Source organism: Streptomyces sp. NPDC030838 (assembly GCF_055572035.1).
In genome coordinates, this window is sequence record NZ_JBVIED010000008.1 from 1 (window position 1) to 115,343 (window position 115,343).

At 70.5% G+C, this 115,343-nt stretch carries 78 protein-coding genes (1 of these 78 running past the window's edge); 21 read left to right on the top strand and 57 right to left on the bottom strand.

Features of this window, described 5'->3' with window-relative positions; genetic code table 11:
- Window positions 1–302 precede the first annotated feature (302 nt).
- The 3 genes from ACZ42A_RS21175 to thyX form a co-directional block, all read right to left on the bottom strand.
- The gene (locus tag ACZ42A_RS21175; protein WP_468528790.1) at window positions 303–1,988 is read right to left on the bottom strand and encodes a ribonuclease J; all 1,686 of its coding nucleotides are present in this window, start codon (window positions 1,986–1,988) and stop codon (window positions 303–305) included.
- Between the two features lie 160 nt (window positions 1,989–2,148).
- Window positions 2,149–3,048, bottom strand: coding sequence for a 4-hydroxy-tetrahydrodipicolinate synthase (gene dapA, locus ACZ42A_RS21180; RefSeq protein WP_468528791.1), 900 nt, complete (start codon window positions 3,046–3,048; stop codon window positions 2,149–2,151).
- A 209-nt stretch (window positions 3,049–3,257) separates the two neighbouring features.
- Entirely contained in the window at window positions 3,258–3,998 is a 741-nt protein-coding gene (gene thyX, locus ACZ42A_RS21185) for an FAD-dependent thymidylate synthase (protein ID WP_468528792.1), read from the bottom strand.
- A gap of 195 nt (window positions 3,999–4,193) precedes the next feature.
- Between thyX and ACZ42A_RS21190 the strand changes: the two genes are divergently transcribed.
- Window positions 4,194–4,433: a hypothetical protein gene (locus ACZ42A_RS21190; RefSeq protein WP_468528793.1), complete on the top strand. Its 240-nt coding sequence runs from the start codon at window positions 4,194–4,196 to the stop codon at window positions 4,431–4,433.
- Between the two features lie 101 nt (window positions 4,434–4,534).
- Entirely contained in the window at window positions 4,535–5,089 is a 555-nt protein-coding gene (locus ACZ42A_RS21195; protein WP_468528794.1) for a hypothetical protein, read from the top strand.
- Window positions 5,090–5,171: 82 nt separating this feature from the next.
- On the opposite strand, the gene ACZ42A_RS21200 is transcribed toward ACZ42A_RS21195, so the two are convergent.
- The 5 genes from ACZ42A_RS21200 to rpsO all read right to left on the bottom strand — a co-directional run bounded on the left by ACZ42A_RS21200 (window position 5,172) and on the right by rpsO (window position 10,616).
- Window positions 5,172–5,624 carry a hypothetical protein gene (locus tag ACZ42A_RS21200; RefSeq protein WP_468528795.1) on the bottom strand — a complete coding sequence of 151 codons (453 nt, stop codon included), beginning with the start codon at window positions 5,622–5,624 and terminating at the stop codon, window positions 5,172–5,174.
- Window positions 5,625–5,632: 8 nt separating this feature from the next.
- Window positions 5,633–6,385 (bottom strand): 4-hydroxy-tetrahydrodipicolinate reductase, encoded by a 753-nt coding sequence (gene dapB / locus ACZ42A_RS21205; protein ID WP_468528796.1) that lies wholly within the window; start codon window positions 6,383–6,385, stop codon window positions 5,633–5,635.
- Window positions 6,386–6,431: 46 nt separating this feature from the next.
- Window positions 6,432–7,811: a M16 family metallopeptidase gene (locus ACZ42A_RS21210; protein ID WP_468528797.1), complete on the bottom strand. Its 1,380-nt coding sequence runs from the start codon at window positions 7,809–7,811 to the stop codon at window positions 6,432–6,434.
- A complete protein-coding gene (locus ACZ42A_RS21215; protein WP_468528798.1) occupies window positions 7,808–10,024 on the bottom strand; it encodes a polyribonucleotide nucleotidyltransferase in 2,217 nt (738 codons plus the stop codon). The genes ACZ42A_RS21210 and ACZ42A_RS21215 overlap by 4 nt, the downstream gene beginning before the upstream one ends.
- A 304-nt stretch (window positions 10,025–10,328) precedes the next feature.
- Window positions 10,329–10,616, bottom strand: coding sequence for a 30S ribosomal protein S15 (rpsO, locus tag ACZ42A_RS21220; RefSeq protein WP_030619140.1), 288 nt, complete (start codon window positions 10,614–10,616; stop codon window positions 10,329–10,331).
- 268 nt (window positions 10,617–10,884) lie between these two features.
- On the opposite strand from rpsO, the gene ACZ42A_RS21225 reads away from it, so the two are divergent.
- On the top strand, window positions 10,885–11,163 hold the full coding sequence (locus ACZ42A_RS21225; protein ID WP_468528799.1) for a DUF397 domain-containing protein: 279 nt from the start codon (window positions 10,885–10,887) through the stop codon (window positions 11,161–11,163).
- Window positions 11,164–11,223: 60 nt separating this feature from the next.
- On the opposite strand, the gene ACZ42A_RS21230 is transcribed toward ACZ42A_RS21225, so the two are convergent.
- Together ACZ42A_RS21230 and eccD are read right to left on the bottom strand one after the other, a co-directional pair.
- Window positions 11,224–12,732: an outer membrane protein assembly factor BamB family protein gene (locus ACZ42A_RS21230; protein ID WP_468528800.1), complete on the bottom strand. Its 1,509-nt coding sequence runs from the start codon at window positions 12,730–12,732 to the stop codon at window positions 11,224–11,226.
- Between the two features lie 42 nt (window positions 12,733–12,774).
- On the bottom strand, window positions 12,775–14,283 hold the full coding sequence (eccD, locus tag ACZ42A_RS21235) for a type VII secretion integral membrane protein EccD (RefSeq protein WP_468529060.1): 1,509 nt from the start codon (window positions 14,281–14,283) through the stop codon (window positions 12,775–12,777).
- Between the two features lie 341 nt (window positions 14,284–14,624).
- Between eccD and eccCa the strand changes: the two genes are divergently transcribed.
- Window positions 14,625–18,599: a type VII secretion protein EccCa gene (eccCa, locus tag ACZ42A_RS21240; protein ID WP_468528801.1), complete on the top strand. Its 3,975-nt coding sequence runs from the start codon at window positions 14,625–14,627 to the stop codon at window positions 18,597–18,599.
- Window positions 18,600–18,823: 224 nt separating this feature from the next.
- Here the strand turns inward: eccCa and ACZ42A_RS21245 are convergent, their stop codons facing one another.
- The 5 genes from ACZ42A_RS21245 to ACZ42A_RS21265 all read right to left on the bottom strand — a co-directional run bounded on the left by ACZ42A_RS21245 (window position 18,824) and on the right by ACZ42A_RS21265 (window position 23,262).
- Window positions 18,824–19,123, bottom strand: a complete 300-nt coding sequence (locus ACZ42A_RS21245) for a WXG100 family type VII secretion target (RefSeq protein WP_468528802.1) — start codon at window positions 19,121–19,123, stop codon at window positions 18,824–18,826.
- Window positions 19,124–19,225: 102 nt separating this feature from the next.
- The gene (locus tag ACZ42A_RS21250; protein ID WP_468528803.1) at window positions 19,226–19,573 is read right to left on the bottom strand and encodes a WXG100 family type VII secretion target; all 348 of its coding nucleotides are present in this window, start codon (window positions 19,571–19,573) and stop codon (window positions 19,226–19,228) included.
- Window positions 19,574–19,705: 132 nt separating this feature from the next.
- The gene (locus tag ACZ42A_RS21255; protein WP_468528804.1) at window positions 19,706–20,965 is read right to left on the bottom strand and encodes a S8 family serine peptidase; all 1,260 of its coding nucleotides are present in this window, start codon (window positions 20,963–20,965) and stop codon (window positions 19,706–19,708) included.
- 66 nt (window positions 20,966–21,031) lie between these two features.
- Window positions 21,032–22,813: a WXG100 family type VII secretion target gene (locus ACZ42A_RS21260; protein WP_468528805.1), complete on the bottom strand. Its 1,782-nt coding sequence runs from the start codon at window positions 22,811–22,813 to the stop codon at window positions 21,032–21,034.
- 2 nt (window positions 22,814–22,815) lie between these two features.
- Window positions 22,816–23,262, bottom strand: coding sequence for a hypothetical protein (locus ACZ42A_RS21265; protein ID WP_468528806.1), 447 nt, complete (start codon window positions 23,260–23,262; stop codon window positions 22,816–22,818).
- 498 nt (window positions 23,263–23,760) lie between these two features.
- On the opposite strand from ACZ42A_RS21265, the gene ACZ42A_RS21270 reads away from it, so the two are divergent.
- From ACZ42A_RS21270 to ACZ42A_RS21285, 4 genes are all read left to right on the top strand, one after another.
- Window positions 23,761–24,282: a hypothetical protein gene (locus ACZ42A_RS21270; RefSeq protein ID WP_468528807.1), complete on the top strand. Its 522-nt coding sequence runs from the start codon at window positions 23,761–23,763 to the stop codon at window positions 24,280–24,282.
- Between the two features lie 137 nt (window positions 24,283–24,419).
- Window positions 24,420–26,753: a hypothetical protein gene (locus ACZ42A_RS21275; RefSeq protein WP_468528808.1), complete on the top strand. Its 2,334-nt coding sequence runs from the start codon at window positions 24,420–24,422 to the stop codon at window positions 26,751–26,753.
- 103 nt (window positions 26,754–26,856) lie between these two features.
- Window positions 26,857–27,354: a hypothetical protein gene (locus tag ACZ42A_RS21280; RefSeq protein WP_468528809.1), complete on the top strand. Its 498-nt coding sequence runs from the start codon at window positions 26,857–26,859 to the stop codon at window positions 27,352–27,354.
- A 62-nt stretch (window positions 27,355–27,416) separates the two neighbouring features.
- Window positions 27,417–28,010: a hypothetical protein gene (locus tag ACZ42A_RS21285; protein WP_468528810.1), complete on the top strand. Its 594-nt coding sequence runs from the start codon at window positions 27,417–27,419 to the stop codon at window positions 28,008–28,010.
- A gap of 4 nt (window positions 28,011–28,014) precedes the next feature.
- On the opposite strand, the gene ACZ42A_RS21290 is transcribed toward ACZ42A_RS21285, so the two are convergent.
- Genes ACZ42A_RS21290 through eccB form a run of 3 tightly spaced genes read right to left on the bottom strand, consistent with a single transcriptional unit; the run spans window position 28,015 to window position 31,434 of the window.
- Window positions 28,015–28,614, bottom strand: a complete 600-nt coding sequence (locus ACZ42A_RS21290; protein ID WP_468528811.1) for a hypothetical protein — start codon at window positions 28,612–28,614, stop codon at window positions 28,015–28,017.
- A complete protein-coding gene (gene mycP, locus ACZ42A_RS21295; RefSeq protein ID WP_468528812.1) occupies window positions 28,608–29,867 on the bottom strand; it encodes a type VII secretion-associated serine protease mycosin in 1,260 nt (419 codons plus the stop codon). The genes ACZ42A_RS21290 and mycP overlap by 7 nt, the downstream gene beginning before the upstream one ends.
- 40 nt (window positions 29,868–29,907) lie before the next feature.
- Window positions 29,908–31,434: a type VII secretion protein EccB gene (eccB, locus tag ACZ42A_RS21300; RefSeq protein WP_468528813.1), complete on the bottom strand. Its 1,527-nt coding sequence runs from the start codon at window positions 31,432–31,434 to the stop codon at window positions 29,908–29,910.
- Window positions 31,435–31,640: 206 nt separating this feature from the next.
- Between eccB and eccE the strand changes: the two genes are divergently transcribed.
- From eccE to ACZ42A_RS21315, 3 genes are all read left to right on the top strand, one after another.
- Window positions 31,641–32,978: a type VII secretion protein EccE gene (gene eccE, locus ACZ42A_RS21305; protein ID WP_468528814.1), complete on the top strand. Its 1,338-nt coding sequence runs from the start codon at window positions 31,641–31,643 to the stop codon at window positions 32,976–32,978.
- Entirely contained in the window at window positions 32,978–33,763 is a 786-nt protein-coding gene (locus tag ACZ42A_RS21310; protein WP_468528815.1) for a hypothetical protein, read from the top strand. Before eccE ends, ACZ42A_RS21310 begins: the two co-directional genes overlap by 1 nt.
- Before the next feature lie 317 nt (window positions 33,764–34,080).
- Window positions 34,081–37,158, top strand: a complete 3,078-nt coding sequence (locus ACZ42A_RS21315; RefSeq protein ID WP_468528816.1) for an SCO5717 family growth-regulating ATPase — start codon at window positions 34,081–34,083, stop codon at window positions 37,156–37,158.
- 80 nt (window positions 37,159–37,238) lie between these two features.
- Here the strand turns inward: ACZ42A_RS21315 and ACZ42A_RS21320 are convergent, their stop codons facing one another.
- The 9 genes from ACZ42A_RS21320 to rimP all read right to left on the bottom strand — a co-directional run bounded on the left by ACZ42A_RS21320 (window position 37,239) and on the right by rimP (window position 49,308).
- Window positions 37,239–38,195: a bifunctional riboflavin kinase/FAD synthetase gene (locus ACZ42A_RS21320; protein WP_468528817.1), complete on the bottom strand. Its 957-nt coding sequence runs from the start codon at window positions 38,193–38,195 to the stop codon at window positions 37,239–37,241.
- Window positions 38,196–38,468: 273 nt separating this feature from the next.
- Window positions 38,469–42,068, bottom strand: a complete 3,600-nt coding sequence (locus ACZ42A_RS21325; protein ID WP_468528818.1) for a trypsin-like peptidase domain-containing protein — start codon at window positions 42,066–42,068, stop codon at window positions 38,469–38,471.
- Between the two features lie 257 nt (window positions 42,069–42,325).
- The gene (gene truB / locus ACZ42A_RS21330; RefSeq protein ID WP_468528819.1) at window positions 42,326–43,231 is read right to left on the bottom strand and encodes a tRNA pseudouridine(55) synthase TruB; all 906 of its coding nucleotides are present in this window, start codon (window positions 43,229–43,231) and stop codon (window positions 42,326–42,328) included.
- Window positions 43,228–43,674, bottom strand: a complete 447-nt coding sequence (gene rbfA, locus ACZ42A_RS21335) for a 30S ribosome-binding factor RbfA (protein ID WP_468528820.1) — start codon at window positions 43,672–43,674, stop codon at window positions 43,228–43,230. The genes truB and rbfA overlap by 4 nt, the downstream gene beginning before the upstream one ends.
- A gap of 62 nt (window positions 43,675–43,736) precedes the next feature.
- Complete coding sequence (locus ACZ42A_RS21340; protein WP_468529061.1) at window positions 43,737–44,030, bottom strand: DUF503 domain-containing protein; 294 nt, start codon at window positions 44,028–44,030, stop codon at window positions 43,737–43,739.
- 185 nt (window positions 44,031–44,215) lie between these two features.
- On the bottom strand, window positions 44,216–47,272 hold the full coding sequence (infB, locus tag ACZ42A_RS21345) for a translation initiation factor IF-2 (protein ID WP_468528821.1): 3,057 nt from the start codon (window positions 47,270–47,272) through the stop codon (window positions 44,216–44,218).
- Between the two features lie 150 nt (window positions 47,273–47,422).
- Window positions 47,423–47,719 (bottom strand): YlxR family protein, encoded by a 297-nt coding sequence (locus ACZ42A_RS21350; RefSeq protein WP_468528822.1) that lies wholly within the window; start codon window positions 47,717–47,719, stop codon window positions 47,423–47,425.
- Window positions 47,720–47,821: 102 nt separating this feature from the next.
- Window positions 47,822–48,808, bottom strand: a complete 987-nt coding sequence (gene nusA, locus ACZ42A_RS21355; protein ID WP_468528823.1) for a transcription termination factor NusA — start codon at window positions 48,806–48,808, stop codon at window positions 47,822–47,824.
- A gap of 2 nt (window positions 48,809–48,810) precedes the next feature.
- Window positions 48,811–49,308: a ribosome maturation factor RimP gene (gene rimP / locus ACZ42A_RS21360; RefSeq protein ID WP_468528824.1), complete on the bottom strand. Its 498-nt coding sequence runs from the start codon at window positions 49,306–49,308 to the stop codon at window positions 48,811–48,813.
- A 205-nt stretch (window positions 49,309–49,513) separates the two neighbouring features.
- Here rimP and ACZ42A_RS21365 point away from each other — a divergent pair, with 205 nt between their 5' ends.
- From ACZ42A_RS21365 to ACZ42A_RS21375, 3 genes are all read left to right on the top strand, one after another.
- Complete coding sequence (locus ACZ42A_RS21365) at window positions 49,514–50,053, top strand: hypothetical protein (protein WP_468528825.1); 540 nt, start codon at window positions 49,514–49,516, stop codon at window positions 50,051–50,053.
- A 190-nt stretch (window positions 50,054–50,243) separates the two neighbouring features.
- Complete coding sequence (locus ACZ42A_RS21370; RefSeq protein ID WP_468528826.1) at window positions 50,244–50,708, top strand: ferritin-like domain-containing protein; 465 nt, start codon at window positions 50,244–50,246, stop codon at window positions 50,706–50,708.
- 27 nt (window positions 50,709–50,735) lie between these two features.
- Window positions 50,736–51,644, top strand: coding sequence for an aminoglycoside phosphotransferase family protein (locus ACZ42A_RS21375; protein WP_468528827.1), 909 nt, complete (start codon window positions 50,736–50,738; stop codon window positions 51,642–51,644).
- Window positions 51,645–51,686: 42 nt separating this feature from the next.
- Here ACZ42A_RS21375 and ACZ42A_RS21380 read toward each other — a convergent pair whose 3' ends face one another.
- The 7 genes from ACZ42A_RS21380 to ACZ42A_RS21410 form a co-directional block, all read right to left on the bottom strand.
- Window positions 51,687–53,387, bottom strand: coding sequence for a proline--tRNA ligase (locus ACZ42A_RS21380; protein ID WP_468528828.1), 1,701 nt, complete (start codon window positions 53,385–53,387; stop codon window positions 51,687–51,689).
- A 73-nt stretch (window positions 53,388–53,460) separates the two neighbouring features.
- Window positions 53,461–54,000, bottom strand: coding sequence for a GNAT family N-acetyltransferase (locus tag ACZ42A_RS21385; RefSeq protein ID WP_468528829.1), 540 nt, complete (start codon window positions 53,998–54,000; stop codon window positions 53,461–53,463).
- Between the two features lie 112 nt (window positions 54,001–54,112).
- Window positions 54,113–54,961 carry a GNAT family N-acetyltransferase gene (locus ACZ42A_RS21390; protein WP_468528830.1) on the bottom strand — a complete coding sequence of 283 codons (849 nt, stop codon included), beginning with the start codon at window positions 54,959–54,961 and terminating at the stop codon, window positions 54,113–54,115.
- Window positions 54,962–55,067: 106 nt separating this feature from the next.
- Complete coding sequence (ispG, locus tag ACZ42A_RS21395; RefSeq protein ID WP_468528831.1) at window positions 55,068–56,225, bottom strand: flavodoxin-dependent (E)-4-hydroxy-3-methylbut-2-enyl-diphosphate synthase; 1,158 nt, start codon at window positions 56,223–56,225, stop codon at window positions 55,068–55,070.
- A gap of 171 nt (window positions 56,226–56,396) precedes the next feature.
- Window positions 56,397–57,689: a M50 family metallopeptidase gene (locus tag ACZ42A_RS21400; protein WP_468529062.1), complete on the bottom strand. Its 1,293-nt coding sequence runs from the start codon at window positions 57,687–57,689 to the stop codon at window positions 56,397–56,399.
- Between the two features lie 8 nt (window positions 57,690–57,697).
- Window positions 57,698–58,960 carry a 1-deoxy-D-xylulose-5-phosphate reductoisomerase gene (gene dxr / locus ACZ42A_RS21405; protein WP_468528832.1) on the bottom strand — a complete coding sequence of 421 codons (1,263 nt, stop codon included), beginning with the start codon at window positions 58,958–58,960 and terminating at the stop codon, window positions 57,698–57,700.
- A 64-nt stretch (window positions 58,961–59,024) separates the two neighbouring features.
- Window positions 59,025–60,965 (bottom strand): acyl-CoA dehydrogenase family protein, encoded by a 1,941-nt coding sequence (locus ACZ42A_RS21410; RefSeq protein WP_468528833.1) that lies wholly within the window; start codon window positions 60,963–60,965, stop codon window positions 59,025–59,027.
- Window positions 60,966–61,497: 532 nt separating this feature from the next.
- Here ACZ42A_RS21410 and ACZ42A_RS21415 point away from each other — a divergent pair.
- Window positions 61,498–62,511, top strand: a complete 1,014-nt coding sequence (locus ACZ42A_RS21415; protein ID WP_468528834.1) for a LacI family DNA-binding transcriptional regulator — start codon at window positions 61,498–61,500, stop codon at window positions 62,509–62,511.
- 75 nt (window positions 62,512–62,586) lie between these two features.
- Window positions 62,587–64,629 carry a glycoside hydrolase family 31 protein gene (locus tag ACZ42A_RS21420; RefSeq protein ID WP_468528835.1) on the top strand — a complete coding sequence of 681 codons (2,043 nt, stop codon included), beginning with the start codon at window positions 62,587–62,589 and terminating at the stop codon, window positions 64,627–64,629.
- Between the two features lie 49 nt (window positions 64,630–64,678).
- Here the strand turns inward: ACZ42A_RS21420 and ACZ42A_RS21425 are convergent, their stop codons facing one another.
- Complete coding sequence (locus ACZ42A_RS21425) at window positions 64,679–66,610, bottom strand: rhamnogalacturonan lyase (protein WP_468528836.1); 1,932 nt, start codon at window positions 66,608–66,610, stop codon at window positions 64,679–64,681.
- A 116-nt stretch (window positions 66,611–66,726) separates the two neighbouring features.
- Between ACZ42A_RS21425 and ACZ42A_RS21430 the strand changes: the two genes are divergently transcribed.
- Window positions 66,727–67,914: a sulfotransferase family protein gene (locus ACZ42A_RS21430; protein ID WP_468528837.1), complete on the top strand. Its 1,188-nt coding sequence runs from the start codon at window positions 66,727–66,729 to the stop codon at window positions 67,912–67,914.
- Between the two features lie 34 nt (window positions 67,915–67,948).
- Here the strand turns inward: ACZ42A_RS21430 and ACZ42A_RS21435 are convergent, their stop codons facing one another.
- The 7 genes from ACZ42A_RS21435 to ACZ42A_RS21465 all read right to left on the bottom strand — a co-directional run bounded on the left by ACZ42A_RS21435 (window position 67,949) and on the right by ACZ42A_RS21465 (window position 78,895).
- On the bottom strand, window positions 67,949–68,662 hold the full coding sequence (locus ACZ42A_RS21435; RefSeq protein WP_468528838.1) for a glycoside hydrolase family 12 protein: 714 nt from the start codon (window positions 68,660–68,662) through the stop codon (window positions 67,949–67,951).
- Between the two features lie 56 nt (window positions 68,663–68,718).
- The gene (locus ACZ42A_RS21440) at window positions 68,719–70,914 is read right to left on the bottom strand and encodes a glycosyl hydrolase family 95 catalytic domain-containing protein (protein ID WP_468528839.1); all 2,196 of its coding nucleotides are present in this window, start codon (window positions 70,912–70,914) and stop codon (window positions 68,719–68,721) included.
- Window positions 70,911–72,884, bottom strand: a complete 1,974-nt coding sequence (locus tag ACZ42A_RS21445) for a beta-galactosidase (protein WP_468528840.1) — start codon at window positions 72,882–72,884, stop codon at window positions 70,911–70,913. Before ACZ42A_RS21445 ends, ACZ42A_RS21440 begins: the two co-directional genes overlap by 4 nt.
- Window positions 72,884–75,100, bottom strand: coding sequence for a 1,4-beta-glucanase (locus tag ACZ42A_RS21450; RefSeq protein ID WP_468528841.1), 2,217 nt, complete (start codon window positions 75,098–75,100; stop codon window positions 72,884–72,886). The genes ACZ42A_RS21445 and ACZ42A_RS21450 overlap by 1 nt, the downstream gene beginning before the upstream one ends.
- 109 nt (window positions 75,101–75,209) lie before the next feature.
- Entirely contained in the window at window positions 75,210–76,145 is a 936-nt protein-coding gene (locus tag ACZ42A_RS21455) for a carbohydrate ABC transporter permease (RefSeq protein WP_468528842.1), read from the bottom strand.
- On the bottom strand, window positions 76,142–77,176 hold the full coding sequence (locus tag ACZ42A_RS21460; RefSeq protein ID WP_468528843.1) for an ABC transporter permease: 1,035 nt from the start codon (window positions 77,174–77,176) through the stop codon (window positions 76,142–76,144). The genes ACZ42A_RS21455 and ACZ42A_RS21460 overlap by 4 nt, the downstream gene beginning before the upstream one ends.
- Window positions 77,177–77,203: 27 nt before the next feature.
- Window positions 77,204–78,895 carry an extracellular solute-binding protein gene (locus ACZ42A_RS21465; RefSeq protein ID WP_468528844.1) on the bottom strand — a complete coding sequence of 564 codons (1,692 nt, stop codon included), beginning with the start codon at window positions 78,893–78,895 and terminating at the stop codon, window positions 77,204–77,206.
- Window positions 78,896–79,253: 358 nt separating this feature from the next.
- Between ACZ42A_RS21465 and ACZ42A_RS21470 the strand changes: the two genes are divergently transcribed.
- On the top strand, window positions 79,254–82,088 hold the full coding sequence (locus tag ACZ42A_RS21470; RefSeq protein ID WP_468528845.1) for a glycoside hydrolase family 3 C-terminal domain-containing protein: 2,835 nt from the start codon (window positions 79,254–79,256) through the stop codon (window positions 82,086–82,088).
- Between the two features lie 201 nt (window positions 82,089–82,289).
- Here ACZ42A_RS21470 and ACZ42A_RS21475 read toward each other — a convergent pair whose 3' ends face one another.
- The 5 genes from ACZ42A_RS21475 to ACZ42A_RS21495 form a co-directional block, all read right to left on the bottom strand.
- On the bottom strand, window positions 82,290–83,735 hold the full coding sequence (locus ACZ42A_RS21475) for an aldehyde dehydrogenase family protein (protein WP_468528846.1): 1,446 nt from the start codon (window positions 83,733–83,735) through the stop codon (window positions 82,290–82,292).
- 542 nt (window positions 83,736–84,277) lie between these two features.
- A complete protein-coding gene (locus ACZ42A_RS21480) occupies window positions 84,278–84,733 on the bottom strand; it encodes a DUF4240 domain-containing protein (RefSeq protein ID WP_468528847.1) in 456 nt (151 codons plus the stop codon).
- An 11-nt stretch (window positions 84,734–84,744) separates the two neighbouring features.
- The gene (locus ACZ42A_RS21485; RefSeq protein ID WP_468528848.1) at window positions 84,745–91,524 is read right to left on the bottom strand and encodes a polymorphic toxin-type HINT domain-containing protein; all 6,780 of its coding nucleotides are present in this window, start codon (window positions 91,522–91,524) and stop codon (window positions 84,745–84,747) included.
- Window positions 91,525–91,681: 157 nt separating this feature from the next.
- Window positions 91,682–95,203: a LamG-like jellyroll fold domain-containing protein gene (locus tag ACZ42A_RS21490; protein ID WP_468528849.1), complete on the bottom strand. Its 3,522-nt coding sequence runs from the start codon at window positions 95,201–95,203 to the stop codon at window positions 91,682–91,684.
- A 160-nt stretch (window positions 95,204–95,363) separates the two neighbouring features.
- Window positions 95,364–96,920 (bottom strand): integrin alpha, encoded by a 1,557-nt coding sequence (locus ACZ42A_RS21495; RefSeq protein ID WP_468528850.1) that lies wholly within the window; start codon window positions 96,918–96,920, stop codon window positions 95,364–95,366.
- A gap of 420 nt (window positions 96,921–97,340) precedes the next feature.
- Between ACZ42A_RS21495 and ACZ42A_RS21500 the strand changes: the two genes are divergently transcribed.
- Window positions 97,341–99,329, top strand: a complete 1,989-nt coding sequence (locus ACZ42A_RS21500; protein WP_468528851.1) for a glycosyltransferase family 2 protein — start codon at window positions 97,341–97,343, stop codon at window positions 99,327–99,329.
- An 18-nt stretch (window positions 99,330–99,347) separates the two neighbouring features.
- Here the strand turns inward: ACZ42A_RS21500 and ACZ42A_RS21505 are convergent, their stop codons facing one another.
- Both ACZ42A_RS21505 and ACZ42A_RS21510 read right to left on the bottom strand, forming a co-directional pair.
- On the bottom strand, window positions 99,348–100,925 hold the full coding sequence (locus tag ACZ42A_RS21505; protein WP_468528852.1) for a PucR family transcriptional regulator: 1,578 nt from the start codon (window positions 100,923–100,925) through the stop codon (window positions 99,348–99,350).
- 97 nt (window positions 100,926–101,022) lie between these two features.
- Window positions 101,023–103,158 (bottom strand): ATP-binding protein, encoded by a 2,136-nt coding sequence (locus ACZ42A_RS21510; protein ID WP_468528853.1) that lies wholly within the window; start codon window positions 103,156–103,158, stop codon window positions 101,023–101,025.
- Between the two features lie 293 nt (window positions 103,159–103,451).
- Between ACZ42A_RS21510 and gabT the strand changes: the two genes are divergently transcribed.
- Together gabT and ACZ42A_RS21520 are read left to right on the top strand one after the other, a co-directional pair.
- Complete coding sequence (gene gabT, locus ACZ42A_RS21515) at window positions 103,452–104,786, top strand: 4-aminobutyrate--2-oxoglutarate transaminase (RefSeq protein WP_468528854.1); 1,335 nt, start codon at window positions 103,452–103,454, stop codon at window positions 104,784–104,786.
- Between the two features lie 154 nt (window positions 104,787–104,940).
- Window positions 104,941–105,777: a phosphatase PAP2 family protein gene (locus ACZ42A_RS21520; protein ID WP_468528855.1), complete on the top strand. Its 837-nt coding sequence runs from the start codon at window positions 104,941–104,943 to the stop codon at window positions 105,775–105,777.
- Here the strand turns inward: ACZ42A_RS21520 and ACZ42A_RS21525 are convergent.
- The 8 genes from ACZ42A_RS21525 to ACZ42A_RS21560 form a co-directional block, all read right to left on the bottom strand.
- A complete protein-coding gene (locus ACZ42A_RS21525; RefSeq protein WP_468528856.1) occupies window positions 105,716–107,506 on the bottom strand; it encodes a chitinase in 1,791 nt (596 codons plus the stop codon). The genes ACZ42A_RS21520 and ACZ42A_RS21525 overlap by 62 nt on opposite strands.
- Window positions 107,507–107,619: 113 nt before the next feature.
- Window positions 107,620–108,081 (bottom strand): hypothetical protein, encoded by a 462-nt coding sequence (locus tag ACZ42A_RS21530; protein ID WP_468528857.1) that lies wholly within the window; start codon window positions 108,079–108,081, stop codon window positions 107,620–107,622.
- A gap of 115 nt (window positions 108,082–108,196) precedes the next feature.
- Window positions 108,197–109,630, bottom strand: coding sequence for an NAD(P)/FAD-dependent oxidoreductase (locus ACZ42A_RS21535; RefSeq protein ID WP_468528858.1), 1,434 nt, complete (start codon window positions 109,628–109,630; stop codon window positions 108,197–108,199).
- Window positions 109,631–109,652: 22 nt separating this feature from the next.
- Window positions 109,653–110,453, bottom strand: coding sequence for an ABC transporter permease (locus ACZ42A_RS21540; RefSeq protein WP_468528859.1), 801 nt, complete (start codon window positions 110,451–110,453; stop codon window positions 109,653–109,655).
- A complete protein-coding gene (locus ACZ42A_RS21545; protein ID WP_468528860.1) occupies window positions 110,454–111,383 on the bottom strand; it encodes an ABC transporter permease in 930 nt (309 codons plus the stop codon). It abuts the gene before it with no gap.
- Window positions 111,383–112,543: an ABC transporter ATP-binding protein gene (locus tag ACZ42A_RS21550; RefSeq protein WP_468528861.1), complete on the bottom strand. Its 1,161-nt coding sequence runs from the start codon at window positions 112,541–112,543 to the stop codon at window positions 111,383–111,385. The genes ACZ42A_RS21545 and ACZ42A_RS21550 overlap by 1 nt, the downstream gene beginning before the upstream one ends.
- A gap of 5 nt (window positions 112,544–112,548) precedes the next feature.
- Window positions 112,549–113,793 carry a polyamine ABC transporter substrate-binding protein gene (locus tag ACZ42A_RS21555; RefSeq protein ID WP_468528862.1) on the bottom strand — a complete coding sequence of 415 codons (1,245 nt, stop codon included), beginning with the start codon at window positions 113,791–113,793 and terminating at the stop codon, window positions 112,549–112,551.
- A 54-nt stretch (window positions 113,794–113,847) separates the two neighbouring features.
- Window positions 113,848–115,343, bottom strand: the 3' portion of a protein-coding gene (locus tag ACZ42A_RS21560; RefSeq protein WP_468528863.1) for a gamma-aminobutyraldehyde dehydrogenase. The gene runs 40 nt beyond the window's last position; the window shows 1,496 of its 1,536 coding nt (coding positions 41–1,536); its start codon lies beyond the right edge, outside the window; it ends in the stop codon at window positions 113,848–113,850.

The following is a 115,343-nucleotide window of genomic DNA, read 5'->3' on the forward strand; positions in this document are numbered from 1 at the left end:
TCTCGGGCTTTCCTCCGGGCGCTTCCCTTCGGTCTTGCGTTTCCGACTCTATCAGATCTTTTCTCGATCCGATTTCCTCGGTGCTTTCCAGGTTCTCGCTCTCGCGTTTCCCTTTCCGGCGGTTCCGACTTTATCAGAGATTCTGAGTCGGATTTCCCGCCCCCTTGAGGGGACTGGATCCGGAGCACGAGGCTGCCGGGTTCCCTCCGGGGCAGGGCCGTAAACGTACTGGAGCGGGGCGCCCCGATGCAAATCGAGGCGCCCCGCTCCCAGTTCGCGCGGACGAGAGGTCGTCCGGCGGGTCAGACCTCCACGACGACCGGGAGGATCATCGGCCTGCGCCGATAGGTGTCCGAGACCCACTTGCCCAGCGTCCGGCGGACCAGTTGCTGCAGCTGGTGGGGTTCGACCACGCCGTCCTGGGCCGAGCGTTCCAGGACCTCCGTGATCTTCGGGAGAACCTCGTCGAAGGCGGAGTCCTCGATGCCGGAGCCGCGCGCCTGGACGTACGGGCCGCCGGTGATCTTGCCGGTGGAGGAGTCCACGACGACGAAGACCGAGATGATGCCCTCCTCGCCGAGGATCTTCCGGTCCTTCAGCGCCGGCTCGCCCACGTCGCCGACCGAGAGGCCGTCGACGTAGACGTATCCCGCCTGGACCTTGCCGGAGATCTTCGCCTTGCCCTCGATGAGGTCGACGGCCACGCCGTCCTCGGCGATGACGATCCGGTCGTGCGGGACGCCGGTCATGGCGCCCAGCTCGGCGTTGGCCCGCAGGTGACGCCATTCGCCGTGGACCGGCATCAGGTTCTTCGGGCGGCAGATGTTGTAGAAGTACAGCAGCTCGCCCGCGGACGCGTGGCCCGAGACGTGGACCTTGGCGTTGCCCTTGTGGACGACGTTCGCGCCCCAGCGGGTCAGGCCGTTGATCACGCGGTAGACCGCGTTCTCGTTGCCGGGGATCAGGGACGACGCCAGGATCACCGTGTCGCCTTCGACGATGCGAATCTGGTGGTCGCGGTTGGCCATCCTCGACAGCGCCGCCATCGGTTCGCCCTGGGAGCCCGTGCAGACCAGGACCACCTCGTGGTCCGGGAGGTCGTCGAGCGTCCTGACGTCCACGACCAGGCCCGGCGGGACGCGCAGGTAGCCGAGGTCCCGGGCGATGCCCATGTTGCGGACCATGGAGCGGCCGACGAAGGCGACCCTGCGGCCGTACTCGTGGGCCGCGTCCAGAATCTGCTGGATGCGGTGGACATGGCTGGCGAAGCTGGCCACGATGATCCGCTTGCGGGCGCCCGCGAAGACCTGGCGCAGGACGTTGGAGATGTCCCGCTCGTGCGGCGTGAAGCCGGGGACCTCGGCGTTGGTGGAGTCGGTGAGGAGAAGGTCGATGCCCTCTTCGCTCAGCCGTGCGAACGCGTGGAGGTCGGTGAGGCGGTTGTCCAGCGGGAGCTGGTCCATCTTGAAGTCGCCGGTGTGGACCACCATGCCGGCGGGGGTGCGGATGGCGACCGCCAGCGCGTCGGGGATGGAGTGGTTGACCGCGATGAACTCGCAGTCGAACGGGCCGATGCGCTCGCGGTGTCCTTCCGCCACCTCCAGGGTGTACGGGCGGATGCGGTGCTCCTGGAGCTTGGCCTCGATCAGGGCGAGGGTCAGCTTGGAGCCGATCAGCGGGATGTCCGGCTTCTCGCGGAGCAGGAACGGGACGCCGCCGATGTGGTCCTCGTGGCCGTGGGTGAGGACGATGCCCTCGATGTCGTCGAGGCGGTCCCGGATCGATGAGAAGTCCGGCAGGATCAGGTCGATTCCGGGCTGCTCCTCCTCGGGGAAGAGCACTCCGCAGTCGACGATCAGCAGACGGCCGCCGTACTCGAAGACCGTCATGTTTCGGCCGATCTCGCCGAGGCCGCCGAGCGGGGTGACCCGCAGGCCGCCTTCGGGCAGCGGCGGGGGCGAGCCGAGTTCAGGATGCGGATGACTCAAAAGACTCTCCTCACCACACGCGCCACGTACCGGTGGGGCACGTGGCGCGCGTGACGTTCGTGCAGAAGCAGTTGTCGTTGTGGGGTGCAGGCACCGGTGGCCTGCGCTATTCAGTTGTGGAGCTCGTTGCTGCGAAGCGGCGGCTTCGCGAAGTCTGATGTCAGAGCTGTACCCCGCCGGCGGCAAGATCGATCTTGAGCTGCTCGATCTCCTGGGCGGTGAGTTCGACCATCGGCAGGCGCAGCGGTCCGCCGGGCAGGCCCTGGAGGGCGAGCGCGGCCTTGGTGGTCATGACGCCCTGGGTGCGGAACATGCCGGTGTAGACCGGGAGCAGCTTCTGGTGGATCTCGGTGGCCTTCTGGACGTCGCCCGAGACGAAGGCGTCGACGAGGGCGCGCAGGTCCGGGGTGACCACGTGGCCGACGACGGAGACGAAGCCGACCGCGCCCACGGAGAGCAGCGGGAGGTTCAGCATGTCGTCGCCGGAGTACCAGGCGAGGCCGGACTGGGCGATGGCCCAGCTGGCGCGGCCCAGGTCGCCCTTGGCGTCCTTGTTGGCGACGATCCGCGGGTGCTCGGCGAGGCGGACGAGCGTCTCGGTGTTGATCGGGACGCCGCTGCGGCCGGGGATGTCGTAGAGCATGACCGGCAGCTCGGTGGCGTCGGCGACGGCCTTGAAGTGCCGGTACAGGCCCTCCTGCGGGGGCTTGTTGTAGTACGGCGTGACGACGAGCAGGCCGTGTGCGCCGGTCTTCTCGGCGGCGCGGGCCAGCTCGATGCTGTGGTGGGTGTCGTTGGTGCCGACGCCGGCGACGATGTGGGCCCGGTCGCCGACCGCCTCCAGGACCGCTCGTACGAGATCCGATTTCTCCGCGTCGCTGGTGGTGGGGGACTCGCCGGTGGTGCCGTTGATGATCAGGCCGTCGTTGCCTGCGTCCACCAGGTGCGTGGCGAGCCGCTGCGCGCCGTCGAGGTCGAGTGCGCCGTCCGCCGTGAAGGGCGTGACCATGGCGGTGAGGACCCGCCCGAAGGGGGTCTGCGGAGTGGAGGTCGGAGCCATGGGTTACACGCTACTCGTTGCTCAAGGCGCGGTCTGCCCTCGGGGGGAGGGATAAGTCATGACAAATGTGGAGCCCGGCACTGCCTGCTCGGGGGTTCAAGCAGTGCCGGGTCCGTTTGATCAGGCTAGATGAACTTCGCTAAATGCCGCAATACGGACACTTCGCACGGCTGGTCCGTACATCTGTCCCCGACCTCAGAACGGGTGCGCTACGGGGCCACACGTCCGTTCGCATTGAAGGCCGCGTAGGTGAGCGGCATGAGCCGGGCCCACTCCGCCTCCATCTTCTCGCCGACCATCTCGATCTCGCGCTGCGGGAAGGACGGGACCTTCGCCAGCTCGTGCTGGGTGCGCAGGCCGAGGAAGTGCATCAGCGAGCGGGCGTTGCACGTGGCGTACATCGAGGAGAACAGGCCGACCGGCAGGACCGAGCGGGCGACCTCGCGGGCGACGCCGGCGGCCAGCATCTCCTGGTACGCCTCGTACGACTGCCGGTAGGAGTCCTCCATGACGCGGCCGACCAGCTCCTGCTGGGCCTGGGTGCCCTCGACGAACCGGTACTTGCCGGGGCGGCCCTCCTGGACCAGCTTGCGGGACGCGTCGGGGACGTAGAAGACCGGCTGGAGCTCCCGGTAGCGACCGCTCTCCTCGTTGTACGACCAGCCCACGCGGTGCCGCATGAACTCGCGGAAGACGAAGATCGGGGCGCTGATGAAGAACGTCATCGAGTTGTGCTCGAAGGGACTGCCGTGCCGGTCCCGCATCAGGTAGTTGATCAGGCCCTTGGAGCGCTCCGGGTCCTTGTTCAGCTCGTCCAGGGACTGCTCGCCGATGGTCGAGACGCGGGCGGCGAAGAGCACGTCGGCGTCGGACGCGCTGTGCTTGACCAGCTCGACGGTGACATCGCTGCGGAAGCTGGGCTTCAGGTCGTCGGCGGGGGTGTCGGTCACGGTGCGGAGGGTTCCCTTCCATCACTTCTCTCGGGCGGCGCCCACTCTACGGCCCGCCACTGACAACGGGGCGTTCGGTGCCGGGTCGCGACATTCGCCAGTGAACATGGTGAAACGGGGCACCATTCGGGGCACTCGCGCGTCTGTATCAGCGACAGCCGTGTGTGAGAGCCCTCAAAGGAGGACGTACTTCCCATGTTCCGTCGGCGCGAGCCCGTACCCTTCGCCTTCCTCGCCGAAGCCGACAGGTTCCGCAGCAATGTCACTCCCCCGCCCCGTCAGCGCGCGTCCGTCGGTGAGATAGCCGGGCGCTGGCTGCTGGGGCTGACCATCGTCGCCGCGCTGGTGGGTTCCGTGGTGATCGGGATGCCGGCGCTTGAGCTCGACCAGTCGTCCACGCCGACGCAGCAGTCCCAGGCGTCCGACGGGCGCTGAGCCCGCGCTGACTCGGACGGCCCCCCTAGGGTGGTGAGCCGGCACACAGGTCGATAGCCTCACCGGGCACAGCCCACGCCTGGAACGAGTGAGGACCCGCCGTGCCCCTGCCCTTCCTGACGGCCGACCGAGCCTTCGACGCGGCGGACGACGTCGCGCTGCCGTTCGACGACCGCGACCGCTGGCGGCGCCCCTACCGTCCCGGTCCCTGGCGGGTGGGTGCCGCCGCGATCTGGCTGCTGCTTTCCTCGTATGTGCTGTTCGCGGCGGTCATCATCGCGCTGACCGGCACGCTGACCGGGGGCGGGATCTTCTTCGGCCTCGCGCTGGTGATGATCGCCATGGCGCTGCGGCTGCTGCGCATGGGCGTGTGGGTGAGCGCGCGGGGGCTGCGACAGGCGGGCTTCTTCCGCACGCGCACGATCTCCTGGGACCGGGTGGTGGCCGTTCGGACGGTGCAGCAGCCGGTGCGCTGGCTGGGGCTGCCGCGCGCGGTGCAGGGCCAGGCGCTGACCCTCGTCCCCACGGACCGGTCCGCGGAGGACCTGCCGCCACTGCTGACCACGCACAACGCCGACTTCCTGGGACGCGCCACGGCCTTCGACCGGGCGGCGGACACGATCGAGGCGTGGGCCGCGGAGTACGGGCGCGGCTGACCGGCCGGACGTACGACGGCGTACGAAGACGCAGGAGGGGCCGGTCCGCGTGGCCCGGCCCCTCCTGCGTCGTACGTACGGCTCAGACCTCCACCGTCTTGCCGTCGTGCAGGGCGATGGCGCGCTGCATCGCCTTGCGGGCGCGCGGGGTGTCGCGGGCGTCGTGGTAGGCGATGGCGAGGCGGAACCAGGTGCGCCAGTCGTCCGGCGCGGCCTCGGTCTCGGCACGGCGGCGGGCGAACACCTCGTCGGCCGAGTCACGGTCGATCCGGCCGCTGGGCAGGCGCTTCAGCTCGTCGACGGGGAGTCCGCCCTCGGCGTCGAGTTCGGCGGCCAGGGCGTTGGCCTTGCGGACGAACTGGGTGTTCTTCCACAGGAACCACAGCCCGATGACCGGCAGGATCAGCACCGCGACGCCGAAGGTCACGGTGAGGAGCGTGCCGGACTGGATGAGCATGACGCCACGGCTGCCGACCAGGAGGAAGTAGAACACCAGGACGGCGGCCGTGACGGCGTAGGACAGCTTGGCTCGCATGGCGCGGGTCAGCCCAGGTCCAGGAAGTGTTCCAGGCCGAAGGTGAGACCCGGGGTGGTCACCACGCGGCGGGCGCCCAGCAGGATGCCGGGCATGAAGCTGCTGTGGTGCAGCGAGTCGTGCCGGATGGTGAGGGTCTCGCCCTCGCCGCCCAGCAGGACCTCCTGGTGGGCCAGCAGGCCGCGCAGGCGGACCGCGTGGACGGGCACGCCGTCGACGTTCGCGCCGCGCGCGCCGTCCAGGGCCGTCGCCGTGGCGTCCGGGGCCGGGGCGGTGCCGGCCGCGCGGCGGGCCTCGGCGATGAGCTGGGCGGTGCGGGTGGCGGTGCCGCTGGGGGCGTCCACCTTGTTCGGGTGGTGGAGCTCGACCACCTCGACCGACTCGAAGTAGGGCGCGGCGATCTGTGCGAACTTCATCGTCAGGACGGCCCCGATGGAGAAGTTCGGCGCGATCAGCACGCCCGTCTGCGGGGAGTCGGCCAGCCAGCCCTTGAGCTGCGTGAGGCGGTCCTCGGTCCAGCCCGTCGTACCGACGACGGCGTGGATGCCGTTGCCGACGCAGAACTCGAGGTTGGCCATCACCGAGTCCGGCGTGGTCAGCTCCACGGCGACCTGGGCGCCGGTCTCGGTCAGCGTCTCCAGCTTGTCGCCGCGGCCGAGGGCGGCCACCAGCTCCATGTCCTCGGCGGCCTCGACCGCCCGGACCGCCTCGGATCCGATCCGGCCCTTGGCACCGAGGACCGCCACACGCAGCTTGCTCATCTTGTTGCTTCCTTACCGACGGAGATTTGGCGACACCGAGAGGAGGTTAGGCGACCGCGTCATGCAGCCGGGCCGCCTGTTTGTCCTTCAGCGGGCCGATGACCGACAGCGAGGGCCGTCGTCCCAGGATGTCGCGGGCGACCGAGCGGACGTCGTCCGGGGTGACCGACGCTATCCGGGTCAGCATGTCGTCCACGGACATCTGTTCGCCCCAGCACAGCTCGCTCTTGCCGATACGGTTCATCAGCGCGCCGGTGTCCTCCAGGCCGAGGACCGTGGAGCCGCGCAGCTGGCCGATGGCGCGCTCGATCTCGTCGTCGGACAGGCCGTGCTGGGCGACGTGGTCGAGCTCGTCGCGGCAGATCTTCAGTACGTCGTGCACCTGCGACGGGCGGCAGCCCGCGTACACGCCGAACAGGCCGCAGTCGGCGAAGCCCGAGGTGTACGAGTACACGCTGTAGGCCATGCCGCGCTTCTCGCGGACCTCCTGGAAGAGCCGCGAGGACATGCCGCCGCCGAGGGCGGTGTTCAGCACGCCCAGGGCCCAGCGGCGCTCGTCGGTGCGGGACAGGCCGGGCATGCCGAGCACGACGTGCGCCTGCTCGGTCTTGCGGCCGAGCAGCTCGACGCGGCCGGCGGTGCGCACGGTGCGCTGACCGGTGCGGGGGGCGATCGGCTGGGCGTCGGGGTCCCGCAGGGCGCCGGCCTTCTCGAAGGCGGCGCGGACCTGTCGTACGACCTTGTTGTGGTCGATGTTGCCGGCGCAGGCGACGACCAGGTGGGTGGGGTCGTAGTGCTTCTTGTAGAAGCGGCGGATGCGGTCGGCGGTCAGGGCGTTGACCGTGTCGACCGTGCCGAGGACCGGGCGGCCGAGGGGGTTGTCGCCGAACATGGTGTGCGCGAACAGGTCGTGCACACAGTCGCCCGGGTCGTCCTCGGTCATCGCGATCTCTTCGAGGATGGCACCGCGCTCGACGTTGACGTCCTCCTCCAGGATCAGGGAGTCGGTCAGCATGTCGCAGACGACGTCGATGGCGAGCGGCAGGTCGGCGTCGAGCACGCGCGCGTAGTAGCACGTGTACTCCTTGGCCGTGAACGCGTTCATCTCGCCGCCGACCGCGTCGAGCGCCGAGGAGATGTCCAGGGCGGACCTGCGGGTGGTGCCCTTGAAGAGCAGGTGCTCCAGGTAGTGCGTGGCGCCGTTCAGGGCCGGGGTCTCGTCGCGGGAGCCGACGTGCGCCCAGATGCCGAAGGTCGCCGAGCGGACCGAGGGCAGGGTCTCGGTGACGATCCGCAGGCCGCCCGGGAGGGTGGTCTTGCGGACGGTGCCGATGCCGTTCATGCCCTTGATGAGGGTTTGGGTACGGGCGACGGCCCGCGCCTCCGAGGAGGAGCGGGCCGTCGCCTTGGAGCCACGGGACGTCACTGGTCGGCGTCGTCCTTCTTGTCAGCGTCCTCTTCGCCCTCGATCACGGGGACGAGGGAGAGCTTGCCGCGGGAGTCGATCTCGGCGATCTCGACCTGGACCTTCTGGCCCACGCCGAGGACGTCCTCGACGTTCTCCACGCGCTTGCCGCCGGCCAGCTTGCGGATCTGCGAGATGTGCAGCAGGCCGTCCTTGCCGGGCAGCAGGGAGACGAAGGCACCGAAGGTGGTCGTCTTCACGACCGTACCGAGGTAGCGCTCGCCGACCTCGGGCATCGTCGGGTTGGCGATGCCGTTGATCGTGGCGCGGGCGGCCTCGGCGGACGGGCCGTCGGCGGCACCGATGTAGATCGTGCCGTCGTCCTCGATCGTGATCTCGGCGCCCGTGTCCTCCTGGATCTGGTTGATCATCTTGCCCTTGGGGCCGATGACCTCACCGATCTTGTCGACCGGGATCTTCACGGTGATGATCCGCGGCGCGTTCGGGGACATCTCGTCGGGCCGGTCGATGGCCTCCATCATCACGTCGAGGATGTGGAGACGCGCGTCGCGGGCCTGCTTCAGGGCGGCGGCGAGCACGGAGGCCGGGATGCCGTCCAGCTTGGTGTCGAGCTGGAGGGCGGTCACGAACTCCTTGGTGCCGGCGACCTTGAAGTCCATGTCACCGAAGGCGTCCTCCGCACCGAGGATGTCGGTGAGGGTGACGTAGTGCGTCTCGCCGTCGATCTCCTGGGAGATCAGACCCATGGCGATACCGGCGACCGGGGCCTTCAGCGGCACACCGGCGTTCAGCAGCGACATGGTGGAGGCGCAGACCGAGCCCATGGACGTCGAGCCGTTGGAGCCGAGGGCCTCGGACACCTGACGGATCGCGTACGGGAACTCCTCGCGCGTCGGCAGCACCGGCACGAGCGCGCGCTCGGCGAGGGCGCCGTGGCCGATCTCGCGGCGCTTCGGGGAGCCGACGCGGCCGGTCTCGCCGGTGGAGTACGGCGGGAAGTTGTAGTTGTGCATGTAGCGCTTGCGGGTCACCGGGGAGAGGGTGTCCAGCTGCTGCTCCATGCGGAGCATGTTCAGGGTGGTGACGCCCAGGATCTGGGTCTCGCCACGCTCGAACAGGGCCGAACCGTGAACCCGCGGGATCGCCTCGACCTCGGCGGCCAGCGTGCGGATGTCGGTGACACCGCGGCCGTCGATGCGCTTCTTCTCCTTGATCACGCGCTCGCGGACCAGCTGCTTGGTGAGCGAGCGGTACGCGGCGGAGATCTCCTTCTCGCGGCCCTCGAACTCCGGCAGGAGCTTCTCGGCGGCGAGCGCCTTGACGCGGTCGAGCTCGGACTCGCGCTCCTGCTTGCCGGCGATGGTGAGCGCCTGGGCCAGCTCGGGCTTGACGGCGGCGGTCAGCGCCTCGAACACGTCGTCCTGGTAGTCCAGGAAGATCGGGAACTCGGCGGTCGGCTTGGCGGCCTTCGCGGCGAGGTCGGCCTGGGCCTTGCACAGGACCTTGATGAAGGGCTTCGCCGCGTCCAGACCGGCGGCGACGATCTCCTCGGTCGGCGCCTCGGCGCCGCCCTCGACCAGCTTGATGGTCTTCTCGGTGGCCTCGGCCTCGACCATCATGATCGCGACGTCGCCGTCCTCCAGGGTGCGGCCCGCGACGACCATGTCGAAGACGGCGTCCTCGAGCTCGGTGTGCGTCGGGAAGGCCACCCACTGGCCGCGGATCAGTGCGACGCGGACGCCGCCGATCGGGCCGGAGAAGGGCAGACCGGCCAGCTGCGTGGACGCGGACGCGGCGTTGATCGCGACGACGTCGTACAGGTGGTCGGGGTTGAGCGCCATGATCGTGGCGACGACCTGGATCTCGTTACGCAGGCCCTTCTTGAAGGACGGGCGCAGCGGGCGGTCGATCAGGCGGCAGGTGAGGATCGCGTCCTCGGAGGGCCGGCCCTCACGGCGGAAGAAGCTGCCGGGGATCTTGCCGGCGGCGTACATCCGCTCCTCGACGTCCACCGTCAGCGGGAAGAAGTCGAGCTGGTCCTTGGGCTGCTTGGAGGCGGTGGTGGCCGACAGCACCATGGTGTCGTCGTCCAGGTACGCCACGGCGGAACCGGCGGCCTGCTTGGCCAGGCGGCCCGTCTCGAAGCGGATGGTGCGGGTGCCGAAGGAACCGTTGTCGATGACGGCTTCGGCGTAGTGGGTCTCGTTCTCCACTAGCGTTATCTCCTCGTCTTCGTCCCCGCTGCCCGTGTGGCAGGGGGACTGGCGGAGATGCGCGCCGTGCTGTGCGGGCCGGTCTTCGATCGAAGCACCCGGGGCTCGCTTCCCCCCGGGGGCCACTACCGAGGACCGGCGGCGGCTAGGTGCGCTTCTCCTCGTTCTCTGTCGCACGTCGTTCTGTGCCGTACGACATGCGTTACATGCGTTGTGCTACCACACTACAAAGCGGCAGTGACAGTCCGCACGTACAGCAAAGGGAGCGGCCCCCTCGGGTGGGAACCGCTCCCTTCACGGCGTCTTACTTGGCGCCCGCCGCACCACGGCGGATGCCGAGGCGGTCGACCAGCGTACGGAAGCGCTGGATGTCCTTCTTGGCGAGGTACTGCAGCAGGCGGCGGCGCTGACCGACCAGGATCAGCAGGCCGCGGCGGGAGTGGTGGTCGTGCTTGTGGGTCTTCAGGTGCTCGGTCAGGTCGGAGATCCGACGGGACAGCAGAGCGACCTGGACCTCGGGGGAGCCGGTGTCACCCTCCTTGGTACCGAACTCGGCGATGATCTGCTTCTTCGTAGCGGCGTCGAGCGACACGCGTACTCCTCAATAGTCTGTGAGTGGCCACCGAGTGCCCCCGGTCTTCTTCTCGGGGGAGCTTCCGTTACTCGGGAGGCGGGGATCCGCTGGGCGCGACCTCCAGAGCGGTGCTCCGGGGGCGCGTACACAAACGGCCGTCACTCAGGGTACCAGCACGTGGACGGCGCTCGTCGCGCGGTACCGGAACCGGCCCGGCGGCGGAGGCGCGGCCACTAGGGTGAGCCGTTGTACATGGTCAGGCATGCGGGGAAGGGGCCGAGGCGGCATGACGGAGACGGAAGCGGAGATCAAGGCGCGCAAGGAGCGGGAGCGGGACGAGCTCTACGCGCTCGACATCTCCGGTGTCGAGTGGCACGGCGCGCCGGGCACGGAGGAGCACGAGGAGCGGGTCGAGATCGCGTACCTGCCCGGCGGCGCCGTGGCCATGCGGTCCTCGCTCGACCCCGACACCGTGCTGCGGTACACCGAGGCGGAGTGGCGGGCCTTTGTGCTGGGGGCTCGGGACGGGGAGTTCGATCTGGAGGCGGGGGCGGGGCAGGAGTGACGGGGGGTACGCGCGCGTGAGGCTCGTCTTCCGAGGCACACGCGCGCGTACGTCGTGTCGCTACGGCTTCTTCGCCTCGGCGCTCTCGATGCCGAGGGCCAGCCACACCCACGCCTTGCCGTCGGCGTCCGACGGGCCTTCGGCCACCTTGGCGCCGAAGAAAATGCGGCCGTTCTGGACGACGGTGTCGGCCAGGCTCATGGATGTGAGGGTCCAGCCCTCGGTCGGCAGGCCGAAGTAGAGGTACGGGGTCTCCGTGCCGGTCTTCGGGTCCAGGCTGACCAGCGCCATGGGCGAGATGTGGTCGCTGCTCTGGCGCAGCGCGAGGAGCTGGTCGCCGCTCATCCGCAGCGGGCGGAGCAGGGCGTTGCGGCCGGACTCGAACTTCTTGACCGAGTTTCCGGTGGTCAGGTCGAAGCCGATGATCCAGTTGGAGTTGTTGACGAGGTCGCCCTGTTCCTTGCTGGTCAGGAAGACCTGCCCGGCGCCGACCGCGACGGAGGGGCACTCGTCGGCGGCGAGGTAGGTGACCTCGTCGGCGCACTCGGCTACGTAGGCGCCGTTCTGCAGCGGGACGGTGGTGCGGTACCTGCCCTGCTCGTCGAGCGCGATGATCTCGGTGATGCCGACGTCACCGGCCGAGGTGGCGACGACGGCGGGCTCGGTGGAGACGATCCTGACGTCCTTGATCCCCGCGGTGGGGGCGTACGTCCACTCGGTCGCGCCGGTCTCAGGGGCGAGTCGGCGCACCTTGTAGGTGGTGCCCTTGGAGTTCTCCTGCCAGCAGGAGAACCGGACGAGCAGCGCGCGGCCGCCGGCGGCGCCGTGGGAGTTGCAGTTCTTCTGCGACTTCACCCGCCAGCGCAGCTTGCCGCTGTCCATGTCGTAGGCGTCCGTGCCGCCGCCCCACGTCACCGCGACCGTGGCGTGCGTCAGGGTCACACCCGGGGTGTCCTGGGTGCCCGCGCCGTCGGGGGTGCCGAAGCCGTTGCCGGAGATCGGGAACTCGGCCTGCCACACGAGCTTGCCGTCGTCGAGGTCGACGAAGGCGACGTGGTTGCAGAGGGATTCCTTGTCCTCGCTGTCCCGGAAGAGCACGGCGGTCCGGTTCTCGACGGTGGCATGCCGGGTCTTGCCGCAGATCGGTCCGCCCAGCCGGAGCTTCCAGGCCTCTTCGCCCACGGCGGCGTCAGTGCCGATCTTCAGGCCGATGAGGGTCCTGTTGACGCCCTTGGCGAGGATCTTCTCCGTGGCCCACATGCCCGGCATCTCGTAGCGCTCGCCGGGGCCCATGTCGTCGGCGGAGAACCGCACGGCCATGACGCCGCGTGTGCTCGCCGGGCGCCGCTCGACGGCTTCCCGGACGTCGAGTCTGTCCTGGGCCGGTGCGGCCGCGGGCTTGGGATCGTCCGGCGCAGATTCGGGCCACCACAGCCAGGCACCGGCGGACAGCGCCAGCGCGACGACAGCGGCGACGGCGCCGAGCAGTGCCGCCCGGCGCTTCCTGCGCCGCTGGTCCGCCGCCACGGAGGACTGGGTGTACATGGACGGAGGCGGGCCGAAGCTCACGCTGGAGGTTCCCTTTCCTCGACTTCCCGGTCCTCGACCGGCTCAGTTGCCCGCCATGGACCGCGCCGACGCGTACACGTCGAACACGGCGAGCGCCAGGGGAACCAGCGTCAGCAGGACGAACGTCTCGGCGATCTCCACGAACCGCCCCCAGAACGGCGTGACACCGCTGCGCGGGGCGATCAGGCCGATCGCGGTCAGCAGGGCGGCGGCCGCGGCGATGGCGGCGGCCAGCCAGACCGAGCGGATGTCGAGGCCGGCGGTGTCGCCCTGGAGGGCGTCGCGCAGGTAGGCGTTCGGCGGGTTCAGGGCGAGCCCGAGGCCGAGGAAGACCAGGGCGGCGAGACCGGCGGCGAGCGTGGCGCCGACCTGCGCGGTGTAGCGGAACAGGTGGGCGCGCATCAGCATGGCGATGCCCGTGGCCAGGGCGAGGAGCTGCGCCCAGACGTTGCTGGAGAAGCCGAGGACGATGGACGCGCCGACCGTGACGAGCGCGCAGCCGCCGACGAGGCCGACGAGCAGTTCGTGGCCGCGGCGGACCTGGGCGGCGATGCGCTGGGGGTCGACGGGCTCCTGCGGGGCGGTCTCCTCGTTGCTGTAGCCGCGGCCCGGGTTGGGCGGTTCGAAGCCGATCGGCAGCCGTGCGAAGCGCATGGACAGACCGGGCAGGAAGGCGAGGGCGCAGACCGCGAGCGGCGCGCTGACGGCGGCCGTCTCGATGGGCTTCAGATGCGTGAGCATCGCGACGAACGTGGTCAGCAGGCCGATCGTGGAGGCGAACACGAACGCCACGAACGGGCCGTCGCCGCTGGGCGACACGAGCGTGAGCACCACGGAGGCGACCAGGACCGCCGCGCACGCGAGCAGGAACTGCAGCCGTCCGATGCCCTGCCCCTCCGACAGCGGGAGCAGCCCGGAGCCGGCCACGGCGATGTTCGGCAGGGCGCCCAGGCCGAGCGCGACCGCCGAGCCGCGGTCGTCGTAGACCCGCGCGCGGACGCAGGCGATGGTGACCAGCAGGACACCGGTGACGGCGGCGAGGATGCCCTGGAGGCTGTGCATGTCGTGGCGGAGCTGCGAGCTCCAGACCACGAAGGCGAGCAGCGCGGGCAGGATCCCGCCTGCGACCAGCCCGGCGGCGCGGGTGAGGGTGCCGCTCCACAGGGTGCGGTCCTGCGTGACGGCGGAGGCCACCGCCTCGGAGACGTCGTCGAAGACGGCGGGCGGCAGCGACTCGGCGAACGGACGCAGGGTCAGCAGTTCGCCGTCGAGGATGCGCTGGGCCGCGAAGGAGCGGGAACCGTCGAGGACGGTGCCGTCCCGGCGTACGAGGTGGTAGCCGACCGGGGCGCCCTCGGCGGAGCTCTGCCGGGAGAGCCGCAGGATCTCCGGGTAGAGGTCGGCGACTGACACGTCGTCGGGCAGCGCCACGTCGATGCGGCTGTCGGGCGCCACGATGGTGACGCGGCAGAATCCGAACCCTGTGCCCGCCCCGGAAGGGGCTCCGGTGCCCGCTCCGCCGGTCGCGCCGGCGGGCGCGGAGGCCGTCATGCTCACCTGCTGTTCCCCCTCGTCGATGGTGACGGCGGTCGCGGCGCCGAGCGCGCGACCGCCTGTAACGATCCTGTGTACGTTGTGCCGCGCCGCCCGCGCCGCCGGTAATGCACCGCGTTGCCCCGGAGCAGCCGGTCCCCGTGCGGGAGGCACTCGCATCGAACAGTGCGGATTGCCCGCTTCTGCGGGGCCCGATTCGCAACTGCTCACACGTCTCACGGGCACCCTACCGCCCACCGTTGTCAGTGGTTGTCAGTAGGATCGCGCTGCGCGATCGACGTTCGCCGGACACGGGGCGGCGAGCGGAACGGTCGGTCCGGCAAGGGAATTGGTGCGAAGTGAGCCACATCGTCGTCAAGCGCCCGCCGCGGGCACTGCCGAGGGAAGTGCCCACGAGCGAGGTCGTGCTCCAGCCGCCGCCGGAGCTGCCTCGTGGGCAGCAGGAAGGCGCCCTGATGCAACTGCTGCCCATGCTCGGCATGGGCGGTTCCGTGGTGTTCTTCTTCAACCCTCAGGCCCAGCCCTTCATGAAGATCATGGGCATGGTGATGATCGCGTCGACGATCGCCATGGGCATCATGATGCTGATCCGCTACCGGCGGGGCACCCAGGGGCAGATCGCCGACATCCGCCGCGACTACCTGCGGTATCTGTCGCAGACCCGCCGTGCGGCGCAGGACACCGCCAAGGCCCAGCGCGACGCCCAGTACTACCTGCATCCTTCACCGGAGCAACTGTGGGCGCTGGTCGCCGAGGGCAGCCGGGTGTGGGAGCGCCGCGCGGGTGACGAGGACTTCGGGCAGGTGCGCGTGGGCCTCGGCCCGCAGGCCCTGGCCACGCCGCTGGTCCCGCCGGAGACCGCGCCGGTGGACCAGCTGGAGCCGCTGACGGCGGGCGCCATGCAGCGCTTCCTGGCCATGCACAGCACCCTCGAGGACCTGCCGATGGCGGTCTCGCTGCGCGCCTTCTACCACGTGTCGATCAGCGGCGATCCGGTCACGGTACGCGGCACCGCGCGCGCGGTGACCGCTTCCCTCGCCTCGCTGCACTCCCCCGAGGACCTGGTCATCGCCGTCGCCACCGGGCGTGAGTCCGCGCCCGAGTGGGACTGGGCCAAGTGGCTGCCGCATGTGCAGGCGAAGGGCGAGGCGGACGGCGCAGGCAGCCGGCGTCTGATCACCACGGACCCGATGGAGCTGGAGGACCTGCTGGGCGCCCGGCTCCAGGGCCGCCCGCGTTTCCACCCGAGCGCGCCGCCGGTGCCCGAGCAGCCGCACCTGGTGGTCGTCCTCGACGGTGTCTCCCTGCCGCCGACCTCGCTGCTGGCCAGCCCGGAGGGCCTGCAGGGCGTGACGGTCCTGGAGGTCGTACCCGGCGAACTCACCGCCGGACGCGGCGACCTCTCGGTCGTCGTCCACCCGCGCGAACTGCGCCTGGAGTCGGCGCACGGCATGGTCTACGAGGGCACGCCCGACGTCCTGTCCTACGAGGGGGCGGAGGCCCTGGCCCGGCAGCTGGCGCCGCTGCGGATGGCGTCGGGCGGCGACGACGACGAACCGCTGCTGGCCAACCTGGAGTTCACGGATCTGCTGAACCTGGGCGACGCGGCCACCGTCGACCCGCGGCGCACCTGGCGGCCCCGCTCGCAGTCCGAGCGGCTGCGGGTGCCGATCGGTGTCGGCGAGGACGGCCGGCCCGTGATGCTCGACCTCAAGGAGGCGGCGCAGGAGGGCATGGGCCCGCACGGCCTGTGCGTCGGTGCGACCGGTTCCGGCAAGTCGGAGCTGCTGCGCACCCTGGTCCTCGGTCTCGCGGTCACCCACTCCTCCGAGACGCTGAACTTCGTCCTCGCCGACTTCAAGGGCGGTGCGACGTTCGCGGGCATGTCGCAGATGCCGCACGTGGCCGCGGTCATCACCAACCTGGCCGACGACCTGACCCTCGTCGACCGCATGGGCGACTCGATCCGCGGTGAGCTGAACCGCCGCCAGGAGATGCTCCGGGACGCGGGCAACTACGCCAACATCCACGCGTACGAGAAGGCCCGCGCGGCCGGAGCCGCGCTCCAGCCGATCCCCTCGCTCGTCCTCGTCATCGACGAGTTCAGCGAACTGCTCACCGCCAAGCCGGACTTCATCGAGATGTTCGTGCAGATCGGCCGCATCGGCCGTTCGCTGGGCGTGCACCTGCTCCTTGCCTCCCAGCGCCTGGAGGAGGGCCGCCTGCGCGGCCTGGAGACGTACCTCTCGTACCGCATCGGTCTGCGCACCTTCTCCGCGGCCGAGTCCCGCGCGGCGATCGGCGTCCCGGACGCCTACGAGCTGCCGAACGTGCCGGGTTCCGGCTTCCTGAAGTTCGGCACGGACGAGATGGTCCGCTTCAAGGCGGCGTACGTCTCCGGCGTGTACCGATCCAGCGCCCAGCAGGCGGCGTCGTTCGGCGGCCCGCTCCCGGTGGACCGCAGGCCGGTCCTCTTCACGGCCTCCCCGGTGCCGGTCCAGTACGCGGCGGTGCCGCAGCAGCGCCAGGATGAGGAGCCGGACCAGACCGACGACGCGCTCGCCGACACCGTGCTCGACGTCATCGTGCGGCGCCTGGAGGCGCAGGGCCCGGCCGCCCACCAGGTGTGGCTGCCGCCGCTGGACAGCCCGCCGTCGCTGGACTCCCTGCTGCCCGGCCTGGCCGCGGTGCCCGGCCGGGGCCTCACCCAGCCCGGCTATGAGGGCGCGGGGCAGCTGGTCATCCCCGTCGGCATCGTCGACAAGCCGTACGAGCAGCGCCGTGACCCGCTGTGGACCGACTTCGGCGGCGCGGCCGGCCATATGCAGATCCTCGGTGGTCCGCAGTCCGGCAAGTCGACCCTGCTGCGCTCGATCGTCGCGTCGTTCGCGCTCACCCACACCCCGCAGGAAGTGCAGTTCTACGGCCTGGACTTCGGCGGCGGCGGTCTGTCGTCGGTGGCGGGCCTGCCCCACGTGGGCGGCGTGGCCTCGCGCCTCGACCCGGAGAAGGTGCGGCGTACGGTCGCCGAGGTGTACGGCATCATGACGCGCCGCGAGGAGTACTTCCGCACGGCGGGCATCTCCTCGATCGCGGAATTCCGCGCCCGCCGGGCCCGCGGCGACATCTCCACGACCGACCAGCCGTGGGGTGACGTCTTCCTGGTCATCGACGGCTGGGGCAACTTCCGCCAGGACTACGAGGGTCTGGAGCCGGCCGTCCTCGACATCGCGGCGCGCGGCCTCGGCTACGGCATGCACGTCATCCTCACCGCCTCGCGCTCCATGGAGGTCCGCTCAAACCTCAAGGACCACCTGATGAACCGCCTGGAGCTGCGGCTCGGCGACCCCATGGACTCCGAGTTCGACCGCAAGGTCGCGGCCAACGTGCCGACCGGTGTCCCGGGCCGCGGTCAGACCCCGCAGCGGCAGCACTTCATGGCGGCGGTCCCGCGCATCGACGGCCTGTCCTCGGACACGGACCTGGCGGAGGCCACGCAGGCGCTCGCGGCGGAGGTCTCCCGCCACTGGCAGCAGCCCGGCGCACCGGAAGTCCGCCTGCTGCCGCGGGAGTTCCCGGCCCACCAGCTCCCGCCCGGCAACCGCTTCCCGAACCGCGGCATCGCGTTCGCCCTCGACGAGGACAACCTGGAGCCGGTGTTCGTGGACTTCGAGCAGGACCCGTTCTTCCTCGTCTTCGGCGAGAGCGAGTCCGGCAAGTCCAACCTGCTGAAGCTGCTGATCCAGCGGCTCACCGAGCGCTACGACGGCAACGAGGCGAAGCTCTTCGTGGTCGACAACCGCCGCTCTCTGCTCGGCGTGACCCCGGATTCGCATCTGGCGGAGTACATCCCCATGTCCAACCAGATGCAGCACCACATGGACGCGCTGGCCAACCTGATGCAGCGGCGCACGCCGACCGCGGACGTCACCCCGCAGCAGCTGCGCGACCGCAGCTGGTGGCAGGGACCGACGGTCTACATCGTCATCGACGACTACGACCTGGTCTCCACGTCCAGCGGCAACCCGCTGTCGGGCCTGACGGAACTGCTCCCGTTCGCCCGGGACGTCGGCGTCCGCTTCATCATCGCCCGCTCCACCGCGGGCGCGGGCCGCGCCGGCTACGAGCCCTTCATGCAGCGCATGAAGGAACTCGGCGCCCAGGGCGTGGTTCTCGCGGGCGACCCGAACGAGGGCGACCTGCTGGGCGGGGTACGGCCGCGGCCGATGCCCGCGGGGCGGGGTGTGTTCGTGTCGCGGAAGCGGGGGAAGCCGTTGGTTCAGGTGGGGTTGGTGCCGGACGCGCACCGCTGACGGGCACTTCGTTCACGGCCACGGGGCCGCGTCCGCTTCGGCGGGGGCGGCCCCGTTGTCGTCGTGGGGCGGGGCGCCCTGCTGTGGTGCACGGGGCCGCACGAGTGCGGTTTGGGCGGGCGGAGTGACCGGGCGACGGCACGTGTTCGGCCGCCGAAACAACAGCAGGGTGGGCGCCTCCCGCGCGCGCCCACCCTGGAACTGTTCTGCGAACCGACCGTGTACTACAGGAAGTAGCTGGCGGCCTTCTTGTCGCCTTCCATGTACGTACCACCGGACTGACCGACGACGTGGCCGATGCCCGTCAGCGCCTGGTGGATGTCGTTGGCCTCCTTGTCCCAGCGGCGCAGCTTCTCGCCGAACTGGTCCTGGGCCTGACCCGCCCAGTACTGCTTGCTGCTCTCGACCAGCTTGCGCAGCTCCTGGAGGTCCTGCTCGAGCGCCTTCGCCTCGTTGCCGATCGTCGTGGCTGCGAAGTCCAGCCCGTCATAAGTTACGGAAAGACCGTCGCTGTTACGGCTCATGCCTGCCTACCTCATCTCGCTCGGATTCCGGATGTCACCGGGTGGTGTGCGGTCAACTGCCGATGCTGATGTCCTGAACCGATGCCCTCGGTCCAGGACGCGTCACATCGAGTTGAAAGCAGACGACTGGACGGTGGGGGCACCGTCCTGGAGGTTGATCCGGTTGACCGACGCGCGGACCTCGTCTTCCTTCGAGTCCTTGATGTTGCGCGCCGTGGTCATGGCCTCCATGACCTCGCCGAGGATGCCGCCGATGTTCTTCAGCGACTCGTTGATCTCGTACTGCTTCTTGTCGAACTCGGCGCGGCCGATACCCTGCCACTGGCCCTCGAGGCCGTCGATGACGCCCTGCAGGTTGTGCACCCGCTTGCGGATGTTCTCGTACTTCTCGAACATCTGCTTCTGCAGCTGGACTACTGCTGCATCTTCAAGCTTCTGGTCGGTAGCCATGACCAGCCTTCCCTTCCACTCTCTGTTATCCGGTCGATTGGTTCCGCGTCATCGCCTCGACGAGACGATGCGCGGTCTGAGGCCGACCCGGGCCCTGGCCAGGTGGCCACTCGGCTCGGGCCGCTGGTCACGTCACCTCGCGCGGCGCGCCCGCAGCACGGCCGCGCCGGCGCCGCCGGTCACGATGGCCGCGGCTGCGGCGCCCAAGGCGATCCACAGGGTGTTGTCGCTGTCGTCGACAGCGGCCGCTTCCGCATTCGATCCTGCCGCCGATGTGCCACCGGTTGAACCCTCTCCGGGAGCCTGTGACGCGGCTGATGCAGAAGCGGACGGTGCGGGCGAGGTGTTTCCGGCGTTGCCCGCGTTGCCGGCCTTCTGGCCCTTCTCCCCGGCCTTGGCCAACAGGTCTCCGCGGTTCACCTTCGCCAGCGGGTCGACGTTCGGTGCGCCCGCGTCGTAGGTGGGGTCCTCCAGGACGAGTCGGGGACGGATCATTCCGTAGCCCGCGTACTTGCTCGGCTTGTCCTTCGGCCAGGAACGGCTGGCGGTGTCGATGAGAGCGCGGGTGACCTGGTTGACCGTCCAGTCGGGGTGGGCGGACCAGATCAGGGCGGCGGCGGCGGAGACGAGGGCGGTTGCCTGGCTCGTTCCCTTGGCTTCACAGTACGAGCGGAAGGTCTCGTCGCACCAGGTGGGGAGCCCTTCACCAGGCGCTGACAGGTCGGCAAAGCCGTGCGACGACTTCTCCGAGAACTTCGACACCGTGTAAGTGGAGTCGACCGCTGCAACACCGATCACATACGGATAGCGGGCCGGCGCATCGGGAATGCCGTCGTTACCCACGGCTGCGACGAGCAGTTTGCCCTTGGACGCGGCGTACTCGATGGCGGCCATGTCCTCTTCGGAAGTCATGCCCCCGAGAGACATGTTGATGATCTTGGCGTCACTGTCCGCCGCCGCCTTCAGGGCCTCCCAGGTCAGGGCCGTCTTCTCCTTTTCCTCACCCATTTCGAGCCCCGCCATTTGCACCCGGTACGGGACGATCTTGGCCCCCGGTGCCAGCCCTTGGATGCCACCTCCCGCACCCGTTCCGGCGATCAGCTCGGCCATGCTCGTTCCGTGGCCGTCGTAGTCGTCAGTGGCACCGTAGGCCACCGACTCGGGGACTTCATCGGCCAGAACCTGCCCCTTGAGCGAGGGAGTGTTCGCGTTCACGCCACTGTCGATGACAGCGACCTTGACGCCCTTACCCGTGCTGACCTTCCACATCTGCTCGGTCTGCATCGGTCCCAAGTACCACTGCTGCGACTGGGCGTCAGCAGCGGAGGCGTTCGGGGCCAGCCCCACACTTGCGACAGCCAGGGCGCCGACGACTGCGCCCGCAGCACGCACTCGCCTACCGCACCAAGTCCTGAGGAGCGTCCCTGACTTCATGGCGTTGTTAGTCCTCGCTAGCGCTCAGTTGACGACCGGCGGCACGTCGCGCCGGGGCTTGTTGGGCAGGTGCGTCTCCGGGTCCTCGACCGCGTAGTCGGGGCGCGGCGCTCCCTGCGCTTCTCGTTCGTCGTCGGGCTTGCCGTTGTCACCGGGCCGACGGACGAGGCCCGCGCCTCCGCGGGTCATGCCGTTCCGCTCGGACTGAGCGGTGGAGTTACGCCCGGTCGGGCTGCCGGTCACGGGCTTGGAGCCTCCCGTGGCACCGCCGCGAGCAGCACCGGCCGCGCCTGCACCGGGCCGTGCGCCGGGCTGGGGGGCTCCGAAGACGCCACGCTGTCCGGGGCCGGTCGACGGCCGGGGGTTGGCCGTCGGACCGGTGCCGATCACCGTGCCACGAGGGATCTTCGGCCCACTCTTCGCCGCAGCGCCGCCGGTGGTCGTAGGCCGTCCCCCGACCACGCCGTTCGCACGCCCTGCTCCGGTGGCCGGTCCGACGTTCGCCCGCGGCCCTGCCGTACCCCCAGCGCGGGGAGTACCCCCGGACACACCCGACTGTCCCATCGGGAACTGCTTCGAGCCTGAACCCGCCCCTCTGCCCATCGCCTGGCCAGTCGCCGTGGGACGTCCCATCTGGTTCGCGGCGCCCGGCCCCGTGGTGCGTCCGGTGGCGGAGTTGGGCGCTCCGGGCTGGGGGCGGCCCTGAGCGGAGACAGGCGTGCGGGGAGCACTCGTTCCGCCCGTCGTCCTGCCGGTGGCACGGCTCGGGATCGAAGGACCGTAGTTCTCGAACGGGCCAGACTGACCGCCCACAGTGGGCGGGGTGCCATTGATCGGCGGTGTGTGCCCGGTCGTCGGTGTGGTCGTCGTGGGTGGCAGAGTGCCGACGCTGTCGATGGTCGTACCGACAGGACTGTCCGGGTAGGCCACCTTGCCAGTGCCAGGTGACGAAGGGATCGGAGTATCGCTCACGCCGTCCACGCCGGAGCGACCCTGCGACTCCACCGGGGCACGGTAATCGCCGGTGGCCGCCCTTGCGGTGCCACCGCCTCCGGCAGTCCCTCCGCCACCTCCAGTGCCAGCCGTCCTCGGCTCGGGCACGCCGACGTTCGGCATCGGCTTGAACGTCGGAGGCTTCTCCTGCAAGGCCTGGAGCTGCTGGCTCGACACCGCGTAGTACGACGCCAACCGATTCATCTGGTTGATCGCCTCTTGGCGATCCTTCTCCACCTTTACGGCAGCGTCGTAATCTTCCTTGTTCGCGGCCTTCTCCGCGTCGGTGAAGCTCTCCGGACGCTTCAGGTTCTTCGGGTCACGTGCCGGCATCGCCTTGCGAACCGAAGCCAGACCCACCGCGGCCGCGGTGATCTGGTCGCCCGCGTTCCCCGCGAATTCGCTCAGGTCGGTCGTACTCGTGACGAGCGAGGCACCCCACTCGCGGAAGGCCTCACCTGCCTGCCCCTGCCAACGCACCTTGTCGATACGGCCCTTGAGCTCGTCCGCCGCCTCCTTGATGGCGTCGCGTGCGTCCCACAGGGCCTTGCCGGACGATTCGAGATCCTCGGAGTTCGTCTGCTCGACCAGGTCGATCATCTCGTTGAGGTCGAGGTTCTTCGCGTCGAAGTCCGTGCTGCCGAAGACGGCCTTGCCCGGGGCGGTGGATCCGACCACCGCACGCAGCGGGTCGGTCACCAGCCTGGTGAAGAGCCCGTTGCCGTCCGAGTGCTCGACGTTCCGGGCGATATCGGCGAAGGAGTTCTGATTGGAGGCGCGCTCCAGATCTGCTTTGTGCTGCTCGTCGGTCACCGTCAGGCCCCCATCCCGGACTTGCCCTCGCCGGAGTGCTGGCCGCTCCTCCGCTCCTGGATCTGGTCGATCTCCCATTGGATCGCCCAGAACCGCTGACGCTGCTCTTCCTCAAGGTTGTCGAAGCCGATGGACGCACCCTTGACCGCGATACCGATCGCCTCGATCTGCAGATGCAGCGTCTTGGACAGGTTGGTGAGCTGCTCGTGCACGCCGTTGTACTGGGTGTAGAGACTGTGCGCTTCCGGAAAGACGTCGGATCGCCCGTTGCTCAAGGACGACGCCCTGATCGTCTGCGCGCCCACCCTCGCAGGGTTGCCGGCGGACCCCTCCAGCCGCCGGAGCACCGCGTCCACCCGTGAGACGAACTCGTTCAACGCTTCACCGCTGGCCTCCAGGTCTGCCTTCCTGGCTGCCGACACGCCCCCCACCATGTCCGCTGGAAGCACGACGCTCCTCCCCGTTTCCCCGTGACATCCATCGGCCCCGATCAGATCCAGACCGATCACTCGCTCGCCGTACGATCGCAAAGCGAGCTGCGTCAGACAACGCTTTTACCACTGTAGTCAACCTGTACAACGGGTCCAACCGCGGTGTGTATTAACTCAGTTACGAGACCCATGCACGCACCACCGTTTGACCGATTTGCCGCTTTGTCGAGGCCCCAGCCGCCCCGCCACGAGGCACCCTTTGCGATCTTCGCAACACCTCCACGGGCGGGCGGCGGCAGTAGCCGTGACGGGATCGCCTCCTCCTTGGACAACGTGGCGCAGCCGGCACACCTTCTTCGAACCTTCACACGGACAAAGCACACACATCAGGCCTGCCCCCGATCTGCCCTGTGCGCGGTTGCTAAGTTGGCCATCAGCCACACAGCACCGGAACCAGGGCATCCAGCCCGACACCAGCTCTGGGCAGCCGAGCAGCACGGGGGAAGGGGTCCACCCATGGCATGGGACGAGTGGGAGCAGCTCAAGACTCAGGCTGCGGAGCGGCAGCCCGCGCAGATGCAGTTGAACCAGCTCGACCCGGGGGACGGGTCGCCGGGGACGGCCGGTGGGCCGACCAAGTACGGCGATCTGAAGGTCGCGAACGCCTCGCTGACCAAGATCAGCAAGTCGGCGCACACTCTGTACAACGCACTGTGGGACAAGGCGCGTGTCGCCGTACCCACGAGTGATTCCGCGGCGAGCGACCTGTCGAAGCAGGGTTTCGCGTTCGGGGCCGGGCTGCAGCACGTGTCGAACCGGTGGGAAGAGCAGCTGAAGTCCCTGATGGACGCCTGCGCGCAGATCACGAACCACCTGCAGGTCACCAAGAAGATCCACGCCGGCGACGAGAACTTCATCGTGCGCCAGATGAGCAGCATCGACACGCTGGACGCCGGTTTCGACGAGCGCGTCGGGCAGCCCGGCGAGAAGAATCCCGTCTACGGGGAGAAGAAGGACGAGAAGAAGAAGGAAGAGTAGCGGCGAATGGGGTGAACGGCGGATTTTCGTTCGTGTCGCCCGCACGGGAGTGGACCTACCGCACCGGTCCGCTCAGCCACCGCTCGGCGCTTTCTCGACACTCTCGACACTTCTCGACACTCTGGGGATAGAGACCGATGGACCTCGAAACTCTGCGCGACGCCAACTTCAAGCTGCTCGACGACGCCGTCACGGACTGGTCGACCCTGGTCAAGCACCTCGAGACACTGAAGAAGGACGCCGAGGACGAACTGCACCAGGCCGCGAACAAGGCGGACTGGGCCGGTGTGAACGCCCAGGTGACGAAGGAGTTCATCGGCAAGACGGCCGGTGAGTTCAGCGACGCGCACACGCAGGCGACGACCATCCACAAGATCCTCGAGGACACGCGAAACGAGCTCAAGGGCTATCACCAGGAGCTCGTCAACGCGATAGACGGCGGCCGGAAGAAGAATCTCACCGTCATCGGTTATGAGGGCGGGTTCACCGTCACCACCAACGTTCCGCCGGAGGGCCGGGCGCAGTACGACAAGGACAACCAGTCCGAGATCACCGCGCTCCGCGACCAGCTCCAGAAGATCCTGGACAAGGCGACGGAGAGCGACAACTCGGCCAAGACCGTCCTCCAGGCCATCGCCGACCAGAGCAAGCTCGGCTTCTCGGACGCCTCGTACAAGGACCGGGACACCGCCGCCGAGGCCCTCAAGCAGGCCGACGAGATGGCGAAGCTGGCGAAGAAGGACCCGAAGGACCTCTCTCCCGAGGAGTTCGACCGGCTGCTCAACGGGCTCAACAAGTACGGTAACGACGATCTGTTCGCCGAACGGTTCGCCACGACGCTCGGCCCGCAGAAGACGCTCGAGTTCTGGACCGGTGTCAACGACCCGCACCGGGGCAACTACGAGCTGGGGCAGCAGCGGCTGGAGAAGTTCGACGACCTGCAGCGCAGCCTGGGCACGACGCTCGCCAACGCCACGCAGAGCGACTCGGTCGCGATGACCGAGTGGAAGCGCACGATGATCGACATCGGCGACAAGCCGATCTACGGCAACAACGGCGGCGGCCCCATGGGCTTCCAGGTCATGAGCAACCTGATGCGGACCGGGGACTACGACGACCAGTTCCTGAAGGACTACGGCAACAAGCTCATGGCCACCGAGCGCAAGCTCACCGGCAACGGAGAGCACGCCAACATGGCGTGGCAGCACATGGGCATGGACCCGTGGCTGAACCGCATCGGCGAGGACAGCGGCTCCGACCCGCTCACCGGCTATCTGAAGGGCCTCTCCAACAGCCCCGACGCGGCCACGGACTTCTTCAACCAGGAGTTCATCAACAAGGACGACGAGGACAACCCCTTCGAGCGGGACACCGACGGCGACGGCAAGAACGGCAAGGTCACGCTGTCCAACTTCCAGTACCTCTTCGAGGAGCGGGAGTGGCCCCAGGAGACGAACCTCAAGGGCGACGATCTCCACACCGGTCAGAACAACCTCGCGCTCGCCCTCGAAGCGGCCACCACGGGTCACCCGGCGGGCGAGCTGCCGACCGCGGACACGCCGGCGCACAACGAGGGCCAGACGAAGCTCTTCGAGAGCCTCGTGAACTCCATCTCCGAGGACAACGAGCGCCTCACGAAGAACAGCTACATGTCCGACAGCATCGGTCAGATCGCCTCCGAGTACCTGCCCGACATCAACCGCGCGTCGACGGACGTGGACCCGCATCCGGACAAGGGCGACGAGGACGCGGAGGAGGCCTGGAAGCGGGTGCAGAACCTCTATCCCGTCGCGGGTTCCTCCGCCGAGCTGAACCACCGCGACGTGTCGCGGTTCCTGTTCGCCGTGGGCCAGAACCCGGAGGGGTACGCCGCCGTCGAGGTCGGCCAGAAGGCCTACATGGCCAACCTGATGGACTACCACCTCAACCCCGACCTGCCCGAGAGCCACCGCCCCAACCACGACCCGGAACTCACGGTCCGCGCCATCGCCCGCCACTCGGGCGAGGTGTCCGGCGTCCTGGCCATGGGGCGCAACGAAGCGGTCGCGTCCGAGGCCGTGTCCTCGGACGAGGAGTACGCGCACTCGACGGCCCAGTGGAAGAACGTCGTCTCGGGCACCGTCGGCATCGGTGTCGGCGTCGGTACGTCCTTCATCGCCTCGCCCGCGGTAGGCGCGGGTGTCGGCGGCGCCGCCGGAACGGTGACGAGCGTCGTGCTGGAGCAGCTCTTCAAGGACGCGGAGGGCAGCGCCAAGGACGACGCCGGCCCCAAGATGGGCGAGAACTGGGAGAACGGCCAGGACAACAACATGAAGTACACCCGGCGGGCGGCCTCGGAGGCGGCGAGGGCCCATGGCCACGCGCATCCCGGCGATGTGGCCACCTGGGCGGAGGACGAGTCCTCGAAGGGCTACCTTGACGCCGGTGACTACATGGAACGCGTCGCGCCGGAGCTCGTCACGGACATCTGACCCTCGACCGGCCGGTGAAGTTGCGTGACTCCTTCACCGGCCACCGCTCCGCCCAGAACCGAAGGTGAGGCTTTTCCCCTTGTTTGCTCGACGAATCGCGGAAGTGTCGCTGGTGGTTGCGGCGTTCGGCACCCTGGTCGGCTGTTCGGGCTCGGAAGAGAAGAAGGAGTACGACGTCCCGAAGGCGCTGTGCGGCGTCACCGTGGACCCTGCTCTGGTCTCCGAACTCCTCCCGGCCGGCAAGACGATCGAGGTCCAGGAGAAGAACCCGGTTCCCAGCAGGAGCAACTGCCAGGTGAACGTCGACGGCAAGGTGGCGCTCATCGTGAGCCAGGAATGGTGGGAGAAGGGTGACAGCATCTCGGACGTGGCCGACTCGGTGCCGCAGCTCGAGTCGGCGGAGCTGACGGACGACAGCCTCGTCCACTCCGGCACCGGAGCGGTGATGAAGACGAAGTCCTGTACCAACCCTGACCGCCCCGACCACACCCTCTATACGGCCCTTGAGGTCCACGCGGACGCCGTGGACGACGCCGACGCCACCGAGAAGCTGATCACGGCCTACACCCAGGCTGTCGAGGACTCGGACACATGCCGCTGACGCGAGAACGGCGGAAGGCCCGCCGTCTGTACCGACACACAGCTGCGGCCTGCGCTGCCCTGGTGCTCCTGGTCGGCTGCGGCGGCAACGGGGACGAGGCCGGTCCTCTCGACGCCCAGCAGGCCGAGGCGATCCTGCCCGACGCCAAGGGCACCCCCGGATGGAAGGTCGCCATCGAGCCCGTCGCCTATCCCCAGAAGAAGGCGAGGGAGCTCGGGGTGGCCCGGTGTTACGAGGGGCCCGAGGAGTGCTCGAAGGCGCGAGTAACCGGTGTCTCGGCTCTCAAGAGCCCGGGGAAGCCCCAGGTCGATTTCGTTCTCATGGCATACGAGGACTCGGCTGCGGCGCAGTCGGCCTACGAGCCCGTCTGGAAGGCCTGGAGCGGGCGGAGCATCGAGCCTCGTGAGCTGAGCCTCGGCAAGATCGGGGACGAGAACGATGCCGTGAGCGGCTTGAGTCCCTCCGGCGAGGAGGGGGCGCGGACCGTGTTCTCTCAGGCCCGGGTGGGCAGCGTCATCTTGGTGACCATGGGTGAAGCCGGTGTCGGCATCGAGGTGCAGAACTCTCTGAAGAGGTTCGCCACAGTCTTCGCCGAACGCGCCGAACAGGTTCAGCGCGGCGAGACGCCTTCCGTCACCTTGGACGACGTCTCCTGACGGATCAGCACGCCCCTTGCCGGGTCGTCACAGCGAGCCGATACGCCAGCTGGGTGTACGTCCCCTCGTCCAGGCCCGGCGGGGTGTAGTCGTCCTTCTTGGAGCGCACACGCTTGACGTGGGTGCAGAATTCGGCGCCCGCGCCGTTCGCCGTCACCCTAAAGTACGCGTCGGCTTCGGTGTTGGTGCCGAGCGGTGCGGCGTCCACACCGTCCTGCGGGGCGTCGCCGCCACCGTTCTCGGCCACCTCGCTCTCGATGAGTCCCTCGTAGTCCTGGAAGTAGACGAGGGGTTCACCAGACTCGTCGACCCGGTAGAGGTGCCCGTCGAGCTCGTACGTGGCCTGCTCCACCGCGCTCTTCAACTCGTCGTCGCTCCACTTGGAGTCGTCCTCGACCCCCAGCCCCTGGACCCCCACGACCACGCCGGCCACGGCCACTGCGATCAGGGCGATCCGGGCGACGACGAACGCTGCGTCGGGGACCTCCGGCGCGGAGGGATTGAGGGATCGCCGCCAGCCGCGGACGCGGTCCGCCTTCACGCAGGCCATGAGGAGCAGCAGGCCGGCCAGGACGAAGAGGATCACGGACAGTTGCGTCAGCATGCCGGGCCTCCAAGTCCCCGTCGCCGGCGCCTGGCGTCCCGCACAGCCACCGCCGTACCCCCCAACCCGGCCACCAGCACCAGCCCCCCGACCACCACATACGTCCCCAGACGGGTATTGCGCTCGTCCGGGGTCTCGCCGAAGTGGACAGGGGCGATCGACGGGGCCTCCGCGCCCGTGAGGTTCTGCTCGGGGCGGGGGGACTCGATCGGGTTGGCGGGGTCGATGTCCGTCAGGGCCTTCACCGGGTCCACCACGCCCCAGCCGACGAGGCGGTCGTGGCCGGGGATGGAGCGTTCCGCGGTCTGTTCGATCTGGGCGACGATCTGCTGGGCCGTCCACTTGGGGTACTTGGCCTTCAGGAGGGCCGCTACGCCGGCGACGTAGGGGGCGGAGAAGCTGGTGCCGTTGTCGGAGCAGTGGCCGTTGCCGGGGACCGTGGAGATCATGTCGACGCCCGGGGCGGCCACGCCCACGAAGTCGCCCGACTGGGAGAAGGGGGCGCGCTCGTTGTTGCGGTCCGAAGAGGCGACCGCCAGTACGCCCTTGTACGACGCCGGGTACGTGACCTTGACGTTGCCGCCCAGGCCGTCGTTGCCGGCCGAGGCGACGACCACCACCTGCTTGCCGAGGGCGTAGTTCACCGCCTGTTCCAGGCTCTCGTCCGGCCGCACCGCGTTGGCCGTGTCCTGGGAGATGTTGATGACGTCCGCGCCCACGTCCACGGCGTGGCGGATCGCGCTCGCCAGGGTCAGCGCCGTGCCGTTGCCCTCGGCGTCGTTCTGCTTGATCGGGATGATCGTGGCCTCGGGGGCCAGGCCGACGAAGCCGGTTCCCTTGGCGGGGCGCGCGGCGATGATGCCGGCCACGCGGGTGCCGTGGCCCACCGTGTCCGTCGTACCGCTCGCGTTGCCTCGCTCGATCTCCTCGCCCTTCTTGTTCTTCGCGGGGAGGAGGTTCTTGCCCTTCGACGCGTCGACGGCCTTGCTCAGCTGCGGGTTCTTGACGTCCACGCCCGTGTCGATGACCGCCACCTGGACGCCCTTGCCCTTGGACTGGGCCCAGAGTTCGTCCAGGTTGACGCGTTGCAGCGACCAGGGGCGGCCCTCGTACTTCTTGGACGGGAACGTGCACTGGCCGTCGTCCGCCCGAGCCTCCGGCGCCGGGAGGGCGAGTTGGGTCGTCGCCGTGAGGGCCGTCGTGGCGAGCAGGGTCGCCGCGGCCGTACGTCCACGGCCCTTGGACCGCCTCATGTCGCCTGCCTTCAGCACTCGTACCACCAAGGCCCTTCCGCTACGAACCCTGCGGCTGCCGCGCCGCCGCCTCGGACAGGCGCGGGCCAGTGGGCAGGAACGTGGACCACGCCTTGGGGATCGGGGTGGGGTCGACCTTCTCGTAGCCAAGCCTCGTCTGGGCGATCTTCGCCTCGGCCAGCTGCTGCTTGCGCTGCTCGGCCGAGGTGCCGATGCCCTTGTCATCGGTGGCGCTGTCGCTGTTGGACTGGAGGGCGTAGCGCAGACCGGTGTCGGTGACCAGGAAGACGCTGCCGGCGGTGGTCTCCTGGCCCTGGAACTGGCGGTAGAGCTGACCGGAGCCCGGGGTGACGTACGCGCTGGAGGAGCCGGTGGGCAGCTGGGCGGGGAAGTCGGTGCCCACCCAGGTGGACAGGGTCGTCACGCCGGTCTTCGCGTCGACCGAGCGCAGGACGTTGCAGACCGTGTTGCGGCCGGTCGTGGCACTGGTGCCGTTGTTGACCGTCTTCGGCTTGTACGTCGGCCACCGCTTGTCGCCGAGGAAGGTGGTGCTGTCGACGACGGCGCCGGGGCTGACCTGCTGGGCCTCGCCGGTCTGGCCGACGGCGACCAGGGCGCCGCTGTTCAGCAGCAGGGTGGCGGTGAACTCGCTGATCCGGGCCACCTCGCCGGGGAGGACGACGTAGTACTGCATGCGCGTGCCGTCGTAGGCCTTGATGACCATGCCGACCTTGTCGTGCTCACCGAGGCTGTCGGAGGCGCCCGCCGGGGCGCCGGGCGTGCCCTTGATGGACGGGATCGACAACGCGTCGCCCTTGTGCAGGGTGTCGAGCCAGTCCTGGGACACGCGCTGCGGCGCGCGGCCCTGGGTGTCGAGGGCCTTGAGGAGTTCCTTGTCGGTGGGGTCGGCGAGCGGGTAGGCCCAGCCGCGGGAGTCGACGACGTACTGCGTCTTGCCGTCCGGGGCGACGACGTACATCAGGTCGCCCCCGGTGAGCTTGTTGGCGCCCTCGGTCTTCGGCCACTCCTTCTCCGCGAGGACGAACGCCGCCTTCTGGATGGCCCGGCCGCCGTCGCTGGGGCGCTCGCAGACCGCCCAGCGCTTGGCGGCCTCCGCCTCCCCGGCGGAGGGCAGCCGGTCGGGGGCGTACGGGATGCCGATGGTGGCGCCGTGCGGGGGCTTGCCGCTGTCGAGGACCTTCTCGTCGACCGTGATGATGCTGTTCTTGCTGGGGTCGAGGAGCAGCTTGGCGGACGCCATGTTGAGCACCGGGTGCAGCTGCTTCTCGCCCTTCGTCTTCAGGACGACGTAGCGGGTGGTCGAGTCGCTGGCGACGATGACGTGTTCGCCCGGGTCGTCCCAGCCGCGGGGCGCGGTGGGGCTGAAGAGACCGATGCCGCCGAACACCGCGAGGATCACCACGCCGACGACCACACCGGGCCAGACCGCGCTCAGCGGCTTCGGCGCGCCCTCCTCCGAACCCGACGGCGAAGGCCGCAGGAAGGACGCCAGTGTGCGGCGCTTCGCGAAGGTGTAGGCGTTGAGTTCATCGCGGCGTGATGCCATCTGTGTCCGCTCTCTCCCCGTTGCGGAGCCCTGGGGACGGTGAGTGTGCCGTCGCCCGCCCGTGGTTGCCTCTGGTGCCTCGGTTGTCAGACCCGGCCCCTACTATGCCTGTTGCGTGGACGTGCGTGTGTCATGGGTAGGGCGCTCAGGACTCGCAGGAGCGTGTGGACAAGGGTTTTCGGGAGAGATTCGGGGGTTTTGGAGTGATGGCTTCCGCACCGCGGACCCGGTCGCGATCGCAATCGAGGTCACGATCGGGCCGATCGGGCAGCGCCGGTCCGGCGGGTTCCCGCGGCCCGGCCGCCACGCCAGGCGCTGTCACGCCGCACCTCAGGGCACGTTCGGGGCGCGGGGGCTCGTTCGCCGTGCAGCGGCTGGTGCTGCTGGAGCTGGCGGCGGCGCTCGTGGTGTGCGGCTGGGTGATCGGGACGTACGCGCTGATCCCGGCCGCCGTCGTCGCCGCGGTTCTCGTGGTGCTCGCGCTCGTACGGCGCCGGGGGCGCTCCCTGCCCGAGTGGCTGGCCGGCGTGCAGGCCCTGCGTGCCCGCCGCCGCAAGGCCGCGAACACCCCCGTGCCGCCGGGCACCGACTCCGGTCTCGCCCCCGCCGTCGAATGCGACCCGAGCCTGCGGACGTACAGCTACAGCCGGGGCAACGACCGTGACCAGCGCCCCGTGGGCATGGTCGGCGACGGCGGCTTCCTCACCGCGGTCCTCCAGGTCGAGGCCGACTTCGGCGCACTGCGCGCCGAGCGCAGCCGCCGCCCGCTCCCCCTCGCCCTGGTGCGGGACGCACTGGATGTCGACGGAATCCGCCTGGAATCCGCACAGATCGTGCTGCACACCCAGCCCGCGCCCGCGCCGCACCTGCCGCAGCAGTCGGTCGTGGTGACCAACTACACACAGCTTCAGGCGCAGACCGCCTCCCCCGCCGTCCGCATCATGTGGATCGCGCTGAAGCTGGACCCTGAGCTGTGCCCGGAGGCGGTGGCCGCGCGCGGCGGCGGGCTCGTCGGCGCGCAGAAGTGCCTGGTGCGGTCGGCGGAGCATCTGGCGAGCCGGCTGACGGGTGCCGGGTTCCGGGTGAGCGTGCTCACCGAGGAGGAGGTGACGGCCGCCATCGCCACCTCCGCCTGCGCCAACCCGATGGTGACCGCGCAGGCCGGGCAGAGCGAGGCGCCCCGGCGGCGGACCGAGGAGACCAGCCGCAGCTGGCGCTGCGACAACCGCAGACACACCACGTACTGGGTGCGCCGCTGGCCCGCGCTCACCGGCTCCGGTGCCGGACTGCCGCAGCTCGTCGCCCAGTTGACGGCCGTGCCCGCGCTGGCGACGACGCTCAGTCTGACGCTGGCCCGGGGCGGACAGCAGCAGGTCTCGGTCACCGGACATGTGCGGGTCACCGGGCGCAGCAGCACCGAACTGGCCGCCTCGCGCCGGGAACTGGAACGCGTGGCCCGGCAGGCGCGGACCGGGCTCGCCCGTCTGGACCGGGAACAGCTGCCCGGAGTTCTGGCCACCCTGCCGCTCGGAGGTGCCCGCTGATGGCCGCCATGACGACCCCGACCGCATCGCCGCAGACCCCCGCCGCGGGCGTCGACGGCACGCAGCCCGCCGGGTTCGCGGAGCGGCTGCGCACCGGCTTCGGGCTGCTGGGCCCCCGGCATCCGCGGCACACCCTGTCCGTCGACGAGTTCGACACGTTGACGCTGCCCATCGGGGACGACGGAGTCGTCGTCGGCGTCACCGCCGAGGGCCACCCCGCCGTGCTCGGGGTGAACCGTCCGACGCCCTACGACGTGCTGCTCATCGGCGGTCTGTGGACGGCGCAGGTGCTCGCGCTGCGCGCCGCGGCGACCGGCGCGCGGGTCGCCGTCGAGACCGGCCGCGCGCAGCACTGGGCCCAGGTGGTCCAGGCGGTGGGCGGCGGTCAGTCCGGGATGACCGTGCACGACGTGGGCCGGGTTCCTCCGCTCGGCGCCTCGGCGGGCAGCCCGGTGCTGGTCATCAGGGACTGCGGCATGCGGCCGCCGCGCGGACGCGTGGTGTCGGCACCCTGGCAGTCGGTGCTCACGCTGCTGCCCTATCTGAGCCCGGTGGCACCCCGGTTGATGCGGCAGGCGCGGCTGGTCGGCGTGCAGCGGGTGTCGCCGGACGAGGCGGCGGAGATAGGGCGGGTCATCGGACTGCCCCGCGCCGAGTACGAACCGCTGCCCACCCTCGCCGACGGCGTCACCCTGTGGTGTACGGACGGCGACCGCCAGTACGTCGTCACCCAGCCCACGGACGCCGAGATCGGTCTGCTGGGCGTGGCCCGCCGGATGGACTGACCGGGAGGACTGACCGGGAGCACTCACCAGGAGGTCTGACCGGGAGGACGAACCGGAAGCACGAACCGGCGAAGCCCCCCGAAGTGGCTGCCGATTCGAGGGCGACCGCCCGGCTTTGTGCCGGCCGTGCATCAGGGGGCAGACGCGCCTGCCGTGCCCGCCCCTTTCTTGATTAGGCTGGGGCGGGGCACGTAGCGAGTACCCGCACAGGGTGATGCGCGTTCCGGGGGTGACCCGGGGGGACAGCCCATGAATCGAACGACAGCAATGGTCGCCCCAGCACGCTATGAGGGTGCTCGACCACACCAGGAGGAACTGTGAGCAGCGATCGGGACGGGATCCGCGGGGGCTGGGCGACGCCCGGCGATGACCAGCCCGACGCGGAGGCCGCCGTCGAGACGACCGGCGAGTTCACCATCGACTACGCACCGCCTGCCTGGTACACGCAGAACGCGTCGGGGGGTTCGGACGGAGCGGGATTTCCCGGGGCTTCGGGTGCTTCGGGGGCTTCCGGCGCATCGGTTCCGGCGCCCGCCGCTCCCCCGGTGCCGCCGGTCCCGCCCACCGATCCGTCGGCGAACCCGTCCGCGATGACCCCGCCGGCCCACTCGGTCCCGCCGGCCCACCCGGCGCCGCCCGCTCCGGCTCCGGCCACTCCGTTCGCCCCGCCCGCACCCGCTCCGGCACCGCCCACAGGGACCCCCGTGCCCCTGCCCAGGCTGCCGGAGGGCAGCGGATTCGAGCCGCAGCAGCCCGAGTCGGCGCAGCAGCAGCCGCAGCCGTCGACTCCTGTCGCCGCTCCGGCGGCCGTGGACGAGGACGGCCCCGGCAACGGCGATCTGGAGAGCGGCGCCACCATGCGGTTCTCCGCGGTCGCGTTGAAGCGGGAGATCGAGGAGCGGGCCGCTGCGGCCGAGGCCGAAGCCCGGCGGAAGGCGGCCGACGAGGACACCGTCACGCCCGAGGGTGAGCGCGCCGAGGCCGCCGCCGACGAGCCCGCTGCCGTCGAGGGCGAGGACAAGTCCGCCGACGACGTCACCGAGGGCTCTGACGCGGACGACGCGGAGGGCGCCGCTCCGGCGGCGGAGACGGCCAGCGAGCTTGAGAACACGAACGAGCACGAGGGCACGGAGCCCTCGGCGGCCGAGTCCCAGGAGGCCGCTGACACCACCGCCGAGGCCCCCGCCGCCGAGGACACCACCGCCCAGTCGGGCGAGACCGAGAACGGCGCATCCGAGGCCGGCGCACCCCAGACCGCCGAGTCCGGCGCCGCCGCCCCCCAGCCAGCCGTTCCCGCCGAGCCCCAGCCCTCCGAGGCCGCCCCGCAGGACGCCCCCGCCGCCTGGACTCCCCCGCCCGCGCCGCAGGGCGTGCCGCCGCTGCCGCCGTCGTACCAGCCCGCAGCCCCGGCCCCGGCCGCCCAGTGGCCCGCACAGCCCCAGCAGCAGCCCCAGCCCGCTGCCGCGCCCGGCCAGCCGCACATTCCCGCGCAGCAGCCGCCGTTCCAGCCGCAGGCGCCCCAGGCCGCGCCCGCCGCCTGGAACCAGGCGCCCGCGCCCGCCCCGGCGGAGCAGCAGCCCGCCGCCCCCATGCCACCCGCGCAGCCCGGCTACGGCTTCCCGCAGCCCGGCATGCCCCCGGCCCAGGGCGGCTACGGGTACCCCGCGGGCGCCCAGCAGACCGGCACCCCCGCCCCGCCCACGCCCGACGCCCAAGGCGGGTACGGCTACCCCGCGGGCCCCCAGCAGACCGGCACGCCGACCCCGCCCGCCCCCAACGCCCAAGGCGGGTACGGCTTCCCGCAGCCCGGCGGTTACGGCTTCCCGCAGCCGCCCGCCCAGCAGGGTCAGCCGGGCGTACCCCCGCAGGCGACGCCGCAGCAGCCCCAGCAGCCCCTGCCGCCCGCCCAGGCCGAACACCCCCAGGCCCAGCAGCCGCAGGCACCGCAGGCCCAACCCCCGCACGTCCAGCCGCCCGTGGACCCCCGCACCGGTGCCGCATGGCCGCAGCCGATCCAGCACGACCAGCGGCAGCCCACCAACCCCGGTGCCGCGCCGCTCGGTTACACGGCGGCCGTGGAGCTGTCCTCGGACCGGCTGCTCAACAGCAGGAAGCAGAAGGCGAAGAGCAGCCGCCCGGCGGCCGGCGGCAGCCGGTTCAAGCTGGGCGGGAAGAAGGAGGAGGCCGAGCGGCAGCGGAAGCTGGAGCTGATCCGCACGCCGGTGCTGTCCTGCTACCGCATCGCCGTCATCAGCCTCAAGGGCGGCGTCGGCAAGACGACCACGACCACCGCGCTCGGCTCCACGCTGGCCACCGAGCGGCAGGACAAGATCCTCGCGATCGACGCCAACCCGGACGCCGGCACCCTGGGCCGCCGGGTGCGCCGCGAGACCGGGGCCACCATCCGCGACCTGGTCCAGGCGATCCCGTACCTCAACTCGTACATGGACATCCGGCGGTTCACCTCCCAGGCCCCCTCCGGCCTGGAGATCATCGCCAACGACGTCGACCCGGCCGTCTCCACGACCTTCAACGACGAGGACTACCGGCGCGCGATCGACGTCCTCGGCCGGCAGTACCCGGTCATCCTCACCGACTCGGGCACCGGTCTGCTCTACAGCGCCATGCGCGGCGTGCTCGACCTCGCCGACCAGCTCATCATCATCTCCACGCCGTCCGTGGACGGTGCGAGCAGCGCGAGCACGACGCTGGACTGGCTGTCCGCGCACGGGTACGCCGACCTGGTCTCGCGCTCGATCACCGTCATCTCCGGGGTCCGTGAGACCGGCAAGATGATCAAGGTCGAGGACATCGTGGCGCACTTCGAGACCCGCTGCCGGGGCGTGGTGGTCGTCCCCTTCGACGAGCACCTGGCCGCCGGTGCCGAGGTCGACCTCGACATGATGCGGCCGAAGGTGCGGGAGGCGTACTTCAACCTCGCGGCCATGGTCGCCGAGGACTTCACCCGCCACCAGCAGGCGCACGGCCTGTGGACCAGCGACGGCAACCCGCCCCCGGTGGCGGCCCCGCCGATGCCGGGCCAGCCGATGCCGGGCCAGGCGTTCCCCGGCCAGCCGCCCGTGCCCGGGCAGCCGATGCCCGGTCAGCCGCCCGTACCCGGCCAGCCCATGCCCGGTCAGCCCATGCCCGGCGGCCAGCCCGCCCCGTACGCCCAGCCGGGCCAGCAGCCGTACGCACCCCCGGCCCAGCCCTACGCCCAGCCCGCACAGCCCGGACAGCCGGGACAGCCGGGCCAGCCGGGCCAGCAGCCCTATCCGCCGCAGCCCGGCTACCCCCAGCCCGGACAGCCGCCGCAGCAGGGCCAGCCGGGCCAGCCGCCGCAGCAGGGTCAGCCGGGCCAGCCGGGCCACCCCGAGGCCCCGCCCCAGCAGTAACCCGACAGCCCCCGGCAGATGACAAAGGCGGCCGGTGCCCCGAGGCACCGGCCGCCTTCACGTCGTAGGAGCGGAAGCGGCTACTCGGCGTCCTGCGCCGCCGCCACCAGCTCCCGGCACTGCTGCACGTCCTTCCCCATCTGCTCCAGCAGCGCGTCCAGCGTCTCGAACTTCGCCTGGCCGCGCACGAAGGCGAGGAAGTCGACGGCGACATGCAGGCCGTACAGATCGAGGCCGACGCGGTCGATGGCGTACGCCTCCACCGTGCGCTCGGTGCCGTCGAACTGCGGGTTGGTGCCCACGGAGATGGCGGCCGGCATCGCCTCGCCCTGGGCGTGCAGCCAGCCGGCGTAGACGCCGTCGGCGGGGATCGCGGTGTGCGGCAGGGTCTCGACGTTGGCCGTCGGGAAACCGAGTTCGCGCCCGCGCTGGGCACCGCGCACCACGACGCCCTCGACGCGGTGCGGCCGGCCCAGGATCTCGGCGGCGCCGGCCACGTCGCCCTCCGCGACGAGCCGCCGGGTCAGGGTGGAGGAGAACGGCTCGCCGCCGCCCGCCTCACCGGTGACGTACAGGTCGACGACCTCGACCTCGAAGTCGTAGATCTTGCCCTGCTCGGCGAGGAACTCGACGTTGCCCGCCGCGCGGTGCCCGAAGCGGAAGTTGGGGCCCTCGACGACCGCCTTGGCGTGCAGCTTGTCGACCAGGACCTTGACCACGAAGTCGGCCGCGGACAGCTTCGAGAACTCGATGGTGAACGGCAGGACCAGCACCGCGTCCACACCCAGCTCCGCCATCAGTTCGGCGCGGCGGTGGTGCGGGGCGAGCAGCGGCGGGTGGCTGCCGGGGCGGACGACCTCGCTGGGGTGCGGGTCGAAGGTGACCACGACGGCGGGGACGCCCAGCTCACGGGCGCGTTCCACGGCGTGCCGGATGATCAGCTGGTGCCCGCGGTGGACTCCGTCGTAGGAGCCGATGGTGACGACGCTGCGCCCCCAGTCCTGGGGGATGTCCTCCAAGCCACGCCAGCGCTGCACTGTGACCGCTCCTCGAACCCGTGTCTGACTCTTACGGCTGCCTCTTATGCAGGTCTAAGGGTGCCATGCCGGGTGCCCGCCGCCCGCATCGGCATCGGCGCTGTGACCCGTCGCACCCGGCGGAGGACAGATCGTGGCACCGGCGGAAGACGGATCGTCGCACCCGGCGCGGTGGAGGTTCGCCCCCGGCGCGGTGCACCTTCACACCCGGCGCGGTGCACCGTCGCACCCGGCGCACGGCGAATCGTGGCGCCGACAGCGCGCGCCGTGCGCTCACGCAGGCACCCGTACGCCCGCCAGATGCTCCAGCATCCGCCGGGTGCTGGGACCGACCACGGCGGCCCACGCGCCGGGGGCCTCGGCCAGCCAGCCGGCCATCCGCGCGGCGAATCCGGGCACCTCGCGGCCCAGGTCGACCAGGCTCCGGTCGAAGCGGGTGGCCCCGTCGGGGGTGCGGACGAGGAGCAGTCCGGTGCGGTGCAGCAGGTCGCGCAGATCATCGGGCTCGTGCCGGGCGGCGGCGCGCAGCAGTGCCTCCAGGACGGCCGGGTCCCGCTCGTCGTCCAGCAGGGCGTCGCGCAGCTCCCGGCGCAGCGGCCCGGGGGCGGCCAGCACGGCGGCCAGAGCGGCCCGCACGGGGCTCGGGCCACCGTCGAGCAGGCCGGTGACCAGCGGGAACAGTACGGCGCGGGCGGCGGGTCCCTGGTCCAGCCGGCGGTCGGCGTACGCGGCGACCGGCCCGGCGAGGTCCGGGCGCAGGGCCACGGCCTCGCACACCAGGGCGGCGACCCGGCCGGCCAGCGCGGGGGTGGTGACGTCGGCGAGGGTGTGCAGCAGCTCGACGACGCCGTCGGCGCGGTGCAGCCGGGCCCGGAAGGCGTCGAGTACCGGCTCGGGGTGGGTGGTCAGAGCCGTGGCCAGGGCGCTCGCCGGGAGGTGCGGGTCGCCCGCCCGGAAGTGGTCGAGGGCGCGCGGGAGGTGGTGGGCGCGGGTGCGGGGATCGCGTACGAGCAGCCCGAGCGCGCCACCATGAAGGGTGGCGTCGGCGGGGCGGGCGAGCAGGGCGAGGGCGGCGTAGCGCAGCAGCTCGCGGTCGGCCTCGGCGCGGACGTGGGGCGCGGCGCGCAGCCCGTACGCCACCGCGGCCGCCCGCCGGGCGGGCCGTTTGTCGTGCGCCCAGCGGTCCACGGCCCGGCAGATCGCCGACGGCTCGTCCTCGGCGAGCACGGCGAGGAGTTCCGCGGCCCGCCCGTGCGGGCTGTCGGCCAGGACCTCGGTGAGGTCGTCCACCGCCCGGTGCCGGTGGGTGTGCAGCAGCGCCTGCGCGGCCGCCGCCACGGTGGCGTGCGGGGTCGCGGGCAGCGGACGCTCGTCCTCGAACCAGCGGGTGAGCTGGGCTTGTACGGCGGCGGGGGCGGCGGCGAGGAGGCGGGCGACGGCGTCCAGGTAGCGGGGGCCCGGCGCGGCGTCCGGGGCCGGGTCGGCGAGGACCAGGCGGCGCAGGAGGTCGAGGCGTTCGGCCTCCGGCAGCCGCAGCCCGCTCCAGAAGCCGGGGCCGAACTCGCCGGGCACGGGGCGCTGTTGGCGCCTCCAGTCGACGACGCTGTCGGCGAGCAGCCGCAGCACGGTGAGGTACGGGGTGGCGTCGGGGACGCGCCGGAGGACCTCGGCGAGCAGCCGGGCGGGCCACCAGGAGTGCGGGTCGGCGTCCACGGCGTGCGCCAGCTCGGCGAGCCGGCGGGCGAGTTGGCCGGGGCCGTGGTGGCGGGCGACGAAGAGCAGGGACTGCACGACCGGGCCGATGCGGTGGTGCGGGGTGGGCAGGGGGTGGGCCTGCCCGGGGGTGTGGGGGCGGTGGACCAGGGCGCGCAGAGCCTCGTCGAGGTCGAGGTGCATGCCCTGGATCCAGTCGGCGAACTCCTCGTGGGCGAACCGGTAGCCGCGGCCCGCGGGCACGAGCAGGCCCTCGGTGAGGACGGCGGAGGCCCAGCCGGTGCCGCCGCCGAGCCGGGCCGGTGCGGGGCCCCAGGGGAAGACCGCCTCGAAGGAGAGGCGGTCCAGCTCGCCCTGGCCGGGGCCCAGGCTGCGGCGGGCGGCCTCGTGGACCTGGCCGGCGACCTTGGCGGCCAGACGGCGTACGGCGGTGCCGCGCAGACCGTTCTCGGCGGCCAGCCGGACGGCGATGCGCAGGCACATCAGGTCCAGGTGGGCGGAGAACACGTCGTTGTGGTCGAGGGGCGCGGCGCAGGGGGCGCCGGGGACGGCGGCGCGGACCTCGGCGAGCAGGCGGAGGGTGAGCGGATGCCGGGCGTCGGGCTCGGCGAGGGCGGTGTCGGGGATGCCGAGGCGGGCGCGGGCGTCGCGGGCCTCGGCCTCGGTGAGGTCGCCGAGGGGGACGCAGGGCGGGACGCCGGGCCGAGGGGCCTCCCCGGCCTCGGACGCGTACAGCAGCTCCGCCGGGAACTCCGCGCCCGCCGTCTCCCAGTACTCCGCCCGGCACGCCACCACCAGCCGCGCCCCCGTCTCCCGCAGCCACGTGGTCGTGCCCTCGGTCCAGGCGGGCAGGCGGCGGGCGAGGGCCGGGGGCATCTCCTCGGGGCCGTCGAGCAGGAGCAGCAGGGGACGGCCCGCGGTGCGCGCGGCGCGGGCCAGGCGGTCGGGGGTGACCTCGGCCGCGGACCCGGCCGGGCCGGACGCGCAGACGATACGGGCGGCCCGGTCCAGGGCCCGGCGGGCGGCGTCGGCGACCGAGGTGTCGTCGTCCTGGAGGTCGGCGCCGCGCAGCCACAGCGTGGGCGCCGGTTCGGCACCCCGGTGGCGGCGGGCGGCGAGCGCCGCGAGTTCCGTCGTACGACCACTGCCCGGCGGCCCGACGAGGCCGAGCACCGCCGCCGGTCCGTGCGCGAACGCGGCGAGCTCCCGCACGATCGCCCCGCGCTCGACCGGCTCGACGTCTCCAGCCCCGCCGCGGCTCCCGCCCAGCACACCGGGCGGGCCGGCCTGCCCGCCGGACGTGGCGGTCGGCTCCAAGCCCCCCGCGTCGAACGCGACCCGACCCCGCACGACCGGCCCAGCGTCTCCAGCCGCGCGGCTCCCGCCCAGCACACCCGGCGGACCGTCCTGCCCGACGGACGTGGCCGTCAGCTCCAGGGCCCCCGCGAGGTTGAGATCGGCGCCGTAGGCGGGGACGGTCGCCGCGTTGCGGGTCAGCAGCTCGGCCAGCGGGCCGTCGGTGGCGGGGCGCAGGGACACCGCGAAGCCGGACTCGCGCTGCCCGGCTCGCAGGGCCGTGCCGACGACGGCGACGACCGCGCCGGTCTCGGCGTCGAGCACCGGTGCCCCGGCCGCGCCGCCGCCCAGCCGCAGCGCGTCCCGGCCGGCGGTGCCGATGGCCAGCTCCAGGGCGTCGTCGAGCCGGTGACAGCGGTCCGTGGCGGTGTACGTCACTTCCGTCCCGCCCAGCACCCGCGCCTCGCGCCAGCAGCCCGCGGCGACCCGGACGTAGGCGCCGGTCTCGATCCGGTCCCGGACGGTGAGCGGGAGCGGGTCCCCGCCGAGTCCCCGGGTGCGGACGAGGGCCAGGTCTCGCTCGGGCAACGGGATCACCGCATCGGCGGTCACCACGCAGCTGCGGTCGCCGGCGGCGGTGTGCAGGACCAGCCGGGGCAGGCCGTCGACGGCCTCGTGGCTGGTCAGCACCATGCCCTGGTGGTCGGCCAGGAAGCCGAGGCCGCGCGGGCGTCCGGCGAGGTCGTGGATGCGGACGAGGCTGCCGTCGCGGGGCGGAGGCGGCGGCTCGTGCGGGGGGTGCGTGCGCGCCGCCTGCCGGTCGTCATACGCAGGGTCTCCGTCCCGCCGGCCCCGTGCCGCCATGGTCGAACCTCCCCGCCGTACGCCTGTGCCCCTGGACCGACGGTAGGGGCGGGGTGATCAGCAGGACAGCTCGCGTGGCGAACGCGCCCCCTTGTGCTCCCCTGGTTCACTCCGAGCGCCTGCCCGGACGGGTGAACGAACGGGGGCCGATGGATACACCCTAGGGGTGGGGGAACCGAGGGGGGACCGTGGAGCGGCGGCAGTGCCACACCCCGTGACCGCCGCCGCTCCACGGGCAGCACACCCGCCCGGGACGGTCAGCCGAAGACGGCCAGGCTCTTCGCCTTGCCCCGGTGCTCCTCGACCAGCGCGAGGAAGCGGCCCTCGGGGTCGAAGACGGCCACCGCGCCGGCGCCCGCGTACTCGTCGGGCATCTCCAGCCGGACGCCGTTGGTGAGCAGCCGGGCCCGCTTGGCGTCGACGTCCCAGCGCGGGAACGCCGCGGAGGCGGCCTCGGCGATCGGCATCACGGTCAGCTCCTGCTGGAGCTGGTCCAGCGTCTTCGCGGCGTCCAGCTTGTACGGCCCGACGCGGGTCCGGCGCAGCGCCGTGAGGTGGCCGCCGACGCCGAGGTCGGCGCCCAGGTCGCGGGCGAGGGCGCGGATGTAGGTGCCGGAGGAGCAGACCACCGACACCACCAGGTCGAGCACGGGGGTGCCGTCGTCGGTGACGGCGTCCCGGACGTCGTAGACCGCGAAGGACTTCACGGTGACCGGGCGGGCCGGGATGTCGAAGTCCTCGCCCTCGCGGGCCCGCTTGTAGGACCGCACGCCGTTGATCTTGATGGCGCTGACCTTGGACGGCACCTGCATGATGTCGCCGGTCAGCTTGGCGATGCCGGTGTCGATGGCGTCGCGGGTGACCTTGGAGGCGTCCGTGGTGGAGGTGACCTCGCCCTCGGCGTCGTCCGTGACCGTGGTCTGGCCCAGGCGGATGGTGCCCAGGTACTCCTTCTCGGTCAGGGCGAGATGCCCGAGGAGCTTGGTGGCCCGCTCCACGCCGAGGACGAGGACGCCCGTCGCCATGGGGTCGAGGGTGCCGGCGTGTCCGACGCGCCGGGTCTTCGCGATGCCGCGCATCTTGGCCACGACGTCATGCGAAGTGAAGCCCGACGGCTTGTCGACGATGACCAGGCCGTCGGGCGGGGTGGGCTTGCGGTTCATTCGGCGATGTCGTCCTCGTCCTCGCCCGGCTTCTTGTACGGGTCGGCCTCACCGGCGTACCTGGCGCCGGAGGCGGCCTCGCGCACCTTGGCGTCGGACTGCCGCGCCTTGTCGAGCAGGTCCTCGATGGTGCGGGCGGTGTCCGGGAGGGCGTCGGCGACGAAGGTGAGGGTGGGGGTGAACTTCACCCCGGCCGCCCTGCCGACCTCGGAGCGCAGGATGCCCTTGGCGCTCTCCAGTCCGGCGGCGGCGGCCTTCCGCTCCTCCTCGTCCCCGTACACGGTGTAGAAGACGGTCGCCTCCCGCAGATCGCCCGTCACCCGGGTGTCCGTGATGGTGACGTGCGAGCCGAGCCGCGGGTCCTTGATCCCGCGCTGCAGCTTCTGGGCCACCACCTCTCGGATGAGGTCCGCCAGCCTCTTAGCCCGCGCGTTGTCGGCCACTGGTCCGTCTCCCGTTCTTTCTCTTCTGCGTTCTTGCGCTGTGCGTTGTTGCGCCTGGGTGGTCAGTCGTCGTCGCCGTGGAAACGCCGGCGCACCGACAGCAGTTCCACCTCGGGGCGGCCGGCGACCAGCCGTTCGCACCGGTCCAGTACGTCGCTGAGGTGCCCCGCGTCGCCGGACACCATGGCCAGGCCGATCACGGCCCGCCGATGGAGGTCCATGTGGTCCACCTCGGCCGCGCTCACCGCGTACTTCCGCTGGAGTTCGGCGACGATCGGGCGGACGACGGAGCGCTTCTCCTTCAGCGACCGTACGTCGCCGAGGAGCAGGTCGAAGGACAGCGTCCCCACATACATGTGTAACCGGTTCACCCGCCGGTACGGGATCGATGGCCCTGCCGTTCGGGCGGGCAGGGACATCAAGAACGGTACCTTGCCCCTGCCGGGGGTTCGACCGTATTTGCCGGGGCCGGGCCCCCGCCGGGCAAGCCGCAGTGGCCGACGGGAGACATGTCCCGCCGGCCACTGTCAGGCACTAGGCCTTACGCGCGCGGCTTCTCGCGCATCTCGTACGTCGCGATGACGTCGTCGACCTTGATGTCGTTGAAGTTGCCGAGGTTGATACCGCCCTCGAAGCCTTCGCGGATCTCGGTGACGTCGTCCTTGAAGCGACGCAGGCCCTCGATCGTGAGGTTCTCCGCGACCACCTTGCCGTCTCGGATGAGGCGGGCCTTGGTGTTGCGGCGGACCTCGCCGGACCGGATGAGCACACCGGCGATGTTGCCCAGCTTGGACGACTTGAAGACCTCGCGGATCTCCGCCGTACCCAGCTCGACCTCTTCGTACTCCGGCTTGAGCATGCCCTTGAGGGCCGCCTCGATCTCCTCGATCGCCTGGTAGATGACCGAGTAGTACCGGACGTCCACGCCCTCGCGCTCGGCCATCTGCGCCGCGCGGCCGGCCGCGCGGACGTTGAAGCCGATGACGATGGCGTCGGAGCCCATGGCCAGGTCGATGTCGGACTCCGTGACCGCACCGACGCCGCGGTGCAGGACGCGGATGTCGACCTCTTCGCCGACGTCCAGCTGGAGCAGCGAGGACTCGAGGGCCTCGACCGAACCGGAAGCGTCACCCTTGATGATCAGGTTCAGCTGCTGGACCTCGCCGGCCTTGAGCACCTTGTCCAGGTCCTCCAGGGAGACGCGGCGCGTGCGCTTCGCGAAGGCCGCGTTGCGCTCACGGGCGGCACGCTTCTCGGCGATCTGACGGGCCGTACGGTCCTCGTCGACCACCAGGAAGTTGTCACCCGCACCCGGGACGTTGGTCAGGCCCAGGACCTGGACCGGCGTCGACGGGCCGGCCTCGGCGACGTTGTTGCCGTTGTCGTCGAGCATGGCGCGCACACGACCGTAGGCGTCGCCCACGACCATCGTGTCGCCGACCCGCAGCGTGCCTCGCTGGACGAGGACCGTCGCCACGGCACCACGGCCGCGGTCGAGGCGGGACTCGATCGAGATGCCCTGCGCGTCCTGGTTCGGGTTGGCCCGCAGGTCGAGCGAGGCGTCGGCCGTGAGGATCACGGCCTCCAGCAGGTCGTCGATGTGCAGACCCTGCTTGGCGGAGATGTCGACGAACATGGTGTCGCCGCCGTACTCCTCGGCCACCAGGCCGTACTCGGTCAGCTGACCGCGCACCTTGGTCGGGTCGGCGCCCTCGACGTCGATCTTGTTGACCGCGACCACGATCGGCACGTCGGCCGCCTTGGCGTGGTTGAGCGCCTCGACCGTCTGCGGCATGACGCCGTCGTTGGCCGCGACGACCAGGATCGCGATGTCGGTCGACTTCGCACCACGGGCACGCATGGCGGTGAACGCCTCGTGACCCGGGGTGTCGATGAAGGTGATCTTGCGCTCTTCGTCGTTGACCTCGGTCGCGACCTGGTAGGCACCGATGTGCTGGGTGATGCCGCCGGCCTCGCCCGCGATGACGTTGGTCTTGCGGATGGCGTCGAGCAGTCGGGTCTTACCGTGGTCGACGTGACCCATGACGGTCACGACCGGCGGACGGACGACCAGGTCCTCCTCGGAGCCCTCGTCCTCACCGAACTCGATGTCGAAGGACTCGAGCAGCTCGCGGTCCTCCTCCTCCGGGCTGACGATCTGAACCGTGTAGTTCATCTCGTCGGCGAGGAGCTGGAGGGTCTCGTCGGAGACGGACTGGGTCGCGGTGACCATCTCGCCGAGGTTCATCATGACCGCGACGAGCGACGCCGGGTTGGCGTTGATCTTCTCCGCGAAGTCGGTGAGCGACGCGCCGCGGGAGAGACGGATGGTCTCGCCGTTGCCGCGCGGCAGCATCACGCCGCCGACGCTCGGGGCCTGCATGGCCTCGTACTCCTGGCGACGCTGCCGCTTCGACTTGCGGCCACGACGCGCGGGACCACCGGGACGACCGAAGGCGCCCTGCGTGCCACCGCGGCCACCGGGACCGCCGGGACGGCCGCCGAAGCCGGGACGGCCACCGCCGCCGGCACCGGGACCACCCGGACGACCGGCGAAGCCACCGCCACCGCCGCCACCGGGACGACCGGCGAAGCCACCGCCACCGCCGCCACCGGGACGACCGGCGAAGCCGCCGCCACCGGGACGACCGCCGCCGCCACCCGGACGACCGCCGGCACCGGGACCGCGGCCGCCGGGGCCACCGCCCGGACGCGGGCCGGCAGCGGGACGCTGCGGCATCATGCCGGGGTTCGGACGCGGGCCGGCCGGGCCGGGACGCGGACCGCCCTGCGGACGCGGCATCGAGCCCGGAGTCGGACGGGAACCGCCCGGAGCCTGCGGACGCGGACCGCCGCCCTGGGCGCCGGGCGCCTGCGGACGGGGACCGGCGCCGGGGGCACCGGGGCCACCCGGACGCGGGGCACCCTGCGGACGCGGGGCCTGCGGGCGGGCCATACCGGCGTTGCCACCGGAGGTGAAGGGGTTGTTGCCCGGACGCGGACCGGCCGGACGAGCGCCCGGACGCGGTGCCTGGCCGCCGGGACGACCGCCCTGGGCGGCGGCGGGACGCTGACCGCCCTGCTGCCGGTCCTGGCCGGGCGCGCCGGGACGGGCGCCGGGCTTCGGGGCACCCGGACGGGGACCGCCGGGCTTGGGCGCGGCGGACGGAGCCGGAGCCGACGGCGGAGCGGTGAACTCCGGGGCGGCCGGGGCCGGACGCGGCGCGGGCTTGGGACCCGGCACCGGACGCGGGCCGGGGGCCGGCGCGGGAGCCGAGGGCTGCTGGGCCACCGGAGCCGCGGGCTGCGGGGCCGTCGGAGGCTTGGGGGCGCCCGGCTTCGGAGCAGCCGGACGTGCCGCCTGCGCCGGAGAGGGCGCGGGGGCGGGCTTGGGGGCAGCCTTGCGCGGGGCGGGCTTGCCGGCGGACTTGCCGTTGCCACCGCCCTGGAAGGCGTCAGTCAGTTTGCGTACAACCGGCGCTTCGATCGTCGAAGACGCCGAACGGACGAATTCACCGAGTTCCTGGAGCTTGGCCATGACGACCTTGCTCTCCACACCGAACTCCTTGGCGAGTTCGTATACCCGGACCTTAGCCACTTCGCTCCTTTGAGGTCCGGGTTGCGGCCGGACCGTCGCTAGTTCATGGGCGTACTCATCGCGTACTCATCGAGTGCTCATCGCAATCTCGACCTGCTTTCGACTCGCGAGGTACCAAGCCGCACGGGGGGTTCCGTACGGCACGCTTTCTTACCGTGTTGCCTGGTCGGCAACTGTTGTCCGCTCGACGTACCGGCGCAACGCCTTTGTTTCGAGCGCTCCCGGGGCGCGCAGTGCCCGCGTGAACGCCCGGCGGCGAACCGCCTGGTCGAGACAGACCAGTGCGGGGTGTACATACGCACCCCGGCCGGGCAGCGTACCGCGAGGATCGGGGACGCACTCGTCCTTGATCGCCACGATGCGCAGCAGCTCCGTCTTGGCCGCTCGTTCCCGGCACCCCACACAGGTGCGTTCAGGGCATGCGCGGACCCGCGTCCGGCCAGACACTCCTCAGTCTACCTCCCCGTACGCACCTCACCCCTTTGGGGCAGGATTCGAACAGTTGCCGCGCGACAACCTGTCGTGATCTAAGCGCCGCGCGGCTTGGATCTATTCCCCGGTCTGCTCGGTGTCCGGACGGATGTCGATCCGCCAGCCGGTGAGCCGGGCCGCGAGGCGGGCGTTCTGCCCCTCCTTGCCGATCGCCAGCGACAGCTGGTAGTCGGGGACCGTGACCCGGGCGGACCGGGCGGCCATGTCCACGACCTCGACCTTGGAGACCCGGGCCGGGGACAGCGCGTTCGCCACCATCTCGGCCGGGTCGTCCGACCAGTCGACGATGTCGATCTTCTCGCCGTTCAGCTCGCCCATGACATTGCGCACACGACCGCCCATCGGGCCGATGCAGGCGCCCTTGGCGTTCAGGCCCGAACGGGTGGAGCGGACGGCGATCTTCGTACGGTGACCGGCCTCACGTGCGATGGCGGCGATCTCGACGGACCCGTCGGCGATCTCCGGCACCTCCAGCGCGAAGAGCTTCTTCACCAGATTGGGGTGCGTGCGGGAGAGGGTGACGGACGGACCGCGGACCCCCTTCGCCACCCGAACGACGTACGACCGCAGCCGCATGCCGTGCGGATACGACTCGCCGGGCACCTGCTCCTGCACCGGCAGGATGGCCTCCAGCTTGCCGATGTCGACGAGCACGTTCTTCGGGTCGCGGCCCTGCTGGACCACGCCGGTGACGATGTCGCCCTCGCGGCCGGCGTACTCGCCGAGCGTCGCGTCGTCCTCGGCGTCGCGCAGCCGCTGCAGGATGACCTGCTTGGCGGTGGTGGCGGCGATACGGCCGAAGCCGGACGGGGTGTCGTCGAACTCGCGGGGCTCCTGGCCCTCCTCGAGGTCTTCGGGGTCCTCCTTCGCCCACACGGTCACGTGACCGGTCTCGCGGTTGAGCTCCACGCGCGCGTGTCGGCGGCTTCCCTCGGTGCGGTGGTAGGCGATGAGGAGGGCCGACTCGATGGCCTCGACCAGCAGGTCGAAGGAGATCTCCTTCTCCCGTACCAAGCCCCGCAGGGCACTCATGTCGATGTCCACGGCTACGCCTCCTCTTCCTTCTTGTCCTTGCGGTTGAACTCGACCTGGACGCGCGCCCTGGCGATCTCGCCGAAGGCGAGGCGGCGCGCGGTGGGCTTGCGCCCCTTGACTCCGGGCACCTCCAGCTCGACGCCCTCGTCGTCGACCGTGAGGATTCTGGCGACCAGCTCGCCGCCCTCCGTGAGCTGGAACCTCACCAGCCGGCCGGTGGCGCGCGCATAGTGCCGGTGTTCCGTGAGGAGGCGTTCCGCGCCCGGGGTGCCGACCTCGAGGTCGTACGCTCCCGCGCCCATCGCGTCGGTCTCGTCGAGCTTCGCCGAGAGCGCGCGGCTCACATCGGCGATCTGGTCCAGGTCCGCCCCGGTGTCGGAGTCGACGACCACGCGCAGCACCCGCTTGCGTCCGACAGAGTCCACTGCGATCTCTTCGAGATCCAGGCCCTGGGAGCTGACGAGCGGTTCCAGCAGTTCTCGCAGCCTCTCGCTCTGGGTGGTGCTCATCCGGGTGACTCCTCGGCCGCGTGTGCTGTTGTGGGATGGGTCGCGTGTCAGGTCAAAGGGTATCCGGTCCCGGGGAGTGTTGCCGTCCACCGGTGTCCGGGCGGTGCCGATGAGTGGTGTCGGACAGGTGCGCGGGTACCGTGATCACGGGCGGGCCGCCGGGTGCCGCTCATGACGTTCGTACGAGCCTCCGAGGACGCCAGCCGTGCCGTACCCCCCGCCGTCGCGCACCCCCTCGGGGCCGCGCCGAAGAACCCTGCTCGCCTCGGCCGCCGGGGTCGCCCTCCTGACGGGCTGCACCGCCGGTTCCGAGGACTCCGACGGCGCCCGGGGCGGCAGCCCGTCGGCCGTCGCCCGGACGCGCGCGCGTGCCGCGAGGGACAGCGGGCGGCTGCTCGACCACTACGACGCCGTGCTCGCCGCGCACCCCCAGCTGGCGGAGCGGCTGAAGCCGCTGCGGGCGGAGGTCGTACGGCACCGGCAGGCCTTCGGAGGCGGCGGTACGGCCTCGACGCGGGCCACGCCCTCGTCGTCACCGTCCGCCGCGCCCTCCGCGTCCCCGTCGCCCGCCGTGCCCGGCGACGAGAAGACCGCCCTCACCGAGCTGGCGGCCGCCGAGCGGGCTCTCGCCGACCGGCGGGCGAAGGCCCTGATGGACGCCCCGGGCGAACTGGCCCGCCTGCTGGCCTCCGTGGCCGCGTCCGGCGCGGCGCACGCGTACCTGCTGACGGAGGCGGCGAAGTGAGCGTGGTGGCGGAGCAGCCGACAGCCCGGTCGGCGGCCTCGGAGCGATCGAATGAGCGGGGCCACGGAGCGGCGGCCGGCCGCGGCAGCGGCGCGTTGCGTGGCCGAGGCGGCCCGATGAGCGGGGTCGCGGAGCGGCGGCGGGCTGGGGCAGTGGTGGCAGCGGTGGATCTCATGGCGGAGGCGGGCAGGTGACCGAGGCGGCGGAGCGGGAGTTGGGTGCTTTGCAGGCGGCGCTGGCAGCGGAGCATGCGGCCGTGTACGGGTACGGGGTCGTCGGGGGGCGGATCCGGGAGGAACGGCGTGGCGAGGCGCGGACGGCGTATGACGCGCATCGGGCGCGGCGGGACGCTCTCGCGCGGGAGGTGCGGGATCTGGGCGGCGAGCCGGTCGCCGCGGCCGCGGGCTACGCGCTGCCGTTCCCGGTGACGGACTCGGAGACGGCCGTGCGGCTCGCCGCCGAGCTGGAGGAGCGCGTGGCCGGCGTCTACTCCGACCTGGTGCGGGCGGCCGAGGGGCAGCGCCGGGGCACCGCGGCGGCCGCGCTGCGGGAGGCGGCGGTGCGGGCGGTGCGCTGGCGGGGCGGGAGCGTAGCCTTCCCTGGGCTCGCCGAACGGGCGGGCACCGCGTCGGCGTCCGCGACGCCCACGACGTAACGCGCACCGGAAGGGAACGACTCGCGTATGGCTTTCGAACCGCCGCGGCGTCTGGTCAGGGCGCTCGGTGAGACGGCACCGGACGGTGACGACTGGTTGGAGAAGCTGCCCGAGACGGCCGAGCGGGCCGTCGCGCTACGCGAGTTGACCGTCGAGCGGGTGCAGGTGCCGGGTGGTCGCAGCAGTCTGGTGGTGCTGGTACGGCGCCCGGACGGGACCCCGGCCGTGCTAAAGCTGGCGCCGCCCCGGGCCCGCCCGGAGAGCGAGCGGGCCGCGCTCGCGCACTGGGGCGGACGGGGTGCCGTACAGCTGCTGGAGGAGGACTCGCCCGACGGGGCGCTGCTGCTGGAGCGGCTGCACCCGGATGTGTCGGTGCGGTCGCTGCCGGAGGCGAAGGCGCTGCTGGAGGCGGCGGGCACGCTGCGCCGGCTCTGGGTGGCGCCACCTGCTGACGGCGGCGCGCACACCTTCGAGACGGTTGCCGAACGGACCGGGCGGCAGACCGCGGCGATGCGGGCGAGCGCGGAAGCGGACGCGGAGGTGGCGCCGCTGGTCGAGGTGGCGCTCGCGGCGCGTGCGGAGCTGCTGGCGGCGCCGCCGGAGGAGCGGCTGCTGCACGGCACGTTCCGGCAGAGCAAGGTGCTGGCCGGGGAGCGGATGCCGTGGCTGGCCGTGGGGCCGGACCCGGTGGTCGGCGAGTGCGCCTTCGACCTGGCGCGGCTGGTGCGCGACCGGGTGGAGGACCTGATCGCCTCGCCGTCGGGCGCGGCGACGACCCGCCGCCGGGTGAAGCGGCTCGCGGAGTCGCTGGACGTGGAACAGGAGCGGCTGCGCGGCTGGACGCTGTTCCGGGCGGTGGAGTCGGGGGTCAGGGCCCGGCGGGTGGGCCGGGAGCAGGACGCGGAGCTGTTGCTGGAGTTCGCGAGCTGGCTGTAGCCCGAGGTGCGGGGGCCGTCGCCCCCGCACCCCTGCCGTCCATTACGCCGTCAGGCGCGCGACGGCCTCCTCGACCGTCAGCTCCTCGCGCTCGCCGGTCCTGCGGTCCTTCAGCTCGACCACGCCCTCACCCGCGCGGCGCCCGGCCACCAGGATCTGCGGTACGCCGATCAGCTCGGCGTCGGTGAACTTCACGCCCGGGGACACCCCGGCCCGGTCGTCGACCAGGACGCGCACTCCGGCCGCCGCCAGCTTCTCGGAGATGTCCAGGGCCAGCTCGGTCTGCAGGGCCTTGCCCGCCGCGACGACGTGGACGTCGGCCGGGGCGACCTCCTTGGGCCAGCACAGGCCCTTGTCGTCGGCGGTCTGCTCGGCGAGGGCGGCGACCGCGCGGGAGACTCCGATGCCGTAGGAGCCCATGGTCACGCGGACCGGCTTGCCGTTCTGGCCGAGGACGTCCAGCTTGAGGGCGTCGGTGTACTTGCGGCCCAGCTGGAAGATGTGGCCGATCTCGATGGCGCGGTCCAGCTTGAGGCCGGTGCCGCACTTGGGGCAGGGGTCGCCCTCCTGGACCACCACGACGTCGACGTACTCGTCGACCTCGAAGTCACGGCCCGCGACCACGTTCTTGGTGTGCGTGTCCGGCTTGTTGGCGCCGGTGATCCAGGCCGTGCCCGGCGCCACGCGCGGGTCGGCGACGTACTTCACCTTGTCCAGGCCCTGCGGGCCGACGTAGCCGCGGACCAGGTCGGTGCGGCCCGCGAAGTCCGTCTCGGTGACCATCTCGACGACGGCCGGGGCGAAGTGCGCCTCGACCTTGTCCATGTCGACCTCGCGGTCGCCGGGCACGCCGACGGCGACGATCTCGCCGTCGACCTTCACCAGGAGGTTCTTCAGCGTGGCGGAGGCCGGGACGCCGAGGGAGGCGGCCAGGGTCTCGATGGTCGGGGTGTCCGGGGTGGGGATGTCCTCGGCGGCCGGGACAGCGGCGGCGTCGACCGGCTTCAGCTCGTAGGTGATCGCCTCGGTGTTGGCGGCGAAGTCGCAGTTCGGGCAGTCCGCGAAGGTGTCCTCGCCGGCCTCGGCGGGGGCCAGGAACTCCTCGGACTTGGAGCCGCCCATCGCGCCGGCGGTGGCGGCGCAGATGCGGTAGTCGAGGCCGAGGCGCTCGAAGACCTTCTGGTAGGCCTGGCGGTGCAGGGCGTAGGACCGGGCGAGGCCCTCGTCCTCCAGGTCGAAGGAGTACGAGTCCTTCATCAGGAACTCACGGCCGCGCAGGATGCCGGCGCGGGGGCGGGCCTCGTCCCGGAACTTCGTCTGGATCTGGTAGAGGATCACCGGCAGGTCCTTGTAGGAGGACGCCTGGTCCTTCACCATCAGGGTGAAGATCTCCTCGTGGGTCGGGCCGAGCAGGTAGTCGCCGCCCTTGCGGTCCTTCAGCCGGAACAGCTCCTGGCCGTACTCGTCCCAGCGGCCGGTCGCCTCGTACGGCTCACGCGGCAGCAGGGCGGGGAGCAGCACCTCCTGGGCGCCGATGGCGTCCATCTCCTCGCGGACGATGCGCTCCACGTTGGCGAGGACCTTCTTGCCGAGCGGCAGCCAGGTCCAGACGCCCGCCGCGGTCCGGCGCACATAGCCGGCGCGGACGAGCAGCTTGTGGCTGAGGACCTCGGCGTCGGCCGGGTCGTCGCGCAGGGTCTTCGCCATCAACTGGGACATGCGCTGGACCGGTGCGTTGGCCATGGTTCTCGTACTCCTGCTGCGTAAGGGTGGTGGCTAGGAGGTTAGCCGGGCAGTACGGGGCGGTGGAAATCGGTTAGCGGCGGCGCAGCGGCAGCGGGGCACCCATCACGGCGTACGGCCGGGGCGCGCTGGGGAACAGGACGCGGCGGGCCAGGTCCTGGTAGCCCAGGGAGTGGTAGAGGCCGCGGGCCGGGCTGTCGGTGTCGATCGCGGAGAGGATCGAGCGGGGCTCGGTGGCGGTGTCCGTGATCGTGGTGATCAGGGCGCGGCCGATGCCGCGGTTCTGGTAGCGGGGGTGGACGTGCAGCTCGGTGATCACGAAGGAGTCGTCAAGCCAGGCGTCGTTGCCCTGGGCGCGGAGGTAGGGCTCGACGATCGTGGACCACCAGTGGGTGCGGCTGTTGGGCATGCCGTAGACGAATCCCACGAGGCGGCCTTCGGGGGTGGTGGCGCCGAGGGCGCGGGCGCCGGGGTAGGTCATGTGGCGCAGCACGATCTGGCGGCGTACGGCGACTTCGTCCGGGCCGAGGCCGAAGGCCAGGGCTTGGACGGCCAGCGCTTCGTCGACGTGGGCGGGGAGGTCCAAGGCGGCGATCGTGATGTCGCGAAGCATGCGGGGAGCCTACAGGGGGGTTTCGCTTGTCCGCCGGGTGCGGGCTGATTGTGGCTGGTCGCGCCCACGCGGCGGTAGCCGTACATCGATAACGGCCCCGCGCCTGGGGAGTTCAGAACAGGACACTCATGAAGGCGCCGACCTCCTGGAAGCCGACTCGGCGGTACGTTCTTCTCGCCGCCGTGTTGTAGTCGTTCACGTACAGGCTGACCACGGGGGCCACGTCCGCGAGGGCGTAGCGCAGGACCGCCGCCATGCCGGGAGCGGCCAGGCCTCTTCCCCGGTACTCGGGGGCCACCCAGACGCCCTGGATCTGGCAGGCCTGCGGGGTCGCCGCGCCGATCTCCGCCTTGAAGACGACCTTGCCGTGCTCGTCGAGGCGGGCGAAGGAGCGGCCGGAGCCGACGAGTTCGGCGACCCGGGCCTGGTAGAGCAGGCCGCCGTCGCCGGCCAGCGGGGAGACGCCGACCTCCTCGGTGAACATCGCCACGCACGCCGGCATGATCGTCTCCATCTCGTCCTTGCGGACGCGGCGGACGTACGGGTCCGGGGCGATGTCGTCCGGCATCCGGTCGGTGACCATCAGCGGCTGGTGGGCGCGGACCTCGCGGGCCGGGCCCCAGTGCGGTTCGAGCAGCCGCCACAGCTCGGCGGTGGGTTCGGCGGGGCCGACGATGGAGGAGCAGCGGCGGCCGGCCCGGCGGGCACGGTCGGCGAAGGCGCGGACGGCGCGCGGGGTGGCGCAGATCGGGACGAGGTTGGCGCCCGCGTAGCACAGCGAGGTGAGCATGCCGTCCTCGTACCAGCCCCACATCTCGCCGCCGAGGCGCCAGGGGTCCAGGCCGGCGACCTGGACCCGGGACGTCACGAAGGCGTTGTGGACCGGCTCGCGGTGCAGGACGGCGAGCGCGGCGTCCAGGTCGCTCGGTTCGAGGACCCGGGAGGTCGTCTGGGTCAGCACGTACGGAGCCCTCCGGGGTCAGCTGCTGGTCTCCGCACTGTACCTCTGCGTTTGCTTGGTCGGCGGGCGCGCCCAAGAGCTCGGGGGCGCCTCCCCGCGCCCTCCGTCAGCCGGCTACCGACACCGACGGCTCGCCCGACGCGACGCCCTCCGCCTCCATCTGCTCCGCCAGCTTCATGGCCTCCTCGATCAGCGTCTCCACGATCTTGGACTCGGGGACGGTCTTGATGACCTCGCCCTTGACGAAGATCTGGCCCTTGCCGTTGCCGGAGGCGACGCCGAGGTCGGCCTCGCGGGCCTCGCCGGGGCCGTTGACGACGCAGCCCATGACGGCGACGCGGAGCGGGACCTCCATGCCGGTCAGGCCGGCGGTGACTTCCTCGGCGAGCTTGTACACGTCCACCTGGGCGCGGCCGCAGGACGGGCAGGAGACGATCTCCAGGCCGCGCTGGCGGAGGCCGAGGGACTGCAGGATCTGGAGGCCGACCTTGACCTCCTCGACGGGCGGGGCGCTCAGGGACACCCGGATCGTGTCGCCGATGCCCTGCGAGAGCAGCGCGCCGAAGGCGACCGCCGACTTGATCGTGCCCTGGAAGGCGGGGCCCGCCTCCGTCACGCCGAGGTGGAGGGGGTAGTCGCACTGCGCCGCGAGCTGGCGGTAGGCCTCGATCATGACGACCGGGTCGTTGTGCTTGACCGAGATCTTGATGTCGTGGAAGTCGTGCTCCTCGAAGAGGGAGGCCTCCCAGAGGGCGGACTCGACGAGGGCCTCCGGGGTGGCCTTGCCGTACTTCTGGAGCAGCCGCCGGTCGAGGGAGCCCGCGTTGACGCCGATGCGGATCGGGGTGCCGTGCTCCTTCGCCGCCTTGGCGATCTCCTTGACCTTGTCGTCGAACTGCTTGATGTTGCCCGGGTTCACCCGGACCGCCGCGCAGCCCGCCTCGATGGCGGCGAAGACGTACTTCGGCTGGAAGTGGATGTCGGCGATGACCGGGATCTGCGACTTGCGGGCGATGGTCGCGAGGGCGTCCGCGTCGTCCTGGGTGGGGCAGGCGACCCGGACGATCTGACAGCCGGAGGCGGTCAGTTCGGCGATCTGCTGAAGGGTGGCGCCGATGTCCGACGTACGGGTCGTCGTCATGGACTGGACCGAGACCGGCGCGTCCCCGCCGACCGCCACGGATCCGACCTGGATCTGCCGGCTCTTCCGGCGCTCGGCGAGCTTGGTCGGAACGGACGGCATGCCGAGAGAAATCGCAGTCATCTGCTGTGCAACCCCAAGTCGTGGATCAAGGTCCGGTCCCGTTCAGCGGCGGGCTCCGGGCTTCGAGATTACGGCACCGGCCCAGACCTAAGCACATCACACCCGAGAACCACTCGAACGGGAGGCGGCCCGGCGGGTGAATGCCGCCGGGCCGCCGGGAACGCGGTGTGACTACGAGATTCTGACCGGGTTAACGACGTCCGCGATCAGCACCAGGATCGTGAAGCAGATGAAGATCCCGGCCACCACATAGGCCACCGGCATCAGCTTCGCCACGTCGAACGGGCCGGGGTCGGGGCGGCGCAGCAGCCGGGCGGTGTTGCGGCGCAGCGACTCCCACAGGGCGCCCGCGATGTGCCCGCCGTCGAGCGGGAGCAGCGGGAGCATGTTGAACAGGAACAGGGACAGGTTGAAGCCCGCGACCAGCATCAGCGCCATGGCGAGCTGCTGGGTGGGCGGGATGTCCAGGGTGAAGATCTCGCCGCCGACCCGGGCCGCGCCGACCACGCCCATCGGGGAGTCGGGCTCGCGCGGGGCGCCGTCGAAGGCGGCGTTCCACAGGGCGGGGATCTTGCCGGGCAGGGCGGCGAGGGAGTCTACGGCTTCGCCGACCCGGTCGCCCATCCACGTCACCGAGTCGCCGAAGTCCTGCTTGACCACGCCGGTGGCGGCGCTGAAGCCGAGGAAGCCGGCGGTGACGTACTCGCCCTCGACGATCTGGCCGTTGCCGTCCTTCTTCGCGACCTGGTTGGTGGCGATGGTGGCGTGCAGGGTGACGTTCTCGCCCTTGCGGTCGACGACGATCGCGACCTTCTCTCCGGGGTGGGAGCGGATCAGGTCGGAGAGCTGGTTCCAGTTGTCGGTGCGGACGCCGTCGAAGGCGACGATCTTGTCGCCCGCGCGCAGGCCCGCCGCGGCGGCCGGGGAGTCCGGGTCGGTCTTCTTGCAGGTGTCGCGGGCCTGGCTCTGCGGGACCACGCACTTCTGGACCTCGCTGACCGTGGTGGTCTGCTGGGTGACGCCGAAGCCCATCAGCACGACCAGGAACAGCGCGATGGCCAGCACCAGGTTCATGAACGGGCCCGCGAACATCACGATGACCCGCTTCCACGGCTTGCGGGTGTAGAAGAGGCGGGTCTCGTCGCCCGGCCTCAGCTCCTCGAAGGCGGCGGAGCGGGCGTCCTCGATCATGCCGCGCCACGGGGAGGTGGAGCGGGCCTCCAGCTTGCCGTCGGGGCCCGGCGGGAACATGCCGATCATGCGGATGTAGCCGCCGAGCGGGATGGCCTTGATGCCGTACTCGGTCTCGCCCTTCCTGCGCGACCAGATGGTCGGGCCGAAGCCGACCATGTACTGCGGCACGCGGATGCCGAACAGCTTGGCCGTGGAGAGATGCCCCAGCTCGTGCCAGGCGATCGAGAACAGCAGGCCGACCGCGAAGACGACTATGCCGAGGATCATCATCAGGGTCGTCATGCACGGGCCTCCGCCGTCATCGCCGTCAGTTCCCGGGCCCGGGTGCGCGCCCAGGTCTCCGCTTCGAGGACGTCCGCCACGGTGAGCGAGGTTCCCGTGCGCGGGGTGCCGTGCTCCTCGACGACCCGGGTCACGGTCTCGATGATCCCGTTGAACGGCAGCGCGCCGCCGCGGAACGCCTCCACGCACTCCTCGTTGGCCGCATTGAACACCGCCGGGGCGGTGCCCGCGAGCTCACCGACGTGCCGGGCGAGGTTCACCGAGGGGAAGGCCTCGTTGTCGAGCGGGAAGAACTCCCAGGTCGAGGCCTTGCTCCAGTCGAAGGCCGGGGCCGCGTCCGGGACCCGCTCCGGCCAGCCGAGACCGATGGCGATCGGGCCCCGCATGTCGGGGGGCGTCGCCTGGGCGAGCGTCGATCCGTCCGTGAACTCCACCATCGAGTGGACATACGACTGCGGGTGCACGACGACCTCAATGCGGTCGAAGGGAATGTCGTACAGCAGGTGCGCCTCGATGACCTCCAGGCCCTTGTTGACGAGCGTCGCGGAGTTGATGGTGATCACGGGGCCCATCGCCCAGGTGGGGTGGGCGAGGGCGTCCTCGACGGTGACGGAGGCCAGCTCCTCCCTGGTCCGGCCGCGGAAGGGTCCGCCGGAGGCGGTGACGACGAGCTTCCGGACATCCGCTCGGGTGCCTGCCGCCAGCGCCTGGAAGAGCGCGGCGTGCTCGGAGTCGACCGGGATGATCTGCCCCGGCTTGGCGAGCGCCTTGACCAGCGGGCCGCCGACGATGAGCGACTCCTTGTTGGCGAGCGCGAGGGTGCGGCCCGCCTCCAGGGCGGCGAGGGTCGGGGCGAGACCGATGGAGCCGGTGATGCCGTTCAGCACGGTGTGGCAGTCGGAGCCGGCGAGCTGGGTGGCCGCGTCCGGTCCGGCCAGGATCTCGGGCAGCGGCTCCCCCGGGCCGTACTCGGCGCTCAGGGCCTCGCGCAGCGCCGGTACGACATCCTCGCGGGCCACCGCCACCGTCCGGACCCGCAGCAGCCGGGCCTGCTCGGCGAGGAGGGCGACCCGTCCGCCGTTGGCGGACAGGCCGGTCACCCGGAAGCGGTCCGGGTTGCGCAGCACGAGATCGATGGCCTGGGTGCCGATCGACCCGGTGGAGCCGAGGATCACCACGTCCTTCGGTCCGTCGGCCGTCACCGGGTCGTAGACGAGGTGCGGGTCGGCGAGGGCGCGGGGGGATGGACTGTCGCTCATGCCTCCATTCTTGCGGTAAGGCCGGGCCGCGAGGACAGCGCGTCCCTCACGCGGGTGTCGTCCGTCACTCGGGGATGATCCGGCGTACGTCGGGACGGGGTGTGTCGGGGGTGTGGGTGTCGGCGATCCACGGGCCGTCGTCGGAGGGGTCGACGATGCCCGACTCCAGCCACTCGTACGCACCCGCCAGGACGCCCTTCACCACCTTGCGGTCCAGGTCGTCCGTGTTGGACCACAGGCGCGTGAAGAGGGCGTCGACGCGGAGCCGGGCCTGGTGGCAGAAGGCGTCGGCGAGCTGGTAGGCCTCGCGGCCGTGGTCGTTCCGGTTGCGCAGCAGCTCGGCGCGGACGCAGGCGGCGCTCATGGCGAAGAGTTCGGCGCCGATGTCGACGATCCGGCCGAGGAAGCCCTGCTTGGTCTCCATCCGGCCCTGCCAGCGGGACATGGCGTAGAAGGTGGAGCGGGCGAGCTTGCGGGCGGTGCGCTCGACGTAGCGCAGGTGCGGGGAGAGGTCGACGCCGCCGTGCCGGAACTCGGCGTAGGAGCGCGGAAGCTGGCCGGGGCCCGCGATCAGCTTCGGGAGCCACTTGGCGTAGAAGACGCCCGCCTGCGCGCCCGCCTTCGCCTTGTCCTGGAGGGACTTGTCGGGGTCGATGAGGTCACCCGCGACGGAGAGGTGGGCGTCGACCGCCTCGCGGGCGATGAGGAGGTGCATGATCTCCGTCGAGCCCTCGAAGATGCGGTTGATGCGCAGGTCGCGCAGGATCTGCTCGGCCGGGACCGCCCGCTCGCCGCGCGCCCTGAGCGACTCGGCGGTCTCGAAGCCCCGGCCGCCGCGGATCTGGACGAGTTCGTCGGCCATGAGCCAGGCCATCTCGGAGCCGTAGAGCTTGGCGAGGGCGGCCTCGATGCGGATGTCGTTGCGGTCCTCGTCGGCCATCTGGGACGACAGGTCCAGGACGGCCTCCAGGGCGAACGTCGTCGCCGCGATGAAGGCGATCTTCGAGCCGACCGCCTCGTGCAGCGCGACCGGCTTGCCCCACTGCTCGCGCACCCCGGACCACTCCCGGGCGATCTTCAGGCACCACTTGCCGGCGCCGACGCACATGGCGGGCAGGGAGAGGCGGCCGGTGTTCAGGGTGGTCAGGGCGATCTTCAGGCCCGCGCCCTCGGGGCCGATGCGGTTCGCGGCGGGGACCCGGACGCCCTGGAAGCGGGTGACGCCGTTCTCGAGGCCGCGCAGGCCCATGAAGGCGTTGCGGTTCTCGACGGTGACGCCCGGCGAGGAGGTCTCGACGACGAACGCGGTGATGCCGCCCTTGTGGCCCTCGGACTTCGGGACGCGCGCCATCACGACGAGCAGGTCGGCGACCACCCCGTTGGTGGTCCACAGTTTCACCCCGTCGAGGACGTAGTCGTCGCCGTCGGGGACCGCGGTGGTGGCGAGGCGTGCCGGGTCGGAGCCGACGTCCGGTTCGGTGAGCAGGAAAGCGGAGATGTCGGTGCGGGCGCAGCGCGGCAGGAAGGCGTCCTTCTGCTCCTGCGTGCCGAAGAGCTTCAGCGGCTGCGGGACACCGATGGACTGATGGGCGCTCAGCAGGGCGCCGACCGCGGGGCTGGCGGAGCCGGCCAGGGCGAGGGCCTTGTTGTAGTAGACCTGGGTGAGCCCGAGCCCCCCGTACTTGGGGTCGATCTTCATGCCGAGGGCGCCGATTTCCTTGAGCCCGTTGATGGTCTCGTCGGGGATGCGCGCCTCGCGTTCGATGCGGGCCGAGTCGATCTCGGTCTCGCAGAACGCGCGCAGCTTCGCCAGGAAGTCCTCGCCGCGGCGGACGTCCTCGTCGGCCGGGAGCGGGTGGGGGTGGATGAGGTCGAGGCGGAAACGGCCGAGGAACAGTTCCTTGGCGAAGCTGGGCTTGCGCCAGTGCTGTTCCCGGGCCGCCTCCGCCACCTGGCGGGCCTCACGTTCGGTGACGACGGGTCGGGTGGTGGGAGTGGCGGACATGAGGCTCACCTCGCCGCGAATCGGGATCAAGGTCCAATTGGTTACCGACGGGTGCTACGCGATCGTATGTACCCGATAACGGACCGTCCCACCACCCTTCGCGCGGCCGTTCAGCCGATGCGGACGGAGTACTTCTTCGTGTTCAGCCGTCCCGTGCCCGTGAAGACCTCGGTGCCCACCTCGATGCCGGAGACGTACTGGTCGTTGCTCAGCACACTTCTTGGCGTCCTGGCCGGCCTGCGCGACCGTGACGCCCGCGGCGGCGGCCAGGGCGACCGTGGTGGCGACGAGTGTCTTCGCCTTCTTGGACAGGCGCGGTCTGCGGTGTTGCATCGGGGGTCCTTCCGAGGGGACTGTTCACCTACGCCCCCTGGTCGCCACCGGCCGCGAGAAGATTGCCGGACAGAAAGCTGTCGAAGCGCTTCGACAACCTATGGACACCCACCCGCGCTGGGGCTACTGTCGAACCACCCTCACCCGCCGTTGTTCGCAATGCGCACTGTCGAAGCGCTTCACAAAGCTTGGAGAGCGGATGGTCACCCTCGCCGAGGTCGCCCAGCACGCCGGAGTCTCGGCGAGCACGGTGAGCTATGTCCTCAGCGGCAAGCGGTCCATCTCCGCGACCACCCGGCAGCGGGTCGAGCAGAGCATCCGGGAGCTGGGGTACCACCCGAACGCCGGCGCCCGCGCCCTGGCCAGCAACCGGTCGAACATCATCGCGCTGATGATCCCGCTGCGCACCGACATGTACGTGCCGGTGATGATGGAGATCGCCATCGCGGTGGCCACCACCGCCCGCACCCACGGTTACGACGTCCTGCTGCTCACCGGCGAGGAGGGACCCGACGCGGTGCGCCGGGTCACCGGCAGCGGGCTCGCCGACGCCATGATCCTGATGGACGTCGAGCTGGAGGACGAGCGCCTGCCACTGCTGCGGGGCGCCGGCCAGCCGTCCGTGCTGATCGGACTGCCCGCCGACACGACCGGCTTGACCTGCGTGGACCTCGACTTCACGGCGACCGGCGCGCTGTGCGTGGAACATCTGGCGTCGCTCGGCCACCGCGACATCGCTGTCATCGGCGAGGCCCCGGCGGTCTACGAACGGCACACCGGCTTCGCCGAGCGCACCCTCGACGGACTGCGGGCCCGCGCCCGCGAGCTGGGGCTGCGGGTGCTGCACCGCCCCTGCGAGGGCGGGTACGACGCGATGGCGGCGACGCTCGCCCGGGTCTTCGACGAGCGTCCGGCGACCACCGGGTTCGTGGTGCAGAACGAGTCGGCGGTCGAGCCGCTGCTCGCGCTGCTGCGCCAGCAGGGCCGGGCCGTTCCGGAGGACGTCTCGGTGGTGGCGATCTGCCCGGACCAGGTCGCCGTCCAGGCCTCGGTGCGGCTGACCTCGGTCGCCATCCCGGCCCAGGAGATGGGCCGGTACGCCGTGGAGCACCTGGTCGCCAAGCTGGACGGGCGCGGCAGCGACGAGGTCGTGCTGATCGCGCCCGAGCTGACGGTCCGCGCGAGCACGGGACCGGCGCCCGCCGCGTCCTGACGGTCCTGTCCTGACGGGCACTCCCCTCTCCTCACCCCTTCGCTGGGCATCCCCATGTCTTCAGGAGCACGCCACGTGATTCAGCCTGCCGAAATCCAGCCCAAGGTCAGCCTCGCGCAGTCCTCCCCCACCGTCGGCACGTTCCGGGAGCGGGACGGCGCGCTGGAGTGGAGCGGCCGTCAGGAGACGCTGCGGATCGAGCCGTGGGGCCCGGACGCGGTCCGGGTCCGGGCCCGGCTGGGCGGCCCGGTCCTCGACGGCCTGCCGGGCGCCCTGCTCGCCGAGGCCCCGCCCACCGAGAGCACCGTGAAGATCGGCGACGGAGAGGGACAGCTCACGGTCGGCGCGCTGACCGTGCGGGTGAACGCCGAGGGTCTGATCCGTTTCCTGCGCACCGCCGACGGCGGCGAGATCCTCGCCGAGGAGCGCGCCCACTTCTGGTGGCCGGGCCCGCGGCTGTACACCGCCGTCGGCAACGGCTACCACCGCCTCGAGCAGCGCTTCGCCGCCTACGACGACGAGAAGCTGTACGGCCTCGGCCAGCACCAGCACGGCCGGCTGGACCAGAAGGGCCTGGTCCTGGACCTGGTCCAGCGCAACGCCGAGGTCGGCATCCCGGTCGTCGTCTCCAGCCGCGGCTACACCCTGCTGTGGAACAACCCGGCGATCGGCCGGGTGGAGCTGGCGCACAACGGCACCCGCTGGGTGGCCGACTCGGCCCGCCAGATCGACTACTGGATCACCGCGGGCACCCCGGCCGACGGCCAGCGCCGCTACAGCGCGGTGACGGGCCGTACGCCGATGCTGCCGGAGTGGGCGGCGGGCTTCTGGCAGTGCAAGCTGCGCTATCGCACGCAGGACGAACTCCTCGCCGTCGCCCGGGAGTACAAGCGCCGCGAGCTGCCCCTCGACGTGATCGTCTGCGACTTCTTCCACTGGACGCACCTCGGCGAGTGGAAGTTCGACCCGAAGGAGTGGCCGGACCCGGCGGCGATGGTCCGCGAGCTGGACGAGCTGGGCGTCAAGCTGGTCGTCTCCGTCTGGCCGTCGGTGTCCCCGCTGAGCGAGAACCACTCCCTCATGGAGCAGCGCGGCTATTTCATCGGCACCCAGTACGGTCCGATGGCGCACGCCGACTGGCCGGACAAGGAGGTCGCGTCGACGGTCCAGGTGGCCTTCTACGACGCGACCAACCCCGAGGCCCGGGAGTTCGTCTGGTCCCGTGTCCGCGACAACTACCTGGTCCCGTACGGCATCACGGCGTTCTGGCTGGACGCGTGCGAGCCGGAGCTGAAGCCGGGCTTCCAGGAGAACCTGCGCTACTGGGCGGGTCCGGGCCTGGAGGTCGGCAACCTCTACCCGGCGGAGAACGCCCGCACGTTCCACGAGGGGCTTCTCTCGGAGGGCGAGTCGGACATCATCACCCTCAACCGCTCGGCGTGGGCGGGCAGCCAGCGCTATGGCGCGGCCCTGTGGTCCGGTGACATCGGCACCGACTTCGCGACCCTGCGCCGCCAGATCGCGGCCGGTCTCAACACCGCCCTGTCCGGCATCCCCTGGTGGAACACCGACATCGGCGGCTTTCACGGCGGCGACCCGGACGACGAGGCGTACCGGGAGGTGATGGTCCGCTGGTTCCAGTTCGGCGCGCTCTCCCCGCTGATGCGCCTGCACGGCTTCCGCGACCCGGGCATGCCCCTGGGCCCGGAGATGACCGGCGGCCCGAACGAGGTGTGGTCGTACGGCGAGGAGGCCGGCGCGATCATGGAGCGGTACCTGCGGCTGCGCGAGCGGCTGAAGCCGTACGTCCTTCAGGTCATGCGCGAGGCCCACGAGGAGGGCCTGCCGGTGATGCGGCCGCTGTTCCTGGAGTTCCCCGAGGACCAGGCGGCCTGGTCGGTGGACGACGCCTACCTCTTCGGCCGGGATCTGCTGGTCGCCCCGGTGCTGACCGCGGGTGCCACGGCCCGCACGACGTATCTCCCGGCGGGCGCGCGCTGGACGGACGCGTGGACCGGTGAGACGTACGAGGGCGGTACGGCCGTGACGGTCGACGCCCCGCTGGACCGCATCCCGCTGTTCCTGCGGGACGGGGCGCGGCTGCCCGTCGCGGAGTAGCCGCGTCGTGGGGGGGCGCCCGGAGAGGGGACCGGGCGCCCCCGCCCGCTCATCGGGTCCCGAGGTAGTAGCTGACCTGCGGGGGCTGGTTGTATCCGGTGTTCTGCCAGGCGATGCCGAGGCGGTAGACCGGGTCGCTCATCAGGGTGGGGAGGCGGAAGTCGGTCGGGTGCGGGGTCGTGTACAGCCGCAGGGCGGTGGAGTCGGCGTTGCGCCAGATCATCTCCTCGCGCCAGTCGCCGAGGAGGTCGGCGGAGAGCGCGGGGTTGCCCTTGGTCCAGTTGTTGGACTGGGCGGCCTGGTCGTACCAGATGCGGCTCAGCTCTGTGCCGCCCGTGTACTTGAGGATCTGCCCGTACCCGGTGCCGGAGGTGCCGGACCAGCGGTGGTCGAGCAGTTCGCGGTGGGCGTCGCCGTCCCACCAGATCGCCGAGTTGTACGAGGCTCCCCCGCTGAAGGTCGGCACCCCGTCGCTGATCTTCGTGCCCGTGGCGGTGTAGAGGCCGCCGGCGCTGGACCAGCACTCGGCGCCCGCGTGGTCGCGGGTGAGGTCGGCGCACAGACCGCGGCCGACGTCGCTGCCGGTCCGCAGGCCCCACAGGACCTGGCCGGTGCGGGCGTCGTGCATCTCGTAGCCGTACGCGGCGCTCGTGCTCTCGTGGACGTTGAACGACTCCAGGCCAGGCCGTGTCGGGTCGAGGTCGCCGACGTGCAGGGCGTCGCCGTGCCCGAGCCGCGTGGTCCACAGCCCGCTGCCGTTGTCGTCGACGGCCATGGCGCCGTACAGGATCTCGTCCTTGCCGTCGGCGTCGACGTCGGCGACCGCGAGGTTGTGGTTGCCCTGCTGGTCGAAGCCCTTGCCGTAGTTGGTGGAGGAGTTGGTGTCGAACGTCCAGCGGCGGGTGAGGTCGGTGCCGTTCCAGTCGTAGGCGGCGATCGCGATGCGCTCGTAGATGCCCCGGCTGAAGATCATGCTCGGCCGGGTGCCGCTGACGTAGGCGGTGGCCGACAGCAGGCGGCCCTCGCGGTTGCCCCAGGTGTCGCCCCAGTCGGCGACCGAGCCGCGGGCGGGCTGGAAGGGGACGGAGTCCATGACGCGGCCGGTCTGCCCGTTGAAGATCGACAGGTACTCCGGGCCGCTGATGACGGCGCAGTTGGCGGCGAGGTGGGAGGCGTTCGGGTCGCCGATGACGGTGCCCGCGGAGTCGCGGGAGCCGTCGGAGGTGCGGACCGCCATCTCGGCCTTGCCGTCCCCGTCGTAGTCGTAGACCTGGAACGAGTCGTAGTGCGAGCCGCTGCGGACGTTGGTGCCGAGGTTGATCCGCCACAGGCGGGTGCCGTTCAGCTCGTAGGCGTCGAAGATCGTCGGGCCGGTGCAGGTGCCGGAGTTGGCCACGTCGGTGGCGTTGGAGGGCACCCACTTCAGGACCAGCTCGTACTGGCCGTCGCCGTCGAGGTCGCCGACGCTCGCGTCGTTGGCGGAGTAGGTGTAGGCGACGCCGTCGCGGGTGGTGCCGCCCGGGGGCTTCTGGAGCGGGATGTCGAGGCGTCCGTTCGCCCAGACGCGGGCGGTGCCGCCCGGGGTCTCGGTGCCGCCCACGACGGCCCGCACCTCGTAGGTGGCGGTCGAGGAGCCGCCGGTGTCCAGGTGGCTGGTCCTGGCGGTCTCCTGGATGAGGGTGCCGTTGCGGTAGAGCCGGAAGGTGACGTTCTCCGGGTCGTCGCCGAGCATCCGCCAGGTGACCAGGACACCTCCGGAGGCGGGCACGGCGACCGGGCCCCGGTCCAGCTTCTCGGCGACGCGGGCGGCGGCCAGCGCGGTGGCGGCTCTGTTGGCGGGCGCCGGGACCGTCGGCTCGGCGGCTCCGGCCGACTGGTACAGCGCCAGGCCGCCCGCGCCGCCCGCCAGCAGGGCGGCGAGCGTTCCGGCGAGCAGCCGGGCGGGGCGGCGGTGGTGCGAGGTGCGGCTCGATCCGATCATCAGAACCTCGTCCGTCGGGAACGGTTGTGTTCCCGTGTCGCCACCGGACAGGAGAAGGTTGCCGGGTCAACTCGCTTACAGACAGGACCAGTTGTCTCACGAGAGGAACATCACCCTTGACTACCACCCCCCTCCCCCTCACCCTCGCCAACCTGGCGCTGCGGCCCGCGTTCGGCTCCCGGCGCGACCCCGACCGGGTCTTCGACCGGATCCTGGCCGGGACCGGTCAGGCGCCCGGCGACGACGAGTTCACCGACGGCTTCCGCCTGCTGCTGCGCTGGTGGGCCGCGGCGGAGAACGTCACCCCGGTCGGCTGGCAGGCGGCCCAGGCGCATGTACGCCGGCACCTGGCCAACCGGGCCCGGATCCGGCGGCTGATCGCCGAGCGGCCGGAGATCGAACGGGAGCCGATCGAGCGGCCGGTGTTCGTGGTGGGCCTGCCGCGTACGGCGACCACGCTCACCCACGGGGTGCTGTCCCTGTCCGAGCGGCACCGATGTCCCCTGCTGTGGGAACTGCTCACGCCGGGCCTGCACGCGACGCCCTCGGAGCGGCGCGCGGCCCTTGCCGCGGGCCGCCGGATGGTGCGGGGCACCGACCTGTTCGCCCCGCGCTTCCGGGACATCCACCCCATGGCCGCCGAGGGCCCCGAGGAGTGCACCTTCGCCCTGCCGCACGCCCTGATGCCGCTGTCGCAGGCCCGCATACCGGAGTACCAGGCGTGGCACCAGGCACGGGACTTCGTCCCCGACTACCGCCATCTCAAGCAGGTCTACCAGGTCCTCCAGTACGGCCGTCCGCGCCGCCGCTGGATGCTGAAGTCGCCCATGCACCTGGAGCACCTGGACGCGCTGCGCACGGTCTTCCCGGACGCCACGATCGTGTGGACGCACCGCGACCCGGTCACCGTCGTCGCCTCGTTCTGCAGTCTGATCGAGCACGGCATGGCCGTCAGCGTCCGCCCGGTCGACCCGCACGGCATCGGCGCGACCTGGCTGGAGTTGCTGAGCCGGGCCATGAGCCGGGCGCTCGCCGCCCGCGCCGCGATCCCCGCGGAGCGCCTGGTGGACGTGCCGTACTCCTGGCTCGGCACCGATCCGGCCGCGGGCGCCCCGAAGCTCTACGACGCCGTCGGCGCCCGCTGGACCGACGCCGACGCGGCCCGGCTGCCGCGGGTGGCCGCGCGGCCCAGGGGGTCACGTCCGCACCGGTACGACCTCGCCCGCTACGGCCTGACCCGGGCGGATGTGGAAGCGGCGTTCGCGGAGTACGACGCGCTGCGGGCCGAGGTCGACCGCGCCTGACGGCACGGCCGGCCCCGGCCCGCTCACGGGGAGGTCAGCTGCTGCTGACGGTCAGGTTGTTGGTGACGAAGTCCAGGCCGCCGGAGGACGAGGTGATCTCGTAGCCGAACTGGACGTCGCCGATGGTCTCGTTGCCCATCCAGCCCTTGGTGTCCTTGATCCACTTCAGGATCGGCAGGATGTTGACCGTGCCGGAGTTCGAGTCCGAGGTGCGCAGGAACGAGAAGACCTCGTTGTGGCCGTTGCTGCCCTTGTAGACGTTCCAGGTGTGGCCGCCGAGGGTGACGCTGCCCTGGGAGGTGCCGAGCGGACCGACGGCGCCGTTGTAGTTGACCCAGAGCATGATCTCGTAGTCGTAGTCGGTGTCCCAGATGTCGTACGACGTGTTGTACGCGCCGGACGACGGGACGGTGACGTTGTAGCTGCTGGTGAGCGAGCCGATGGAGGTGATCGGCTTGTTGATCACCTTCTTGGAGTTGGGGTACGACTTGATGCCGCCGGTGTTGGGGTGGTTGGCCCAGACGCCCCAGTTGGTGCCGGAGTTGGCCCAGACGCACTGGCTGCCGGCGCCGGAGCCCCAGATGTTGTTGTAGAGCGTGTAGCCGTTCAGGCTGGTGTTGCCCCACTGGTCGCAGGAGCTCCAAACGGCGGCGTGGGCGGGGGCGGAGGCGAGGCCGACGGTGGCGCCGAGCGCCAGGGCGGGGGCCAGCAGGGCCTTGGTGATCCTGGAGAGTGCGCGTGTTGCCATGGGTGTCCCTTCCATGGGTGGGGGGAATTCCGTGAACTTCCGAGGATGTGCGGGGGTTACCACGTCCCCAGATCGAGGACGCGGTCCTCTCCGGCGACCAGGTCGAGCGGCTCGGCGCCGGAGGGGGTCCTGAGTTCCACGCGGGTGGTGCGGGAGGGCCGTACGACCGCGGTCGTCCTCGCGCGGCTCCAGGCGAGGTCGACCTCGGCGCCGAACCGGGTGCGCACGCCCCGCAGTTCGCCCTCCGGGAGCCGGTCCGGGAGGGCGGGGAGCAGGACGAGCCGGTCCGTGGTCGAGTGCACCAGCATCTCGATCAGTACGGCGGGCAGGGTGTGCGCGGCGTCCGCGTTGTAGACGTCGCGCTTCGGGTAGTGCGCGCTCATCAGGGAGGCGTGGAAGAAGTCGCCCGCCAGCACCTGGGCGAGCGCGTGCGCGACCCGGTCGCCGTCGCGGAGGCGGGCGGCGATCAGGGCGTGGTGCAGATGGCCGTGCGCGGAGTCGTTCTCGGCGCCGCGCAGTTCGAGCGCCCGGTGGGCGGCTCGGGCCAGGTCGGGGGTGTCGTAGGGGTTGATCTCGTCCAGCGGCCACACGCCGTAGAGGTGGCTGAGGTGGCGGTGGTCGTAGGAGTCCTCCAGGCCGGGCCAGGCCCATTCGGCGAGGGCGCCGTCCGCGTTGATCCGGTGCGGCGGGAGCCGGTCGGCGAGGGCACGCCAGCGGTCGGCGTGCTCGGGGTGGTAGGCGGCGGCGGTCAGCAGGGCGTGCCGGGCCGCGGAGAGATCCATGGCCGCGTTGAGCGTGCCCCAGCTCGCGTTCGCGGGGCGGTTCTCCGGCGAGTAGGAGGGGACGATCACCAGGGTGCCGTCGGTGTCGGTGCGGGTGAGGAAGTCCTCGTAGAACAGGGCGACTTCGGCGAGCGCGGCGGCGGTGCGCGGGTCGCGGGTGCCGTGGGTCTCGTCGTGGTCGACGAGCGGCTTGAGCAGCCAGTCGGCGCCGGCGGTCCACAGATGCAGGGGGTATTCGCGGCTGAAATGGTAGGAGTGCCCGGACTCGCCGTCGGTGTGGGCGGGCGCGACGACGCCGCGGGTGCCGAAGACGGCGCGGGCGTTGTCCCGCCAGTCGGCGAGCTGCCCGTGCACCAGGGCGGCGTGCGCCTCGGTCACCTCGGGCAGGGCGCCGGCCGCGGCGGAGGCGGTCTGGAGGTTGAGGTTGGCGTCGTTGGTGAACGCGCCGGACCAGGCGGTGTTCCAGTCGCCGGTCCACAGGCCCACGAGGCGGGGCGGGAGCATGCCGCCGGCGGACAGCAGGTGGTAGCGGCCGGCGGCGAACAGGCGCTCCAGGAGGGCCGGGCTCCGGTGGCGTCTCAGCAGTTCGGAGCCGGGCAGGGCGCGCTCGGCCGGGTCGGCGGCGAGGTCGAGGGTGACGCGGGTGTAGGCCGTGCGGTGAAGGGCGGTGTGCCGGGCGAGGAGGTCGTCGTACGACGTACCGGTGAGCAGTTCGCGCAGGGCGCGGCCCTCGGCGACCACGTCCAGTTCGCCGGTGTGGCGGCGCACCCGGGTGAGGAGCAGGACCGCCGTCGCGCCCTCGATCCGCGCGCCCGGCGGTGCCAGTCTCGTCGTACCGCCCTCGACGACGGCCAGGGTGACGCCGGTGTACGCGAGATCGCTGTCCGGGTAGCGGACGCGCAGGCTGAGCAGGGCGCCCTCGGCGGTGAGGACGGCTCCCTCCCCGACGCCGAGCCCGTGCGGGGCTCCGGGGAGGCGCGGGTCGAGGCAGAGGTCGAGGGTGAGGCCGGGGGCGGTGACCCGCTGGACGATCACGTCGTCGGCGCGGGAGACGAAGACGCTGCTGGTCCATTCACCGTGGACGGCGGTGACCTCGCCGGTGGTGAAGTCGACCGACCGCCGGTAGGGGCCGTCGGCGTCGCTCGTGCGGCGCAGGCGGGTCTGGAAGGCGGGGTGGAAGGGGCGCACCCATTGCAGCGGGCGGCCGTCGGTGAAGGTCTCGGCGGCGGTGAGGTCGCCCGCGAGCAGGCGGTCCTGGAGGGCGGGGAGGGCGGCGGCGAGCTGGGGCGGGCGGCGGTAGCGGTCGTCGCCGTTCGGGCGGACGAGGGCGTGATGGGTGACGATGACACGGTCGTCGTACGGGTCACCGAACACAAGGGCGCCATGGCGGCCGTTGCCGCTCAGGAAGGCGTCCTCCCAGCGTCCGGCGGGCCGGGGCTCCCAGGTGCCGTGCACGGGCGTCCCGCTCATGGCCGCAGCACCACCACGCCGTAGCGGTCGAGCCGCACCTCGTCCGTCACCGTCGTACCGGTGAGCAGATCGCGGTGACGGCCCGGCACGGGCACGGTGACCGGCTCGCGGCCGTGGTTGAGCACGAACAGCAGCTCACCGCGGCGCACCGCCTCGACCCTGTCCGGAAGCCCGTCGAGGACCGGGCGGACCCCGGCCTCCGCGGCCACGCGGGACAGCAGTCCGCGCAGGGCGTCCGGCTCGGGGAGCGTGGAGACGTACCAGGCGCGGCCCTTGCGCAGGAGCGCGGGCAGCCCGTCCAGCTCGCCGCCCTTGTAGCGGACGGCCTCGGTGACGTCGTCCGCGGCCTCGATCTCCTCCGACCACAGCGTTCCGCGGAAGCCGTCGCACTCGACGCTCTCCCCCGCGTCCAGCGGCCACCACTCGTGCAGCACCCGGATGCCGAACAGCTCGCGGAGGCGGGCGTCCATGCCACCCGGGCGCACCCGGTCGTCCTCGTCCGCGACGCCGGTCTGGAAGCCGGCGACGACGGTGCCGCCGCCCTCGACATAGGCGACGAGGTGGTCGATGGCCGCGTCTGTCATCAGATACAGCTGCGGGACGACGACCAGCTTGTACGCGGACAGATCGTGCTCGGGGTGGGCGAAGTCGACGGTGGTGTGCGCCTCCCACAGGGCGCGGTGCCAGGCGCGGACGACCTGCGGGTAGTCGGCCTCGGTGGAGAGCCGACCGTCCTGCTGGCTCGCCCACCAGGCGTTCCAGTCGAGGAGTACGGCGACCTCGGCGGCCTGGACCCGAGAGTCCGTCACCTTCTCGCTCAGCAGGGCGAGTTCAGCGCCGATCCGCTTGACCTCCTGGAAGGTGCGGCCCTGCTCCCCCGCGTGGCTGACCATCCCGGAGTGGAACTTCTCCGAGCCCTGCCGGGACTGCCGCCACTGGAAGTAGCAGACGGCGTCGGCGCCGCGGGCCACGGCCTGGAGGGACCAGAGGCGGTTGAGGCCGGCCGGCTTGGGGTGGTTGACCCCGCGCCAGTTGACCGGTCCGGCCGCCTGCTCCATGACCATCCAGGGACCGCCGCGGGCCTGCGAGCGGGTCATGTCGTGCACGAGCGCCCCGAACTGCCCGCCGAACGGATCCCGCGGATCCGGATAGACGTCGATCGAGACGACGTCCTCCCGCTCGCCCCAGGCCCAGGCGTCCAGCCCCTGCCACACGGCCATGAAGTTGGTGGTCACCGGGATGTGCGGGGTGTGCCGGGCGACGATGTCGCGCTCGGCGAGGTAGCACTCGAGGAGCATGTCGGAGGTGAACCGTTTGAAGTCCAGTACCTGCGTGGGGTTCTTCATGTAGTGCGCCCGGCGCGGCGGCAGGACCTCGCGCCAGTCGCCGTACCCCTGACTCCAAAACGCCGTTCCCCAGGCCTTGTTGAGGGCGTCGAGGGTGCCGTACCTGTCCTGGAGCCAGCGACGGAAGGCGGCCTCGGCCTCGTCGCCCCAGTCGTAGGTGCAGTACTCGTTGTTGATGTGCCACATCCTGAGGGCCGGGTGGCTGCCGTAGCGGGCGGCGAGGTCCTCGGTGATGGCGGCGGCGTACCGGCGGTAGGTCGCGCTGGAGTGGGAGAAGTGCTGGCGGGATCCCCACCACTCGGTCCGGCCGTCCTCGTCGCGCGGGAGCGTCTCGGGGTGCAGTCGGCCCATCCAGGGCGGGGGTGAGGAGGTGGGCGTGGCGAGGACGACCCCGATGCCGTTGTCGTGCATCAGGTCCATCAGCCGGTCCAGCCAGCCGAAGTTGCGTTCGCCCGGGCTGGGTTCGAGCTTCGCCCAGGAGAAAACACCGAGGGTCACCGAGTTGACCCCAGCCTCCTTCATCAGTCTGACGTCCTCGTGCCAGGTCTGTTCGGGCCACTGCTCGGGGTTGTAGTCGCCGCCGAAGAGAACGCGGCCTCGGGTGGCGTCGCTCATGCTCGGCATCAGGCCGGCTCCCCGTACTGCACACCCCGCCCGTTGGTGCCGAGGTAGACGCGGCCGTAGACACGCGGGTCGCCGGTGATCGTCTCGCCGGTCCAGCCCCACTGGTGCTGGTCGTCGTTGATCCGCACCCAGGTCTTGGCCTCGTCGTCGGAGCGATAAACGGCGGTGATGGTCCCGGTGGAGCCGACCATGTAGATCGCGGGGTAGCCGGCGCCGTCGGCGGCCTTGCCGAAGCCGAGCGTGTGGGACGCCGAGCAGCTGGTGACCTTCGTGAAGCCCGCCCCGCCGTCGGTGGACCGGTACAGCCCGTTCCCCTTCACGCTCAGCCACAGGTCACCGGAGCGCCCGGGCGCCGCGACGAGCTCGAACTGACTGTCTCCGGAGGGCAGCCCGGTCGCCCGCGCGGTGAACGTCGCGCCGTTGTCCGGGCTGGCGTAGAGCGTGCCCGTGTCGGTGTCGTAGGTGTAGAAGCACGTCGGGTCGGCCGGGTCGGCGACCGGCGTGGCGCCCTTCGGGAAGGAGGTCACCTCGGACCAGGTGGCGCCGTTGTCCACCGAGCGGTGAGCCGCGTACTTCGTGCCGTCCCAGTGCACGAAGGACCACAGCAGGACGCTGCCGTCGGTGTTGGTGGCGATCGGTCCCGGTGCGGTCTTGGCGATGTCGGGCTGGGCCTTGAAGGGCGCCCAGGTCTGCCCGCCGTCGTTGGAGTAGGCGCCGTTGCCGTGGTCGCCCCAGCCCGCGCGGACCACGTACGACGGCTTGGCCGCGGCCTGCGCGAGTCCCGTCGCCGACCCGAACACGGGGTTCGCCGCCATGCCGCGCGACGGAGACGCAGTGAGCCGCTCGTGGTACATCACGCCGATGTCCCCGAGACCGCTGATCAGGTGCGCCTCTCCGACCGGGGGCGAGATCAGATGGCGCACGGCCGTCTCCTCCAGCCCGCGGATCTGCGGGGCCCAGTTCTTCAGGTCCCGCGTGCCGTAGAGGGTCGCGCCCGTGCCATAGACGACGTGCCGGGAGTCGAACGGGTCGAGCGCGAGGGCCTGGATCCACCAGCCGAACTTGGGCTTGTCCCCGCCCCACTTGAGGTACGGGGTCTCGGAGACGTCGAAGACGGCCGTGTCCTTCAGGGACGTCCAGGTGCGGCCGCCGTCGGTGGAGCGGAAGACGGTGTCGATCGCGGCCCAGCGGTTGTTGGTGGAGACGACGACCGTGCCGGGACGGCGGGCGTCGACGGCCACGCCGCCGTATCCGAAGGTGTCGGCGGAGCCGTCGGGCGCGGTGCCGCCCGGCTTCACGGGGGTGACCTCGGTCCACTTGCCGTTCGCGGTGCAGAGCTTGTGCACACTGCCGTGCGACTGGCCGTTGGGCCCGGGTGCGTCGGCGTACGTCACGTACAGCTCGCGGGTGTACCGGTCGTACGCGGCGCGGATCGGCACCTTGGCGGCGGTGCCGGTGGGCTGACCTTGGACGGCTTCCCAGGTGGTGCCGTCGGCCGCCGTGCGGTAGAGGTTCGGGGAGGTGCCGTCGCCGTCACCCCACCCGGCGTAGACCGTGCGGCCGGCGGCGACGAGGAGAGTAATGCCCTGCCCGGTGACGCTGGGAGTCGCCGGGAAGCTCACGGCCTGCCAGGAGGCCCCCCGGTCCGTGGACTTGAACAGCCCGTCGTGCCGGGTGCCCAGCCACAGGGTGTCGCTGTCGCGCGGGTCGACGAGCAGCCGCTCGCCGCAGCCGCGCCCGTCCTCGTTGGCGCCGAGCTTCACGGTGAGGTCGGTGCGCTTCCAGGTGGCACCGCGGTCCTCGGACCGCAGCACGGCACCGTTGCCCGCCCAGGACTGGGTGTAGGTGCCGAGGGCGAGGTAGAGCCGGTTCGGGTGGGCGGGGTCGACGGCCATCGCCTCGACGCCGAGGAGGTTCCAGTCGTCCCAGCCGAGGTGGTCGGTCAGCGGGGTCCAGCGGCCGAGGCGGTCCTCCCAGCGGTAGGCGCCGCCGATGTCGGTACGGGCGTAGGCGAGGCCACGTACGGAGGGGTGGAAGAGCACGCCGCTGATGAATCCGGTGCCGCCGATGACGACGTTGCGCCAGCGGTACGCCTGGGCGGCAGCCGTGGGCTCCGCGGCTGCCGCGCGCCCCGCGAGGGACGGAAGGGCGGTGGCCGCGGCGGCGGCCGCGGTTCCGGCGAGAACCACTCGTCTACTCAGATGAGACGCGTGCATGACATACCTCATTTCAGTGCGGCTCAGGGGAGGGCGAGGTTGGGGGCCGCCGCGGCGGGCCGCTGTGCAGAGCAGACCGGCCACGGCGGCGTCGGCGGGCGGCGCGGGCTCAGCCCTTGATGGCGCCGGTGAGCATGCCCTTCTTGAAGTGCTTCTGGACGAAGGGCGAAAGCACGGCCACCGGCAGCAGAGCCATCACCATGACCGCCATCTGCACGGCCAGCCCCGACAGTTGCCCGGTCTTGATGGCCTGCCCCAGGCCAACCGGGGCCTCCTGCTTCTGCACCAGCTGGATCATGACGTTCTGCAACGGCATCATGTCCTGGTCGTTCAGGTACAGCGACGCGTTGAACCAGGCGCTCCAGTACCCGACGGCGTAGAACAGCGTGATCACCGCGAGCACCGCACGCGAGAGCGGCATGACGATCTGCAAGAGAATCCGGAAATCACCCGCACCGTCGATCCGCGCGCTGTCGATGAGCTCCTGCGAGATCCCCATGAAGAACCCGCGCAGCACAAGGATGTTGAACACGCTCACCGCACTCGGCAGGATCAGCGCGAGATACGTGTCCGTCAGCCCGAGCGTCTGCACCAGCAGATACGTCGGAATGAGACCGGCGCTGAAGAACATGGTCGCCAGCAGCGTCATCAGGATCCAGCGGTGGCCGAGCGAGCCGGTGCGGGAGAGGCCGTAGGCGCACAGGACGGACACCGTCATCGAGAACAGCGTGCCGACCAGGGTGACGAGGATGCTGATGATCGTCGCGCGGGTGACCTGGCCGCCGCTGAGCAGTTCCTGGTAGGCGATGAAGGTGATGTCCTTGGGCACCATCACCAGCCCGCCGGCCTCGTCGATGGTCTTGCGCGAGGAGAGGCTGGTGACGACGACGATCCACAGCGGGAAGAGGATCGAGAGGCAGGCGATCCCCAGGACGAGGCCCTTGCTCGCCAGTCCTGCCTTGGTGGGGGTCTCCTCCCACACCGGCCGGGGCGGGGCCTGCCACCGGCGGGGCTTGCTCACGGGCTTGTCGATGACGGCGGTCACTTCTTGTACACCCCCTGCTCGCCCATGAGATGGGCCACCTTGTTCGCGGCGAGGACCAGGCCGATGCTGACGACGCCCTTGACGAGACCGGCGGCGGCCGCGTAGCCGAAGTCCTGGTTGCGCACGCCGTTCCACCACACGAAGGTGTCGAGGACCTCGGCCGCACCGGGCCCGACGGAGTCGCGTTGCAACAGGATCTGTTCGAAGCCGACGGTGAGGGCGTCGCCGACGCGCAGCACCAGCAGCAGGGCGATCACCGGCCGCAGCGCGGGCAGGGTGACGTGCCACATACGGCGCCAGCGCCCGGCGCCGTCCATCGCGGCGGCCTCGTACAGGTCGGGGCTGACCGAGGCCAGAGCGGCGAGGAAGACGATGATCCCCCACCCGGCGTCCTTCCACACGGTCTGAGCGGTGACCAGGAAGGCGAAGGTGTCCGGGTTGGTCATGATGTCGAGGCCGTTGTAGCCGTTCTCACGCAACAGCTGGGAGAGCATTCCCGCGCCGCCGAACATCTGCTGGAACACGGCGATGACCAGCACCCAGGAGAAGAAGTGCGGCAGGTACAGAACCGCCTGCGCGACCGCCCGTACCCTGGGCCTGACCACGCTGTTGATGAGCAGAGCGAGCAGGATCGGGACCGGGAAGAACAGCAGGAGCTGGAGGAAGAACAGCACCAGTGTGTTCCGGACGGCGGCCCAGAAGGCCGAGTCCTCGAAGATCCGCTGGAAGTTCTCCAGCCCCACCCAGGGGCTGTTCAGAATGGACACGACCCCGTTCTCGCTGATGTAGGGGTCGTACTCCTGGAAGGCGACGACGTTGCCGAGGATCGGCACGTAGTTGAAGAGCAGGACCAGCACAAGCGCCGGCAGGGTCATCAGGAGCAGCAGGCGGTCACGCCGGAACCTGGTTCTGAAGCTCAGCTTCCCCGTGGAGGATCTGTCGGCGGAACCGGTGGCGCCGCTGGACGCCACCGGGGTCTTCGCCGTCGTGTCGGCCTCGGCCCTGCTCCGAGGCACCGTGCTGTGGGACACAGCCGTTCTCCTTGCCTCAGAGCCTGGTCAGCCGGCCGCCGAGCCGTTCTCGTCGAGGATCTTCTGGTACCAGTCGCGCAGCTTGTCCCCGCCCTTGCTCTTCCAGTCGGAGACGAACTGCTGCATGTCGCTGATCTTCTTGCGGCCGCGGACGATGTCGTCCTCGAGCTGCTCGGCGTCGTTCTGGAGGTTGGTGTACCGGGCGGGCTCGGTGATCTGCATGCCCCAGAAAGAGGACTTCTTGGCGAATGCGCCCATCCGCTGCTGCCACTCGACCTGGCCCTTGGCGACCTCGGGGAAGTCGGGGTGCGCGAGGGTCGCGGCGGGGCTCGCGACCATGACGTAGGCGTTCATCACCTCGATGTTGCCCTGGTCCGTCTTGGTGGGCACGCCGTCCTTGACGGTGTAGTGGGTGCCTTCGACACCGTAGTTGGTCATCATGTACTCCTTGGTGCCGTACGGCGCCGCGGTGACGTTGGCGACGGCCAGCACGTCGCGGATGACCGACTCGGAGGCCTTCTTGTTGACGAAGGCGAAGATGCCGGCGGGCTGTTCGGCCCACAGGGTGGGGTTGCCGCCGTCGTGGCCCCAGACGTCCATGCCCCAGATCTTGAAGTCCGGGTTCTGGGTGGCCTGTTCGGCGGTGCGACCCCACCACTGGGAGATGTTGTTGGGGTAGATCAGGAACTCGCCCGCCGCGAACTTGGGGCCCGGGTCAGGGGCGTTCTTGCCCATCCCGGAGTCGGGGTGGACGACCCCGGCGGCGAAGAGCTTGCGGGACCACTCCAGCGCCTCGAGGAACTCCTCGGTCTCGATGCGGTTGACGAGCTTGCCGTCGACCAGGTTCCAGCCGAGCGGCTTCTCGGCGCCCGAGAGCACTCCGAAGGCCTGGAAGGCGGTCCACTTCATGTCCAGGCACGCCCACCGCTTGGCCTTGGCGTTGGTGATCTCCTTGGCCAGGGCCATGAACTCGTCGCAGGACTTGGGGACCTCGTAGCCCTCCTTGTCGAAGATGTCCTGCCGGTACAGGGGCACCATGCTGGGGGCGGACGGCGCCGGCATCGGCAGGCCGCGCAGCTTGCCGCCGAAGATGGAGCGCTGCCAGGCCTCCGTCGGGATCGCGGCGAGGTTCGGGTACTCCTTGACCGCGTCCCCGGAGAGGTAGGGCCCGAGGTCGGCGAACTTGCTGATGATGGCGCTGGGTATCTTGCCGCCCATGTTCCAGCCGGGGACGACCACCACGTCCGGGACGTCGCTGGAGGCGAGGACGGCGCCGAGCTTCTGGTCGTAGGTGTTGCCGTCCTGGTTCTGCCAGACGACGTCGACGCCGATCAGGTCGTTCATCGCCTTGTAGTAGGCGTTGTTCTGCTTCGGCGGCGAGCCCCAGAACGGCGACATGATGGTGACCTTGCCACCCTTGCCGAGCTTCTTGGGAACCGACGTCTTCAGGCCGGCCAGGTCCAGCTTGCTGGTGAAGCCGGCCGCGGAGCCGTTCTTCGACGGGATGTCCGGCGTCACCACGCCGCTCGCCACAAAGGCCGGGAGGATCTTCTTCGCGTCCTTGCCCGACGTGGTTCCCTCGCGCGAACCGCTCTCCGAACCGCCACAGGCGGAGAGCAGCGGCATCCCCCCGGCCACCGCTGCGGTGGCGACCGCCGTGGAGGCGAGGAAGCTTCTCCGGCTCGGTCCGGAGGAGGCGGAAGCGGCGTTCGGCGTCATTGCGTCAACCCTTCGTGGCGCACCAGGACACCCGGCGGTGGGGCCGTCGGCTGCGGTGTCTTGAGTGGAACTGGCTGAGCAGAAGCGTTCCTTCGACTTCTGAAGCGGATGCTCGTCGAAGCGCTTCGATGTTGCTGCGAGGTTAAGTGAACCCCCGGGGGTGCACAAGGGTCGTCTCCAAGATTCCTCGGCGGTGTGGGAGCGGCCGCAGTCCTTCGACGGGACTCTTACATCCCTTGATTTGTCGCTGGGGTGACGGAGTTGTTGCCCCGCGATGTCTTGACACCCGGCCGTGGGGCGAATGAGCATCGAAGCGCTTCGAAAGCGCCTCGTCGCTCCATCCCGAGGGGAACCCCACGTGACCGCACAAACGCCGCCTACGCCGCCTTTCCGCGATCGGCACCTGTCGTTCGCGAAGCGCATCGACGACCTGCTGGCGCGGCTCACCCTCGACGAGAAGATCTCCTTCCTGCATCAGTTCACGCCCGCCGTGGAGCGCCTCGGCATCGCCGCCTTCCGCACCGGCCAGGAGGCCCTGCACGGCGTGGCCTGGATGGGCCCGGCGACCGTCTTCCCGCAGGCGGTGGGCCTCGGCGCGACGTGGAACCCGGAGCTGGTGCGCCGGGTCGGCGAGGCGGTGTCGCGGGAGATCCGCGCGATGCGGGCCCGCGACGAGCGCGTCGGCCTCAACGTGTGGGCGCCGACGGTGAACCTGCTGCGCCATCCGCTGTGGGGCCGTAACGAGGAGGGCTACTCCGAGGACCCCCGCCTGACCTCGGCGATCGCCACCGCCTACACCCGCGGCCTGCGCGGCGACCACCCGACGTACTGGCGCACGGCCCCGGTCCTCAAGCACTGGCTCGCGCACAACAACGAGACCGACCGGGACACCTCCTCGTCCTCGGTGCGCCCGCGCGTGCTGCACGAGTACGACCTGCGGGCCTTCCGCGACACCGTCGAGGCGGGCGCGGTCGCCGGGGTGATGCCGGCGTACAACCTGGTCAACGGCCGCCCCAATCACGTCTCCCCGTATCTGCGCGAGCAGCTGCGCGCCTGGACGGACGAGGACCTGCTGGTCTGCTCGGACGCGGGCGCGCCGTCCAACCTGGTCGACTCCGAGCACTACTTCGACACCCACGAGGAGGCGACCGCGGCGGCCCTGCTGGCCGGCGTGGACAGCTTCACCGACCACGGCACCGACAGCTCGAAGATCGTCGCGCGGGTCCGCGGGGCCCTGGAGCGGGGCCTGCTGACCGAGGCGGACATCGACACGGCGGTCCGCCGTCAGCTCTCCGTCCGCTTCCGTCTCGGCGAGTTCGACGACCACCGGGATGCGGGCGCCTTCGACACCACCGAGCACCGGACACTCGCCCGGGAGGCGGCGGAACAGTCGATCGTCCTGCTCAAGAACGACGGCCTGCTCCCCCTCGCCCCCGGCACCCGGATCGCCGTCGTCGGCCTGCTCGCCGACGAGTGCAAGCTCGACTGGTACAGCGGCACGCTGATCCACCGCTCCACCCCGCTGGAGGGCCTGTACGAGCGGTTCGGCGCCGAGCGGGTGACCTTCGCGGAGGGCGTGGACCGGGTCCGCCTCAGGACGGCCGAGGGAACGTATCTCCACGTGCCGCCGGCCGAGGAAGCCGCCGACCGGGCACGCGGCGCCGAGGGCGCGCTCGACCCGGCGCTGCTCGCGGGCCGCACCGACCTGCCGCCGCTCACCACCGACGCCGCCGGCACCGAACTGGCCCTGGTCGACTGGGGCGAGGACGTGCTGACCTTCCGCGCACCCGACGGCCGCTATCTCTCCGTCGCCGAGGACGGCTACGTCCGCGCCTCCGCGGACCAGCCCGGCGGTTGGGTGGTCCAGGAGACGTTCCGCCTCGAACCCCACCAGAACGGCCACCTCCTACGGCACTTGGGTACGGGGCACCACGTCTGTGTCGCCGCGGACGGCGTGAAGGTTGCCGCGTCCGGGTCGGAAACCCCGGCGGTCTTCGCGCTGGAGGTCGCGGAGCGCGGCGAGGACGCGGTGACGCGGGTCGCGGCCGGGGCGGACGTGGTCGTGGTGGTCGCGGGCAACGACCCGCACCTCAACGGCCGCGAGACCGAGGACCGTACGACCCTGAAGCTCCCGGCACACCAGCAGCGCCTGCTGCGCGCCGCCCGCACCGCCAACCCGAACACGGTGCTGGCGCTGGTGTCGGCATACCCCTACGCGGTCACCCCCACCACGCTCCCGGCGATGCTGTGGACCGCACACGGCGGCCAGGCCGCGGGCACCGCCCTGGCCCGGGTCCTCGCCGGCGACGTCTCCCCCGCGGGCCGCCTCCCGCAGACCTGGTACGCGGACGACGCCGACCTCCCCGACCTGCTCGATTACGACGTCATCGGCAGCCGCCAGACGTATCTCTATTTCGAGGGCACGCCCCTGTTCCCCTTCGGCCACGGCCTGTCGTACGCCCGGTTCGCGTACGGCGACCTGGCGGCCCGGGTCGAGGACGGTGCGGTGCGCGTCTCCTTCTCGGTCACCAACACCAGCTCGGTGGCGGCGGACGAGGTCGCGCAGCTGTACACCCGGGCGGCGGACCCGTCGGTGGTCCGGCCCCGCCGTCAGCTGCTGGACCACACCCGGATCACACTGGCGCCGGGCGAGACGAAGGACCTGTCCTTCGACGTCCCGCTGTCCGCCTTCGCGTTCTGGGACGTGTCCCGGGGCGGATGGCGCCTTGAGTCGGGCCCGTACGACCTGCTGGTCGGCGCGTCCTCGGAGGACATCCGTCTGCGGACGACGGTGACACTGGAAGGCGACCCCGCGGCACCGCGCGCGGTGGTGTCCCGCGGCCTGGACGCGGCGGACTTCGACGAGCAGAGCGGCACGCGGATCGTGGACCGGACGAAGGTGTCGGGCGACGCGGTGACACCGGCGGCCGACCTCGCCGAACTGCTCTACCGCAACTGCGACTTCGGCCCGGGTGTCACGGAGGTGACCGTCGAGGTGGCGGGCGAGGGCGGCTCGGTCGAGCTGTCCCTGGACGGCGGCCCGGTGCTGGCCACACTGACGCCGGCCACCCCGACGTCCGGCCCGTACGACTACACGAGGGTGACCGCCGAGCTGGTCGCCGAGGGCGTCCACGACGTCCACCTCAGACTGCGCGGCCCACTGCGGCTCGCGCACGTCGGCTTCTCCGGTTGAGGGTCCGGACCAGGCCGACACAGGGAAGGGGCCCGGCACCGGAAGGCATCGGTGCCGGGCCCCTTCGGGACGGCGAACTCGCGTCACCGACGACTCTACCTGAAAATGGTTCCCATTAGCCAGCGGCGGACGGGACGGAGATGACAACGGCCGGAGCCCCCGCACAGTGGGCTCCGGCCGTCGGCCTGTTCCGCGTCTCGGTCAGAGAGCGAGACCGGTGAGGACGAGCACCCGCTCGTAGGTGTAGTCGTCCATGGCGAACTTCACGCCCTCGCGGCCCACGCCGGACTGCTTGGCGCCGCCGTACGGCATCTGGTCGGCACGGTAGGAGGGGACGTCACCGATGACCACGCCGCCGACCTCGAGGGCGCGGTGGGCGCGGAAGGCGGTCTGGACGTCGTGGGTGAACACGCCCGCCTGGAGGCCGAACTTGGAGTCGTTGACAGCGGCGAAGGCCTCGGCCTCGCCGTCCACCTTCTGCACGGTGAGGACCGGCCCGAAGACCTCCTCGCAGGCGATCGTCACGTCGGCCGGGACGTCGGTGAGGACGGTGGGGGCGTAGGAGGCGCCGTCGCGCTTGCCGCCGGCGAGCAGCTTGGCACCGGCCGCCACGGCCTCGTCCACCCAGGACTCGACGCGCTTGGCGGCGTCCTCGCTGACCAGCGGGCCGACGTCGGTGGCGTCGTCGCTCGGGTCACCGGTGACCTGGGCCTCGACGGCGGCGACGATACGCGGCAGCAGCCGGTCGTAGACGGAGGCGTCGGCGATCACGCGCTGCACGGAGATGCAGGACTGGCCGCCCTGGTAGTTGGAGAAGGTCGCGATGCGGTTCGCGGCCCAGTCCAGGTCCTCGTCGCTCGCCCAGTCGGCCAGCACGACGGCCGCGCCGTTGCCGCCCAGCTCCAGGGTGCAGTGCTTGCGCGGCACCGAGTCCATGATCGCGTAGCCGACCTTGTCGGAGCCGGTGAAGGAGATCACCGGCAGGCGCTCGTCCTGGACGAGGGCGGGCATCCGGTCGTTGGGCACCGTCAGGATGCTCCAGGAGCCGGCCGGCAGCTCGGTCTCGGCCAGCAGCTCACCGAGGATGAGGCCGGAGAGCGGGGTGGCGGGCGCGGGCTTCAGGATGATCGGCGCACCGGCGGCGATGGCGGGAGCCACCTTGTGGGCGCACAGGTTCAGCGGGAAGTTGAACGGCGCGATGCCGAGCACGACGCCCTTCGGGAAGCGCCGGGTGAGCGCGAGCCGGCCCTGGCCGCCGAGGTCGGTGTCGAGGCGCTGCGCCTCGCCGCCGTTGAACCGGCGGGCCTCCTCGGCCGCGAACCGGAACACGGAGACCGCACGGCCGACCTCACCGCGGGCCCACTTGATCGGCTTGCCGTTCTCGGCGGAGATCAGCCGCGCGATCTCCTCGGTGCGCTCGACGAGCCGCTTGCTGACGTGGTCGAGGGCGGCGGCACGCACATGCGCGGGCGTGGCGGCGAACTCGTCCCGCACGGCGTACGCGGCGGCCACGGCCTCCTCGACCTGCGCGTCGGTCGGCACGCTGACCTGACCGACGAGCCGACCGTCCCACGGCGAGTTGACATCAAAGGTGCTCTCACCGGTGACCGGACGGCCGGCGAGCCAGAAGGCGTGGGTGGAGGTCATGGTCGTAGCCCGTGCCCTTCCGCGTTGGGGGTGTTTGTTGCCTGTCGGGTCCACGGTAGGGGCGGAGGGGCGGTGGGGGGCTTGTCCGAAACGTAGTGGTGGGGGGTGGGGGTGCGCCGGTTTGGACCAGTGAACCTCCATGGACACTGCCACCAGCCGCGCAAAGAAGATCCTCACTTCCAGTCAAACAGACAGGACGGCCGCGGCAGCCCAAGCGATCCGAATCAGCGCATCTTGAAGATAGTGCGTAAATTCGACGACCGCACCATCCCCGCACAGCAGAAGCTCTGCAAGGCATGCTTGAAACACTCATCGAAAAAACCCATGCAATTCCGCCGGGCACACGGAGGACTCGCTAAGCGAAATCCACTTCCACATCCCGACGGAAGGCGGGAATGCGCAGCGCTCGAAGCCCCCGGGAGAAGACTCGTGGAGTCGTCCGGGTTCGGCCCGCGCGTTGCCGTCAAAGCACCTCGGGGAACACTGAGCCGCGTGCACGCAAGCCACTGGTGCGCTTGCAAGCAACGCCATTCATTATAGGACTATTCCGTCCACCCCTGCACATTCGACATTGATTCGATGGAGAACCCGCTGGTCATCACCATTTTGCTGCCGACTTTCTTCTCGTAAACGCCAGGAGCGAGATAGAGAAGCCCCTCGGCAGCCTGAAAAAGCGGCCTGACGAAATGCGCAAACTCCGACCTCACCCTCAAGGCTGCATCGTACGCTTCCTTGCCAGCCAAAATGCATGCGCAGCGCGCATACAGGAAGTGGTCGCTGGTTTGCGGCAGCTCCAAGCCGCCCGCAAGCACCACCGGCACTTCCGCAAGTTCCCGCCTATCCATCCCATGAAGAGCCTCGCGCAGCTTTTCAGAAAACTTGATCAGATCGGCCGGATCCAGCTTGTCAAGCCTCCGAGACACCCGATCGAGAGCCGACCGCACGTCGTCCCCAGTTTGCACGGAATTCGAACCGATAATGCGCCAGAAGTCGATCACGCGATGCACCCTTACCAGAGCTCCAATTGCTGGAAGCCTCTTTGTTGCAGCTTCTTCTTACCGGGCGAAGTGATGTCGTTACCCAGCTGAACCCCCTGGCGCTTCAATTCCTCCATACGGAGGTGCTCAGCGATGAAGACGTCGTCTTCCGTGCCGCATACGTGCGTGCACTTCACGTCATCGAGGCTCTTCAACCGCCCACTATCAAGGTGATCCCTGAGCCTGTTCTTGAAGTTCAGCGTCTTGCCGACGTACGTCTTCCCGGGGTTCCACTGATCCGGAAACTCGTAGACACCTTGATTCTTGCCGCAGTTGTGGACGAGGACCGGCGTCGCCCCCGCCAGCACATAGTACGTGTGCAGGTCGCCAACAGTGAGGTTGTACACCTCAGCGTCCAGAGCCACCCAGCGTGCAACTGCAGTGACCTGCACGTGCGTGCCGGCGGCGGTGCGGAGCCACTGGCCGGAGCTCAGGTCGGTGGCGTCGATCCACTCCCCCAACTCAGGCACCCAGAACGGGTGTCCGTCGGTGGCCTCCACGGAAGCAGCGGACCCTCCTCGAGCGCCATCCAGGTCGATCGTCACCTTGACAAGGTGCTTGACGCCTCTGCCCTTGATCTCGGCCGTGACCGTCTCAGCCTGCGTTTCACCCGTCTCCGGGTCTGTGGCCAAGACTTTGTCACCGATGTCGACATCTTCAATTTTTTTGGTTGTGCCGTCGGCCATCAGCACACGCGTCTTGGGCGTGAAACTGTTGCTGCCCTTCTTACTGGAGCATGAATCCGCTATTTGCCTGAGCCGCTTCGCCTCGCTGCGTGCCCTGCGCCAGTCGTTGAACGTGTCGAGGAGATCGTCCCCCAGGTTCCAAATGCGCTTGCCCAGAGCAAGAGCTTTGTCCCCCTCGTCCCAGTACTTGCCGAACAGTCTCGCGAGTGGGCCGCCTCCCAGGAACGAGGAGACGATGTTGAGCGCTGTCTCGCCACACGAGCCCAGCGCGCCCGTGGTGAAGCAGTCGAGCGCATCCTTGATCCCCAGTTCCTCCGCAACGATGTCCGCGAGTTCCTCGGCGATCTTCATGGCCCGCCGCTTCGCGGCCTCCTGCTGATCCCGGGCCATCTGGGCCTCCGCCTCCGCCGGCGACATGGTCACCGAGGTGGCCGGGCTGCCCATCTGCTGGTGCTTCTTGGCCATCTCCTGGACGGAGGAGATGCCGCCACAGCCCACGCCCTCCAGACAGACCATCAGCCCGTCCGGGTCGCTCATCGTGACCGGGCTGTTGTTGGCGTAGGCGTAGCCGTTGATCTGCTGCGGGTCGTTGAAATCGATCAGCGGGTCGGCGGAGAGGAAACGGCCCGTGTCAGCGTCGTACTCCCGCGCGCCCAGCGTCGTCAGGCCCGTGGACTTCTGGATCGTGCCGCCCACGAAGCCCTTGTCGTTCACCCAGCCGGAGGACGTGGAGGTGGCCTCGTCGCGTGGGTTGCCGAAGGCGTCCATGCGGCGGCGGGTGGTCTCGCCTGTCGCGGGCTTGATCGCCAGTTCGGCGGAGCCCTGGTGGTCCGACGCCAGGTAGTGGACGCCGGTCGCGTCCCGCATGGCGATGGTCAGGTTGCCGAACTGGTAGTAGCGGGTCGCGGTCACCTTGGACGTCGCCTTGTCCAGGCGCAGCTCCATGCCCGGGAGGTAGAACGTCTTCTCGCCGGAGGTCTCCCTGAGGATTCGCTCGCCCGCCGCGTCGTACTTGTACGACGTCGTGGTTCCGTCGGCGTTGGCGACCTTCGTCAGCTCACCCTGCCGGTCCCACTCGAGGGTCTGGGTGTCGCCGCTGAGCACGCGGGTCCGCGTGTTGCCGGAGGCGTCGTAGGTGTAGGTGTCCCGGGAGGTGATCTCCGGTGTGGTGGGCGTCGCGGTGGTCGTGTCGGTCACCGACGACACGGTGTGCGGGCCGGAGTCCGTGCCGTTGGGGCCGGCGCCGGTGCTGTAGGCGTAGGAGCGGGTGGTCGTGGCAGCGCCGTTCAGGCCGTGCCGCACCTCGCTGGTGCGGTTGCCGATGGAGTCGTAGCCGTACTCCGTCCAGTAAGGGGAAACCCCGCCGACCGTGGCGGTCGAGGCCCCGGAGGCGCACGAGGCGTCGGTGGGTCCGGTGCCCATGGCTCCGTTGGACGACGCGGACGATGTCCACGCCTCCGTCAGACGCCGCAGACCGTCGTGCTCGAAGCACTGGATGTCACTTGTGCCGCCGGTCGGGGTGTCGGCGATCGACTGGATGTTGCCGATCGCGTCGTAGGTGTAGTTCGCGTCATACGCGACGCTCGCCGCTCCCTCGACGTCCACCCGTGAGTTGGTCAGGCGGTGTGTGCCTTGCTCGTAGCTGTTCGTGATCCAGGTCTTCTTCGCGGACGCGGCACCCGTGTGCAGCTCGACCTGCTCCAGGTCGGACGTCGGCGAGTACGAGGCGTCCGTGACGTACTTCCCGCCGCCAAGTGAAGAGCTGATGCCCACGGGGCGCTGCAGATCGTCGTAGGCGAACGACAGCGCCTCGGCCGACAGGTCACCCGCTGCCGGGAGTCCCTGGCCCTGCACCGTGCCGTCGCGGTTGTACTGGGTGTTGAACTCGTACGTGCCACCCAGTTCCGGCTCGGCCGTCTTCGACAGCGCGTACCGCGTGAGGGTCGGCTTGTAGTCGTTGTCGGGGTCCAGCGTCGGATAGGTGACCGCCGAGTAGACGGCGCCGTTCTTGTAGGTGTAGACGCCGAACAGCTCGCCCTTGTACACCGTGTCGTATCGGGTCAGTGAGAGCCGTGTGCCGGTGTCCGCCTCACCGTCCCAGGTCCCCACAGCACGGCCCAGGGCGTCGTAAGTCGTCGACGTCTTCTGGCCGTTGACCGTGACCGAGGTCTGGCGGTCCATGACGTCGTAGGTGAACGTCGACGTGCCGGTGTCCGGGTCGACAGCGGTGGTCTTTCGGCCCATCTGGTCGTAGCCGTAGCGCCAGACGTTGCCCTTGTCGTCGGTGACCTTTTCCAGCTGACCCGCGGGCGTGTAGCCGTACAGAGTGGTCACGGCGGAGCCGCCGACCGGATACTGGATCTGCGTGGTGACCTGGTCGCGGGCGTTGTTCACCACCGTCGTCTTCGTGCCGCCGGCAGGCGGCGTGGTGGTGACGCGGTCACCACCATGCGCGTACGTCGTCCGGTACTTCTCCGTGCCCTGAACCATGAAGATGGAGGCCGTCGCGCGGCCGGCTCCGTCGTACTGCGTCACTGTCTGCGCGTCGAGGTCGGAGTTGGCCGGCTCGAAGAGCGTTGAGGTCGGGGCGACGGCGGCGTAGTAGGTGTCGTTGACCGTGACGACGCGACCGGAACCGTCATAGAGGGTGTCGGCGATCAGGCTTCCGCCGCCCGGGCCCTCCGTCTGTTCCTGACGAGGCCTCAGGAAACCGTCGTAGAGCGTCCATTCGCTGTGGTACGACGCGCCATCGTTCTCGATCTTCCGGGTCTGTATGGCGGTCGGGCCCACGCTGCCCCGGAGCAGGTAGTCGTACCGGATGGACGGCGTGAGACCGATCCGGTCCGGCAGCCAGACCGATGTCAGGCGGCCCAGGCCGTCGTAGGCCAGCTCCGTCCTCTTGCCGTTCTGGTCGATCTTGACGATCGGCAGACCCCGGTGGGGGGCGTACTCCGTTGAGGTCGTCCATCCCAGGGTGTTGGTGACCGTCGCCTTGGTCGCCAGGCCGTAGGTGTCCGTATACGTCGTCGAGGAGGTGTACGCCGTCGAGGAAGCCGCGGTCTGCGCGTCCTTGACCACCAGCGGACGGCCGTAGTCGTCGTAGGTCGTAACGGCGGTCGTCTGGTACGTCGCCGCGGTGCCGTCGTGCGACTTGAGCCGCTTGGTCGTGGTGGAGTCACCCTTGGTCGGCGCCGCGCCCAGGGTGGTCGAGCCGTCGTAGTACGTCAGGTCATCGGAGATGACCTGGGTCTTGCGGTCCGGCGTCGTGGCACAGTCCACGGCGACCTTCTCGACGCGGGACACGTACGAGTACATGTGCCGGTCCGCGCTGTCCGCGTACTCGGTGCGGGTGCACTGGTTGTCGCTGACACCGACCTCGCCGACGTCGTTGACCTGTATCACCCGTCCGGTCGCGGGATCGTACTTCGTCTCCGAGCGGGTGTTGCGCCACTGGCCGCCCATCAGCGCGGTGTATGTGTTGGTGGTGCCGGTACCGATGAAGCGCGCCTTGGACGTACCCCAGTCCTTCACGCGAGTCGCTGTCGCCTGGGTCCAGGGCTCGGTGATGGACTTCTTGATGACGTCCGCGCCGTTGTAAGTGATCGTCTCCAGCTCGAAGCCGGCCTTCCAGTCCGTGTCCTCATAAGAGGTGCCGGTGGAGGCGGTCACGCTGGCCGACCGGGTGGTGCCGTCGGCGTCCACATCTCCGTGCAGGCCGCGGAAGAAGATGTGGTCCGTTTTGGTGTTGGAGGCGGAGTTGGTGCCGTCCGAGGTCTCGACGCGCACCTTGCCATAGCCGCGCCAGTCGCCCCAGGTCCGGTACTCGTTCTTGGTGATGCCGTCGGCTTTCGTCTTCCGCCAGCCGGCGTCCCCCATGTACGTGTACGAAGTGACCTGGTCGTCGGTGTGACCGGTGAGATCCTGCTCGAGGACGGAGTCGACGACGTACTTGTGGAACCAGTCGAGGATCGGGTCCTCCGCGCCCGGCGGATTCCACTTCACCGGGAAGCAGCGGACCTTGGACGAGTCCTCGGCCGGCAGAGAGCTCGGGGTGCACTGCTTGTCGGCGTACCGGACGCTGAGTACGCCGCCGGTCTCGTTCTCCACCCCCGCGAGGCGGAAGCGGTAGAACTTCTGGATGTTGTCGCCGGACTCGTCGACTCGGTTGGGTAGTTGGATGCCGTTCAGCTTGACCGACGGGACGGACACGTCCGTGCCCACCTTGCCGACGTGGTCGACGCTCTTGAGCCACAGCGACTTCGAGCCGTCCCCGTTGTCGACGAACTCGTGCCCGAGAGTCCACTCGTCGACCGCGCTGAACGTCGTCTCGCCCGTCCGGACCTGCGTGGTGATCTTGTCGAGCTGCTTGCGGGTCCAGAAGGTCGGGGAGTTCTGGCCGACGCACTTCGTGTCGGCCTTGCAGTTCTGGTCCCAGGGGACGTCCGGCCAGTTGGCGGCCGTCGCGTCGGTGAGGTCGCCCGGCTCGCAGTCGGTGGCGGCCCCGATGCAGCGCTCGGCGGTCGTGAAGAGGACGCGGGCGGAGGGCTGGGTGGAGTACACCTTGCCGGCGCGCTGACCGTAGTCGATCCGCTTGAGGTAGCCGCCGCGAATGTACGGCTTGCCGTTCTCGGTGGTCTTCAGGCCCTGGGTGTAGTGGTTCGTCTCGGTGCCGTAGTAGAGCGACATGACGTTGCCGTGCGGGTCCACGACGTGGTCGAGGTTCCAACGCCAGGCCTGGGTGCAATACGCGTCGCCGAACGTGGCGTTGTAGCAGGGCTCGCCGGAGTCGTCGCCGTACACGGGGACGGTCCAGGTCGAATTGGTCTCCTCGTTGCCGCTGGCGTACCCGGGCAGCTGGTTCAGCCCGAAGAAGTACTGGGTCCCGTCGGACGTGGTGACCTTCCAGTACTCACCCTTGTCATCAGTGTCGCCGTCGTCGCCGTTGACGGCGCCGGTCAGCTTCTCGATCTTCGAGTTGTCATCGCTGCTGAGCCGCCACTTGCCGGTGGTGTCGTCTTTGATGATCTCGCCGGACGTACCGCCGGCCAGGACGAGTGTGGCGTTGTCGTACCCCCAGCACTGGTCGCCGTACGTCTCGGCATGACCGTCCTCGGCACACGGCTTGTACCGACGCTCGATGTAGCCGGTGTCGTAGGAGAACCCCTGCCCGATCCAAGAGCCCTGGTTGTTGGTCGTGGCGGTCTGGCCGTCGATCGACTGGGAGTTGTAGCTGAGCCCGATCGTGGGCTGCAAGCCGCCGGGGACGGGTGGCGCGGTGATCGGGTAGCTCCAGGTGAAGGCGCCCGATGAGGTGTCCACGCCCCACTGTGAGGACGGTGAGAGGCTGGTGGCCGTGTAGTCGCCACCATCGCCGCCGCTTCCGGCGGTGGCGGCGAGCACAGTGGCAGAGGATGCGGTGGAGCCCGCGGTACGCATCAGCTGAGCTGAGGTGCCGGACGTGTCGCCGGCAGCGTCGACCGTGGCGGTCAGGATCTGCTCGGCAGCGTTGTTGCTGCTGTCCAGGTACGTCGGCGTGGAGCAGCCCTTCTTGCGCGGGGTCGTCAGCACGCACTGCGGGTACTGGGCGATCCGGAGCCGGGAACCGTAGTTGCCGCCGTAGGCGTCGGCGAAACCGGAGTAGTCCAGGGACACGCGGGCCGGGCCCTTGGCGCTCTCGCCGTCCGTGCGCGCCACGGTGAAGAGGAGGCCGTCGATGCCCGCGGCCGTAGCCGCCTTGCGGTCGAGAACTTCGAGGCGTACGGAGGCTGCGCCCTTGCTGCCGCCCACGGCCTTCGCCGTAACCGGCAGGCCCTTCGCCCTAACCGCCTTGTCGGAGAGGGTGACTTCGGCGCTGCCCGGCTCCGGCCAGAGTGCCTCGTCGGCTTCCTTTACCGCGGCCTTCTGGGCCTCGTCGACCCTGGTGAGCGCCTTGGGTTTGACCTTCCTGCCCCGAACCGGATCATCCAGCTCTGTCTGAGTTTTCGGCCTGTCGAGGCCACCATCGGCCGCGGCGGCGGGAACGTGCTGCGGCAGGAGTCCTACGGACAGCGCCAGCCCGAGGAGCACCGCCGCACGACGGCGGCCTGTGCGCCAGGCCGGTCTCCGTGACCGGGACCAGGGCGAGGACATGACATCTCCAGCGGAGTAGGGGAATGCGAAGAAAAGGCGCGGAGGCGCATGGTCGGGCAGGCGGCTTGGCCCGCCCGACCATGCGTGGGGACGGTTATTCGGCGGTTTCGTCGAGGCTGTAGCCGGCCGGCATCACGGACACGAGGCCTACCAGGGAAGCGTCGAGCGGTCCGCGGTACATACGGACCTCATCGACCGCGCCGGCGAAGAACTCACTCGCAGTGGTGCCGGTCAACGTCCGGCCGACCTGGAGGCTCGTCGTCCGGAAGTCCCAGGTGCTGCCCCAGGCCGCTTCCGCCACGGCTACGCCATTGACGTACAGCACGGCCTCACCGAACACAGCGTTGTAGACCAGTGCGAGGTGGTCGCCCTCACCGGCGGAGCTCGGCACGTCGGAGGTGTCCAGCACGGTCGTCGTCACCGGCGTCGAGGAGTCCGCGCTCGTCACCACCATTTGCCACCGGGCGCTGGACGCCTGGTACTTCACCTTGATCGCGCTCCCCCGGGTGCCCGCGAGCGACAGCACGGTGCCATCGGCCGCCGGGTTCGCGGAGGCCAGCCTCGCGCGAGCGGTGAGGGTGAAGCTGTCCTGCGCCGAGAGAAGGCCGGCTGATCGGGTCGCGAAGGCGTCGGTTCCGTTGAGGACCAGGTGTCCACCGCCCCGCAGCGGTTCAGCGGGCGGAAGGCAGTCCGGGTCGATCGAGGCGTCGCACGACTCGTCGGGCTGGTAGATGGCCGCCCGACCGCCGAGAGTCAGGCCGGTTCCGCCGGCCGCCTCGGGCGAGATGCCTGACGTCGCCTCGTCGACTTCCCAGTACGCGAGCTGGCGGGGTTTGATGCCACCGAGGACTTGTCCTTCGGCCTCCGGCACCACTCGGTCGTGGAGCTTGACGTCGGCGACACTTCCCTTGAGGTGGTTGGTGTAGCCATCGAGCGACAACTTGCGGCCGATCTGCAAGGCTCCGGCGGCGCTCCACGCCGTGTGCCGGGACTCGACATCCTCGGCGACGAGAGAGCCGTTGACGTACAGCATCATATTTCCGGCCTCGGCGTCGTACACGCCGATCAGGTGTGTCCAGCTGCCCGGCACAGCGGCCGCGCCGGACACCTTCCACGTCCCCAGAGACTCGATGTCACTGACGGGAGTACGGAAGGTCCAAGATGCGGAGTCCACGTCATAGCCCAGCTCGAAACCGGGCTGAGCCGTGCCGTCCTGGCTCACGACGGTGACGCTCTCGGCGGGCAGGGAGGGCAGCATCACCCAGGCGCTGACGGAGAAGGTACCGCTGGTGTCCACGGCCGGCTGCGCCGCGTCGAGGTAGGCGTTCGGCGTACCGTCGAAGGACGCAGCGGTGTCCGTGGCGCCGAGCGGTCCTTCGGCCTCGAAGGTCACTCCTGACCCAGCCGAGGCATCAGGAGCACCACTGCTGCCGGCTGCCTTCACCGACCCCGTCGCGTCGCCCAGCGTCCAGGCGGCCACGGGGGTGCGGCCGTCACTGACCATGAAGGCATGGGCGGTAGGACTCCCCTCCTGGGGGTTGCCGGCACCGTCGATCGCCGTCACCCGGAGGAAGAACACTCCTTCGCTCGGTGGCATCCAGCGGATCGTCACAGGGGCACCAGGCGTCGCCGCGTCCTTGATCTGCGGCGTGTTGTCCGCTTGAGGTCCGGTGAAGCGGTACTGGTACTTGACCACGTCGGCGGACGGCGAGTCCATGGTGAAGCTGCCGTAGTCACCGACACCCACGTGCCAGGCGTCGTCGTCCGGGTACTGAGGCGAGTTGATGGTGGCAGGATCGGGCTTGGTCGGGTCGTACATGAACTCGCAGCGGGTCTGACTGCCGTCGCTGGACCACGGGCCGTACGACTGCTGATCGAAGCCGCGGACCGCCCAGGCGATCACCGTGTTCGTCGGGATGGAGAAGCCCGCCTCGCCGTCCCCGGCGATGTCCGAACCGATGGTGTACGAGAACTTGGCCTGTCCTGTCTGTGTGACCTTGTCGCTCACATCCCGGGAGGTCACGATGCCTGTCGTCGCGTACTTCGTGACGACCTGCCCGGACTGCGTCCACCAGACCTTGAACTGTGCCTGCAGCTGCTCGGAGTGGGACCCCACGTCACCGTGGTCGTAGTCCTTGACGACGGCGGTGACCTTCGGCAGCTTCGTCACGTAGTGGCTCGTCGCCTTGCCGTACTCGCAGGTGTCACCGGGCTTCATGCCCAACGCGTCCTGGTCCGGTTGCAGGGGTGGCCTGTTGTATGTCACCGAAAGATGCGCGTTGCCGCAGAACCGCTTCCAGTACGACGTGTCGGACTCACTGCCCGCCTTCAGGCGGAACGTCGTGGTGTCCCAGCCGTTGTCGGCCGCCTTCTGCACCGTGCCCGTCACGCCGAAGCGCACGTTCTGGTTGGTCGAGGAGCAGGTGCCCGCGGCGTCGACGGGCGACTTGGTGGCGATCGTCTCCTTGGCCGAAGGCTGGTTGTTCCAGTTCGTCGAGGAGTTGATCGCCGTGGCTCCCGTGCTGTTGACCCGGGCCAGCTGCACCTCTCGCGCCGAGGAGGAGTAGGTGTGCACCATCGTCACCGCGAACTCGGCCTCGATGATGTCCTTGCCCTCGAAGGTGCCGGTCGGGATCGCGAAGAACTGCCGCTTGACGTCACTCGGGCCCGCACAACGGTAGGAGACGTCCGCCGGGCAATGGCCTACGCCCTCGTGGTCCGAGAACTTCCAGAACGACTCGCCGGAGTAATACGACGACACCATGGTCCAGGCAGTCCGGTTGGCGGTCTTGACCACCGGATCGATGTACACCGGATAGACGGTGTCCTTGCCCCTCAGCAGGTCCTGGTCGGGCACGAGCGTCATGCTGCCCGATGCGACGTCCACCGCGACATCGGCGACCTGAGCGCCGTCCGGCGGGGTGGCGGTCTCGGTCTCGGCGGCTTCCGACGCGGGGGGCGATACGGACGGCTCGGCGGAGGGAGCAGCCGCCGGGTGATTCCCGGAGTCCCACATCAACGGCTGCGGGGCCTCGAAGATCGTCCCACCCGTGCCGTTGCTGGTGGCGACGAGTCCGCCTGCCGCGTTGGTCTCGAGATCGACGGAAGTCGTTTCGACGGGCAGTGCCAGTGTGGCCAGGTCGGGGTTGGCAGCGGCCTTCGCGTTCTTGACCACCAGCACGTGCGAGAAGCCTTCCGCGCTCGCCGTGACCGTGAGGTCGACACCTGGCATGACGTTCGCATACGTGGCGGTCGGCCCGTCGATCTTCGGCTTGGGCAGCTTCTCCGGCCAGCCGAGTGACAGCCCGTGGCCGTCCTTCTCGATCTCGGCGAACGTCTTGGTCCCACCGCCGGAGAAGGACATGGCGGTGAGCGCCGCCTTGGGCGCGTACGTACCGTTCTTCTGCTGGACGAGGGTGGTGTCGATGTCCGTCCACTCACCGTTCTTGCGGGTGCGTATGGGCTGGACGTACTCGGTCACCGTGAACGTGCCGTCGGGGTTGGCCACTGTGGTGCTGCGCTCGTCACGCAGCGGCAGGATCTCGACCGGCTTGCCGGACTTCTTGGCTTTGGCCTGCGCTTCGGCCTCGGTGACCGCTGAAGATCCCTCGGACACGGGCTTTGACTCGTTCGTCGTCGCAACTGCCCGCTCTGCGGCGGGTGATGTTGCCGAGACGCCTGTGGTCAGCACCGCAGCAACGGCCGTGGCAACCGCAACCGTGCGGCGTCTGCCGCTCATGCGGAGATTCATCGTGCTCTGCTTCCTTCTCACCAGCTCAGCCGACCCGTCCGAACGACTCACCCTGGTCAGGCAGTCCACCCGAGCCCGGCTTGTAGGTGACCGTGCCTGCGCTCGTCGTCCCGTCGACGTCCGACCACGGCAGCACGTAGAGCACGCCCCTGAGGGTGTCGGCCGCCTTGCTGTAGGGGACGCCGACGTAGAGGTTGCTGGACCCCGATGCCAGGGCCAGGCCGGTGTAGTCCCGGGCCGCGGCCGTGTCGGGCAGCCCGGATCCACGAGTCAGCAGCTTGTCCGAAGTGCCGATCACCGTATCCAGAGGGCGGAAGACATGAACAGCGCCTGCGTCCTTGGCGGATCCGACGTCCCGGCCGGGAATGCCCACCGCGAGGCGGACCGTGGCCGCAGTCGTCGCGACACTGGTGTTGGTGTTGGCGATCGTCACGCGCTGCCCCAGGAAGTCGCCTGGGACGGGGGCTCCCTCGATATCAGCCGGCTCGGCATCGATGGCCGCCACCTCGGTGTAAGCCCCAGATGGCTGTATGCGGTAGACGGCCGCGCCACCGGCATCAACGATCGTCTGCACATCCTCGCCCGGACTGCCGATCGCTACCAGAGTGTCGGAGTTGTAGGTCTCATTGCCGGGCCGGTAGCTCGTCATGGAGATCGAGCTACCAAAGGCGTCACCGGCTTCAGCGACGCCGTTGACTCCGACGCTGTCCTGGTCGAGCCCGACGAGCGGGGTCGGGAAGCCACCGGCGAGGGTGTGGCTGAAGACCGTGACGCCTCCCGCGAACTTCTCGGTGCCGATGGCCTCGCCTGGCGTACCCACTGCGAAGAAGCGATTCGTCCCAGCCAGCGAGTAACCGAAGCGGTCGTTCACCTCCACGCTTCCAGGCACGCCGGGGTCCTTCTGACTTACCGGGACCTTCGTCGCGCCCTGGATGTACTCGATGGCGCCGGCGTCCGGATACGTCTTGCCGTCCACGGTGACGTTCTCGCCAGGTACGCCGACCACCAGGAAGGGCGAGCCGTTGGCCGCGGAACCGGCCTTCACCGCGTATCCGAACCAGTCGTACGCCTCAGTGGAGGTAGCGGTATCAAGTTCCTGCTGGTGGTAACCGACGACCTTCGAACCCTCGCCGATGCCGGTGGGGGTGCCATGGATGACGTAGACCGCTCCGGCATCGACCTGCCGCACTCCGTCCTTGGTCACGTCCTCGTAGGGGGCACCGATCACCAGGTCGGTACAGCCGTCCCCGTCGGCGTCGTACGTCGTGCTGGAGAAGCCGAAATTATCGTTGGCCTCGGGCGCCGCGACCATGCCGGTAGTGGCCTGGGATATCTCCGAGACACCCTTGCCTCCGCCGAGTACGACTCGCACCAGCCCAGCGCCCTTGGCCCCGTTCACCGTCGCGCTCGGGTCACCGATCACGGTGTCTACAAGGCCGTCACCGTTGAAGTCGCTCGACGTGCCGGCCGTACAGGCAGCTGCGGCCGCCACCGGCGATCCGAGCGACACCATGCCTGCGGCCATCACAAAGGCGCCCACTGCCGCGCTGCAGAATCCAGCCAGACGCGTACGCGTGCCCACACCCACCCCTCGTTCCCACCCCGAACGCGCCCTCCCCGGCGCGCTCTTGAAAGTTGTAAGCGCAGACTAAATACGAGCCCAGTAAAGATCGTCAAGCCCTGCCCACAATCTTGAATGCACGCCACACACAGACACCGGATCAGCGCCCGCACTTTCTGTGCGGCAATGAAGCGGATGACACTATTCCGCATCAGGCAGGGCAAATCGCCCTTCCAGCCATGTGACTGGAAGCAGTACTGAGCTGCCACTTCACTAGGTACTCACTTCCCGCACACGGGCGGGTCATGGTATGTTCACAGCCCCTCTGGCTACTTTCCCCAAGCAAATGGCGTGTGCTCGACGTTATCGACGCTGTCCAGCAAATGGGATGTCGCCCGGCATTTTCTGGAGAGCGTGACGGTGACCGGACCAGCCGTTTCGGTGGTAATTGCCGCGTACAACGCGATGCCTTATCTGACGCGTTGCATCGATTCCGTCGCCGAACAGAGCATCGGCAGGGAATCACTGGAGCTCATCGTCGTGAACGATGGCTCGACCGACGGCACGGCCGAGGAACTCGACCGGCTGGCCGAGGCGTACCCGGGCCTGCTGCACGTCGTCCACCAGGAAAACTCCGGCGGCCCGTCCGCTCCCCGCAACGCCGGGCTGGACCTGGCGCGAGGGGGGTTCGTGTTCTTCCTGGATGCCGACGACTATCTCGGCCCCGAGGCTCTGGAACGCATGGTGGCCATGGCCGAGGCGAACGGCACCGACATCGTGCTCGGCAAGATGGTGGGCGTCGGCGGGCGCAGCGCCCCCACGTCGATGTTTCGGCGGAACCAGCAGAAGACCGACGTCTTCTCGTCCCGCGTCTACTGGACGCTCAACCCGATGAAGCTGTTCCGCAGGGATCTGCTGGAGCGGCACCGGCTGCGGTTCCCCACCGATCTGGCCATCGGGGAGGACCAGCTGTTCGTCGGCGCCGCCTATCTGCACGCCTCCGGGATCTCCGTGGTCGCCGACTACGACTGCCTGTTCTGGGTGCACCGCGAGGACGAGGGCAACATCACCCAGCGGATCTCAGGCTCGGAAGCACGCCTGCGCTTTATGCCGCGCGTGGTCGACATGATCCTCGACACCGTGCCGCCCGGCCCGCGCCGCGACCACCTCGCGCACCGGCATCTGACGATCGAGGTGGAGCAGCTGTTGAGCGAGCATCTCGTCTTCGAGGACCGTGAGATACAGCAGAAGACGCTGCAGCGGCTCGCGGACACCATCGAACCCCTCTGGCACGACGGCCTGAACGACCGTCTCTCGGCCATGGCCCGGCTCCGGCTGCACCTGGTGCGCCACCGTATGCTCGACGAAGTCCTCGAACTCGTCGCTTTCGAGGCCGATCCGGCCCGCCGCGAGAGGGCGACCCCCGTACTCGTCGAGAACGGCCGCGCCCTCGCCCGCTATCCCTTCCTCCGCGACCCCGCCCGCGCCATCCCCGACGTCTGCTACGACGTCACCGCCCAGCTCGGCGTACGCCACCAGGTCACCCGCGCCGAGATGCGCGGCGGCACGCTGCACATGGCCGGCCACGGGTACGTCCACCGCGTGGAAACCCATGGCGTCACCACCGGACTGGTGCTGCGGGAGCGGGACAGCGGCACCGAGTACCGGCTGCCGGTCACGCACACGCCCACCCCCGGCCTCGGCGCCGACGAGGACCAGGGGTACTTCACGTACAACCTCGCCGGATTCGAAGCGACCGTCGACATCACCACGGCCGCCGACGGCAAGCCCCTCGCCGACGGCCTCTGGGACATCTCCCTCGCCATCGGCGCCCAGGGCCTGACCCGCGAGGTCCGTATCGGCAGCAAGCGGGCCGCGGGCGTCTCGGGCGCCCCGGCCACCCTGGCAGTCGCCACCGCCGCCGGGCTGCGGGCCGTCACCCTCTACGCCACCAAGCCGTACGGCAACTTCACCCTCGACCTCGGGGAGAACAAGCACGAGCTGCTGCCGCACCTGGAGCTCGGCGGCATCCGCTGGGCCCAGGACGTCCCGGCCGAGCTGGAGGTCAGCGGCCGGTGCACTCTCGCCGCCGTCCCCGACGGCGCGCTGGTCGTCGCCCTCGAGAACGAGCGGAACGAAGAGGCCGAGTTCCCTGTCCGGCAGGTCACCGGCGACTCCGCCTTCACCGTGCGCGTGCCGGTCAGGGAGCTGCCGCCCGGCATCTGGCGCGGCCGGCTTCGGCTCGGCCCATGGGCCCTGCCCCTGCCCGAGCTGCCCGCGAACATGGCCCCGGCCAAGTGGCGGCGGCGTGGTCTGCCCTGGTACGCGAAGCCGGTGGCCGACAGCGGGGAGGGCTTCGCGCTGCACGTCGCGAAGACCGAGCTGCTGAAGGCCGTGGCCGGGCGGATCAGGCCGCGTGGGCGGAGCTGACCCGCGGCGCTTCCCCCGCTACTGCTCCCCCGCCGTCGCCTTCAACGCCAGCCACAGCTCCATCCGCACATCCGGATCGTCCAGCGAGCGGCCCAGGATCTCCTCCACCCGCCGCATCCGGTAGCGCAGGGTGTGGCGGTGGACGCCGAGGTCGGCCGCCGCCGCGTCCCACTGGCCGTGGCGGGAGAGCCAGGCGCGGAGGGAGGCGACCAGGTCGCCGCGGCCGGTGGCGTCGTGTTCGTGGAGGGCGCGGAGGAGGCCGTCGGCGAAGGCCTTGACCGCGTCGTCGGCCAGCAGCGGGAGGACCGAGCCGGACGCCAGTTGTTCGTGTTCGACCAGGATGCGGCCTCGGCGGCGGGCCACCGACAGGGCCTGTTCCGCCTGTTTGTACGCGGCTGCGGCGGCGATCGGGCCGGCGGGCGCCGAGAGGCCGATCACCAGGTCGTCGTCCTCCGCGGCCGAGGGTTCCCGCGTCACGCCCCCGTTGCTCCGCGCCGCCTCCAGCGCCCCCGCGTACTCGCCGCAGGCGTGCACCGCCGCGCCCCCGTCCGCCGCCAGCACCACCAGGCGCTCGCCCTCGGGCACCGCGAGCACCGCCTCGCCCGCCCGGGCTCCGGCCGCCTCGACGGCTTCCGCCAGACCGGACACGCCCGCCTCGCCCTCGGCCACGAGCACGCGGAACGGCGCGTCCAGGAGGCCGCCGTAGAGGTCGCCGGCGACCGCGCGGGCGTGATCCGGCTCCCCGGCCAGCAGCATGCGCAGCACCGCCGCGCCGATCCGCTGCTCGGCCGCGTGCAGGGAGCGGGAGCGTTCCGTCGTGAGGGTCAGCAGGGCGATGGCCGAGTGGACCGCGTAGCGCTCCGCCGTGCCGAGGGCCGCCGCCGTGCCGACGGCGAGCGCGGCGCGGGGGCGGCGGCCGGTGCCGATCGAGTGGAGTTCGACGCGGTCCTCGTGGTCGGGACCGCCGACCACCGAGCTGGCCGGAGCCGGGCGGTCGCGGAGGCGTTCCACGTCGGCCGTGAGGCGGGCGGCGCGGCGGCCGGCCCAGTCGGGGGCCGCCGCGACGACGGCGCCGGACGCGTCGTAGAGCGCCGCCCAGCCGTCGACCTGTGCGGCGAGTGCGCCGAGCAGGCCCTCGGGGCCGTCGTTCAGGGCCTGTTTCGTCAGTTCGCGCTGGGCCGCGAAGCCCGCCGTCACCGCGCGGTACTGGTCCGCCGCGATGGCCGCCGAGACCGCCTTGGTGATCGCCAGGAAGGGGGTGCGGCGCGGGACCTCCAGGAGCGGCAGGCCCTCTTCCTCCGCCGCGTCGACCAGGGCCTTGGGGATCTCCTCGTAGTTGACCCCGACCGCGAACCCCAGGCCCACCACGCCCGCGCCGACCAGCCGCCGGACGTAGCGGCGCATGGCCTCGGGGTCCTCCGCGTCCAGCTTCAGCGCGGTGATGAGGAGCAGCTCCCCGCCTTCCATGTACGGAACGGGGTCGGCCAGCTCGCTGACGTGCGCCCAGCGGACGGGCACGTCCAGGCGGTCCCCGCCCGCTCGCACGGTCAGCTTGAGCGCCGAGTGGTGGACCAGAGAGGCGAGCGTGGGAGGCATGCGGCCTTCAGGAAGGAGGGAGCGGGTGATCTTTTGGCCGCCGCGTACGAACGGCCCATACCGATTCTGCCTCACCGTACGGTCACCGGACGCCGCTTCACCCCCGCAGGTCCACCAGCAGCGGCGGCGCGTGCTCGCCCTTGACGTTGGTGAGGGAGAGCACCGCGTGGCCGGGCGGCACCCCGTGCGCCAGCTCGGACGCGGACCAGCGTTCGCGCTCCACCTGCCGTACGGTCACCGCGCGCGCGGTCGGTGCCTTGCCGGTGATCACCCGGCGCAGCATGTGCACGGCCTTCCCGGCAGGGGTCTCGGCGATGATCTGCCGGTCGGTGACGTCGCGCGCCTCGGTCCACTCCTTGCCCCACACCTCGGCGAAGTCCTGGCCGTCCCAGGGGGTGAGCCCGGAGAGGGCGACCAGGCATCCGGTGGCGCCGAGGAGCGGGCCGCGCAGCGGGCGCGGTACGTCGTCCAGGGTGCGCAGGGTGAGGACCGCGCCCGCGTTCGCCGATCGCAGACGCTGGATGCCGCGCACCGCCTCCGGTGTCACCACGCCCGTCGCGTCGTCGAGGATCAGACAGGCGAACAGCGAGCGGTCCTCGCGGACCGCCACGCTCGCCGTGAACTGGGCCAGCACCAGCCGGGCCAGGATCCGTGAGGCGTCCGCGTGGCCGCGCGCGGGCAGGTCGATACGGACGCGGACCGGGTGGTCGAGGGCCTTGAGGGAGAACGGCCGGGACTGGCCGGACGTGTCGAAGAAGCCCGCGAACGTCGGCCGGTCCAGCAGGGCGATCCGGTCGGCCAGGACCCCGCCGACGTCACCCGGGTGGGCCATCTGGCGCTCCCGCGCGTCCAGCTCCCGCAGCAGCGACTCCTGCCCGGCGTCCGCCAGGCCGGTGCGCAGCTCGGCCAGCGGGCCCGGCGCCCCGTCGAGCAGTGCGCGCAGTTCGGGTACCGACGGGAAGCGGCCGTGGACCGCGCGATACGGGCCGAGGAGCTGGGCGAGGACGGTGGTGGAGCGGCGGCTGTCGCTGCCGGGGTGCGGATCGGCCAGGTCGCCCACCAGGGCTTCGGCCAGTATGGCCGCGGCCTCGTCGGGGTCCGTCGTACCGCCGTACAGGTCCAGGTCGTACAGCGACTCCGGGTTTCCGATGCGTACGACGACGTCGTAGGCGTCGGCCGGGCCGAGCCCGGTGCCCGCCGCGCCGACGACCACGACGGCGGCCCGTCCGGCCAGCGCGTGCAGGCACAGCGACTCGGCGAGCGGGCGGATCAGGCTGCCGGTCTTGCCGGAGCCGGCCGGGCCGACGGCGAGCAGCGAGGTGCCGAGCAGGTCGGGGCCGAGGCCGAGGCCGGTGCCGCGGTAGGCGTAGGGGTTGCGGGGGTCGTCGGCGGTGGTGCCGAGCCGCACCTGGCCGGTGAGCAGGTCGTGCCGGGCCTGGCGGCCGGGCAGATCGCGGGCGCCGGAGGGGTGCGGGCAGGCGGCGGAGCCCTCCCGCAGGACGGCGCCGGTGAAGGTGGCCAGGCTGTGCCGGCCGCTGCGCACGCCCTGCCAGGCGCGGGCGATCCGGGCATGGTCGACGTCCCGCATCAGGCCCTGCCGGGCCTCGGTGGCGAGCCGGTCGGCGGCGTCGGCGGCCCCGGCGGCGCGCAGGGCGGGCCACTCGGCGGGGTCCTCCTGCGGGACGGGCGGGCGCGCGTTCGCCTGGGTGTCGGAGCGGCGCCAGGCGGGCGGGCCGTAGCGGCGCCACAGTTCACCCCAGCGGCCCAGCCGGCCGACACCGGTCAGGATGATCAGGGCGACGATCACGTAGTACGCGTAGACGACCACGACGGCGGCGAAGCTGTGCGGCTCGGCCCAGGAGTCCGGGATCATCGCGTACAGCGGCAGCAGCCACCAGCCGCCGAGATAGCCGTTCCACAGCAGCGACCAGATCAGCCAGCCGACGAGGAACGCGATCAGCGCCCCGGCGATCAGCTGCCGCCCGGGCACCAGCTCGGGCTCCTCGTCGGGCCGCGGCCGGTGTCCGAACCGCCACACGCCGGGCGCGGCCTCGGGCCGGGGCGTGCGCAGCCAGGTCAGGAAGGCGGAGCCGTCGGGGAGCGGTGGCGCCGCCGGGGGCCGGGGCGGCATCGCGGGCATCGCGGGCGTCTCCGGCACCTCCGGCGGCCGCGCCGGACGCGGCACCGGATCGGCATGCGTGCCCCGCGCGTCCCGGGTCCCGTCGCTGTCCATCGCCCTTGCCCCCTGACCAGCCGCCGCGTCCGCGTTCGCGTCCGCCCTGTGCACCATCAGCGAGTCAATCTAACGCGCGCGCACGGGGAGTTCACCGGTGGCGCGGCGGGGCGCACCGACGACATCCGCCGACGACACCCGCTCGCGCGACGGCGGCCGGCCCGTGGCGCCTATGTCCATCGCGGACAACCGACCTCGCCGACAACGCCCACATGGAGCATGCCCACCCCCTCCCGCCCGTCTTAACCTGCGAGAAAAGAAGACAAGAGTCCGGAAACACCCCAGGAGCCCTCATGACCGCAGTTCCGCAGGAGCGCCGCGTCGTCACCGCCATTCCCGGCCCGAAGTCGCAGGAGCTTCAGGCCCGCCGTACCGCCGCGGTCGCCCAGGGCGTGGGCTCCGTGCTGCCGGTGTTCACCGCGCGCGCGAGCGGCGGCATCATCGAGGACGTCGACGGCAACCGGCTGATCGACTTCGGCTCCGGCATCGCCGTGACCTCCGTGGGCGCCTCCGCCGAGGCCGTCGTACGCCGCGCCTCCGCGCAGCTCGCCGACTTCACGCACACCTGTTTCATGGTCACCCCGTACGAGGGCTACGTGGAGGTCGCCGAGGCCCTCGCGGAGCTGACGCCGGGTGACCACGCCAAGAAGTCCGCGCTGTTCAACTCGGGCGCCGAGGCCGTCGAGAACGCCGTCAAGATCGCCCGTGCGTACACCAAGCGCCAGGCCGTCGTCGTCTTCGACCACGGCTACCACGGCCGTACGAACCTCACGATGGCGCTGACCGCGAAGAACATGCCGTACAAGCACGGCTTCGGCCCGTTCGCGCCCGAGGTCTACCGCGTGCCGGTCGCCTACGGCTACCGCTGGCCGACCGGTGCCGAGAACGCCGGCCCCGAGGCCGCCGCCCAGGCCATCGACCAGATGACCAAGCAGGTCGGCGCCGAGAACATCGCCGCGATCATCATCGAGCCGGTCCTCGGCGAGGGCGGCTTCATCGAGCCGGCCAAGGGCTTCCTGCCGGCGATCGTGAAGTTCGCCAACGACAACGGCATCGTCTTCGTCGCCGACGAGATCCAGTCCGGCTTCTGCCGCACCGGCCAGTGGTTCGCCTGCGAGGACGAGGGCATCGTCCCGGACCTGATCACCACCGCCAAGGGCATCGCCGGCGGTCTGCCGCTGGCCGCCGTGACCGGCCGCGCCGAGATCATGGACGCCGCGCACGCGGGCGGCCTGGGCGGCACCTACGGCGGCAACCCGGTCGCCTGCGCGGGTGCGCTCGGCTCGATCGAGACGATGAAGGAGCTGGACCTCAACGCCAAGGCGAAGAACATCGAGGCGATCATGAAGGGCCGTCTCACCGCCATGGCCGAGAAGTTCGACATCATCGGCGACGTGCGGGGCCGTGGCGCCATGATCGCCATCGAGCTGGTCAAGGACCGCGCCACCAAGGAGCCGAACCCGGAGGCGACCGCCGCGCTCGCCAAGGCCTGCCACGCCGAGGGCCTGCTGGTCCTGACCTGTGGCACCTACGGCAACGTGCTGCGCTTCCTGCCCCCGCTGGTCATCGGTGACGACCTGCTGAACGAGGGCCTCGACATCATCGAGCAGGCGTTCGCCCGCATCTGAGTCCGAGCCCGCTTCCGGGCAGGACACGACTGCGGCAGAGCGTGTGAAGAAGGTGTGCGAGGTGGATGACAGGACGCCGTTCCGGCTGTCCTCCTCGCGAGCCCTGCCGTAGGTTCTAACCCAGATGAGAGATACACCCCGCCCACAGGGGACTGTGGGTGACATCAGGCCGGGGCCTCCCCAGCTTCGACCTGGTCGTGCCCTCGCGCACACAACCGGGGCCTCCGGCTCCGGATCTCCTCACCGATCGGACAGTCGCCCGCCCCAGACCCCCCGGGGCGCGCGGCGTTCCGATCCGTTCGGCCGCCTCGGAACCACCCCCCCTGTTCCGGGGCGGCCGACCCCCTTTCTCTTCCTTCTCCTCCTGCTGCCCGCCGTCCTCTTCGGGCTGATCACCTGGCAGATCGTCGCCGACGGGCCGCTGGTGCGCCTGGACGAGCGGCTGAGCAGGGCGTTGGTCCGTCCGGACCGGGTCTCCGAACTCCTCTCCGACCTCGGGAACATCCCGGTGGCCGTACCGGCGCTGGCCGTGGTGGCGGGGTACGCCGCCTGGCGGGCCCGCGCCATTGGTACAGACCGCTGGTGGCGGCCGGCCGTCGCCGCGGGCGTCCTCATGGCGCTCGTCCCGGCGATCGTCGTCCCGGTCAAGGAGCTGACCGACCGCCCGGGCACCCCGGTCGTCCCGCCCGACACCGGCTACTACCCCTCCGGCCACACCGCCACCGCCGCCATCGCCTACGGCTGCGCGGCCCTGCTCCTCCTCCCCTGGCTGCGCCGGACCGCCACCCGCCTCGCCCTGGTCGTCCTGTGCGCCGCACTCAACCTCGGCGTGGGCTTCGGGCTGGTGCGGCGCGGCTATCACTGGCCGCTGGACGTGGTGGCGAGCTGGTGTCTGTGCGCCGTCCTCCTCGGACTGCTGTGGCTGCCGCTCAGCCGAAGTAGCCGTCGAACGTCCGCTGGAACTCCCAGCCGCCGAACCGGTCCCAGTTGATCGACCAGGTCATCAGGCCGCGCAGACCCGGCCAGGTGCCGTGGGTGGCGTACGAGCCGCAGTTCGCCTTCTTCGTCAGGCAGTCGAGGGTCTTCACCACCTCGGCCGGGGCCACGTGTCCGTTGCCCGCGTTCGTCGTCGCCGGCATGCCGATGGCGACCTGGTCGGGGCGCAGGGGCGGGAAGACGTTGTTCCGGTCGCCCGCGACCGGGAAGCCGGTCAGCAGCATGTCGGTCATGGCGATGTGGAAGTCGGCGCCGCCCATGGAGTGGTACTGGTTGTCGAGGCCCATGATCGGGCCCGAGTTGTAGTCCTGGACGTGCAGCAGGGTCAGGTCGTCGCGCAGGGCGTGGATGACCGGGAGGTACGCCCCCGCCCGCGGGTCCTGGCCGCCCCACTTGCCGGTGCCGTAGTACTGGTAACCGAGCTGGACGAAGAAGGTCTCCGGGGCCATCGTCAGGACGAAGTCGTCGCCGTACTTCGCCTTCAGGGTCTTCAGGGCCGAGATCAGGTTCACGATCACCGGTGTCTTCGGGTTCCTGAAGTCGGTGTCGTCGGCGTTCAGCGAGAGCGAGTGGCCCTCGAAGTCGATGTCGAGGCCGTCGAGTCCGTACTCGTCGATGATCTTCGAAACGGACGTCACGAAGGTGTCCCGCGCCGCCGTCGTCGTCAGCTGCACCTGGCCGTTCTGGCCGCCGATGGAGATCAGCACCTTCTTGCCCGCCGCCTGCTTGGCCCTGATCGCCGCCTTGAACTCGGCGTCGGACTCGACGTTCGGGCACTCCGTCACCGGGCAGCGGGTGAAGCGGATGTCTCCCGAGGTGACGGAGGTCGGCTCCCCGAAGGCCAGGTCGATGACGTCCCAGCTGTCGGGGACGTCGGCGAGGCGGGTGTAGCCGGAGCCGTTGGCGAAGGTGGCGTGGAGGTAGCCGACCAGGGCGTGCGCAGGCAGGCCGGGGGTTCCGCCCGAGCCGGGGGACGTCGTCGCGGTGACCGTCGCCGAGCGCGCGGACTCGCCCGCGTCGTTGACGGCGGCGACCTGGAAGCCGTACGCCGTGGAGGGTGCGAGGCCGGTCACGGTGGCCGAGGTGCCGGTGACCGTCTGGACCCGGGCGCCGTCGCGGTAGACGGCGTAGCCCGTGGCGCCGGGGACGGCCGTCCAGGACAGGGCGACCGAGGTGGCGGTGACCGTGCCGGTCCTCAGGCCGGTCGGGGCGGCGGGCGGCTGGGCGGGCCCGGTGCCGGGGCCGGTCAGGGAGAGGTCGTCGGCGTGGTAGGCGCCGGTGCCGTACCAGCCGTGGGTGTAGACGGTGACCCGGGTGGTCGACGGGCCGGTGCGGAACGTCGTGGTGAGCTGCTGCCAGTCGGTGGCGGACTGGGTCCACGTCGAGACGTCGGTGGTGCCGGTGCCGGACGCGCCCAGGTAGACGTAGGAGCCGCGGACGTGCCCGGTGAGGGTGTACTGGGAGTCAGGTTTCACGGTCACGGTCTGCGCGCAGCGGGCGTTGTCGCTGCCGGCCGGGGTCGCGCGCAGGGCGGAGCTGCCGCTGCGCACCGGGCTGGTGACGGTCGTACCGGCCGTGCAGGTCCAGCCGTCGAGGCCCGCTTCGAAGCCTCCGTTGCGCAGGAGGTCCGCGTCGGCCGCACGGGCGGCCGACGAGAGTGCGGTGACGCCGGGCAGGGTCAGCGCCGCGGCGGTGAGCAGGGCGAGCGGTCTGAAGCGGTCCACAAGTACCTCCGGGCATGGGGGAATTGGAGGGGTGGAGCGCTCACAACTTGGTCCAGACCAATCACCGTGTCAAGAGAGCCGTATCGAGCGGAGTCGCGTGGAAAGGGGTCGCATCAAAAGGACTCGCCCTTCTCCTCCGTGGCCAGACCCGCCGCCGCCTCGTGCATCGCCAGCTCCAGCAGGGCCGGATCGGTGAGGGTGCCGGACCCGTCCGGCGACACCAGCCAGCGCACACCGCCGGTCGTCCGGCCCGGGTACGGTACGACGATCCAGGTGCCGGCCCCGGCCGCGCGGACGCCCGTGCCGACCCAGCGGGCCGCGGTGCCCGGCGGCACGAAGAACCCCATCCGGGCGTCGCCGAAGTCGGCGAGCACCGGGCCGGTCCGGTCGAGGATGCGGGTGAGCACGTCGAGCGTGGGATACCCCAGCTCGCCCGGCAGGATCAGAACGTCCCACGCCTTGCCGGCGGGCAGCAGCGCAACCCCGAGGGGGTTGCGCTCCCACTCCCAGCGGCAGGCGTCCGGATCCGGTGCGACGGATGCCAGCCAGTCGACCGCCGTCTTTGCCCCAGTCATGGAAAGACCTCCCTGTCTCTCTCGTGGACGCGGGGCGCGCCCACGAGGGAGAGGGAGGTCTCGGCGGAGCATTACGCGGGTTCGGCCCACTCTGTGAAGTGACCCGCGTCACAGCTCAGCTGTCGAAGCCGAGCCCCAGCCGGTCCATCGTGCGCAGCCAGAGATTGCGCCGTCCGCCGTGGGAGTCCGCCCGGGCCAGCGACCACTTGGTGAGCGCGATACCGGTCCAGGCGAACGGCTCCGGCGGGAACGGCAGCGGCTTCTTGCGGACCATCTCCAGCTCGGTGCGCTCGGTGCGCTCCCCCGCCAGCAGGTCCAGCATCACCTCGGCGCCGAACCGGGTCGCGCCGACGCCGAGGCCGGTGTACCCGGCCGCGTACGCCACCTTGCCCTGGTGCGCGGTGCCGAAGAACGCCGAGAAGCGCGAGCAGGTGTCGATCGCGCCGCCCCACGCGTGGGTGAAGCGGACGCCTTCCAGCTGCGGGAAGCAGGTGAAGAAGTGCCCGGCGAGCTTGGCATAGGTCTCCGGGCGGTCGTCGTACTCGGCGCGCACCCGGCCGCCGTACGGGTAGATCGCGTCGTAGCCGCCCCACAGGATGCGGTTGTCGGCGGACAGCCGGAAGTAGTGGAACTGGTTGGCGCTGTCGCCGAGGCCCTGCCGGTTCCGCCAGCCGATCGCCGCGAGCTGGTCGTCCGTCAGGGGCTCGGTCATCAGGGCGTAGTCGTAGACCGGCACCGTGTAGTGCCGGACCCGCTTCACCAGGCTCGGGAAGATGTTGGTGCCGAGCGCGACCTTGCGGGCGCGGACCTGGCCGTAGGGGGTGCGTACGGCCATGCCCGCGCCGTAGGGCTTCAGCGTGAGCGCGGGCGTGTGCTCGTAGACGCGCACGCCGAGGTTCACGCAGGCCCGCTTGAGGCCCCAGGCGAGCTTGGCGGGGTTCAGCATGGCCACGCCCCGCTTGTCCCACAGGCCCGCCTGGAAGGTGGGCGAGTTCACCTGCGCGCGGACCGCGTCGGCGTCCAGGTACTCGACGCCGTCGGCCAGGCCCTCGCGCTCCATCTCCTCGTACCAGTCGCGCAGTTCCCACGCCTGGTACGTCTCGGTGGCGACGTCGATCTCGCCGGTGCGTTCGAAGTCGCAGTCGATGCCGTGCCGGGCGACCGCCTTCTCGATCTCGTCGAGGTTGCGGGCGCCCAGCTCCTCCAGCTTGTGGATCTCGTCCGGCCAGCGGGCGAGTCCGTTGGGCAGACCGTGGGTGAGGGAGGCGGCGCAGAAGCCGCCGTTGCGGCCCGAGGCGGCCCAGCCCACCTCGCGGCCCTCCAGCAGCACCACATCCCGCTGCGGGTCGCGCTCCTTGGCGATCAGCGCGGTCCACAGTCCGCTGTAGCCGCCGCCGACGACCAGCAGGTCGCAGGTCTCGGGGCCGGTCAGCGCGGGTTCGGGTCGGGGCCTGCCGGGGTCGTCCAGCCAGTACGGGACCGGCTGGGCTTCGGAAAGGGACGTCGTCCAGTTGTCGTTACTGCCACGGCTCATGGCGCTTGGGGCCATGATTTCAACTCCCTACAGGGGCTTATGCCTTTTGCTTGGTGCGGCGATTGCCGATGACCATGGAGGTCAGGACGAACAGCACGGCGATGACGAACATGGCCGTACCGATGACATTGATCTGCACGGGCGTTCCGCGCTGCGCCGAACCCCAGACGAACATGGGGAAGGTGACGGTCGAGCCCGCGTTGAAATTGGTGATGATGAAATCGTCGAAGGAGAGCGCGAAGGCGAGCAGCGCGCCCGCGGCGATTCCGGGTGCCGCGATCGGCAGAGTGACCCGGAGGAAGGTCTGGAGCGGGCCGGCGTAGAGGTCCTGCGCGGCCTGCTCCAGCCTCGGGTCCATCGACATGACGCGGGCCTTGACGGCCGTCACGACGAAGCTGAGGCAGAACATGATGTGGGCGATGAGGATCGTCCAGAAGCCCAGCTGGACGCCCATGTTGAGGAAGAGCGTGAGCAGCGAGGCCGCCATCACCACCTCGGGCATCGCCATGGGCAGGAAGATCAGCGAGTTGACGGCGCCCCGCGCGCGGAAGCGGTACCGCACCAGCGCGAAGGCGATCGCCGTGCCGAGGGCGGTCGCGCCGAGCGTCGCCCAGAACGCGATCTGGAGGCTGAGCGAGAGCGAGCCGCACAGGTCGGCGACGCCGCACGGGTCGGTCCAGGCGTCCGTGGAGAACTTCTGCCACTCGTAGTTGAAGCGGCCCTTCGGGTCGTTGAAGGAGAACACCGTCACGACGATGTTCGGCAGCAGGAGATAGGCGAGCGTGAAGAGTCCCGCGATGACGACGAGACGGCGCTTGAGCCAGTTGACGAAGGCCATTTAAACCAGATCCTCCGTCCCGGACCTGCGGATGTAGAGCGTGACCATGATGAGGATCGCGAACATCAGGATGAACGAGAGAGCGGCGGCGGTCGGATAGTCCAGAATCCGCAGGAACTGCGACTGGATCACGTTGCCGATCATGCGGGTGTCGGTGGAGCCGAGCAGATCCGCGTTGACGTAGTCGCCGGCGGCCGGGATGAAGGTCAGCAGCGTGCCGGAGACGACACCCGGCATCGACAGCGGGAAGGTGACCTTCCGGAAGGTGGTGAAGGGCTTGGCGTAGAGATCGCCCGCCGCCTCGTGCAGCCGGCCGTCGATCCGCTCCAGCGAGGTGTAGAGCGGCAGGATCATGAACGGCAGGAAGTTGTACGTCAGACCGCACACGACCGCGAGCGGCGTGGCCAGCACCCGGTCGCCCGAGGTCATGCCGAGCCAGCTGGTGACGTCCAGGACGTGCAGCGCGTTCAGCGCGCCGACGACCGGGCCGCCATCGGCGAGGATCGTCTTCCAGGCGAGGGTGCGGATCAGGAAGCTGGTGAAGAACGGCGCGATCACCAGGATCATGATCAGGTGCTTCCAGCGGCCCGCGCGGAAGGCGATCAGATACGCCAGCGGATAGCCGAGCAGCAGACACAGGACCGTCGCGGCACCGGCGTACAGCACCGAGCGCAGGAACTGGGGCCAGTACTCGGACAGGGCGTCCCAGTAGGTGGCGAAGTGCCAGGTGACCTCGTAGCCCTCTTCCAGGGAGCCCGTCTGCACGGACGTCGAGGCCTGGTAGACCATCGGCAGCGCGAAGAAGACCAGCAGCCACAGGATGCCGGGGAGCAGCAGGAGGTACGGCATCCAGCGGCCGCGCTTGCGCGGCGGCTTCTTCTCGGGTGCGGGGGGCGCGAGGGGCGGTGGCGCCTCGGTGACGGCGGCCATCAGGCGACTACCCCCTCTTCAGGCTCAACCTTCTCCACGCCCGCCTCGATGTCCTGGGCGGCGTCGAGCCCGAAGGTGTGGGCCGGGCTCCAGTGCAGGACGACCTCGGCGCCGGGCACCAGGCGGGTGTCGCGCTCGACGTTCTGGACGTAGACCTGGAGCGCGGCTCCCGCCGGGCTGTCCACGACGTACTGGGTGGACACGCCGATGAAGCTGGCGTCGGCGATCTTCCCGGTGACCCGGTTGCGGCCGTCCGTGATCTCCCCCGCGTCGTCGGCGTGCGTGAGGGAGATCTTCTCGGGCCGTACGCCGACCAGCACCTTGCCGCCGGTCGCGGTGGGGGCGGTGCAGCGCTGGGACGGCAGGGTCAGCTTGCCGCCGCCCGCCTTGAGCACGATCTCGTCGCCGCTCGTGGCGTCGACCTCGGCCTCGATCAGGTTGGAGGTGCCAAGGAAGTTGGCGACGAAGGTGGTGCGCGGGTTCTCGTACAGGTCGGCGGGAGCGCCCAGTTGTTCGACGCGGCCCGCGTTCATCACGGCGACCGTGTCGGCCATCGTCATGGCCTCCTCCTGGTCGTGCGTGACATGGATGAAGGTGATGCCGACCTCGGTCTGGATGCGCTTGAGCTCCAGCTGCATCTGGCGGCGCAGCTTGAGGTCGAGGGCGCCGAGCGGCTCGTCGAGCAGCAGCACCTTGGGGTGGTTGATCAGCGCGCGGGCCACCGCGACGCGCTGCTGCTGGCCGCCGGAGAGCTGGTGCGGCTTCTTGCGCGCGTGCTCGCCGAGCTGGACGAGGTCCAGCATCTCGTCGACCTGCTTCTTCACGCTCTTGATGCCGCGCCGGCGCAGACCGAAGGCGACGTTCTCGAAGATGTCGAGGTGCGGGAAGAGGGCGTAGGACTGGAAGACCGTGTTCACCGGCCGCTTGTACGGCGGCAGATGCGTCACGTCCTGCTCGCCGAGCGAGACCGTGCCGGTGGTCGGCTCCTCCAGGCCCGCGATCATCCGCAGGGTGGTGGTCTTGCCGCAGCCGGAGGCGCCGAGCAGGGCGAAGAAGGAGCCCTCGGGCACGGTCAGGTCGAGCGGGTGTACGGCGGTGAAGGAGCCGTAGGTCTTGCTGATACCGGAGAGGCGGACGTCGCCGCTGTTGTCTGTCGTCATCGTCGTCACGCCCCTGTGAGCTTCGCGAACTTCTCTTCGTAGGCCGTCTCTTCCTTCGGGCTCAGCGAGCGGAAGGCGCGAGACTTGGCGGCCATGGCCTTGTCGGGGAGGATCAGCGGGTTGTTCGCCGCGTCCTCGTCGATCTTCGCCAGCTCTTCCTTCACCCCGTCGACGGGACACACGTAATTGATGTACGCGGCGAGCTGGGCGGCCGGGCGAGGCTCGTAGTAATAGTCGATCAGCCGCTCGGCGTTGGTCTTGTGCCGGGCCTTGTTGGGCACGAGCAGGTTGTCCGTCGAGGTCATGTAGCCGCTGTCGGGGATGAGGAAGTCGACGTCCGGGCTGTCCGCCTTGAGCTGGACGACGTCACCGGCCCACGCGAGGCAGGCGGCGAGGTCGCCCTTGGTGAGGTCCGAGGTGTAGTCGTTGCCGGTGAAGCGGCGGATCTGGCCCTTGTCGACGGCCTTCTGCATACGGGCGATGGCCGCGTCGAAATCGTCGTCGGTGAACTTCCCCGGGTCCTTGCCCATGTCGAGCAGGGTCATGCCGACGCTGTCGCGCATCTCGGACAGGAAGCCGACCCGGCCCTTGAGCTTGGGGTTGTCGAGCATGTCGGAGACGGACTTCACCTCAACGCCGTCGAGCGCCTTCTTGTTGTAGGCGATGACCGTCGAGATACCGGTCCACGGGTACGAGTACGCCCGTCCGGGGTCCCAGTCCGGGCTGCGGAACTGCTGGGACAGGTTGGCGTAGGCGGTGGGCAGGTTGGACGGGTCCAGTTTCTGGACCCACCCGAAGCGGATCAGGCGCGCGGCGAGCCAGTCGGTGACGCAGATCAGGTCACGCCCGGTGGGCTGGCCGGCCGCCAGCTGCGGCTTGATCTTGCCGAAGAACTCGACGTTGTCGTTGATGTCCTCGGTGTACTTGACCGTGATGCCGGTCCGCCGCTTGAACTCGTCGAGCGTGGGGTGGCGTTTCTCGCTCTCGTCGACGTCCATGTACTCGGTCCAGTTGGAGAAGTGGACGGTCTTCTCCTTGGCCGAGTGGTCCTCGGACGAGACCCCGGAGGTCTTCGCCGCCGGGGGAATGCCGCAGGCGCTCAGCGCCCCCAGACCGCCGGCCGCGAGCGCGCCGCCGGCGGAGGCGCGCAGCAGGGAACGGCGGCTGAGAGCGGCCCTGCCGTTCCGGAAGCTGCGCCGCATGGCGGCCACTTGGGCCGGGGACAGGCGGTCGGGCTCGTACTGCTCCATGCGCGTGGTGCCCTTTCGGGAGGTCGGGCGGCCGCGGGTCAGGCGGCCTGGGTGCTATCGGTCCCCGAAGATCGTGCGGTGCCAGTCCTTCCTCGCCACCGCCGTATTGTCGAACATAACGTGCTTGACCTGCGTGTACTCCTCGAACGAGTACGTGGACATGTCCTTGCCGAAGCCGGACGCCTTGTATCCGCCGTGCGGCATCTCGCTGATGATCGGGATGTGGTCGTTGACCCACACACAGCCCGCCTTGATCTCGCGGGTGGCCCGGTTCGCCCGGTAGACGTCCCGGCTCCAGGCGGAGGCGGCGAGGCCGTACGGCGTGTCGTTGGCGAGCGCGATCGCCTCGTCATCGTCGTCGAAGGGCAGCACGACGAGGACCGGACCGAAGATCTCGGACTGGACGATCTCGCTGTCCTGGGGCGCGTCCGCGACGAGCGTGGGCCGGTAGTAGGCACCCTTGGCGAGTTCCCCGCCGGGCGCCTCGCCGCCGGTGACCACCCGCGCGTAGGCCCGCGCCCGGTCGACGAACCCGGCCACGCGGTCCCGCTGGACGTGCGAGATCAGCGGCCCGAGGTCGGTGCCGTCGGCGAACGGGTCGCCGAGCCGGACGGTCTCCATGAGGGCGGCGGTGCGCTCGACGAACGCCTCGTACAGCGGCCGCTGCACGTACGCGCGCGTGGCGGCCGTGCAGTCCTGCCCGGTGTTGATGAGCGCGCCCGCGACCGCGCCCTGGACGGCCGCCTCCAGGTCGGCGTCGTCGAAGACGACGAACGGCGCCTTGCCGCCCAGCTCCAGATGGAGCCGCTTGACGGTGGCGGTGGCGATCTCGGCGACGCGCTTGCCGACCGGGGTGGAGCCGGTGAAGGAGGTCATGGCGACGTCGGGATGGCCGACGAGATGCTCGCCCGCCTCCTTCCCCGTACCGGTGACGATGTTGACGACCCCGTCCGGGATCCCGGCCTCCCTGACCGCCTCCGCGAAGAGCAGGGAGGTCAGCGGGGTGAGCTCGGCGGGCTTGAGGACGATGGTGTTGCCCGCGGCGATCGCCGGGAGGATCTTCCAGGCGGCCATCTGGAGGGGGTAGTTCCAGGGCGCGATGGAGCCGACGACGCCGATGGGCTCGCGGCGGACGTACGACGTGTGATCCCCGGAGTACTCCCCGGCGGACTGCCCCTGGAGATGCCGGGCGGCGCCCGCGAAGAACGCGGTGTTGTCGATGGTCCCCGGCACGTCGAACTCGCGGGTGAGCTTGAGCGGCTTGCCGCACTGCAGGGACTCCGCGCGGGCGAACTCCTCGGCGCGGTCGGCGAGGACGCCGGCCAGCCGGTGCAGCGCGTCGGACCGCTCGCCGGGGGTGGCCCCGGCCCACGCCGGGAAGGCGGCGCGGGCCGCCGCGACGGCGGCGTCGACGTCGTCGGTGCTCGCGAGGCCGTAGGTGAGGACCGTCTCACCGGTGGCCGGGTCGACGACGGCGTGCGTACGGCCGGACGTGCCTGCCGTCAGTCTGCCGCCGATGTACTGCGCGCCGGCCGCGAAGCGGTCCTGTG

Coding starts and splice junctions, on each gene's coding strand:
- dapA (WP_468528791.1), bottom strand. CDS start 3,048: ATGGCTCCGACCTCCACTCCGCAGACCCCCTTCGGGCGGGTCCTCACC.
- ACZ42A_RS21190 (WP_468528793.1), top strand. CDS start 4,194: ATGTTCCGTCGGCGCGAGCCCGTACCCTTCGCCTTCCTCGCCGAAGCC.
- ACZ42A_RS21200 (WP_468528795.1), bottom strand. CDS start 5,624: ATGCGAGCCAAGCTGTCCTACGCCGTCACGGCCGCCGTCCTGGTGTTC.
- dapB (WP_468528796.1), bottom strand. CDS start 6,385: ATGAGCAAGCTGCGTGTGGCGGTCCTCGGTGCCAAGGGCCGGATCGGA.
- ACZ42A_RS21225 (WP_468528799.1), top strand. CDS start 10,885: ATGACGGAGACGGAAGCGGAGATCAAGGCGCGCAAGGAGCGGGAGCGG.
- eccD (WP_468529060.1), bottom strand. CDS start 14,283: ATGACGGCCTCCGCGCCCGCCGGCGCGACCGGCGGAGCGGGCACCGGA.
- ACZ42A_RS21245 (WP_468528802.1), bottom strand. CDS start 19,123: ATGAGCCGTAACAGCGACGGTCTTTCCGTAACTTATGACGGGCTGGAC.
- ACZ42A_RS21250 (WP_468528803.1), bottom strand. CDS start 19,573: ATGGCTACCGACCAGAAGCTTGAAGATGCAGCAGTAGTCCAGCTGCAG.
- ACZ42A_RS21270 (WP_468528807.1), top strand. CDS start 23,761: ATGGCATGGGACGAGTGGGAGCAGCTCAAGACTCAGGCTGCGGAGCGG.
- ACZ42A_RS21275 (WP_468528808.1), top strand. CDS start 24,420: ATGGACCTCGAAACTCTGCGCGACGCCAACTTCAAGCTGCTCGACGAC.
- ACZ42A_RS21290 (WP_468528811.1), bottom strand. CDS start 28,614: ATGCTGACGCAACTGTCCGTGATCCTCTTCGTCCTGGCCGGCCTGCTG.
- mycP (WP_468528812.1), bottom strand. CDS start 29,867: ATGAGGCGGTCCAAGGGCCGTGGACGTACGGCCGCGGCGACCCTGCTC.
- eccB (WP_468528813.1), bottom strand. CDS start 31,434: ATGGCATCACGCCGCGATGAACTCAACGCCTACACCTTCGCGAAGCGC.
- eccE (WP_468528814.1), top strand. CDS start 31,641: ATGGCTTCCGCACCGCGGACCCGGTCGCGATCGCAATCGAGGTCACGA.
- ACZ42A_RS21310 (WP_468528815.1), top strand. CDS start 32,978: ATGGCCGCCATGACGACCCCGACCGCATCGCCGCAGACCCCCGCCGCG.
- ACZ42A_RS21325 (WP_468528818.1), bottom strand. CDS start 42,068: ATGGCGGCACGGGGCCGGCGGGACGGAGACCCTGCGTATGACGACCGG.
- truB (WP_468528819.1), bottom strand. CDS start 43,231: ATGAACCGCAAGCCCACCCCGCCCGACGGCCTGGTCATCGTCGACAAG.
- ACZ42A_RS21340 (WP_468529061.1), bottom strand. CDS start 44,030: ATGTATGTGGGGACGCTGTCCTTCGACCTGCTCCTCGGCGACGTACGG.
- rimP (WP_468528824.1), bottom strand. CDS start 49,308: ATGAGCACCACCCAGAGCGAGAGGCTGCGAGAACTGCTGGAACCGCTC.
- ACZ42A_RS21375 (WP_468528827.1), top strand. CDS start 50,736: ATGGCTTTCGAACCGCCGCGGCGTCTGGTCAGGGCGCTCGGTGAGACG.
- ACZ42A_RS21380 (WP_468528828.1), bottom strand. CDS start 53,387: ATGGCCAACGCACCGGTCCAGCGCATGTCCCAGTTGATGGCGAAGACC.
- ACZ42A_RS21385 (WP_468528829.1), bottom strand. CDS start 54,000: ATGCTTCGCGACATCACGATCGCCGCCTTGGACCTCCCCGCCCACGTC.
- ispG (WP_468528831.1), bottom strand. CDS start 56,225: ATGACTGCGATTTCTCTCGGCATGCCGTCCGTTCCGACCAAGCTCGCC.
- ACZ42A_RS21400 (WP_468529062.1), bottom strand. CDS start 57,689: ATGATGATCCTCGGCATAGTCGTCTTCGCGGTCGGCCTGCTGTTCTCG.
- dxr (WP_468528832.1), bottom strand. CDS start 58,960: ATGAGCGACAGTCCATCCCCCCGCGCCCTCGCCGACCCGCACCTCGTC.
- ACZ42A_RS21410 (WP_468528833.1), bottom strand. CDS start 60,965: ATGTCCGCCACTCCCACCACCCGACCCGTCGTCACCGAACGTGAGGCC.
- ACZ42A_RS21415 (WP_468528834.1), top strand. CDS start 61,498: ATGGTCACCCTCGCCGAGGTCGCCCAGCACGCCGGAGTCTCGGCGAGC.
- ACZ42A_RS21425 (WP_468528836.1), bottom strand. CDS start 66,610: ATGATCGGATCGAGCCGCACCTCGCACCACCGCCGCCCCGCCCGGCTG.
- ACZ42A_RS21435 (WP_468528838.1), bottom strand. CDS start 68,662: ATGGCAACACGCGCACTCTCCAGGATCACCAAGGCCCTGCTGGCCCCC.
- ACZ42A_RS21440 (WP_468528839.1), bottom strand. CDS start 70,914: ATGAGCGGGACGCCCGTGCACGGCACCTGGGAGCCCCGGCCCGCCGGA.
- ACZ42A_RS21445 (WP_468528840.1), bottom strand. CDS start 72,884: ATGCCGAGCATGAGCGACGCCACCCGAGGCCGCGTTCTCTTCGGCGGC.
- ACZ42A_RS21450 (WP_468528841.1), bottom strand. CDS start 75,100: ATGCACGCGTCTCATCTGAGTAGACGAGTGGTTCTCGCCGGAACCGCG.
- ACZ42A_RS21465 (WP_468528844.1), bottom strand. CDS start 78,895: ATGACGCCGAACGCCGCTTCCGCCTCCTCCGGACCGAGCCGGAGAAGC.
- ACZ42A_RS21475 (WP_468528846.1), bottom strand. CDS start 83,735: ATGACCTCCACCCACGCCTTCTGGCTCGCCGGCCGTCCGGTCACCGGT.
- ACZ42A_RS21505 (WP_468528852.1), bottom strand. CDS start 100,925: ATGCCTCCCACGCTCGCCTCTCTGGTCCACCACTCGGCGCTCAAGCTG.
- ACZ42A_RS21510 (WP_468528853.1), bottom strand. CDS start 103,158: ATGGACAGCGACGGGACCCGGGACGCGCGGGGCACGCATGCCGATCCG.
- gabT (WP_468528854.1), top strand. CDS start 103,452: ATGACCGCAGTTCCGCAGGAGCGCCGCGTCGTCACCGCCATTCCCGGC.
- ACZ42A_RS21530 (WP_468528857.1), bottom strand. CDS start 108,081: ATGACTGGGGCAAAGACGGCGGTCGACTGGCTGGCATCCGTCGCACCG.
- ACZ42A_RS21535 (WP_468528858.1), bottom strand. CDS start 109,630: ATGGCCCCAAGCGCCATGAGCCGTGGCAGTAACGACAACTGGACGACG.
- ACZ42A_RS21540 (WP_468528859.1), bottom strand. CDS start 110,453: ATGGCCTTCGTCAACTGGCTCAAGCGCCGTCTCGTCGTCATCGCGGGA.
- ACZ42A_RS21545 (WP_468528860.1), bottom strand. CDS start 111,383: ATGGCCGCCGTCACCGAGGCGCCACCGCCCCTCGCGCCCCCCGCACCC.
- ACZ42A_RS21550 (WP_468528861.1), bottom strand. CDS start 112,543: ATGACGACAGACAACAGCGGCGACGTCCGCCTCTCCGGTATCAGCAAG.
- ACZ42A_RS21555 (WP_468528862.1), bottom strand. CDS start 113,793: ATGGAGCAGTACGAGCCCGACCGCCTGTCCCCGGCCCAAGTGGCCGCC.